The organism is Domibacillus tundrae, assembly GCF_000970675.1.
GTDB lineage: Bacteria > Bacillota > Bacilli > Bacillales > Domibacillaceae > Domibacillus > Domibacillus tundrae.
Map to the genome: position 1 here is coordinate 1 of NZ_LAJA01000017.1, position 115343 is coordinate 115343.

101 protein-coding genes, 23 tRNA genes, 1 rRNA gene, 2 pseudogenes and 3 riboswitches (1 of these 130 running past the window's edge) are annotated in these 115343 nt (G+C 44.5%); of the genes and pseudogenes, 98 read left to right on the forward strand and 29 right to left on the reverse strand.

Going from position 1 to position 115343, the window contains the following annotated elements:
• The first annotated feature begins 106 nt into the window (after positions 1-106).
• From rrf to VQ00_RS18195, 25 genes are all read left to right on the forward strand, one after another.
• Positions 107-222: ribosomal RNA gene (gene rrf, locus VQ00_RS13745) — 5S ribosomal RNA — on the forward strand.
• A gap of 134 nt (positions 223-356) precedes the next feature.
• Positions 357-431: transfer RNA gene (locus VQ00_RS13750), tRNA-Asn, on the forward strand.
• A gap of 17 nt (positions 432-448) precedes the next feature.
• Positions 449-523, forward strand: a tRNA-Glu gene (locus tag VQ00_RS13755).
• 4 nt (positions 524-527) lie between these two features.
• Positions 528-603: transfer RNA gene (locus tag VQ00_RS13760), tRNA-Val, on the forward strand.
• A gap of 13 nt (positions 604-616) precedes the next feature.
• Positions 617-692: transfer RNA gene (locus VQ00_RS13765), tRNA-Thr, on the forward strand.
• Between the two features lie 7 nt (positions 693-699).
• A tRNA-Lys gene (locus VQ00_RS13770) sits at positions 700-775 on the forward strand.
• An 11-nt stretch (positions 776-786) separates the two neighbouring features.
• Positions 787-868: transfer RNA gene (locus tag VQ00_RS13775), tRNA-Leu, on the forward strand.
• A gap of 141 nt (positions 869-1009) precedes the next feature.
• Positions 1010-1084 (forward strand) — tRNA-Gly (locus VQ00_RS13780).
• A 13-nt stretch (positions 1085-1097) separates the two neighbouring features.
• A tRNA-Leu gene (locus VQ00_RS13785) sits at positions 1098-1186 on the forward strand.
• 19 nt (positions 1187-1205) lie between these two features.
• Positions 1206-1282, forward strand: a tRNA-Arg gene (locus VQ00_RS13790).
• Between the two features lie 150 nt (positions 1283-1432).
• Positions 1433-1506 (forward strand) — tRNA-Pro (locus VQ00_RS13795).
• A gap of 11 nt (positions 1507-1517) precedes the next feature.
• Positions 1518-1593: transfer RNA gene (locus tag VQ00_RS13800), tRNA-Ala, on the forward strand.
• Positions 1594-1611: 18 nt separating this feature from the next.
• Positions 1612-1704: transfer RNA gene (locus tag VQ00_RS13805), tRNA-Ser, on the forward strand.
• A gap of 16 nt (positions 1705-1720) precedes the next feature.
• A tRNA-Met gene (locus VQ00_RS13810) sits at positions 1721-1794 on the forward strand.
• 6 nt (positions 1795-1800) lie between these two features.
• A tRNA-Asp gene (locus VQ00_RS13815) sits at positions 1801-1877 on the forward strand.
• A gap of 10 nt (positions 1878-1887) precedes the next feature.
• Positions 1888-1963 (forward strand) — tRNA-Phe (locus tag VQ00_RS13820).
• A 13-nt stretch (positions 1964-1976) separates the two neighbouring features.
• A tRNA-Gly gene (locus VQ00_RS13825) sits at positions 1977-2050 on the forward strand.
• A 12-nt stretch (positions 2051-2062) separates the two neighbouring features.
• A tRNA-Ile gene (locus VQ00_RS13830) sits at positions 2063-2136 on the forward strand.
• 27 nt (positions 2137-2163) lie between these two features.
• Positions 2164-2247, forward strand: a tRNA-Tyr gene (locus VQ00_RS13835).
• An 8-nt stretch (positions 2248-2255) separates the two neighbouring features.
• Positions 2256-2329: transfer RNA gene (locus VQ00_RS13840), tRNA-Trp, on the forward strand.
• 23 nt (positions 2330-2352) lie between these two features.
• Positions 2353-2428 (forward strand) — tRNA-His (locus VQ00_RS13845).
• 19 nt (positions 2429-2447) lie between these two features.
• Positions 2448-2522, forward strand: a tRNA-Gln gene (locus tag VQ00_RS13850).
• A 14-nt stretch (positions 2523-2536) separates the two neighbouring features.
• Positions 2537-2618 (forward strand) — tRNA-Leu (locus tag VQ00_RS13855).
• 64 nt (positions 2619-2682) lie between these two features.
• Positions 2683-2766 (forward strand) — tRNA-Leu (locus tag VQ00_RS13860).
• 282 nt (positions 2767-3048) lie between these two features.
• Positions 3049-3288, forward strand: coding sequence for an ATP-binding cassette domain-containing protein (locus VQ00_RS18195; RefSeq protein WP_245618116.1), 240 nt, complete (start codon positions 3049-3051; stop codon positions 3286-3288).
• Here VQ00_RS18195 and ald read toward each other — a convergent pair.
• The 3 genes from ald to VQ00_RS13875 form a co-directional block, all read right to left on the reverse strand.
• Positions 3285-4412 (reverse strand): alanine dehydrogenase, encoded by a 1128-nt coding sequence (ald, locus tag VQ00_RS13865; protein ID WP_046180720.1) that lies wholly within the window; start codon positions 4410-4412, stop codon positions 3285-3287. The genes VQ00_RS18195 and ald overlap by 4 nt on opposite strands.
• Positions 4413-4708: 296 nt before the next feature.
• Entirely contained in the window at positions 4709-5782 is a 1074-nt protein-coding gene (locus VQ00_RS13870) for a copper resistance D family protein (RefSeq protein ID WP_046180721.1), read from the reverse strand.
• Positions 5782-6321 (reverse strand): copper resistance CopC family protein, encoded by a 540-nt coding sequence (locus tag VQ00_RS13875; protein ID WP_046180722.1) that lies wholly within the window; start codon positions 6319-6321, stop codon positions 5782-5784. Before VQ00_RS13875 ends, VQ00_RS13870 begins: the two co-directional genes overlap by 1 nt.
• A 194-nt stretch (positions 6322-6515) precedes the next feature.
• On the opposite strand from VQ00_RS13875, the gene VQ00_RS13880 reads away from it, so the two are divergent.
• A complete protein-coding gene (locus VQ00_RS13880) occupies positions 6516-8057 on the forward strand; it encodes a UDP-N-acetylmuramoyl-L-alanyl-D-glutamate--2,6-diaminopimelate ligase (RefSeq protein ID WP_046180723.1) in 1542 nt (513 codons plus the stop codon).
• Between the two features lie 319 nt (positions 8058-8376).
• Positions 8377-9531, forward strand: a complete 1155-nt coding sequence (locus VQ00_RS13885; RefSeq protein WP_046180724.1) for a glucose-1-phosphate adenylyltransferase — start codon at positions 8377-8379, stop codon at positions 9529-9531.
• A gap of 53 nt (positions 9532-9584) precedes the next feature.
• On the opposite strand, the gene VQ00_RS13890 is transcribed toward VQ00_RS13885, so the two are convergent.
• On the reverse strand, positions 9585-10361 hold the full coding sequence (locus VQ00_RS13890) for a helix-turn-helix domain-containing protein (RefSeq protein ID WP_046180725.1): 777 nt from the start codon (positions 10359-10361) through the stop codon (positions 9585-9587).
• Positions 10362-10565: 204 nt separating this feature from the next.
• On the opposite strand from VQ00_RS13890, the gene VQ00_RS13895 reads away from it, so the two are divergent.
• From VQ00_RS13895 to VQ00_RS13915, 5 genes are all read left to right on the forward strand, one after another.
• On the forward strand, positions 10566-11612 hold the full coding sequence (locus VQ00_RS13895; RefSeq protein WP_046180726.1) for a Gfo/Idh/MocA family protein: 1047 nt from the start codon (positions 10566-10568) through the stop codon (positions 11610-11612).
• Positions 11613-11846: 234 nt separating this feature from the next.
• On the forward strand, positions 11847-13598 hold the full coding sequence (locus VQ00_RS13900) for an ABC transporter ATP-binding protein (protein ID WP_046180727.1): 1752 nt from the start codon (positions 11847-11849) through the stop codon (positions 13596-13598).
• Positions 13599-15380, forward strand: a complete 1782-nt coding sequence (locus VQ00_RS13905) for an ABC transporter ATP-binding protein (protein WP_046180728.1) — start codon at positions 13599-13601, stop codon at positions 15378-15380.
• Positions 15381-15582: 202 nt separating this feature from the next.
• The gene (locus VQ00_RS13910; RefSeq protein ID WP_046180729.1) at positions 15583-16557 is read left to right on the forward strand and encodes a Gfo/Idh/MocA family protein; all 975 of its coding nucleotides are present in this window, start codon (positions 15583-15585) and stop codon (positions 16555-16557) included.
• Between the two features lie 2 nt (positions 16558-16559).
• Entirely contained in the window at positions 16560-17180 is a 621-nt protein-coding gene (locus VQ00_RS13915) for an SGNH/GDSL hydrolase family protein (protein WP_046180730.1), read from the forward strand.
• 38 nt (positions 17181-17218) lie between these two features.
• On the opposite strand, the gene VQ00_RS18880 is transcribed toward VQ00_RS13915, so the two are convergent.
• A complete protein-coding gene (locus tag VQ00_RS18880; protein WP_046180731.1) occupies positions 17219-17461 on the reverse strand; it encodes an exonuclease/endonuclease/phosphatase family protein in 243 nt (80 codons plus the stop codon).
• Between the two features lie 421 nt (positions 17462-17882).
• On the opposite strand from VQ00_RS18880, the gene VQ00_RS13925 reads away from it, so the two are divergent.
• Positions 17883-19547, forward strand: coding sequence for a glycoside hydrolase family 13 protein (locus tag VQ00_RS13925; protein ID WP_046180732.1), 1665 nt, complete (start codon positions 17883-17885; stop codon positions 19545-19547).
• A gap of 163 nt (positions 19548-19710) precedes the next feature.
• Here the strand turns inward: VQ00_RS13925 and VQ00_RS13930 are convergent, their stop codons facing one another.
• Positions 19711-20619, reverse strand: coding sequence for an AraC family transcriptional regulator (locus VQ00_RS13930; protein WP_052728549.1), 909 nt, complete (start codon positions 20617-20619; stop codon positions 19711-19713).
• Positions 20620-20832: 213 nt separating this feature from the next.
• Here VQ00_RS13930 and VQ00_RS13935 point away from each other — a divergent pair, with 213 nt between their 5' ends.
• A complete protein-coding gene (locus tag VQ00_RS13935) occupies positions 20833-22779 on the forward strand; it encodes a glycoside hydrolase family 127 protein (RefSeq protein WP_245618117.1) in 1947 nt (648 codons plus the stop codon).
• Between the two features lie 95 nt (positions 22780-22874).
• On the opposite strand, the gene VQ00_RS13940 is transcribed toward VQ00_RS13935, so the two are convergent.
• Positions 22875-24212, reverse strand: a complete 1338-nt coding sequence (locus VQ00_RS13940) for a 5'-deoxyadenosine deaminase (protein WP_046180733.1) — start codon at positions 24210-24212, stop codon at positions 22875-22877.
• A 44-nt stretch (positions 24213-24256) separates the two neighbouring features.
• Positions 24257-24356: riboswitch (purine riboswitch) on the reverse strand.
• A 112-nt stretch (positions 24357-24468) separates the two neighbouring features.
• Here VQ00_RS13940 and VQ00_RS13945 point away from each other — a divergent pair.
• Positions 24469-24879, forward strand: coding sequence for a hypothetical protein (locus VQ00_RS13945; RefSeq protein ID WP_046180734.1), 411 nt, complete (start codon positions 24469-24471; stop codon positions 24877-24879).
• A gap of 35 nt (positions 24880-24914) precedes the next feature.
• Here VQ00_RS13945 and VQ00_RS13950 read toward each other — a convergent pair whose 3' ends face one another.
• Positions 24915-26531 carry a PucR family transcriptional regulator gene (locus tag VQ00_RS13950; protein WP_046180735.1) on the reverse strand — a complete coding sequence of 539 codons (1617 nt, stop codon included), beginning with the start codon at positions 26529-26531 and terminating at the stop codon, positions 24915-24917.
• Positions 26532-26717: 186 nt separating this feature from the next.
• On the opposite strand from VQ00_RS13950, the gene uraD reads away from it, so the two are divergent.
• From uraD to VQ00_RS14010, 12 genes are all read left to right on the forward strand, one after another.
• Positions 26718-27239 carry a 2-oxo-4-hydroxy-4-carboxy-5-ureidoimidazoline decarboxylase gene (uraD, locus tag VQ00_RS13955; RefSeq protein WP_245618118.1) on the forward strand — a complete coding sequence of 174 codons (522 nt, stop codon included), beginning with the start codon at positions 26718-26720 and terminating at the stop codon, positions 27237-27239.
• The gene (uraH, locus tag VQ00_RS13960) at positions 27227-27583 is read left to right on the forward strand and encodes a hydroxyisourate hydrolase (RefSeq protein ID WP_046180736.1); all 357 of its coding nucleotides are present in this window, start codon (positions 27227-27229) and stop codon (positions 27581-27583) included. Before uraD ends, uraH begins: the two co-directional genes overlap by 13 nt.
• A 69-nt stretch (positions 27584-27652) precedes the next feature.
• Positions 27653-28657, forward strand: a complete 1005-nt coding sequence (locus VQ00_RS13965) for an XdhC family protein (protein WP_046180737.1) — start codon at positions 27653-27655, stop codon at positions 28655-28657.
• Positions 28654-29349, forward strand: a complete 696-nt coding sequence (locus VQ00_RS13970) for an NTP transferase domain-containing protein (RefSeq protein ID WP_052728551.1) — start codon at positions 28654-28656, stop codon at positions 29347-29349. The genes VQ00_RS13965 and VQ00_RS13970 overlap by 4 nt, the downstream gene beginning before the upstream one ends.
• Positions 29267-30121 carry an FAD binding domain-containing protein gene (locus VQ00_RS13975; RefSeq protein WP_046180738.1) on the forward strand — a complete coding sequence of 285 codons (855 nt, stop codon included), beginning with the start codon at positions 29267-29269 and terminating at the stop codon, positions 30119-30121. Before VQ00_RS13970 ends, VQ00_RS13975 begins: the two co-directional genes overlap by 83 nt.
• A gap of 22 nt (positions 30122-30143) precedes the next feature.
• Entirely contained in the window at positions 30144-32399 is a 2256-nt protein-coding gene (gene pucD, locus VQ00_RS13980; protein WP_046180739.1) for a xanthine dehydrogenase subunit D, read from the forward strand.
• Positions 32365-32859: a (2Fe-2S)-binding protein gene (locus tag VQ00_RS13985; protein WP_046180740.1), complete on the forward strand. Its 495-nt coding sequence runs from the start codon at positions 32365-32367 to the stop codon at positions 32857-32859. Before pucD ends, VQ00_RS13985 begins: the two co-directional genes overlap by 35 nt.
• 202 nt (positions 32860-33061) lie before the next feature.
• Positions 33062-33853 (forward strand): ABC transporter ATP-binding protein, encoded by a 792-nt coding sequence (locus VQ00_RS13990; RefSeq protein ID WP_245618119.1) that lies wholly within the window; start codon positions 33062-33064, stop codon positions 33851-33853.
• 6 nt (positions 33854-33859) lie between these two features.
• Complete coding sequence (locus tag VQ00_RS13995; protein ID WP_046180841.1) at positions 33860-34714, forward strand: ABC transporter permease; 855 nt, start codon at positions 33860-33862, stop codon at positions 34712-34714.
• 25 nt (positions 34715-34739) lie between these two features.
• Complete coding sequence (locus VQ00_RS14000; RefSeq protein WP_046180741.1) at positions 34740-35759, forward strand: ABC transporter substrate-binding protein; 1020 nt, start codon at positions 34740-34742, stop codon at positions 35757-35759.
• Between the two features lie 97 nt (positions 35760-35856).
• Positions 35857-37101, forward strand: a complete 1245-nt coding sequence (allC, locus tag VQ00_RS14005) for an allantoate deiminase (RefSeq protein WP_245618120.1) — start codon at positions 35857-35859, stop codon at positions 37099-37101.
• Between the two features lie 13 nt (positions 37102-37114).
• Positions 37115-38365: a pyridoxal-phosphate-dependent aminotransferase family protein gene (locus VQ00_RS14010; RefSeq protein WP_046180742.1), complete on the forward strand. Its 1251-nt coding sequence runs from the start codon at positions 37115-37117 to the stop codon at positions 38363-38365.
• An 82-nt stretch (positions 38366-38447) separates the two neighbouring features.
• Here the strand turns inward: VQ00_RS14010 and VQ00_RS14015 are convergent, their stop codons facing one another.
• The gene (locus tag VQ00_RS14015) at positions 38448-39296 is read right to left on the reverse strand and encodes an STAS domain-containing protein (RefSeq protein ID WP_046180743.1); all 849 of its coding nucleotides are present in this window, start codon (positions 39294-39296) and stop codon (positions 38448-38450) included.
• 201 nt (positions 39297-39497) lie between these two features.
• On the opposite strand from VQ00_RS14015, the gene VQ00_RS14020 reads away from it, so the two are divergent.
• Together VQ00_RS14020 and VQ00_RS14025 are read left to right on the forward strand one after the other, a co-directional pair.
• A complete protein-coding gene (locus tag VQ00_RS14020) occupies positions 39498-41096 on the forward strand; it encodes an ATP-binding protein (RefSeq protein ID WP_046180744.1) in 1599 nt (532 codons plus the stop codon).
• Positions 41097-41101: 5 nt separating this feature from the next.
• Positions 41102-41803 (forward strand): response regulator, encoded by a 702-nt coding sequence (locus VQ00_RS14025; RefSeq protein ID WP_046180745.1) that lies wholly within the window; start codon positions 41102-41104, stop codon positions 41801-41803.
• A gap of 43 nt (positions 41804-41846) precedes the next feature.
• On the opposite strand, the gene VQ00_RS14030 is transcribed toward VQ00_RS14025, so the two are convergent.
• On the reverse strand, positions 41847-42632 hold the full coding sequence (locus VQ00_RS14030) for a class I SAM-dependent methyltransferase (protein WP_046180746.1): 786 nt from the start codon (positions 42630-42632) through the stop codon (positions 41847-41849).
• A gap of 24 nt (positions 42633-42656) precedes the next feature.
• Positions 42657-43697 (reverse strand): tripartite tricarboxylate transporter substrate binding protein, encoded by a 1041-nt coding sequence (locus VQ00_RS14035; protein ID WP_245618121.1) that lies wholly within the window; start codon positions 43695-43697, stop codon positions 42657-42659.
• 264 nt (positions 43698-43961) lie between these two features.
• Here VQ00_RS14035 and VQ00_RS14040 point away from each other — a divergent pair, with 264 nt between their 5' ends.
• The 3 genes from VQ00_RS14040 to VQ00_RS14050 are packed head-to-tail and all read left to right on the forward strand — an operon-like array spanning position 43962 to position 46216.
• Positions 43962-44408: a tripartite tricarboxylate transporter TctB family protein gene (locus tag VQ00_RS14040; RefSeq protein WP_046180747.1), complete on the forward strand. Its 447-nt coding sequence runs from the start codon at positions 43962-43964 to the stop codon at positions 44406-44408.
• Between the two features lie 20 nt (positions 44409-44428).
• Positions 44429-45955, forward strand: coding sequence for a tripartite tricarboxylate transporter permease (locus tag VQ00_RS14045; RefSeq protein WP_046180748.1), 1527 nt, complete (start codon positions 44429-44431; stop codon positions 45953-45955).
• A 12-nt stretch (positions 45956-45967) separates the two neighbouring features.
• The gene (locus VQ00_RS14050) at positions 45968-46216 is read left to right on the forward strand and encodes an HPr family phosphocarrier protein (RefSeq protein WP_046180749.1); all 249 of its coding nucleotides are present in this window, start codon (positions 45968-45970) and stop codon (positions 46214-46216) included.
• Positions 46217-46448: 232 nt separating this feature from the next.
• Here VQ00_RS14050 and VQ00_RS14055 read toward each other — a convergent pair whose 3' ends face one another.
• A complete protein-coding gene (locus VQ00_RS14055) occupies positions 46449-47591 on the reverse strand; it encodes a zinc-dependent alcohol dehydrogenase (RefSeq protein WP_046180750.1) in 1143 nt (380 codons plus the stop codon).
• 175 nt (positions 47592-47766) lie between these two features.
• On the opposite strand from VQ00_RS14055, the gene VQ00_RS14060 reads away from it, so the two are divergent.
• Positions 47767-48231 (forward strand): DinB family protein, encoded by a 465-nt coding sequence (locus VQ00_RS14060; RefSeq protein ID WP_046180751.1) that lies wholly within the window; start codon positions 47767-47769, stop codon positions 48229-48231.
• A 239-nt stretch (positions 48232-48470) separates the two neighbouring features.
• The gene (locus tag VQ00_RS14065; protein WP_082091583.1) at positions 48471-49214 is read left to right on the forward strand and encodes a YqcI/YcgG family protein; all 744 of its coding nucleotides are present in this window, start codon (positions 48471-48473) and stop codon (positions 49212-49214) included.
• A 45-nt stretch (positions 49215-49259) separates the two neighbouring features.
• Here VQ00_RS14065 and hxlB read toward each other — a convergent pair whose 3' ends face one another.
• From hxlB to VQ00_RS14080, 3 genes are all read right to left on the reverse strand, one after another.
• Positions 49260-49805 (reverse strand): 6-phospho-3-hexuloisomerase, encoded by a 546-nt coding sequence (gene hxlB, locus VQ00_RS14070; protein ID WP_046180752.1) that lies wholly within the window; start codon positions 49803-49805, stop codon positions 49260-49262.
• A complete protein-coding gene (gene hxlA, locus VQ00_RS14075) occupies positions 49805-50446 on the reverse strand; it encodes a 3-hexulose-6-phosphate synthase (RefSeq protein WP_046180753.1) in 642 nt (213 codons plus the stop codon). The genes hxlB and hxlA overlap by 1 nt, the downstream gene beginning before the upstream one ends.
• A 139-nt stretch (positions 50447-50585) precedes the next feature.
• Entirely contained in the window at positions 50586-50960 is a 375-nt protein-coding gene (locus VQ00_RS14080) for a winged helix-turn-helix transcriptional regulator (protein ID WP_046180754.1), read from the reverse strand.
• Positions 50961-51202: 242 nt separating this feature from the next.
• Between VQ00_RS14080 and zwf the strand changes: the two genes are divergently transcribed.
• From zwf to VQ00_RS14095, 3 genes are all read left to right on the forward strand, one after another.
• Complete coding sequence (gene zwf / locus VQ00_RS14085; protein ID WP_156154075.1) at positions 51203-52660, forward strand: glucose-6-phosphate dehydrogenase; 1458 nt, start codon at positions 51203-51205, stop codon at positions 52658-52660.
• 16 nt (positions 52661-52676) lie between these two features.
• Complete coding sequence (gnd, locus tag VQ00_RS14090) at positions 52677-53576, forward strand: phosphogluconate dehydrogenase (NAD(+)-dependent, decarboxylating) (RefSeq protein WP_046180755.1); 900 nt, start codon at positions 52677-52679, stop codon at positions 53574-53576.
• 163 nt (positions 53577-53739) lie between these two features.
• Positions 53740-54714, forward strand: a complete 975-nt coding sequence (locus VQ00_RS14095; RefSeq protein ID WP_046180756.1) for a Gfo/Idh/MocA family protein — start codon at positions 53740-53742, stop codon at positions 54712-54714.
• An 11-nt stretch (positions 54715-54725) separates the two neighbouring features.
• Here the strand turns inward: VQ00_RS14095 and VQ00_RS14100 are convergent, their stop codons facing one another.
• Positions 54726-55469 (reverse strand): YqjF family protein, encoded by a 744-nt coding sequence (locus VQ00_RS14100; protein WP_046180757.1) that lies wholly within the window; start codon positions 55467-55469, stop codon positions 54726-54728.
• Between the two features lie 33 nt (positions 55470-55502).
• Positions 55503-55982: a hypothetical protein gene (locus VQ00_RS17785; protein ID WP_052728555.1), complete on the reverse strand. Its 480-nt coding sequence runs from the start codon at positions 55980-55982 to the stop codon at positions 55503-55505.
• Positions 55983-56104: 122 nt separating this feature from the next.
• Between VQ00_RS17785 and VQ00_RS14110 the strand changes: the two genes are divergently transcribed.
• Entirely contained in the window at positions 56105-56551 is a 447-nt protein-coding gene (locus tag VQ00_RS14110) for a DUF4385 domain-containing protein (RefSeq protein WP_046180758.1), read from the forward strand.
• A gap of 732 nt (positions 56552-57283) precedes the next feature.
• Here the strand turns inward: VQ00_RS14110 and alaP are convergent.
• The gene (gene alaP / locus VQ00_RS14115; RefSeq protein WP_046180759.1) at positions 57284-58684 is read right to left on the reverse strand and encodes an alanine permease AlaP; all 1401 of its coding nucleotides are present in this window, start codon (positions 58682-58684) and stop codon (positions 57284-57286) included.
• Between the two features lie 502 nt (positions 58685-59186).
• On the reverse strand, positions 59187-60137 hold the full coding sequence (gene corA / locus VQ00_RS14120; RefSeq protein WP_046180760.1) for a magnesium/cobalt transporter CorA: 951 nt from the start codon (positions 60135-60137) through the stop codon (positions 59187-59189).
• A gap of 152 nt (positions 60138-60289) precedes the next feature.
• On the opposite strand from corA, the gene VQ00_RS14125 reads away from it, so the two are divergent.
• From VQ00_RS14125 to VQ00_RS14145, 5 genes are all read left to right on the forward strand, one after another.
• Positions 60290-60469, forward strand: a complete 180-nt coding sequence (locus tag VQ00_RS14125; RefSeq protein ID WP_245618125.1) for an alpha/beta fold hydrolase — start codon at positions 60290-60292, stop codon at positions 60467-60469.
• Positions 60470-60573: 104 nt separating this feature from the next.
• A complete protein-coding gene (locus VQ00_RS14130) occupies positions 60574-61476 on the forward strand; it encodes a catalase (protein ID WP_046180762.1) in 903 nt (300 codons plus the stop codon).
• 101 nt (positions 61477-61577) lie between these two features.
• Positions 61578-62963, forward strand: a complete 1386-nt coding sequence (locus VQ00_RS14135; protein ID WP_245618122.1) for an N-acetylmuramoyl-L-alanine amidase — start codon at positions 61578-61580, stop codon at positions 62961-62963.
• Between the two features lie 52 nt (positions 62964-63015).
• Entirely contained in the window at positions 63016-63735 is a 720-nt protein-coding gene (locus VQ00_RS14140) for an MBL fold metallo-hydrolase (protein WP_046180763.1), read from the forward strand.
• Between the two features lie 103 nt (positions 63736-63838).
• On the forward strand, positions 63839-65983 hold the full coding sequence (locus VQ00_RS14145; RefSeq protein WP_046180764.1) for a type IA DNA topoisomerase: 2145 nt from the start codon (positions 63839-63841) through the stop codon (positions 65981-65983).
• A gap of 63 nt (positions 65984-66046) precedes the next feature.
• Here the strand turns inward: VQ00_RS14145 and VQ00_RS14150 are convergent, their stop codons facing one another.
• Positions 66047-67333, reverse strand: a complete 1287-nt coding sequence (locus tag VQ00_RS14150) for a purine/pyrimidine permease (protein ID WP_082091578.1) — start codon at positions 67331-67333, stop codon at positions 66047-66049.
• 112 nt (positions 67334-67445) lie between these two features.
• Between VQ00_RS14150 and VQ00_RS14155 the strand changes: the two genes are divergently transcribed.
• On the forward strand, positions 67446-68645 hold the full coding sequence (locus VQ00_RS14155; RefSeq protein ID WP_046180765.1) for a class I SAM-dependent rRNA methyltransferase: 1200 nt from the start codon (positions 67446-67448) through the stop codon (positions 68643-68645).
• 49 nt (positions 68646-68694) lie between these two features.
• On the opposite strand, the gene VQ00_RS14160 is transcribed toward VQ00_RS14155, so the two are convergent.
• Positions 68695-69990: a hemolysin family protein gene (locus VQ00_RS14160; RefSeq protein ID WP_046180766.1), complete on the reverse strand. Its 1296-nt coding sequence runs from the start codon at positions 69988-69990 to the stop codon at positions 68695-68697.
• 21 nt (positions 69991-70011) lie between these two features.
• Positions 70012-70395, reverse strand: a complete 384-nt coding sequence (locus VQ00_RS14165) for a MerR family transcriptional regulator (protein ID WP_245618123.1) — start codon at positions 70393-70395, stop codon at positions 70012-70014.
• Between the two features lie 227 nt (positions 70396-70622).
• On the opposite strand from VQ00_RS14165, the gene VQ00_RS14170 reads away from it, so the two are divergent.
• Complete coding sequence (locus VQ00_RS14170) at positions 70623-71345, forward strand: glycerophosphodiester phosphodiesterase (protein WP_046180768.1); 723 nt, start codon at positions 70623-70625, stop codon at positions 71343-71345.
• A gap of 330 nt (positions 71346-71675) precedes the next feature.
• On the opposite strand, the gene katA is transcribed toward VQ00_RS14170, so the two are convergent.
• A complete protein-coding gene (katA, locus tag VQ00_RS14175; RefSeq protein WP_156154076.1) occupies positions 71676-73130 on the reverse strand; it encodes a catalase KatA in 1455 nt (484 codons plus the stop codon).
• A 221-nt stretch (positions 73131-73351) separates the two neighbouring features.
• On the opposite strand from katA, the gene VQ00_RS14180 reads away from it, so the two are divergent.
• The 8 genes from VQ00_RS14180 (at position 73352) to arsC (ending at position 81078) form a co-directional block, all read left to right on the forward strand.
• Positions 73352-74521, forward strand: coding sequence for a glycerate kinase family protein (locus VQ00_RS14180; RefSeq protein WP_046180770.1), 1170 nt, complete (start codon positions 73352-73354; stop codon positions 74519-74521).
• A 12-nt stretch (positions 74522-74533) separates the two neighbouring features.
• A complete protein-coding gene (locus VQ00_RS14185; protein ID WP_046180771.1) occupies positions 74534-75967 on the forward strand; it encodes an SLC13 family permease in 1434 nt (477 codons plus the stop codon).
• Between the two features lie 13 nt (positions 75968-75980).
• Positions 75981-76658 (forward strand): response regulator transcription factor, encoded by a 678-nt coding sequence (locus VQ00_RS14190; RefSeq protein WP_046180772.1) that lies wholly within the window; start codon positions 75981-75983, stop codon positions 76656-76658.
• 4 nt (positions 76659-76662) lie between these two features.
• Positions 76663-78012, forward strand: coding sequence for a sensor histidine kinase (locus VQ00_RS14195; RefSeq protein ID WP_046180773.1), 1350 nt, complete (start codon positions 76663-76665; stop codon positions 78010-78012).
• Positions 78013-78015: 3 nt separating this feature from the next.
• Complete coding sequence (locus VQ00_RS14200; protein ID WP_046180774.1) at positions 78016-78894, forward strand: hypothetical protein; 879 nt, start codon at positions 78016-78018, stop codon at positions 78892-78894.
• An 87-nt stretch (positions 78895-78981) separates the two neighbouring features.
• On the forward strand, positions 78982-79329 hold the full coding sequence (locus tag VQ00_RS14205; protein WP_046180775.1) for an ArsR/SmtB family transcription factor: 348 nt from the start codon (positions 78982-78984) through the stop codon (positions 79327-79329).
• Between the two features lie 15 nt (positions 79330-79344).
• Positions 79345-80643 (forward strand): arsenical efflux pump membrane protein ArsB, encoded by a 1299-nt coding sequence (locus tag VQ00_RS14210; RefSeq protein WP_046180776.1) that lies wholly within the window; start codon positions 79345-79347, stop codon positions 80641-80643.
• 15 nt (positions 80644-80658) lie between these two features.
• Complete coding sequence (gene arsC / locus VQ00_RS14215) at positions 80659-81078, forward strand: arsenate reductase (thioredoxin) (protein WP_046180777.1); 420 nt, start codon at positions 80659-80661, stop codon at positions 81076-81078.
• Positions 81079-81132: 54 nt separating this feature from the next.
• Here arsC and VQ00_RS14220 read toward each other — a convergent pair.
• Positions 81133-82086, reverse strand: a pseudogene (locus tag VQ00_RS14220) (SDR family oxidoreductase).
• A 198-nt stretch (positions 82087-82284) separates the two neighbouring features.
• On the opposite strand from VQ00_RS14220, the gene VQ00_RS18885 reads away from it, so the two are divergent.
• Both VQ00_RS18885 and VQ00_RS14225 read left to right on the forward strand, forming a co-directional pair.
• Positions 82285-82458 carry a hypothetical protein gene (locus VQ00_RS18885; protein ID WP_172645582.1) on the forward strand — a complete coding sequence of 58 codons (174 nt, stop codon included), beginning with the start codon at positions 82285-82287 and terminating at the stop codon, positions 82456-82458.
• A gap of 86 nt (positions 82459-82544) precedes the next feature.
• Positions 82545-83399, forward strand: a complete 855-nt coding sequence (locus tag VQ00_RS14225) for an MBL fold metallo-hydrolase (RefSeq protein ID WP_046180778.1) — start codon at positions 82545-82547, stop codon at positions 83397-83399.
• Positions 83400-83454: 55 nt separating this feature from the next.
• Here VQ00_RS14225 and VQ00_RS14230 read toward each other — a convergent pair whose 3' ends face one another.
• Positions 83455-84639, reverse strand: a complete 1185-nt coding sequence (locus tag VQ00_RS14230; RefSeq protein ID WP_082091579.1) for a chromate transporter — start codon at positions 84637-84639, stop codon at positions 83455-83457.
• A gap of 287 nt (positions 84640-84926) precedes the next feature.
• Between VQ00_RS14230 and bcaP the strand changes: the two genes are divergently transcribed.
• A complete protein-coding gene (gene bcaP / locus VQ00_RS14235; protein WP_046180780.1) occupies positions 84927-86324 on the forward strand; it encodes a branched-chain amino acid transporter BcaP in 1398 nt (465 codons plus the stop codon).
• A gap of 56 nt (positions 86325-86380) precedes the next feature.
• On the opposite strand, the gene VQ00_RS14240 is transcribed toward bcaP, so the two are convergent.
• Entirely contained in the window at positions 86381-87775 is a 1395-nt protein-coding gene (locus VQ00_RS14240) for an amino acid permease (RefSeq protein ID WP_046180781.1), read from the reverse strand.
• Positions 87776-87844: 69 nt separating this feature from the next.
• Positions 87845-88024, reverse strand: a riboswitch (Lysine riboswitch).
• A gap of 161 nt (positions 88025-88185) precedes the next feature.
• Here VQ00_RS14240 and VQ00_RS14245 point away from each other — a divergent pair.
• The 5 genes from VQ00_RS14245 to VQ00_RS14265 all read left to right on the forward strand — a co-directional run bounded on the left by VQ00_RS14245 (position 88186) and on the right by VQ00_RS14265 (position 93696).
• Positions 88186-89463 (forward strand): DUF445 domain-containing protein, encoded by a 1278-nt coding sequence (locus VQ00_RS14245; protein ID WP_046180782.1) that lies wholly within the window; start codon positions 88186-88188, stop codon positions 89461-89463.
• Between the two features lie 82 nt (positions 89464-89545).
• Complete coding sequence (locus VQ00_RS14250; protein WP_046180783.1) at positions 89546-89917, forward strand: Na-translocating system protein MpsC family protein; 372 nt, start codon at positions 89546-89548, stop codon at positions 89915-89917.
• Positions 89918-89968: 51 nt separating this feature from the next.
• Positions 89969-90112, forward strand: a riboswitch (cyclic di-AMP (ydaO/yuaA leader).
• Between the two features lie 31 nt (positions 90113-90143).
• Positions 90144-90461, forward strand: a complete 318-nt coding sequence (locus VQ00_RS14255; RefSeq protein ID WP_046180784.1) for a hypothetical protein — start codon at positions 90144-90146, stop codon at positions 90459-90461.
• Positions 90446-92272 (forward strand): APC family permease, encoded by a 1827-nt coding sequence (locus VQ00_RS14260; RefSeq protein WP_046180785.1) that lies wholly within the window; start codon positions 90446-90448, stop codon positions 92270-92272. Before VQ00_RS14255 ends, VQ00_RS14260 begins: the two co-directional genes overlap by 16 nt.
• 80 nt (positions 92273-92352) lie before the next feature.
• Positions 92353-93696, forward strand: a complete 1344-nt coding sequence (locus VQ00_RS14265) for a TrkH family potassium uptake protein (protein WP_156154072.1) — start codon at positions 92353-92355, stop codon at positions 93694-93696.
• 176 nt (positions 93697-93872) lie between these two features.
• Here the strand turns inward: VQ00_RS14265 and rocF are convergent, their stop codons facing one another.
• A complete protein-coding gene (rocF, locus tag VQ00_RS14270; RefSeq protein ID WP_046180786.1) occupies positions 93873-94778 on the reverse strand; it encodes an arginase in 906 nt (301 codons plus the stop codon).
• Between the two features lie 99 nt (positions 94779-94877).
• Entirely contained in the window at positions 94878-96263 is a 1386-nt protein-coding gene (locus VQ00_RS14275) for a sigma-54 interaction domain-containing protein (RefSeq protein WP_046180850.1), read from the reverse strand.
• 235 nt (positions 96264-96498) lie between these two features.
• Between VQ00_RS14275 and pruA the strand changes: the two genes are divergently transcribed.
• The 17 genes and pseudogenes from pruA to VQ00_RS14355 all read left to right on the forward strand — a co-directional run bounded on the left by pruA (position 96499) and on the right by VQ00_RS14355 (position 112900).
• On the forward strand, positions 96499-98046 hold the full coding sequence (gene pruA, locus VQ00_RS14280; protein ID WP_046180787.1) for an L-glutamate gamma-semialdehyde dehydrogenase: 1548 nt from the start codon (positions 96499-96501) through the stop codon (positions 98044-98046).
• Between the two features lie 21 nt (positions 98047-98067).
• Positions 98068-99270, forward strand: a complete 1203-nt coding sequence (locus VQ00_RS14285) for an ornithine--oxo-acid transaminase (RefSeq protein WP_046180788.1) — start codon at positions 98068-98070, stop codon at positions 99268-99270.
• Positions 99271-99489: 219 nt separating this feature from the next.
• Positions 99490-100779, forward strand: coding sequence for a Glu/Leu/Phe/Val family dehydrogenase (locus tag VQ00_RS14290; protein ID WP_046180851.1), 1290 nt, complete (start codon positions 99490-99492; stop codon positions 100777-100779).
• Positions 100780-100784: 5 nt separating this feature from the next.
• On the forward strand, positions 100785-100907 hold the full coding sequence (locus VQ00_RS19405) for a hypothetical protein (protein ID WP_281175937.1): 123 nt from the start codon (positions 100785-100787) through the stop codon (positions 100905-100907).
• 111 nt (positions 100908-101018) lie between these two features.
• Positions 101019-102623, forward strand: coding sequence for a M20/M25/M40 family metallo-hydrolase (locus VQ00_RS14295; RefSeq protein ID WP_046180789.1), 1605 nt, complete (start codon positions 101019-101021; stop codon positions 102621-102623).
• A gap of 125 nt (positions 102624-102748) precedes the next feature.
• Positions 102749-103564, forward strand: coding sequence for an ABC transporter ATP-binding protein (locus VQ00_RS14300; protein ID WP_046180790.1), 816 nt, complete (start codon positions 102749-102751; stop codon positions 103562-103564).
• Positions 103565-103591: 27 nt separating this feature from the next.
• On the forward strand, positions 103592-105310 hold the full coding sequence (locus tag VQ00_RS14305) for an ABC transporter ATP-binding protein (protein WP_046180791.1): 1719 nt from the start codon (positions 103592-103594) through the stop codon (positions 105308-105310).
• A 146-nt stretch (positions 105311-105456) separates the two neighbouring features.
• The gene (locus VQ00_RS14310) at positions 105457-105654 is read left to right on the forward strand and encodes a hypothetical protein (RefSeq protein ID WP_046180792.1); all 198 of its coding nucleotides are present in this window, start codon (positions 105457-105459) and stop codon (positions 105652-105654) included.
• A 16-nt stretch (positions 105655-105670) separates the two neighbouring features.
• Positions 105671-107104: a MocR-like pyridoxine biosynthesis transcription factor PdxR gene (gene pdxR / locus VQ00_RS14315; protein WP_046180793.1), complete on the forward strand. Its 1434-nt coding sequence runs from the start codon at positions 105671-105673 to the stop codon at positions 107102-107104.
• A 126-nt stretch (positions 107105-107230) separates the two neighbouring features.
• The gene (locus tag VQ00_RS14320; RefSeq protein ID WP_342667020.1) at positions 107231-107533 is read left to right on the forward strand and encodes a DUF3219 family protein; all 303 of its coding nucleotides are present in this window, start codon (positions 107231-107233) and stop codon (positions 107531-107533) included.
• Positions 107530-108213: a ribose-5-phosphate isomerase RpiA gene (gene rpiA / locus VQ00_RS14325; protein ID WP_046180795.1), complete on the forward strand. Its 684-nt coding sequence runs from the start codon at positions 107530-107532 to the stop codon at positions 108211-108213. The genes VQ00_RS14320 and rpiA overlap by 4 nt, the downstream gene beginning before the upstream one ends.
• 2 nt (positions 108214-108215) lie before the next feature.
• Positions 108216-108572: a hypothetical protein gene (locus tag VQ00_RS14330; protein ID WP_046180796.1), complete on the forward strand. Its 357-nt coding sequence runs from the start codon at positions 108216-108218 to the stop codon at positions 108570-108572.
• Positions 108573-108926: 354 nt separating this feature from the next.
• Positions 108927-110111 carry an acetyl-CoA C-acetyltransferase gene (locus VQ00_RS14335; RefSeq protein WP_046180797.1) on the forward strand — a complete coding sequence of 395 codons (1185 nt, stop codon included), beginning with the start codon at positions 108927-108929 and terminating at the stop codon, positions 110109-110111.
• Positions 110112-110486: pseudogene (locus VQ00_RS14340) on the forward strand (Rrf2 family transcriptional regulator).
• A 322-nt stretch (positions 110487-110808) separates the two neighbouring features.
• Complete coding sequence (locus VQ00_RS14345) at positions 110809-111207, forward strand: DoxX family protein (RefSeq protein ID WP_046180798.1); 399 nt, start codon at positions 110809-110811, stop codon at positions 111205-111207.
• A gap of 16 nt (positions 111208-111223) precedes the next feature.
• Positions 111224-112159 carry a ring-cleaving dioxygenase gene (locus VQ00_RS14350; protein WP_046180799.1) on the forward strand — a complete coding sequence of 312 codons (936 nt, stop codon included), beginning with the start codon at positions 111224-111226 and terminating at the stop codon, positions 112157-112159.
• Positions 112160-112390: 231 nt separating this feature from the next.
• Positions 112391-112900, forward strand: a complete 510-nt coding sequence (locus tag VQ00_RS14355; RefSeq protein ID WP_046180800.1) for a flavin reductase family protein — start codon at positions 112391-112393, stop codon at positions 112898-112900.
• A gap of 823 nt (positions 112901-113723) precedes the next feature.
• Here the strand turns inward: VQ00_RS14355 and VQ00_RS14360 are convergent.
• On the reverse strand, positions 113724-115343 hold the 3' portion of the coding sequence (locus tag VQ00_RS14360; protein WP_046180801.1) for a transglutaminase TgpA family protein. It continues 579 nt past the right edge of the window; only the last 1620 of its 2199 coding nucleotides appear in the window; the start codon falls outside the window, past its right edge; the stop codon is at positions 113724-113726.

Genomic DNA, 115343 nt, shown 5'->3' on the forward strand with positions numbered 1-115343 from the left:
TATCTGGCTGCCTGAAGCTGGACAACGTAAGAAAACCGGTTTTTTATGCCCATACAATGAACGCTTCTATCCAGTTTTGAAAGAACACTTCTTTCGAACTTCATAGTCAGGTGGCTACAGCGAAGAGGTCACACCCGTTCCCATCCCGAACACGGCAGTTAAGCTCTTCAGCGCCGATGGTAGTTGGGGGTTTCCCCCTGTGAGAGCAGGACGCCGCCTGGCGAAAAATGAATAGCACATGCTGTTTTTTTTTATGAATACTATACATAAAAACAATATTCTTTTTTACATGAATTATTGATTAATAATTCAAAAAATGATATTATTTCATAGTTGTCGTTGATTAATCAAATTATTCCGCAGTAGCTCAGTGGTAGAGCAATCGGCTGTTAACCGATCGGTCGCAAGTTCGAGTCTTGCCTGCGGAGCCAATTTTAAATTATAAAGCGGCCCCTTGGTCAAGCGGTTAAGACACCGCCCTTTCACGGCGGTAACACGGGTTCGAATCCCGTAGGGGTCACCATTCTGGAGGATTAGCTCAGCTGGGAGAGCATCTGCCTTACAAGCAGAGGGTCGGCGGTTCGATCCCGTCATCCTCCACCATTTCTTTTCGTGTGCCGGTGTAGCTCAACTGGTAGAGCAACTGACTTGTAATCAGTAGGTTGGGGGTTCAAGTCCTCTTGCCGGCACCACAGATCCGAGCCATTAGCTCAGTTGGTAGAGCATCTGACTTTTAATCAGAGGGTCGAAGGTTCGAATCCTTCATGGCTCACCATTTTATATTGCGCGGGTGTGGCGGAATTGGCAGACGCACCAGACTTAGGATCTGGCGCCGCAAGGCGTGGGGGTTCAAGTCCCTTCACCCGCATCGTTGAAAAGGCGGAAACGCCCGTCCAGAAAACGGCAGCTTATGACCGAGTTTCTAGGCGTTGCAGCTATGAGCAGGAAATTCTCCTAATAATGCACACGTCCTGTGTGCAACAGAGAATCCAGAACATCCTGTTCAAGTGCGGAAGTAGTTCAGTGGTAGAACATCACCTTGCCAAGGTGGGGGTCGCGGGTTCGAATCCCGTCTTCCGCTCCAATTTTGATCCCGTGCCGGGGTGGCGGAACTGGCAGACGCACAGGACTTAAAATCCTGCGGTAGGTGACTACCGTACCGGTTCGATTCCGGTTCTCGGCACCATTTTTACAAATGAATAACTGCGCCCGTAGCTCAATTGGATAGAGTACTTGACTACGAATCAAGCGGTTAGAGGTTCGAGTCCTCTCGGGCGCACCATACATATGATGTGAACGGTTCCTTTTTAAAAAGGGAGGAACAAAGAAGATCAAGAAAATGAATGACTGATCGCCGAAGCGTGCTAAGATACGTAAGGATAGAGAAGGAATGAAATTGACGCAGATATTCGCCGTTCATCGTTTTTTAAGACGGGAAGTAGCTCAGCTTGGTAGAGCACTTGGTTTGGGACCAAGGGGTCGCAGGTTCGAATCCTGTCTTCCCGATCGTTTTAAATGGGGCCTTAGCTCAGCTGGGAGAGCGCCTGCTTTGCACGCAGGAGGTCAGCGGTTCGATCCCGCTAGGCTCCACCAATTTTATAGTATGTTGTTGGAGGAATACCCAAGTCCGGCTGAAGGGATCGGTCTTGAAAACCGACAGGCGGGTTAAACCGCGCAGGGGTTCGAATCCCCTTTCCTCCTCCATTTTCATTTTTATTGTCGCGGGGTGGAGCAGCCCGGTAGCTCGTCGGGCTCATAACCCGAAGGTCGCAGGTTCAAATCCTGCCCCCGCAATTATTTGGTCCGGTAGTTCAGTTGGTTAGAATGCCTGCCTGTCACGCAGGAGGTCGCGGGTTCGAGTCCCGTCCGGACCGCCATTTTTATTTTGGCTCAGTAGCTCAGTCGGTAGAGCAAAGGACTGAAAATCCTTGTGTCGGCGGTTCGATTCCGTCCTGAGCCACCATTTTAACCACCATGCGGGTGTAGTTTAATGGTAAAACCTCAGCCTTCCAAGCTGATGTCGTGGGTTCGATTCCCATCACCCGCTCCATTATTATATAATGGGCCTGTAGCTCAGCTGGTTAGAGCGCACGCCTGATAAGCGTGAGGTCGATGGTTCGAGTCCATTCAGGCCCATTTTTTATTTGATTTTTTTCTTCTCATGGAGGGGTAGCGAAGTGGCTAAACGCGGCGGACTGTAAATCCGCTCCTTCGGGTTCGGCAGTTCGAATCTGCCCCCCTCCACCATTTTTAATAGGGGCATAGTTTAAAGGTAGAACTGAGGTCTCCAAAACCTCCAGTGTGGGTTCGATTCCTACTGCCCCTGCCAATTAAAAACAGTATATTGTAATGGCGGTCGTGGCGAAGGGGTTAACGCATCGGATTGTGACTCCGACATTCGGGGGTTCAATTCCCCTCGATCGCCCCATTTTTATTTTTACATATTGTGGGCTATAGCCAAGCGGTAAGGCAACGGACTTTGACTCCGTCACGCGCTGGTTCGAATCCAGCTAGCCCAGCCATTTTATATTTTTCTGCGGGTGTGGCGGAATTGGCAGACGCACCAGACTTAGGATCTGGCGCCGCAAGGCGTGGGGGTTCAAGTCCCTTCACCCGCACTTTCCATTTTTTAAAATGGAAAGCGCATATTCGCATATTAAGGTTCTTCTGCTCTAAAGGCAAGCCGGCGTGGCGGAATTGGCAGACGCGCTGGACTCAAAATCCAGTTCCTTCACGGGAGTGCCGGTTCGACCCCGGCCGCCGGTATAATCAAAAGCAGCTTCTATTTCGTTGTAAAACGAGATAGAAGCTGCTTTTTTTCTCGGAATTTTGTCCTTGGAAATTTGCATATACGATAAAATGAAAGGAATTCATGACACGGGGATTCAAGTGAATCAAGTCAAAGCTACGGGAAAAATCCAGTTTTAAACGAGGTTAGCTTAACCAGTAAAAAAAGACAAATTTATGGGTTAATCGGCCCTTCAGATGCAAGGAAAACCACGCTTGTTAAAATAATCGTTGGGATGGAAAAGCCGGGATCGGAATCGATTGTTGTCTTGGATAAAAAAAGTGCCGGACTTGAAGCTGTTGCAGCGTATTGTCTATATGGCACAGTCGGACTCTTTATATATGGAACTGACTGGAGAAGAAAATCTTATTTTCTTTGCGTCTCTATATGGATTACGTGGAGAGGAACATAGGCGGCGTATTGAGTACACGGCAAATCTCGTCCATTATTATGATAAAAGAAGGCTGCTTCTATTTACGGAAACAGCCTTCTCTAATTAAACGGTTAAAGAATCAAGCAATTCTTTCACATTTTTTCCTTCATAGCCTAATTCTTTCGCAACCGCTTCAAATGTAACGTAGCCGCCAAACGTGTTAATACCATGCTCAAGAGCTGAGTTTTGCTTGATCGCTTGTTCAAATCCTTTATTCGCGATCTGCAGAGCGTAAGGAATCGTCACATTTGTTAACGCAATCGTAGACGTACGCGGAACGGCGCCTGGCATGTTCGCAACCGCATAATGAACAACTCCATGTTTTTCATACGTTGGGTCTGTGTGTGTAGTAATCCGGTCAACGGTTTCAAAAATACCACCTTGGTCGATGGCTACGTCGACAATAACCGAACCTGGAGACATGGATTTAACCATTTCTTCGGTGACGAGTTTTGGTGCTTTAGCGCCTGGAATTAAAACTGCGCCAATGACGAGATCAGATTCTTTGACGGATTCAGCAATGTTTAACGGGCTTGACATGAGGGTTTGAACGCTTGCACCAAAAATTTCTTCAAGCTGGCGAAGGCGATCGGCGCTAAGGTCGATGATCGTAACGTCTGCTCCGAGGCCAACGGCAATACGCGCAGCGTTTGTGCCGACTATGCCACCGCCGATGACCGTTACGCGGCTTCTTTTCACACCGGGAACGCCGCCAAGAAGCACACCTTTTCCGCCGTTATTTTTCTCTAAAAATTGAGCGCCGATTTGTGTCGACATACGGCCTGCAACTTCACTCATTGGAGAGAGGAGCGGAAGTGTGCCATTGACCGTAACAGTTTCATAAGCGATGCCTGTCACGCCACTGTCGACAAGTGCTTTTGTCAATGCCGGCTCAGCAGCAAGGTGTAAGTAAGTGAAAAGAAGAAGATCCTTACGGAAATATTGATATTCAGAAGCCAGTGGTTCTTTTACCTTCATCACCATGTCCGACCGGTTCCAAACCTCTTTCGCCGATTCGATCACTTCTGCCCCGTACTGTGCATACTCCGCATCTGTGAAGCCGCTTCCAAGTCCTGCTCCTTTTTCAATCATTATGTCATGTCCTGCGTTTACGAGCGTTGCAACCCCCGACGGTGTAATTGCTACACGGTTTTCATTGTTTTTAATCTCAGCTGGAACCCCAATTAACATCTCGATCATCCTCTCGTATTTATTGATTTTATTTTATTGTAGGAGAAAAATGAAGAAATGACATCGTTTTGAATGTTAAAAAACAGAAACTTCATTTGTTAAAAATCACAAAAAAAATATGGGGGATGTATTCAGATGAATATAAGATAGCGTTTTCTTTACTTTTATTATAAGGATGTAAAGAAGAAATAAACAGTTATTCGACTTAAAGTGAATGTTCCTTAAATGGTTTTAATAAGCGAAAAAACATTGTGAGAAAATCTAACAGGATTTCCGTCATAGACAGAAATCCTGTTTTAATGTAATCCGGTTATAAGGGCCATATACACAGAAAAAACAAGCAGCATGCTTAAAATAAAGGTAATGCCAACAGCTTTTTTTGTATAAGACCAAAGACAAAGAGCAAAAAAAAGAACAGCAGTGATACTAAACAGCAAGCTCATCGATGACCATCCAAATTGAGTGGGCATAGGTATATTGCCATTATAAAAATAAGCAAACAGGGGAGAGTAATCGCTGCCACTTGAAGCATGTGGCGGTTCTTGCTGCCCAAGAAAAGCGGTAGTCACAAAAATAAAAAGGAGCACAATGCTTTCTGCTTTCATCCAGGGTCTTGGATCAAACTCTTTTTGTTTTTGAAGTCTTTTTTTGATCGAAAAGCTGTTGATGAAAGCAAACAACAATATCGGTAGTAAAAGCAAATGCTTAATGAGCAGGGACTGACCATAGTTTAATGACCATGAGCTGATATAATCACGGACATCCATAATCACCGCCATCATAAAGAAGCCGGAAATAATCGTAAAACTGAAACAAATCACAGCAACAGGAGAAAACCATTTTAAAAACGACAGCCAGTTGGAATGATCTTTGGCGAACCAGCCCGCTGCAATCAAAATGCCAATCCAGATGGAAACGGCGGTAAAATGGACAGAGTGATAAAGAAAACCGGTCCATTCTGTTAAAGAAGCGGCATGACTTGACCAGCTTATCGAGAAAATAAGCACAATTGTAAAGATGAGTGCGCCAATTACGAATCGTTTGTCCGCTAAAACAGGAAAAGTAAAAAGATATAGCGCGAAGAAGACAGCAACAGCGAATGTAAACGCCCACGCTTTTCCGATTGTGAAGCTGAAAATGACCAACTGTGTAATGGAGGCAAGATCGGTTCCTTTTGAAAGCTCCATAATGAGTACCGCAACCGGCGTAAAAGCAAACACGGCAATACCTGCTATAGCCACATAAAGCCATCGCTCCCGGATCAGGATCGATGGCTTTTTATGTGAAGGAATCAGCTGTAGAATAAAAGCGCCCATTAAAAAGGAAAAACAGCTGTATAAAAGGGTTTCAGTAACATAAAGGACAGCCATTATTTTTTCCCTTTTCTCATTAATACAAATGCTGCAATCAGTGCAGCGGCAATAATAACGCCAAGCACGATCGGCATTGTGCCAGCAGGCGATATTGTTTCTTCCTGTTGTACATCAGCTGGTGCTTCTTTGGCTGTTTCTGAATTCTCTTCTACTGTGTCAGCTTCTTCTGTTGCAGGTTCAACTTCCTGCTTTGCTGAAACGGTAAAACCATACGTTCCTTCAATTAAATGCCCATCCTCGCCAACGATGCGCCAGTCGACTGTATATGTTCCGTTTTGGAGGGGCTCTGCTGTTGAACCTTTCACCACATTATCGGCCACAGTCACACTTTCAAGGGGCACCTCCGCGGATTCACTGTTTAGTGTGAAGCTGCTTCCGCTTTCGATTACCGTTTCAAATGTTAATGAAATATTCTGTACGGGCTCTGTTATCGTCTCACCGTCTGCTGGAGAAGAACTTTCCAGACCAGTATGGGCGGATACTGAGGGCGAAAAAAGAAATAATAAGCTAAAAAGAAATACAAATGACTTTTTCAATTATGTTCACCTCTGTTTTTAAATCTTTCATACACACTATACCATTGTTAAAAAGCAAACGGATGAAAACGGTCTTTAGATCACAAATGTGTCAAAAAAGATCGAAAAAACACACAAAGACTTCACAAAAGGAGTAGAAAAAGCAGGGATGGAAAAGTAAGAATAAAAACAACGAACGAAGAGAGGAACGATCCATGCGCATTCCATTTGATCAAATTCCAGCTGTTTCACCGATCAGTCTCTTTGGTCCAGCCAGCCCAATGGTTTCAGGTGTTACATACAATTCCCAAATGGTAAAGCCGCAATTCGCTTTTTTTGCCATTATAGGTGAAAACACAGATGGCCACGCGTATATAGAGCAAGCGATTGAATCAGGTGCAGCCGCAATCGTCGGTACCGATGAAGATGTTCTTCGGTCATTTTATGGACACTTTCCATCTGTAACGTTTGTGCTAGTAGAGGATTCTAGAGAAGCAATGGCACGTGTGGCTAATTATTTCTATGGAAATGCACAGGATCGCTTGATCAAAGTTGGTGTCACCGGTACAAACGGAAAAACAACAGTCGCGACGTATGTGCAAAACTTGTTTAACCTGCTGCATATTCCGTGTGGCATGCTTGGGACGACAGGCATCTGGAAAGCGAATGAGAAAATGGACTTTGACAAAAGCACGCCGACCACACCGATGTCTGCGGATATCCATCACATTTTTCATGAACTGCACCGTACCCATCATGAAGCGGCTGCAATGGAAGTGTCTTCGATTGCACTAGATCAAAAGCGGGTGGCGGGCATTCAATTTGATATCGCGATTCATACAAATTTTTCCGAGGAGCATTTAGAGTATCATAAAACGATGGAACATTATAAGCAATCTAAGCTGCTTTTGTTTCAGCAGGCAGCCGTTAGTATCGTTAACTTAGACGATGCGGGCATGGCGGAAGATATATTGAAGTCGGCTTCTCAAAGGGTGATAACCTATAGCCGAAATTTCACGTCAGATGCGGATTTAACCTGGACAGACTGTCATCATTATGAGCAGGGCATGCTGTTTACAATTTATTATGGAGGGAAAAAATATACAGTATCTGTTCCGCTTTACGGAGAATACAATGCCGGGAACGTGACAGCCGCTATTGCATCGGCTTTATCACTCGGCATCGATATGGAAGAGATTGTTTCTGTGCTGCCGAATATGAAGCAGGCGGAAGGGCGGTTTCAAGTTATTCATGCTCCGGATAACCGGAAAATTGTCATTGATTACGCCCATACGCCCGTCGCGCTCGATCAGATTTTAACCGAAGTGCGGCATATTCCGCACAATCGACTTATTGCGATGATCGCGGGCATTGGCATCCGTCATTTCGGCAAAATGCCAAAAATGGCACGGGCTGCGGAAGGAAAAGCGGATGCGCTCGTTGTTACCGTTGATCATCCTGGTTATCATGACCCGAATGACGTTATCCGTCATGTATTAAGCGGATTTAATGAACCGAAAGAGTTGATTATGACGGCGGAAACGAGAAAAGAAGGGGTTATAAAAGCACTGGAAGAAAGCGGCTCGAATGATATTGTGCTGCTGACTAGCGGCTGTATTAACGGATGCCAAATTGTAAAAGGGCATTATATTCCTCATTCCGATGAAGAGATCATTCGCGAATTTTTCCGAATCTCAAACAAAGTGTCTAATTCTCACTATAAAGTTGATACTGATTCAGCCCTATCATCTATTTAAGGGTTACAAAGAGAAGTCCTTAATAAAGGGCTTTTTTATTTTATATAAAAAGTGGTTTTTTAACCCAAATGAGAGCATGTAATATTTTTTCGTCTAAATTCTGTCATGGTGTACGGAAATGACAAAGACCTTTCAGAAGGAAAAGAGTCATTATATGTGTACACACGGACATATGAGGGCACAATATGGGTGATCATACTAAATCATAGTGAAGGTGAAACTGTTGTACTTCGCCCACAGGAAGCAAGAATATACGAAGTCATTCAATAACAAGAAAAGCATTTGATATTGATCAGTAAAAGGAAAAGGAGAATAGAAAATGGCAAAACAACAATGCGTAGCAATGCTCTTAGCGGGCGGCAAAGGAAGCAGGTTAAAAGAATTAACAGAAAATGTGGCGAAACCAGTGGTGCCGTTTGGCGGAAAATACCGCATTGTTGATTTTCCTCTTTCCAATTGTGCCAATTCTGGCATACATACGGTTGGTGTGTTAACGCAATACCAGCCGCTCGTTTTAAATACATATATCGGAAACGGAAGCGCGTGGGATCTCGATCGCAGCAAAGGCGGCGTCACTATTCTCCCACCATATGCAAGCGCTTCAGATGTCAATTGGTATACCGGAACGGCCAGTGCCATCTATCAAAACCTCCATTATCTAAAGCAGTATGAGCCTGCAAACGTCTTGATCTTGTCAGGCGACCACATTTACAAAATGGATTACAACTTAATGCTTCAATATCATATTGAAAAAGAAGCCGACGCGACCATTTCCGTTATTGAAGTTCCGTGGGATGAAGCGAGCCGGTTCGGTATTATGAATACCGATGAATTGAATAATATCACGCGGTTTGACGAAAAGCCGGATGATCCGGAAAGCAACCTTGCCTCCATGGGTATTTACATCTTTAAGTGGTCCGTTTTGAAAAAATATTTAGAGCAGGATGCGGACAATCCAGATTCTTCAAATGATTTCGGAAATGATGTCATACCAGCGATGCTTGCGGATCAGCAAAAACTGGCTGCGTATCCGTTTAAAGGCTACTGGAAGGATGTCGGAACGGTCAAAAGCTTATGGGAAGCGAATATGGATTTGTTGGAAAATGATCATCAATTGGACTTGTACGATAAAGACTGGCGCATTTGTTCAGTAAACGAAAATTTCCCGCCACCAGTGATGGGCCAAAACGCCATTGTACAATGTTCAATTATCAGTGAAGGGTGTATCGTGGATGGGGAAATTCAGCATTCCATTTTATCAGAAGGCGTAAAAGTAGCAAAAAACGCTTTTATTAAAGATTCCGTAATCATGCCGAACGCAAAAGTTGGAACCCGTTCTTATATTGAAAAAGCAATTGTCATGGAAAATGTTCATGTACCGAAAAATACGGTCATTTACAATGACTCGGAAGATGTGCTGCTTGTTACGAAAGAGTTTTTACTGACTCTTACGGAAGAAAAATTAATGGTATAAAATAGCTGAAAAGCTGCTCAGGCCTGTTCAATCCTAAAGCAGCTTTTTTGTTTTTAAGAACCGGTCCGCCGGTACGCGCCAGGAGCAGTGCCGTATTTCTTTTTAAATACTTTATGAAAATAAGGATATGAACCGAATCCGCATTCTTCGGCGATATGTTCAAGGGTCATCGTCGTGTAGGTCATCCGGTCAATAGCAGAAGAAAGCCGTATTTCATGCGCGTATTCAAGCATTGTTTTGCCGGTGCTGCTTTTAAAAAGATGAATCGAACGCGAAACACTCAAGCCGGCATGACGGGCGGCGTCCTCTACTTTAAATGTACTCAGCGCATGCTCTTCAATGTAGCGCATCATCCGTGTGACCACGTATGGACGCGTTAAATCGATGCTCGTTTCGTTGGCGGCCCGCTCAATATAAAGGCATAAAGATTGAAGAAGAGCGTGGGAGAGTTCCTTGTTTTTGCTCGAAGCGGGACGACGTTCTTCTATAACAATGCTTCGCCAGAGCGAAATTAAGTTTTCATCGACACCGATATGAGACAAGACCGGCTTTTGAGAACGTGCCCACCATTGGGCGAGCCAGCTGCCGTCACAAATAAGATAATAATCGCCACTATCATGGTTTTCTTTAATAAATAGTTCGTAATGATCTTCGGGGTGGACCATGAGCAGATCACCCTGCTTTATCTCGTACATCCGCCCATTCACCTTTGCCTCGCAGGCACCTTCCGTCTGCAAGCGGAACACATACTCCGAGAAGCCGGGCTTATGCTGGGTATACAAACGCTGTGTATGATACGCATATCCACACACGTAAATATTTGAGTTCATTTGATCACCATCTTTTACACTTAATAGCCAAATCGTACATGTTTTCATTATATCATTTATGTTTATTTTAACATGCTTGTTATATGATGTAGTCAAATTCATTAGGCGAAAGAAAATAGGAATGAATAAATGATAGCGATTCCAAAAAAACGCTCTCAAATGGAGATCTTTCGACTACATATCCACGAAAAGGAGAATGGAAAAATGAGCAAATTAAAAGCAGCAGTTATTGGGTGCGGAAGTATTGCCAAGTATCGCCACATTCCGGAATATGCAGCAAATGAACAGGTAGAAATTGTTGCTGTTTGTGATATTGTCCAAGAAAGGGCAGAAGAAATGGCCAGCCAATACGGGGCGAAAGCTTATACTGATTACAAAGAAGTGATTAGTCTGGCTGACGTCGACGTTGTCAGCGTCTGCCTGCCGAATTATTTGCATGCGCCGGTTTCGATTGCGGCTCTCCGAGCAGGCAAGCATGTGCTTTGTGAAAAACCGATGGCTACATCAAAAGAAGAAGCGGAAGCGATGATTGAAGCGGCAAACACAAGTGGCAAAACATTAATGATTGCGCATAATCAGCGGTTCGTTGCATCGCATCAAAAAGCGAAAGAGATTTTGGACAGCGGCAAGCTAGGCAAAGTGTACAGCTTTAAAACAACATTCGGCCATCCGGGGCCGGAAGCGTGGAGTGTAGACGGAGCAGATAGCTGGTTTTTTAACAAAGAGCAGGCTTTTATCGGCGCAATGGGCGATCTTGGTGTTCATAAATCCGATTTAATGCGTTATTTGCTTGGAGAATTTACAGAAGTGGGCGCTTTTATTGAAACAAATGCAAAACAAAACACGGATGTGGACGACAATGCAGTGTGTATTTTGCGTACGGAAAGCGGCATTATTGGTACGCTGGCAGCCAGCTGGGCGTACACAGCGGGCAGCGGTGACAATTCCACAATCATTTACGGTGAAAATGGCACGCTGAAGCTGGAAGCCGATCCGGAGTATTCGCTGATTGAGGAATACCGTACAGGAGAAGTGGTCAAGCACCAGCTTGGCAAAATCCAGACAAATGAAGAAGGCGGCCAGACGACGACGCACGTAATTGACCATTTTATTGAAAGTATTCTCGAACAAAAAGAGCCGCTCATTACCGGCGAAGAAGGCTACAAATCATTACAGGTCATTTTGGCGGCGCTTGAATCACAGGAAACGAAGCAGATTGTTTCGTTAAAACAGGGCGTGGCAGTGAAATAAAGTAAAAAGAAAAGGGCATTCATATGCCCTTTTTTCTCACTTTCAAGCGGATTTGTTCAATAAACAGAGTTCTTTTTCTTTTTGAGTGAAAAAGATGGATACAACGTGGAAGAAGGAATAAAATGTATTTATTTTAATTTAACGGTGCGGGAAAGGGGTCCTTGTTTTCATCAAAGATCGATTGACATCACAAATGCCATGATGTGAAAATGTATGGAAAGAAGGGAATAGAACGTGCATAGTTTGAAATGGATTTGGACGTATATGCGGGACTACAAATCCGGCGTCTTTATTGGGGTTTTTCTTGTACTTCTTGTCGCGGGATTAAATATGCTCAATCCATACTTCTCCGGCCGAATTGTCGATGATGTTATTTATGGTGGGAACATGGCGCTGCTTTGGTTGCTGATCAGCTTTATGATAGCGGTTACGATGATAAAAACGGTCATTCGCTACAGTTTTCAAATTTTGTTTGAACGTGTGTCGCAGCAGGTCATTTTTACGATTCGGAAGCAGCTTTATGAACGGCTGAATGAACTGGATTTCCGGTTTTACGATCGGACAAAAACAGGTGATATTATGGCGCGGATGACCGGTGACATGGAAGCTGTCCGTCATTTTACAGCCTGGACAACGTACATGATTGTAGAAAATGCGGCGATTTTATTATTTGCTATTATTTTTATGTTTACGATTCATGCACCACTTACGTTAGCCATGATCGCTGTGACACCTGTTATTGGTTTTTTTGCCTATCGGATGAGCAGTGAAGTGCGGCCGACATTTTCAGAAATCCGGGCCCAATTTGCACGCTTGAATTCGGTTGTGCAGGAAAACATTAGCGGCAACCGCGTGGTCAAAGCCTTTGCCAAAGAAGAATACGAAATCGGCAAATTTTCTGCTGAAAATAATGCCTTTAAAGAAAAAAATATTCAGTCGGCACGTGTATGGGAAAAGTACTTGCCTGTACTTGACTCACTTGCAGGTGTGTTGCTTGTGGTTATGATTTTAGTCGGCGGACTGATGGTTATTCAAGAGTCATTGACAATTGGAGAACTCGTTGTCTTTAATTCACTTATTTGGGCGCTGAACAATCCGATGCGGATGGCTGGCTGGCTGATTAATGATGTCCAGCGTTTTATTGCATCCGCTGAAAAGATTGAAGATTTGCTTAATAAGCAGCCGGCTATTACAAATCATCATCAAAAGAAAGCGCTCGTTCCACACGAATTCTCCGTTCAATTTCAAGATGTTACATTTCAATATGAGGATGATCCGGTGCTCTCAAACATTACGTTTGGCGTTAAGCAGGGACAGACGGTGGCAATTGTTGGTCCGACCGGTGCTGGAAAATCGACCATTGTGAACTTGCTTTGCCGATTTTATGATGCGGACAGCGGGGGAGTCGTTGTGGAAGGAGTGGATGTGAAAGAGTGGGACGTCCGGTCATTGCGGAAGCATACAGCGATGGTTATGCAGGACATCTTTTTATTCTCCGATACAATTGAAGGAAACATCGCTTACGGCGTCCCGGATGCAACGATTGAACAAGTGCAGGACGCAGCGAAAAAAGCGGAAGCACACGGTTTTATTTCCAAACTGCCGGAAGGATACGACACGATTATCGGCGAGCGGGGCGTCGGCTTATCAGGCGGACAGCGCCAGCGGATTTCGCTTGCGCGGGCGATTTTAAAGGATGCGCCAATTTTAATTTTGGATGATACGACATCCGCTGTTGATCTGGAAACGGAAATGCGCATTCAAAAAACGTTAAAATCTGTTCTTCAAGAAAAAACCTGCTTTATTATTGCGCATCGTATTTCCTCCGTGAAAGAAGCCGATCTCATTCTTGTGCTCGAACACGGGCGGATTATGGAACGAGGGAAGCATGAAGATTTATTGAAACGGAAAGGACGCTATTATAATGTGTTTAAAAATCAATTTGGTGACTTTGACGGCCATCAATTCGGCAAGGAAGTGATGTAAATGGTACGCAATAAATTTGATGTGGATGAAGAGCTGGAATCGTCATTTGACTTCAATCAGCTGAAACGGATGATGGGCTATTTGCGTCCATTTAAAACCAAAATTTTTTTCACTGTTTTTCTTATGCTGTTGGCGAGCGGGGCAGCGTTGACGGGACCTTATTTAATTAAAGTGGCTATCGACGATAAAATCCCAAACGGAGACGCAGGAGGCCTTGCGCTGCTTGCCGGATTTTATTTAGCTGCGATTACCGTTACCGGCATTTGTTTAAAGTACCGGATCAGAATGATGTCACAAATCGGGCAAAGCGTCATCTTGCAGCTGCGAAAAGATTTGTTTTCCCATTTGCAGACATTGCCTTTCTCCTATTACGACAGCCGTCCGCACGGAAAGATTTTAGTACGGGTCGTCAATTATGTAAACTCGCTGAGCGACTTGCTGTCAAACGGGATTATTAACGTCATTACCGATTTATTCAGTGTGCTGGTTATTATCGGTTTTATGCTGGCAATTGATGTGAAGATGACCTTTGCCGCGATGGCGGGCTTCCCTTTTTTAATTGGTTTTATTTTTCTTATTAAAAGAGCTCAGCGCAAAGCGTGGCAGCAAATCAGCAACAAGCAGTCCAACCTGAACGCCTACATTCATGAAAGTTTAAACGGGATGAAAGTAACGCAGGCGTTTGCACGTGAAGAAGAAAATGAAAGAATTTTTTATGAAGTGTCGGACAGTTACCGGTCTGCGTGGATGAAAGGGATTAAAATCCAGTTTTTGCTTTGGCCGGTTATCGAAAATATTTCAGTCATTACCGTTTCATTAGTGTACGTGACCGGCATTTTCTGGCTGAACGGCAGCGTGACAGCAGGGGAACTTGTAGCGTTTATCGGATACATTTGGATGTTTTGGCAGCCGCTCGCAAATATCGGAAACTTCTATAATGCGATTATTAATGCGATGGCGTATTTGGAGCGTATTTTTGAAACGATTGATGAAGAACCGGCGATTAAAAACGCGCTAAACGCCGGAACGCTGCCGCCTGTGCGCGGGCAGGTTCAATTTGATGACGTCGTTTTCGGTTATGAGGGTGAAAAAAATATTCTTGATCATGTCAATTTTACAGCAGCACCGGGAGATACCATTGCGCTGGTTGGCGCGACCGGTTCAGGGAAAACAACGATTGTCAGCTTGATCAGCCGGTTTTACGATACGAATAGGGGCAGTGTGAAGGTAGATGGGATTGATATTAAAACAGTGACGCTTTCGTCGCTGCGCAGCCAAATGGGCGTGATGCTGCAGGACCCGTTTATTTTTTCCGGTACGATTATGGACAATATTCGGTATGGCCGGCTTGATGCGACGGATGAAGAAGTTGTAGCGGCATCAAAAGCGGTGCAGGCGCATGAGTTTATTAGCGAAATGGAAGATGGTTATGAAACGGAAGTGAATGAGCGTGGAACACGCCTTTCATCTGGACAGCGCCAGCTCATTTCATTTGCTCGGGCACTTCTCGCCGATCCGAAAATATTGATTCTCGATGAAGCGACGTCAAGCATCGATACGGAAACAGAGCTTGCGCTTCAAAAAGGGCTGGAGCAGCTCCTGGCAGGCCGCACATCCTTTATTATTGCTCATCGACTGTCCACCATCCAAAACGCCACACGGATTTTCTTTATTGACGGCGGACAAATTGTGGAGCAGGGCACGCATGAAGAACTGCTGAAAAAAGACGGGGCGTATTCAAAGCTGTACATGTCACAGCGCCGAGCGTTGCAGGTTGGATAATCGTACGTATTCAATGAGGATTCGGTTTGCACCGATTCCTTTTAAAAGGAGTGAATCAATAATGCCGAAATCGCCCCTTTTCCGTGATCCCATTTACGATGGTGCCAGATCCTGTTCTTATTTGGAACAGGGAAGCGGAAGAATGGTGGATTGTATATCCGAATCGTCAGGCTGTTTTTTTGAATGTAAAGGAGCTGAATAAATGAAGATTGGGATGGTTGGAACGGGTGGATTCAGCCGGATGCATGCAGCTATTTTTACGGATATGACAGACGTAAGGTTTCAAGCAGTTTGCGGAACGAGTCAAGAAAAAGCAGCGGCTTTTGCGGCAGAGTATGGTGATGCAAACGGGTACGACAATGTCACACAGATGCTGGATCAGGAAAAACTGGACGCAGTCTACATCTGTGTCCCGCCTTTTGCTCACGGCGATGTGGAGCAGCAGCTTATTGAGAGGGGAATTCCGTTTCTCGTTGAAAAGCCGCTCGCTGTTAATCTTAAGGTGCCGAACGAAATCACCGTGTCTCTGCAAAAAAAGAATGTGATCACATCGGTCGGTTATCATTTCCGCTATCGTGACACAGTCGCCTCATTAAAAAAAGAACTGGAAACATGCACAGTCGGTATGGTGACAGGAGGCTGGATGGGGTCGATGCCGCTCGTTCCATGGTGGCGCAACCGTGATACATCCGGCGGCCAGTTTGTTGAGCAGACGACACACTTAATTGATTTAGTGCGATACACGCTTGGTGAAGTGGAGGAAGTACACGCAGTGGAAGCAAACAGAATCATGGCAGATCTGCATAAAAACGTAACCGTGGCGGACATCGGCAGCGCGATATTGAAAATGAAAAGCGGTGTTCTAGTTCAGCTGTCGAATACATGTCTGCTGCCACATGGCGTGTTAGAGATCGGGCTTCACTATTTTCATAGCGGCGGTATCGCAAAGATTGATCAAGCTGGGCTAACAAAATGTACGTCATCTATGGAGGTGAAAGAAAAAGACTCAGTGAATCCGTATGTGCGTGAAAATGAAGCCTTCCTTCACGCTGTGCAAACGGGCGATACGTCACGTATTTTATCGAGCTATGAAGATGCATTTCGTACACAAGAAGTAACAGACGCGATCATGAAGTCGGTTGAAAGCAAAAAAACTGTTCAATTAGGAGGAAACTAACCTTGTTTACAAAAGAAGACCGTATTTTATTTATTGGAGACAGTATCACGGACAGCGAACGCCAGGCGGAGCCCGAAGAAATCGGCGATGGATATGTTCGGCTTGTTCGCGACCATTTTATTTGCCAGTCGCCTGCCAATGCGCCGGCCATCGTCAATAAAGGGATCGGCGGCAACCGCGTAACAGACCTGGCTGAGCGGTGGGAACAGGACGTTTTAAAAGGACAGCCGACTGTTTTATCCATTTCCATTGGCATTAATGATGTGTGGCGGCAGCTTGATTCGCAGGGCATTGATCAAATATTGCCCGGGAAATTTGAGACGGTGTATCGCGCCCTGCTCGACCAGTCATCTGGTATCCGGCTCATCCTGATGGAGCCGACTATAATTGAAGAAGACCCACAGTCAAAAGGAAACCAAATGCTCAAGCCGTATGTAGACATTGTCCGGAAGCTCGCTGAAGAGTATGGGGCTGTACTCGTGCCGGTTCATCAAGCATTTATTGGTTATTTAAAAGAAGGCAGTGAATATAAATTAACGACAGATGGCGTACATATGACCTCGATCGGAAATATGCTTATGGCGCGGACATGGCTTACAGCAGCCGGTGCAGTGTCGAAATAAGAAAAAGGCGATCTCTTCAAAGGGAGACCGTCTTTTTCTTATTTAATCGTCACTTCAACACCAAAATGATCGGGCACAACCGCTTTATTGACATCATTAAAAATAACAGCGGACGCTTCCACATGGACGGGTTTGTTCACAAAAATATAATCAATCCACAAATCCTGTTTGTTTCCATCCGTCCCACCCATCATCGCGATGAGCTTCCCGACAGAGATCATAATACCGGCAGCAGGCATCACAGCCACAACAACTAAAAGCGCTTTCCTGAGTTTTGCCAAAAATTAAAAGAGATGAATTTCTTCATCATCAATTCTCCTTTTGCTAAAAGTTAAAGGCTTACAAAATATTTAAGAAATCGTTTGCGTGAATTTCATTCTAATAAGCTCGCTTTCATTTGGCAAGAGTGAATTTGAAAAACTTTTGAATATAAGGATATTTATTGTTTTAAAAAGTTGAAAATGGGAATCAGTATAAAAATTGTTCTTCTTAAATCATGAAAATAAATATTTTTAGTGAAAACGATTGCACGAATATTTTTCATATTTTATACTAAGTCGTGTTAAATAACTGAAAAATGCTTGTGCGCATGAAGCGCAGGTGGAAAAGGTCATGCGAGAAACTTTCAGCCTTCGCATTCTTTTTTTGCATCCGTGCTAAAATACACGTAGAAAATATTCTAGAAGATTCGGGGGACGTCTTATGAGTAAAGTATGGTGGAAAGAAGCGGTGGCGTATCAAATTTATCCGCGCAGCTTTTTGGATTCAAATGGAGACGGTATTGGGGATATTCAAGGGGTGATCGCGAAACTTGATTACTTAAAGGATCTTGGTATCGACGTTATTTGGATTTGCCCGATGTTTGAATCGCCGAACGATGACAATGGCTATGACATTAGTGATTACAAAGAAATTATGGATGAATTCGGGACGATGGCCGATTTTGACGAACTCCTGCAAGGTGTTCATGAACGTGGAATGAAACTGATCCTCGATCTTGTGATCAACCATACGAGCGATGAGCATCCGTGGTTTATTGAATCACGCTCATCAAAAGACAATCCAAAACGTGATTGGTACATTTGGCGTGACGGAAAAAACGGCGCGGAGCCGAACAACTGGGAAAGTATCTTCGGCGACTCGGCGTGGGAATATGACCAGACGACCGAGCAGTTTTTCCTGCACCTGTTCTCGAAAAAGCAGCCGGATTTAAACTGGGAGAACCCGGAAGTGCGTCAGGCGCTATACGAAACCGTTAATTGGTGGCTAGATAAAGGCATCGACGGTTTCCGTGTGGATGCAATCAGCCATATTAAAAAGGTTGAAGGTCTAATTGATATGCCGAATCCAAAGGAACTTAAATATGTGCCGTCATTTGACCACCATATGAACGTAAAAGGCATTCAGCCGCTTCTGGAAGAACTGAAAACTGAAACATTTGCGAAATACGACATTATGACGGTTGGCGAAGCAAATGGTGTAACAGCGGATGAAGTCGATGAATGGGTAGACGAGGAAAAAGGGAAGTTCAACATGATTTTCCAGTTTGAACACCTTGAACTGTGGAATGCGGAAACGAAAACGGGACTCGACATTCCCGGCTATAAAAAAGTGATGACCAAGTGGCAAAAAGCGCTCCAAAATAAAGGCTGGAATGCGCTGTTTATTGAAAATCATGACAAAGCGCGTGTCGTCTCCACATGGGGAAATGACCAGGAGTACTGGTGTGAAAGTGCGACATCCTTTGCGGCAGTCTACTTCTTAATGCAGGGGACACCGTTTATTTATCAAGGGCAGGAAATCGGCATGACGAATGTGAAATACGAAGATATTGACGATTACAATGACGTCCGGACGAAAAACATGTACCGTCTTGGGATCGGTGCCGGTATTAATCACGAGGAAATGATGGAGATTATCTGGCATTCAAGCCGTGACAACTCACGCACACCGATGCAATGGTCCAAGGAAGAAAATGCTGGCTTCACAACAGGCAGGCCGTGGATTAAATTAAATGAAAATTATAAGAGCATTAACGTCGAAGCCCAGCTGCAAAGCGAAGGCTCGATTTTGAACTTTTATAAAAAGATGATCAAAATGAAAAAAGCAAATGAAGTTTTCACGTATGGCATATACGATGAAGTGCTAGAAGAAGATACACGCTTGTTTGCATATACGCGGACGCTTGGCAATGAAAAAGTGATCGTGCTCAGCAACTTGTCTGATCAGCCGGTGCCTGTAAAAAAAATGGACGGCATCACGTATAAGTTTGCTAACTTAATACTTCATAACTACAAGGTGCCGGAAGAAAATCCGCCGGGTGAACTCATTTTACATCCTTATGAAACACGTGTTTATAAAGTGTGATTTAAAACGGCTTAAACATTCACTGTTTGAGCCGTTTTTTTGTGTGCAGGGCCGGTAAAATGAAAATAGGGGCGGAATAAATCATGTTTGGGGCGGTAAATCATTTTGTCGCCTCAAACCGCATGGAAACCGCCCGAAAATACGATTTATCGCCCTAAAACGGTTACTCTTTGTTAAGAGGAATACGATGATAGGCTTTCCTATATTTAGACGGGGTCAGTTTTTCATATTGCTTGAACAGCCTCATAAAATACCGTTCGTCCTGAATGCCAATGGTCCTCGCGATATTTCCGACGCTTTCATTCGACATTGTCAGTAAATCCTTTGCTTTTGATAATTTCAACATATGAATATATTCATGCACCGTCAAGCCGGTTTCTTTTTTGAAAAAGCGGCATAAGTAATCACGGTTGTAGTTAAATTGCTCGGCGATTTTCCCTGTCGACAGCTTTTCAAGTGAATTTAAACGAATCCATTCTAAAATCGAAGCCATTTTTTTATCAGAATTTTTTTGATCGGACGCAAGATGAAAGTTCTTAATCGTTTGTTCCGACAGTTCGATCAGTACAGAAGTCGCCAAATAATCAACGGCGCGGCTGTGGTAATAATGGGCATTTGCTACATCGAGCAGCTGGTTGAACAAAATGGTCAATCGGTCTGATTGATGTGGAGCGGAAAAGAAAGGCAGAAAGACAGCTGATTCATTCTGATACAGCTCCGGTTTTGATTGAATGGCCTTTACGTGCTGATCTACTTCGAGCTCATTCATAACAAAGGGATCGCTTTCGTCAGAAAATAAAAAATGAAACCAGTAAAAAGATGTTCCGGGCGGGCATTCTTTATATCCTTGATGAACTTTATGCGGAGGCAAAATCAATAAATCACCCGGATTCACTTCAAATGTAGTGGATTCGCATTGAATATAAAGCGTTCCATGAAGGCCGATAATCATTTCATAATCCCCAATCGAGCGCTTCATATGTGTCCAAGGGACCTCGGTAATGAACTTACCACCGAGTGTAAACACAACAGGCTGCTGAAGGGAAGCGTGCAAATATTCTTTTAACATCATCCGTCACCCTTTTTAATCTGAATTGATAAGTTAGTCAGTTTTGTCCACCAATTATGCGGTTTCATGTACTGATTTTGATTTTATCAATATGCTATTCTTTAAACAAGATAAACATTGTAAGCGCTTTAAAAATAAAAAGGGGAAGGAAAGGAAAAGTCAGTTTTATTTGATGATTGAAGATGGTGCAAAGGGCATGTAAATGGAGGGTGAAGAATGACGCATACAAAAATGAAAAACAATGTGAATGTTCAAGTGACCGATTCGTTTTGGAAACGATACATGGATATCGTTCGGCATGAAGTAATTCCATATCAATGGGAAGCGTTAAATGACAGAATTCCGGACGCAGTGCCAAGCCGCGCGATTGAAAATTTTAAGATTGCGGCAGGTGATGAAACAGGCGAATTTCATGGATTTGTTTTTCAAGACAGCGATGTGGCTAAATGGATTGAAGCTGCAGCGTTTAGCTTGGAAAATGCGTCGGACGCGGGACTTGAACAGGCAATTGATGAAGTAATTGATTTAATTGGCCGTGCGCAGCAGGAAGACGGATATATTAATACGTATTTTACGATTAAAGAACCAGAAGGACGGTGGAGTAACTTACGTGATCAGCATGAACTTTATTGCGCCGGTCATATGATCGAAGCCGCTGTTGCGTATTATTATGCTACAGGCAAGCGGACATTTCTTGATATGATGTGCCGGTTTGCAGACTATATTGACGAAGTGTTCGGCAAAGAAGAAGGAAAAATACGCGGGTACGATGGCCATCAGGAAATTGAGCTTGCGCTTGTGAAACTATATGAGGCAACCGACAATAAAAAATACTTGAACTTAAGCAGCTATTTCATTGATGAAAGAGGACATCAGCCACACTTTTTTGATTTAGAAAAGGAAAAAAAGCAAGATGATCATCCGTTTTTTTGGAATGACAGCTATGGCTATCACCAAGCGCATGTGCCGGTCAGAGAACAGAAAAAAGCGACGGGTCATGCGGTGCGTGCTATGTACATGTACACAGCAATGGCGGATCTTGCATTAAAATCAAATGACGATGAACTGAAAAAAGTGTGTGAAGATCTATGGGAAAATGTCACGACAAAACAAATGTATGTGACGGCTGGTGTAGGGTCGATGGAATTTGGCGAAGCCTTTTCAACAGACTATGATTTACCGAATGATACAGCGTACACGGAAACGTGTGCTTCGATCGGACTGGTGTTTTGGGCGAAGCGGATGCTCAACTTACAAGCGGATGCAAAATATGCAGATGTCATGGAAAGAGCGCTGTACAACGGAACAATAAGTGGAATGGACTTGGACGGAAAGAAATTTTTCTATGTAAATCCGCTGGAGGTTCAGCCGGAAGTGTGCGAACATCGCCAGGATCATCATCATGTAAAGCCTGTCAGACAGAAGTGGTTCAGCTGTGCATGCTGCCCGCCGAATTTGGCCCGTTTAATTTCGTCAGTCGGACATTATTTGTACACAGTCCGGCAAGATGAGCTGTATGTGCATTTGTATGCAGGGAATAAAGCGGACGTGCAGCTAAACGGACAAAACGTTGTGATTGATCAACAAACGAGCTATCCGTGGGATGAAAAGGTGTCGATAACTGTTACGCCAGAGCAGGAAAAAAGCTTCACAATAGCGCTCCGGATTCCAGGCTGGTCGAAAAACGCGCAAATCCTGTTAAACGGCGAAAAAGTAGAGTATTCGACGTTATTGAAAAAAGGCTATGTACATCTTACTCGTTCTTGGAAACAAGGTGATCAAATTGAACTTGTTTTTCCGATGCCAGTTGAAAAAATTCGTGCAAATCCAAAAGTAAAAGAAAATGCGGGGAAAGTAGCCCTGCAGCGTGGTCCAGTCGTTTATTGCCTGGAAGAAGCAGATAATGGGAAACAGCTATCAACAATTAAAATATCGGAAAATTCAGAATTAAATCCGGTGTTCAAACCGGATTTGTTGGATGGAGTTGTCGTAATTGAAGGAAATGGAGTTCGCACGAGTGCGAACGATGCCTCATGGGAAAATGTTTTGTATCAGCCGATAAAACAAGAGTCTGTAGACGTTTCAATCAAAGCGATTCCTTATTTTGCATGGTGTAATCGTGAACCGGGTGAAATGATCGTCTGGATTCGGGAGGAAAACTAACAGTCAATTCAAAATGAAAAACTTCTTGGATAAAGAAAAGGCGATCCTGTCAAAAACAAATATGTTTTGATGGAACCGCCTTTTTTGAGGATAGTTTAACTGACAATGGCCGTCCGGCTGAGCAGTCGTTTAATCGATGCATCTGCTTCTTTCAATACGGTTTCTTTGTCAATCGTTTTCATGATATTGTTTTCCATCACGATCTGGCCATTGACAACGGTCGTTTCCACATCTGCGCGTGTAGCGGAATACACGATACGTGAAATTGGATCGATGTCATAGGAAGGAAATGTATGGAAATGGTTTAAATTTAAAATCGCCAGGTCCGCTTTTTTACCGATTTCAATGCTGCCGATTTCGTGATCCATCCCGACAGCACGGGCGCCGCCAATTGTCGCCATTTTAAAAACGGTGCGGGCATTCATGCTCGTTGGGCCATGAATCGGCTTTTGAATAAGAGCGGCGAGTCGCATTTCATTAAACATATCCAAGTTATTATTGCATGGAGCCCCGTCCGCACCTAAACTGACCGATGAGCCGGCATCAAGCAGATCCGGCACGTCGGCGATGCCGGAAGCGAGCTTTAAGTTCGAGCCCGGACAATGACTGACGTGGACGCCGCGCTCTTTAATGATTCGTTTTTCCTGTTCATCCAGCCAAATGCAGTGGGCTAAAATGAGCCGCTCGTTCGCAAGGCCGAGGTGATCGAGATAGACGACGTTGCGCATACCGGTTTCCTGCTCAACGATCGCAATTTCTCCTTTGTTTTCAGAAGCGTGGGTGTGTACTTTTACGTTGTAGTGTGTGGAGAGCTTCTGCACTTCTCTTAACAGTTCTTCTGTACAAGAAACCACAAATCGCGGTGAAAACGCATATTGGATGCGGCCGCTGTCATACATATGCCATTTTTCCAGTAAATCGACACTTTTCTGAATGGACTCCGCCGTTTTTTCCTGCAGTCCGATTGGCACTTCATTGCCTTTGTCCATCATCACCTTGCCGGATAATGCACGGATCCCGCTTTGGGCAATGGCGCGAAACGCGAAGTCGGTATGATTGACTGTTTCCATATCGACAATGGTTGTCGTACCGCTTTGCAGCAGTTCCCCGATGCCAAGCATAGCCGAATAGTAAATAGATTCTTCATCATGGGATGCTTCAAGCGGCCAAATCCGCTCTTTTAGCCAGTCCATCAGTTCAAGGTCATCCCCTTTTCCGCGAAACAGCGTTTGACATAAGTGGATATGTGTCTGAATAAACCCGGGGATCACGGTCCGCCCGGATGCGTCAATGACACGGTCGGCGATTGCCTCATTAAGAGAAGGACCGACGGATTCTATTCGGTCTTCATTAATAAGAAGATCTCCTCTGATGATTTCTTCTTTTGCATTCATCGTCACAATTTGTGCGTTTTTAATGAGTAAGCTGCCCATCTTCATTCCTCCAATTCATTATAAAAAGACTACGAAAAAATCAGCAATGGCACTGATTTTTTCGTAGCCAGGAATTTACGGTTCCGAGTAGAGACCATTAACCCGTATCGTTAAGGATATACGAAAAGTATAAGCTGATCATATGAAGTTATGAGACGGGATGCAACTTATCTGTTAGAAAATCTCACGCAAATTCTGCCAGTAATCTAAAGTCATGATTAAATAAGGATAACGATAATCATGAGGAGGCTGCATTATGAATGTACAGTTTTTAAACGAACAGCATAAAAGCCGTTTTGAGCTGGCGCAGGCCTCAATGCCTGTTATGCAGCGGGCAGATCGTTCTAAGCTTGCTTTCGTATTTTTAATTACAGGAGACCGGAAGCTGCGAAAAAAGATCAGCCCGTATATTAGTTTAAAGGACGGTCGTTTTTTATGGCCGGATACGTTGATGGACCGCGATTTAACGAATGGCGATGATGCGCTTTTGACACTGGCACTTCAGTTTTTAAGTGACGTGAAAGCAACAGCCCCGATCCATTTAATGGATGAATTAACTGACGATCAGTTAAGGCTGGCGCTAAATGCCATAATTGTCCGGCGTACCGGAATTCAATGTTCTCCCAATAAAGAAAAAACGGATGAACGCTATTATTACTATATATGAAAGAAGCCTAGGGGGTCGTTCCCCGGGCTTCTTTTTTACGTATTCAGTAAGTGCTTGATGCGCAAAGCGAGACGGATTTGCAGGGAAAAGTCAGGGTCTTTCAGTGAAGTGCCGAGCAGTTCTTCGCACTTTTCCAGTCTGTAGACGACGGTATTCCGGTGTACAAACAGCCGCTTGGCGGTTTCGGAAATGTGACAATGGCTTTCCATATAAACAAACAGTGTATCAAGCAGCGATTTCTCTTCTTCTAAATTACCGAGCTTTAGCTGCTGGACAGTATGCTTGTAAAACTGTGTTAAGTCTTTCGCTGGAAGCAGCCGCAGCAGTTCGCTCACGTCTTTTGTCCGATGGAAGTGGACGGAAGAAGGTCCGCTCGACAGTCGGTTTGTTTTTAACGCATCACGTGCTTCTTTGTAGCCTTGACGAACGAATAAAAGCGAGGAGCACAGGTGGCTGACGCCAAATGACATTGTCATTTTATGCTCACGGCTCATGCGAGTTTGCAGCTTTTTTAAAAAAGAAGCAGTAAACGAGTGAGTGTCTTTAACATGATCCGGTACTTTTAAAAGCAGGATCAATGTTTCGCCTTTCGTGAACAAATGGCAAGGTACGTCCATCGTATGCAATTCCTTTTCGAAAAAATAATAAATTTCATCCAGCTCTTTTTGGTTCGTGTAATACGACCATTCTTCTTCTGGCGCATCTATCCGCCCGGCGGCGCAAATGTATTTTTGCTTCAGCGGCAAGTCGAATTCCTTCGCCCGGCTGACAGCTTCTTCCTCGCTTGAAAACGCATCATCTAAAAAGTTTGAGAAGAATTCATTGCGTATCCGGCGTGTAAACTGCTTAACGGCATCTTCCTTTAAAAGTTCAAATGAAATGACGTTCAATGCCTGCTCAATGGTTAACAGCTTTACATGCTCTGTCGGATAAATTGGTCCTTCCAGCAGGAGCAATGCCGCTTTTTTCTCATGCGTATAAACAGGAAACAGCGTGTAGTCTTTTTTTGGGGACAGTGTGCTAAACGCCGTAAAAGTAGAACTCGGCGATAAAAAGGAACCGTGCTGGGACGCCCATTTTTTAAATGGAGAAAGCACTTCGGCTAATGAATCATCGCCGGCAATTGGCGAAAAGTAAGCGGTGCATAAAAAGGCACTGTGTCCGGTGAGTTCTGTTAAGTTTGCCAGCAGAACATTTAACCCTTTTCCGCTCATAATGTGGCCTGAAAACAGTTTATGCGTATCAATAGCGCCCCGTAATTCACTTGTTCGCTTATCGAGAATGATATTGAGCATTTGGTTCACAGTTTCGCCGAGTGACCAATTTTCGGGGATTTCAACGATTGGAAATCCAAGGTCATCCGCGAGGAGAACAGCTTCTGACGGAAGTTGACCGAAAAAACGTTTCGTTTTAATGAAGAGCGCCGCGCAGTTTTTTTGTGCCATTTGTCCAATGAGGCGAACAAGCTCGTCTGGCTCATCTTTTACATGATAGCCGGTTGTCACAAGTAAATCATTCGGTTTTAAATAAGGGAGAATATCGGGGGCATCCATCATTGTAACGTTCGTAATATCGTTTAAAACGCCTCTTTCACCAGCAGCAAGCTTAATGTCGTGAAAAGGAGGTTGAGCGAGCAGTGTTTTTAATTTCACTAAAATCCCTCCGTAAAATAACTTATGTTATATTATATAACATAAAATGAGTCGGTTTTGTGAAAAAAAGCAGAAATAAATTAATTTTTTAGTAATTATAACTAATGACAGAGTATGTTTTTCCTTGTAAACTCATATTATGTTACGTGTTATTACACAATAAAGTTATAAAAAGGGTGTGGGAAATTGCTGACGATACAGTCTGTAAATCAAATGAAGAAAGTTTCCTTCGTTCAGCATTTTGGTGGAGTATTTGAGCATTCGCTCTGGGTGGCAGAACAGGCTGTGCGTGATCGTCCTTTTCATTCGGTAAAGTCTTTGTATGAAAAAATGGCATCGATTGTACAGGAGTCGGCTGTTTCTGATCAGCTGGCCTTGCTGAGAAACCACCCGAACCTTGGAGCGAAAATAAAGATGACCGATGCATCGGTAAAAGAACAGACCGGTGCGGGATTGACGTCACTTACAAAAAACGAGTTCGACCAATTTTCGATGCTGAATAAGGCCTATACAAAAAAATTCGCTTTTCCTTTTATTATCGCTGTGCGCGGCAAAACGAAAGAAGACATTTATCGTCAGATGGAATTGCGTTTACAAAATGATAAGGATACTGAATTTGACATCGCTTTAAATGAAGTATTCAATATTGCTTATTTTCGAATAACAGACATCGTCACAGAAGAGGAGCCGAGTAAATGCCTGCATTAACGACGCATATTTTGGATTTAACTCACGGGCAGCCGGCAGCAGGTGTCGCCGTGGAGGTCTACTTTTTTGAAAACGAAACGGAAAAGAAAAAAATCGTGCAATCTGTTACAAATCGGGATGGCCGGGTAGATGAACCACTCGTTTCCGCAGACGAATTCCAGGAAGGCGAATACGAGCTGTTGTATTACATTGGCGATTATTTTCATCAAAAAGAAACCAATATTGTTGATCCGCCTTTTTTAAACCGTGTATCAGTGCGAGTCAGTCTGTCGGCTGCCGAAGCGCATTATCATATTCCGCTTCTCATCTCGCCATGGGGTTATCAAGTATATAGAGGAAGCTGACAAAAAGGGCAATGATTTTTTAAATCAGCGCCCTTTTTTCGCACAGTGAATTTGGATGGAGGAATCAATATGGAAGACATTCATGATTTGTTGGATGCCATTGACTCATCTTCTGTTGGTGGAGTACTGGCGGCAGTCGTTAAAGTCACGGGATCCGCGTATAAAAAAGAAGGCGCGGCGATGCTGTTTAAAGCGGATGGAACACAAGTCGGCCTGCTGAGTGCCGGCTGTCTGGAGGAAGATTTATCCGAACGGCTGAGAGAAAGCGATGAGCCGTATAGGGAATTTGTCTATGACATGCGTGATGAAGATCAGCTGTCGTGGGGAGAAGGATCCGGCTGCAACGGAGTCATCCACGTGTGGACGGAAAAGTTAAGCGAGGCATACGTGGCGCATTTGCTTCAATTGAAAAAAGCGCTTCGGGCCGGCCGGTCTGTATTAATGTTGAAAAAGGGGGGCGCCCGTTCAGGTTATTTATTCATTCCGGATGAAGGTGAACCGTTTGGGTGCTGGGAAGGCGGCGTCCCTGATGACTGTCGGGTGATTGAGCGGGGCATGTTTTTCAGCAAAGCGCTGGGCAGTGACGTATACGTACACCGGATTCGTCCGAAGCGGAGGCTTGTTGTTTTCGGGGCGGGACCGGATGCACGGCCGCTCGTTTCGTTCGCGGCGGGTGCCGGGTTTTCTGTCACTGTTTCCGATTGGCGTCCGGCTTTTTGTACTGCAGCTCATTTTCCGGCCGCTGAAAAACATGTTATCGGTTTTCCATATGAAGTGATCGACAGGATGGAACTAAAACCAAACGATTGTGTAGTGATCATGACGCACAATTTTAAGCGGGATCAAGAGTTAATCCATGTTTTAAAAGATAAAGAACTACTGTATCTCGGTGTGCTCGGTTCTAAAAAAAGAACAGCCCGCCTGTTCGGATTGGATCCTCTTCCTCAGGGTATTACATCACCCGCCGGGCTGTCCATTCAGGCGCAGGGAGCGGAGGAAATTGCGATCAGTATTGTGGCCCAGCTTATTGGAGTAAGCCATTCTGTTCCCTTGAAAGAAGCGGCTTGTTTATGAGTGGTCCGGTTATCGGCATCTTGCTTGCGGCCGGCAACAGCCGCCGGATGGGAACAAATAAACTGGCACTGCCGCTCGGCGACACAACAATTGGCAGTGCATCACTGAAGTCGGCGCTCTCATCAACGCTCGACCATGTCATTATTGTTCAGAAAAAAGAAGACGAAGCTCGATGGATTCACCCCGCTTTTTTCAAAAAAGAAAACTGGTCACAAGCAGCGTGCGAAGACGCGTTTCGTGGACAGGCGCATTCACTGGCTGCCGGCTTAAAAGCGGCAGAAGAAATGGGTGCACAGGCAGCTGTCATTCTGCTGGCAGATCAGCCGTTTGCGGGTTCCCGATTGATTGATCAGGTGATAGATACTTATAAAGAAAAGGGTGCGTCATTTGTGGCATCGCGTTTTGACGGAACGCCCCGTCCGCCTGTTCTTTTTTCGAGCCGTCTTTTCCCGGTGCTGCAAGGGCTGCAGGGGGATCGGGGAGCAGGAAGTTTGCTGAAGCAGCCGTCTTTTGCACACAAAGGCATGATGATAGATGTTGAAATGGCACGTCCTTTTTTTGATATTGATACAAAGCATGATTACGAACAAGTAGTGAGGAGGGGATGGGATGGATGTGTCAATGCCGGTGCCGACGTCCGTCTGGCAGCCCGGGAGTTTGGAAGAAGCCTGGTCGTTAAAGAAAGAACTTGATGGCGTGTCCCAGTTTATCGCTGGCGGAACGCTCATGCAAATGCAGCGGGAACAAGGGGTTGTGTTTCCCCCTCATTTAATCAGTCTGGAACAACTCCGTGAACTGGCGGATATTGAAGAAACGGTAGATGGATCGATTCGAATTGGGGCACTGACCGATCTGGAAACGTGCCGGACGCATCTGCTGGTGAAAAAAATGTGTCCGTCCTTATCGGAAGCGATCGGCACAATTGCATCACCAGCTGTGCGAAATCGAGGCACGATTGGCGGCAATATCCTGTATGGAATCGGTGATGCCATCCCGATTTTGCTGGCGATGGACGCGCGGCTTTCCTGGTTTTGCGAAAATGGCATTCGGTCTGAATGGCTGTCTGATTATGTGAACAGACAGGAGAGCCTGGAAGAAGGAGCAATTTTGACCGACATTACGATCCCTTCTCTGGTAAAGGGGCATTGCTTTTTTCGCAAAATCGGCCGCAGAGAAACGTTTATTCCATCGATTGTCACTGTCGCAATGTATATGGAGATGGCGGACCAAAACGTGATCAGGTCGATCCGGATTGTGGCGGGCGGCGGGGTGAACACGCCGCGGCGTTTAAGGGGATGTGAAGAAATGCTGGTCGGAAAACAGCTGACGGATGATTTGTTGTCGGCGCTTTCTATCAAAATAAAAGAAGAGTCGGCATTGATTGGCGATGTGTTTGCGTCAGCGAATTACCGCCGGACAGTGGCCGCGAATCTACTTTTAACGGAACTGCAATCTGTCCGGTAAAACCGGAGAAGGGAGCATAGTAATGGCAAAAAAAATCCGGCCGGACGGCAAAGAGAAAGTGACGGGGCGGCTGAAGTATTTAACTGATCTTGCCTTTTCGAATATGCTGTACGGCAAAATTTTAAGAAGTCCTTATCCTCATGCCCGTATTCTTTCAATTTCTACAGATAAAGCGAGACAGCTCCCTGGCGTACAGGCGGTTATTACCCATAAAGATGTGCCCGGCTTAAACGGTTTTGGCATCGTGACACCAGATCAGCCAGTGTTGTGCAAAGATATCGTACGCTATGTCGGAGATGCGGTGGCAGCTGTCGCGGCGGATTCTGTTGAGACTGCCACACGGGCGCTTGAGCTGATTCATGTTCAATATGCACCACTTCCTGTTCTGGACAGTCCAGAAAAAGCATTGGAAGAAGGGGCACCGCTTCTTCATCCGAACGGCAATGTTCTTCACCGTGCCGGTTTTCAAAAAGGGGACATCGAATCAGAATTTGCAAAATGTGCGGCAATTGTAGAAGAAACCTATCATGTGCCACGCCAGCTGCATGCGTATATGGAAACGGAAGGCGGAGTGATTGTGCCGGAAAAAGACGGCAGTCTTACTGTTTACGTCGGCACGCAGCACGGCTTTAAAGACCGGTTTCAGCTTGCCAGAATTTTAGGGATGCCTGAAGAACATATTCGCGTCGTATCAAGTCCGATGGGCGGCTCATTCGGTGGGAAAGACGAACTGAACATCCAGCCATACGGCGCGTTGCTCGCGCTTTCGACAGGAAAACCGGTGAAAATCCATCAAACGAGACAGGAATCGATACGCTCAAGCATTAAACGTCATCCGATGAAGATTACGATGAAAACCGGCATCGATCAAGATGGCAGGCTACGCGCTCATCAAACAACGATTGTGGCTGATACCGGTGCCTATGCAACACTTGGACCGGCCATTTTGGATTTCGCGGTCGAGCACACATCCGGTCCATACATGATTCCGGCAGTAGATACAAAGGGTATTTCTGTTTTTACAAATAACGGCGTTTCCGGGGAATTCCGTGGATTTGGAGGCAATCAAGTTACATTTGCCCTTGAAGGACAAATCGATCGGCTGGCCGCTGCAATTGGAATGGATAGTGTGGAGATGAGACGTCTTAACATTCGAAGGGAACATGATCTTGGACCGCTCGGCCAGCAGATTGCCGAAACAAACGGTGCTTTAGACGTGCTTCAATCAGCAGCTGCTGTATATGCCGAGAAAAAACCGTCATCACAAAATCAGGATCGATGGAAGCGGACCGGCACTGGCATGGCGATCACGATGCATGGCGGCGGGCTCGGATTCGGCCGGATGGACCCTGCCGGCGGGCGGTTGTCGCTGAAAGAAGACGGAAAAATTGAAATTTCATTTGGATTTGAAGAAGCAGGACAGGGCATTCTTGCCGTCATTGAAACGATTACGACAGAGCAGCTTGGATGCGCAAAAGAAGACATTTCAATTATGATCGGCGATACATCGCTTGTGCCATCATCCGGGTCAACAACTGCATCACGTGGAACGAGTATGGTCTGGCATTCACTGCAGCGATTGAAAAAGCCATTTTTGCAGAAACTGCTGACTCGGGCGGCGCGGAAAACCGGAACGAAAGAAGGGCAGCTTTCAATCGGTCCAGGTGGTATTTGGGAAAACGGTGAATGCAGGCTGTCATTCCGAGAGCTTGCGTCTGAGCAGGCGCCGATTGTTATCTCGACTCAGTTTGATTTTCCGGTTTCGCCGGACCCGATAGATTCCGCTCATTTTTTATACACGTACAGTGGTGTTGTTGCGCAGGTGGAGGTGGATCTGTTAACAGGCAGGATAAATGTGACGGAACTGCATCAATCGCTCTCTGCCGGTCCAGTTGTAAATGAAATGGGCTATCTAGGACAAATCGAGGGTGGCGGTGTTATGGCGCTCGGTTATACGCTGATGGAAGATGTGATAATGGCAGATGGTCATTACGTGACAGAAAACCTGGATTCCTATTTAATTCCGGGGATTAAGGATGTGCCCTTTAACTTACAGGTGAAGGCGGTCGAATCGCTGCCGGCAGAAGATGATTATGGTCCGCGTGGTGTCGGTGAAATTGGTACCATAGCTGTAGCGCCGGCGATCGCCAATGCCATTTATGATGCGGTCGGATTGCGGGTCAGCCAGCTGCCGGTCAAGCCGGAGACCGTGTTGAAGTCAACGGAAGAAAGGGGTGTCCTGCATGGAAGCCAATCATCAAACAGCGGGGGGAACTGAGACGGTATCGGTTTCTTTTTTATTAAATGGTGAGCACATTCAACTGAACGTCTCACCCGTTATGAGAGCGGTTGACTTGATCCGCGGCGAGCTCGATCAAACCGGAACAAAAATTTCATGCGGCATTGGTCGCTGTGGAGCCTGTTCAATCTTAGTGAATGGGAAATTAGCGGTTTCATGCCTGCTTTTGGCTTACCAGCTTGAAGGAGCCTCTGTGATAACAATCGAAGGGCTCTCAGATCAAGACGAGGTGCATCCTATTCAAAAGGCATTTCTTGAGGAGGGGGGCTTTCAATGCGGCTACTGCACACCGGGGATGGTCATGGCGGCAAAGTGTTTACTTGACTCGAATCCTGAACCCGATCGACAGGCTATTCAAGAAGCTCTCTCAGGCAACCTTTGCCGCTGTACCGGGTATGGCGGTATCATCCGATCCGTGCAGTGTGCCAGTTCAAAATAAAACGTTGTCAGATAATCTAACGAAAAAAGACTTAATCTTATAAGGATTAAGTCTTTTTTCTCTTTTATCACTAATAATCTAAACAATTTTTAGTGATAATGCATATTGAGGTTCAGCTTTATCCCTACTATGATGTTAGTAGATATCACATAGACGAAGAATGTCGTTCTGAAGGAAGAATTAGTCGGGAGGAGAGATCGACGTGACAATAGAACAAAAGCAGGCAGTTTATTTTCAAAATGTCAGCAAAATGTATAACACAGGCACGATTGCTCTTAATCATTTTGATTTTCCAGTTGAGGAAGGAGAGTTTATCAGCTTTCTCGGACCGTCCGGCTGCGGCAAATCCACTGCGCTGCGAATGGTGGCCGGGCTCGGATCGCCAACGACAGGAGACGTAACTGTTTTCGGGAACACACCAGAAGACCTTATTAAAAATACAAATGACATTGCATTTGTTTTCCAGGATGCAAACCTGCTTCCGTGGCGCAGTGTACTCGATAATGTCCTATTGCCGCTCGAACTTCGGGGAGGTAATAAAAAAGAAAAAAAAGAAGCCGCGGTGAAGGTGCTTGAAATGGTCGGATTAAAAGACCATTTGAAATCATATCCGAGACAGCTGTCCGGCGGAATGAGAATGCGCGTGTCCATTGCACGGGCACTGGCGGCTAAGCCGAAGCTTCTGCTTATGGATGAACCGTTTGCGGCACTGGATGAAATTACCCGGCAGACACTTCAAATGGAGCTGCTCGACATATGGGAAAAAGAAAAAATGACTGTTCTATTCGTTACCCATAACGTGTATGAAGCCGTCTTTTTATCTTCTAAAATTGCTGTTATGTCCGCACGGCCGGGAAGACTGTCATCCGTTATTGATGTGAACCTTCCCTATCCACGTGAACCGGGTATGAGAACAGATCCGGCTTTTTCAAAATATGTCGGCATTGCATCAGCCAGCCTTGAAAATCATGAACAGCGGAAGGAGACTGTATAAATGGCGATGTCAGAAGTGGAAATGACGAAGCAGCAAACAGCTTTAGCAGAAGCAGGAAAAAAGAAAAAACCAGTTGCTTCTACCTTTAAAGAAATGTACCTTGGACCGATTGTCGCATTCGTTTTATTTATCTCTTTATGGCAGCTTATTCCGGTAGTGCTTGGGCTTCCGCATTACATTTTGCCGAAACCGACCGATGTATGGGAAGCCACAGTTTCGGACTGGGCACTGCTCGCGGAAGCGATCCGCATTACCATTTTTGAATCGGTCATCGGCTTTTTACTAAGTGCTGTCATTGGCATTGGCGTTTCCGTTCTTTTGGCCAGCTCAAAAATATTAGAGCGAAGCATTTATCCATATGCGATTATTTTACAGACGATCCCGGTCGTGGCGGTAGCGCCGATTGTCGTCATCTGGTTTGGTGCCGGCTTTAACTCGATCGTCGTTATTTCCTTTCTGATCGGCTTTTTCCCAGTTATTTCGAACACGTTAATGGGCCTTAATTCTGCTGATAAAAATATGGATGAGCTTTTCACGCTTTACAACGCGTCAAGGTGGCAAAGAATGTGGAAGCTGCGCATTCCTGCAGCGATGCCATATATTATGGCTGGATTAAAAATTTCTTGTACGCTATCGATTGTCGGCGCAATTGTTGGTGAATATGTAGCCGGCATAGGCGGTGGAAACGGCGGCCTTGGTTATGCGATTACGGTCGCGGCCATTCAAGTGAAAACATCGTTTTTATTTTCATGCGGGATTGCGGCAGCGCTTCTTGGCATCAGCTTTTACCTGCTCATCAGCTTGTTTTCAAAAATGATGCTTGGCAGCTGGCATGAATCGGCTATGAAATCAGAAAAATAAAGAGATAGATAGAGGAGGAAGTGAAATGGAGATTGTAAAGTGGAAACAAAAAGGGGTACTCGCCTCTATGTTAGCGATGAGTTTAATGCTCGCGGCATGTGGAGGGGAAAACGCGTCGAATACAGAAAGTGAAACAGCCAGTACTGAAAGTAAAACAGAAGACGTAAAGCTCGTTTTAAACTGGTTTCCTAAATCTCAGCACGGCGGCGTGTACAGTGCGGTTGAAGAAAATGCTTTTGAAGAAAATGGCTTAAATGTAGAGGTAGAGCCGGGCGGACCGCAAGTATCGCCTATTCAGATCGTCGCAGCTGGTGATGCGCAGTTTGGCCTTGCGCATGCGGATCAAATGCTGATTGCACGCAATCAGGGCATTGATCTTGTCGCAGTAGCGGCAACGATGCAAGGCAGCCCTCAGGCATTTATGTTCCATAAAGGTGAAGGCATTCAGGACTTTGAAGATTTAAACGGCCGGGAAGTTTTTGTCCAGCCGGGCATTACATATTGGGACTTTCTAAAAAGCAAATACGATTTAAGCAAGGTTACCGAGCTTGGCTACAACGGCCAGCATGTAAATTTCATCGACAATAAAACGTCGGTGACACAGTCTTTCTTGACATCCGAGCCGTTTTTCATGGAACAGGAAAATGTGCCGGTTGAAACGTTGCTCGTGTCAGAATCTGGTTATGACCCGTACAATGTGGTGCTCTTTGTAACAAAAGATTATTTGGAAAGCAACAAAGAAACGGTCCAAAAATTCGTTGCTTCTTATGTAGAAGGCTGGGAGTCATATGAAGATTCGGCGGGGACAATCAACGAAGTTATTGTCGAAGAAAACCCGAACATTGAGCTTGAAGCGTTAAACTTTGAAACTGAAACCCAGCACGACTATGTGTACGGCATGGATGCCGCCGAGCATGGAATCGGCTACATGACACAGGAACGCTGGGATACACTGAAAAACCAATTGCTTGATATTGGCCTGCTTGAAGAAGATTTTGAAACAAGTGACATGTTCAGCACTGAATTTTTACCGGAACACCATTGATCAGTGACCAAAAAAAAGAAAGGCTATCTCATGCTTTTGAGACAGCCTTTTCTTTTCCAAAAATAAGAGGACAGCACGTCAGTCAGGAGGAAAAGGTGTGAGTATTCCCGTACGAGAAGCAGAATATAAGTTTCCAACAGCAGATGAGATGATCAAGTGGCTTGCGTCGTTTGGTGCAACAGCGAACGGCGGTGTGACAAGGCTTTTATATTCAGAAGCTTGGAGTGAAGCCCAGCATGCGTTAAAGAGCGTCATGCAGCAAAAAGGACTTGATGCCCGGTTTGATGAAGTTGGAAACTTGTTTGGACGTCTTACTGGCACTGATGAACCAGAATCGGTTATTTTAACTGGCTCTCATATTGATACAGTAAAAGATGGCGGGCAGTTTGACGGCGCATATGGCATCGTCGCAAGCTTAATGGCTATGCAGCGTTTATACGAACAATATGGTCCGCCTAAACGGACTATTGATGTTGTTTCACTGGCGGAAGAAGAGGGGAGTCGTTTTCCACTGACGTTTTGGGGATCTGGCTGGATCACGGGACGTTACTCATTAGAGGAGGCGGAGCATATTTATGATGCAGACGGTATTTCGCTAAAAGCGGCGATGGAAGCGGCGGGATTTGGCTTGAAGCCGCGCTCGATCGAAACAAAAAAGCCGAAAGCCTTTGTTGAGGTTCATGTAGAACAGGGTATCGTGCTAGAAAGGAAGAAAAAGTCGATCGGTGTGGTCAGCCATATCGTTGGCCAGCGCCGATACACGGTTCAATTTAAAGGTGAAAGCAACCACGCCGGCACGACCCCAATGTTGATGCGGAAAGATGCGATGCGGCTTATGGCAGAGTGGGTCATATTTTTGTCAGATGAAGCGGAAGCGATAGATGAATCACTCGTCGCAACGGTTGGAAAAGTGACCGCAAAGCCAAACATGCCGAATGTAGTTGCGGGTAAAGTAGAATGCAGCCTCGATGTCCGTCATTACGACATGAAGATTTTAGATCAATTTGAAGAAAAATTAAAAGAATTTAAGAAACGGGCTGATCGCCGGGGCATGACGATGAGTATCAATCAATGGATGAATGTTAAGCCAGTTGCGCTGGACCAGGAAATGATGAAATCGGCTGCCCGGCAGGCGGAGCATTTAGGATTTTCTTATGAAACATTGATTAGCGGGGCAGGTCACGATTCACAAGTGTTTGGCGGATATTGCCCGACAATGCTGTTATTTGTGCCGAGCCGACATGGCATTAGCCATTCACCTGATGAATGGACGGAGCCGGACGATCTTGAAAAAGGCATTCAAATGCTGATGGGCGAGCTTTACGCCCTCGCTTATGTGTAAGGAGGAAAACAAGATGACGTATACAGATTTAAACACACCCATTCGGACAATCATGACACCTGGACCGGTGGAAGTAGACCCGCGTGTGCTGCGCGCAATGACAACCCCAATTGTCGGTCAGTTTGATCCGGCATTTACTCACATAATGAATGAAGTGATGGAGATGCTCAGAGTCTTATTTAAAACAGAAAACAAATGGGCGTTTCCAGTAGACGGTACGTCACGATCCGGCATTGAAGCAATGCTGGCAAGTGTGATCCGGCCGGGGGATCGCGTACTCGTACCAGTTTACGGACGATTCGGTCATTTACTAATGGAAATTTGTGAACGGTACGGTGCAGAAGTAGACGCAATGTATGCAGAATGGGGCACGGTTTTTGACCCGGCAGAGGTCATTCAAAAAATAACGGAAACAAAACCAGATATTGTAGCAATGGTTCATGCGGAAACATCAACCGGATGTATGCAGCCGCTGAAAGAAATCGGACAAGCGTGCCGTGAAATGGATGTTCTGTTTATTGTGGATGCGGTTGCATCAATTGGCGGTACAGATGTACGGGTGGACGAATGGTGCATCGACGGATTAATCGCCGGCACACAAAAATGTTTGTCCGTTCCATCAGGCATGGCGCCGCTAACATATAATGACCGCATTGAAAGACGAATCGCAAGCCGGAAAAAAGTGGAGCGCGGCATCGCGACAGAAGAAGAGCTGAAGCAGCAGAATACAACGTTTATCCGCAGTAATTATTTTGATCTCGGCATGCTTCAGGACTATTGGGGGCCGCGCCGGCTGAACCATCATACAGAAGCAACATCCATGCTGTACGCGCTTCGTGAAGGGCTGCGGATTTTACTTGAAGAAGGGTTGGAAGAACGATTTGCCCGCCACGTTTTTCATGAAAAAGCGCTTATGGCAGGAATCGAAGCAATGGGTCTCGAATTATTTGGCAGGAGAGATGTAAAACTGCCGACGGTCACGTGTATTAAGGTGCCTGAGGGAGTTGAAGCGGATTCCGTCCGCAATATGCTTTTAACGGAATTCGGCATTGAAATTGCCAGCTCATTCGGGCCGCTTCACGGGAAAATTTGGCGGATCGGCACGATGGGCTATAGCTGCCGTCGTGAAAATGTGCTTGCGGTGCTCGGTGCATTAGAAGCAGCCTTGATTCGCCACGGCGTTCAGGTTCATCGGGGGGAAGCGGTTCAGGCAGCGCTCGACTGCTACATGAAGCCGGCAGTGAAAGATCCAGTTGAAGCATAATGAAAAAGCTTCAGAACGTTGTAGAAGAATAGCAAAAAGGCTTTGTCAAAAGAAGTAAATGTCTTTTGACAAAGCCTTTTCATTATGAAAATAAATAAGAAGATTGCTGTAAATCTTTTAAAGCGGTCTCCAAATTTGCTTTTACATCCATTTCACCAATATTAATACCGATTGTGATCATCGTTTGAGCCACTTCCGGACGAATCCCGATTAATGAAGCTTCAACGCCAAGCAGGGACAGCGCATTAATCACTTTAAAAATTTGATCCGCGACCATTGTATCGACGGTGACAACACCGGACAAATCAAGAAGCAAATGTGAAAGCTGCAAGTGCGCCGCTTTTTGAAGCACTTCTTCCATTAAAAATTTTGCCCGTTCTGTGTTCATGCTGCCGATCAGAGGAAGCACTGCCACACCTTTTGTGATTGGAACGACTGGTGCCGATAGCTCCAAAAACGCCTGATTGGATTCCTCAAGCGTTTCCTGATGAAAATGCACATAAGAAAGGCTGAAGGCATAGACAGCCTCATCCAGCAAGGGATCTAAAATGGCGATCATTTCAAAGACTGTATCTACCGACATTTGCTGCTGCTTTACTTCAAGCTTTAAAGCGTCCCATATAGCAGCGCGGAACATACTTGTGGTGCGAAGTGCTTCATCCATTGGAAGATCCATGCTGCAGGCTATTTCTCCTGTTTTCCTCCCCCATTGGTTGAACCTTTTCATGGCGAAATCTGTTTTCGGCTGTTCAACAAGAATATCCCCAAACATTTGAATAAAGTTGGCCCGATACTCCAGTGCTTCTTGTGTGTCCGATTCGTCTTTTTCATAAATCCCTTCTGTTTTAAGGCGATTTTTGTAAATATTCCGGGCAATTTCATATTTTCGATCAACCAGCTTTTCACCAAGAACACGTAGTTCATTGTTCATTACGGTTTCCTCCACTAGACTAATAGTTACAGACACAAAGACACTTGGTTTTTCCCTTTTTTGTAGAAGGTTAAACAATAAATTTTTATGAATAAAATGAACATAATGTTGACATTGCGGAGTGTATGAAGAATTAATAAGGATAGGACAAGCGAGGATTGATCGCCTCATTAGAAGGAAATTAGAAAGCGAGTCAAACGAATGAAAAAAACATTTAAAAAACCAAAGCTGCTTACACAAATGATTGGCCTTATTTCAATTGTTGTTTGTTTTACGGTTTTGTTTGTAAGCGCTATCTTTTATTCGATGATCGATGAGATGACAGAAGAAGCACTTGGAAATCAAGCAATGACCGTTGCGAAAATGGCTGCTCAAAAAGAAAGAATTATTCAAGCGTTTGATGATCCGAATCCGTCCGTCGTAATTCAGCCTATTGCAGAAGAAATTCGAAAATCGACCGGTGCGGGTTATGTAGTGATCGGTAATAAAGAAAATATTCGGTATTCACATCACATCGAAGAAAATATCGGAAAAACGATGGGAACGAGCAGCAGCCGGTCTATACATAAAGGAGAATCAGTTATATACGAAGGAACAGGAATATCCGGTTCGGCTATAAAAGCAAAAACACCTATTTACAACGATGATGGCGAGATTATTGGTGTATCGTCGGTCGGGTTTTTAACAAATGAAGCGAAGAAGAGAATTGCTGAATATCAATTTAAATTATTTTTCTTTTCCCTTTTTATCAGCCTCCTTGGTGTAACTGGCGCAGTCATTATTGCCAAACGAGTAAAGAAACTGATTTTTAATCTGGAACCGGAAGAAATTTCTTTTCTATTTAAAGAAAAAGAAGCGGCACTCGAATCGATCCGGGATGCGACTGTGGCTGTAAACAACCATTATCAAGTGACGTCCATCAATAAACGGGCAAGAGAACTGCTGAAAGATCAAATTGAACTCGACGGAAAAATCATTAATGACCGGCTTATCCATATGATGGAATCGGTCATTACATCAAAAAAGAGTATGGTGAATCAAAAGTTTTTATTTGGTCATCAACTCTATATGGTCGACGGTTCTCCTATTTTGGAGAAAGAGAAAACAAGAGGCACCGTCTTAACGATACGCCCTGTTTCGGAAATTGAAAAAATAGAGGAAGAAGTTTCGGTGATTAAAAGCATCAGCGATAATGTTCGTGCGCAAAATCACGAGTATTTAAATAAATTAAATACAATTTATGGATTAATGACATTAGGACAATATGATGAAGCGAGATCCTTCATATCTGATGAAGTGAAGGAGCGCCAAGATACTGTTGTGTTCTTAACATCTTCTGTCAAGGATCCATTTATCGCAGCATGTCTGCTCGGAAAAATTCACCGCTCTAAAGAATTAAAAGTACAGCTTGATATTGATGAAAACAGCAACCTTTCTTATATACCGCCGTCTTTTGACACAAAGCTATTCGTCACCATTTTGGGAAATGTAATTGACAATGCGATGGAAGCAGCGATCCGCTTAAAAGAAGCACAGGCACATGTGAATGTTTCCTTTACTGACTTTGGGAGTGATCTTGTTTTTGACATTGAGGACAATGGACCCGGTATTCCGGAAGAATATCAGGAGCAAATTTTTAAAGAAGGTTTTACAACAAAAGAGGGAGAAAATCATGGGCTTGGACTGGCTATTGTAAAAAATACGCTGCAGAAGCTGAATGGGGAAATTTATGTTTCCGCTTCAAATTCAGGCGGTGCACAATTCACCATTGTGATACCGAAAGAATCAAATAGGGAGTGATCAAGATGTCCGAGCAAATTATTAATGTAATGATCATTGAAGATGATGAAACAACGATCAATATTTATAAAAAATTCATACAAAATCTGGAAGGTTTTCGAATCATGGCTTCCGCGAGTAATGGAAAGCAAGCGTTGGATTTATTACATGTGTTTACGCCGGAGTTAATTTTACTTGATGTCTTTCTTCCAGATATGAGAGGCACCGATTTACTATGGGAAATCAGGAAGGAGGTCCGCGGTGTGGATGTTATTATGATTACCGCCGCAAATGATGTTCATACGGTAAGTGAAGCCATCAGAGGCGGCGCATTCAGCTATATGATGAAACCGATTATGATTGATCAGTTTTTATCGACACTTGAGCAGTATAAAGAAACGAGAGAGAAATTATTTCATTCAGCGACCGTTGAGCAAAATGATGTGAATCGTTTTTTTGGTATGAAAAGCCAAAGTGATTCTTTGAAAAAAGAAGAACAGCCGGATGAGCTGCCAAAGGGGATTGATAAACATACATTAAAAAAAGTCCGCACACAGATGAAGAAAATAACGGAAAGCATCAATGCGGAAGAGACAGCGCAAGCCATCGGAGCGAGTAACTCTACCGTCAGACGTTATTTGGAATATCTGGTTTCAAAAGAAGAGATTGAAGTGGATATTATGTACGGAACAATTGGCCGTCCAGAGCGAAGATACCGTAAAAAATAACCCGGCCGTCAGCTCTTGCCGCTGACATCCGGGTTTCTTCTGATCATTCCGCTTTTGTGGCAAGCACCATCCACTCATCGATCGTAAATGAGAGAATGGCATCATTTTCTGTTGTAATAGAAAAATAGTTCATTACCGCTGTATTAGCAGAAAGAAGGTGAGCATCCACTTGCTTTATTTGTTTCTGTGAAGAAGTTGTCCGGCTCACCCATTCCGGATAGCCAAGTGTTTTTTTGCGGATTTCATCTTTTACAAGACCAAGTCCAGCCGCATCGAACCATTCTTTCCATTCTGTAATGGAATAGCTGCGCACATGACTATCATCCCGTAATTTTTCCAGCCGGTTCACGAATTTATCATATACCTCATCTTCAGGCGCAATATTATCAATGAGGAGAAATCGGCCTCTAGGTTTCAGAACACGTGCAGCTTCTGCCACGAATTTTTCCGGATTCGGAAAATGATGGGCGGCAATTCGGCACGTCACAGCGTCAAACGTGTTTGATAAAAAAGGAAGCGATTCCGCATCCGCCGCGACATAAAAGATATTGTCGGCTGATCCATCCAAATGCCGTTTAGCCGCTTCCAGCATCTCAACGGTTAGATCCGTTGCGAAAATATGGGCGGCATGCGGTGCCAGCGTTTTTGACACATGTCCGCCCCCGGTTGCGACATCAAGGACAACAGAATGAACGGGAAGCTGCAGCCATTCGGGAATAAGAGCGAGATCCGTTCCGGTTGAATGTGTGCTGCTCGTTACATATTTTTCTGCTGTTTTTCCGAACTGCTGCCTTACTTTTTGTTTTGTAGATTCTGACTGATCATTCAAATCGTACAACTCCTTCAAGCAACGTTATTTTTGCATATTTAACGATTCAAGAATTTCCTGCACAAGCACTTCCTGCTCTTCTAGGAAAGCTGTAAATTCCTCGGAATTTTTATAGCCGTCTTCCCAGCCATTTGTTTGCAGCACTTCCTGCCACTCCGTTGTTTGCACCATTTCGTCAAGTGTTTTATTCCAGTAGTCAACTGCATAATCCGGCATTTCTTTCGGACCAAACAAACCGCGCCAGATCGTAAACTCTGCATCGATTCCTTCTTCTTTATATGTTGGAATATCGGCATATGTGCCTTCAAGTCTTTCTGGAGAAGATACGCCAAGCACGCGGATTTTTCCTGCTTTTAAATATTCGCCTGTACCGGAAATATCCGTTGCGAGTACATCAGCATTGCCGCCAATTAATGCTGTCATCGCTTCTCCGCCGCCATCATAGGATATATATTTAATTTTTGCTGCATCAACGCCCGCTTTTACGGCCGGCAGCATCGCGACTAAGTGATCCTGTGAGCCGGGAGAGGAACCACCAGCCAGTGTCAGGCTGTCCGGTTTTGCTTTTAAATCATTAAACAACGACTGCAAATCGGTATATTTCGAATCAGCCGGTACAACGATAGCTCCATAATCTTTTGTCAGCTGAGCAATCGGTGTTAAGTCTTTATACGAATGAGGACTGTTGCCTTCTTTTTTCAAATTGTTAATCAGAAGTGGAACAGAAGGAAGGAACAATCGGTATGGATCTTGAGGATCCTGGCTGATAAAGTCCGCAAGACCGACTGCCTGCCCGCCGCCCGGCTTATTTTCAACCGTCATCGACTGCTCATTCAATCCTGTGTCGCTTAATACTTTTGTTAACGCGCGGGCTGTTGTATCCAGGCCACCACCAGCACCGGATGGAGCATTAATAACAATTGGTTTTTCTGGGTATACTGCTCCGGCTTCCTCATTATTTCCTTCGGAAGACGACCCGGATCCGCTGCAGGCTGCTAAGCTGAGTGCCAGTGCTCCGGCCGTAATCATACTTCCCCACTTTTTCATGTTGAATGTAGTAATCATATTTGTACCCCCTTAAATTTTGATAACGCTTTCATGTGTGCATCGTATCATTCCGGTTTTTTCCTGAATAGATTATACTCATTCATCTCATAAAGCTCATAAATAAACATTAACGTCATATTTTTCACGGGATGTCTAACATTTCATAAAAAATATGACGATTATTGAAGTTATGCTGTAAAACTTCTATCAAAATGAAATTTCTGCTATTTTTTAGAAAGCGGTTACATAGTTATTTTTTCGATTATTATGGGGGTGGATGAAGTGAGCAAAACGTTCGATCGCTACGCAAGTATTATCTTTTTATTAATAGGCGTGCTTTTCATTTTTGAAAGCCGGAAAATTTCGGCAAGTTCATACGGTAGCAATGTAGGACCGGATGTTTTCCCGATTGGGCTTGGTGTGCTGTTAATCTTGTTAAGTATCAAGCTGTTTATTGAAACAATGAAGAATAAAAGACAAGAAACCAAGGGAGACAAGCCTGACTATAAACGGTTTTTGATTATTTTTGCGGCAGCTGTTCTTTATGTATTGCTGCTGGAGTCACTTGGTTATGTGATTACAACCTTTTTCTTTTTAGTGATCGGTTTTCAGGTTTTGGAAAAGGGTGGATGGCTGAAAACAATTATCATTGCGTCATTGTTTTCATTTGGTGTTTATTACTTATTCGTTGAAGTTTTGCAGGGGTCATTGCCAGGATTTCCGATTTAATTTATGTAGGAGGTGGAAAGATGGAAACATTACAGTTTCTCGCAAACGGGTTTGGCATTGCAATGCAGTGGCAAAATTTATTATTTGCTTTTTTTGGTGTATTGATTGGCACTGCAGTGGGCGTGCTTCCCGGCATCGGTCCGATGAGTGGGGTGGCGCTGCTTATTCCGATTACAGCGACACTTACGTCAGGGCTTGATCCGCAGAGTGCGGCAGCGAGTTCGATTATCTTGCTTGCAGGTGTTTATTACGGTGCTATGTACGGAGGCTCAACGACATCGATTTTATTAAATACACCGGGTGAATCTTCTTCTGTTGTGACCGCACTGGATGGATATCAGATGGCCAGACAAGGAAGAGCCGGAGCAGCGTTATCTATTTCCGCAATCGGTTCGTTTGTCGCAGGGATCGTGTCACTCCTCGGTTTGACATTACTGGCAAAGCCGCTTTCTGAATTAGCTCTTTCATTTGGCCCGGCTGAGTATTTTTCGTTAATGTTGCTCGGTTTGTGTGCAGTCAGCGGCTTGGCGGGGAGCTCGATTACAAAGGCGCTAATCATGACGGTTGCCGGTCTGCTTTTGGCTACAATCGGTATGGATAACGTTTCGGGTGTTTCACGGTTTACATACAATAATGCTTATTTGTATTCTGGACTTGAATTTTTAACGGTAGCAGTTGGGCTATTTGCGCTTGGTGAAGTATTTCGGACCATTTTGGACCGGGACAAAGATGACGGAAATATTGCCAAGGTTGGACGCATTTTGCCGACAAAGCAGGATATGAAAGACAGCGCCGCACCCATCGTTCGCGGTTCCCTGCTCGGCTTTTTTATCGGCGTGCTTCCAGGGGCAGGTGCTACGCTTGCTTCTTTTTTCTCTTACATCGCAGAAAAGAAAATAAGCAAAAATCCGGAAAAATTTGGAAAAGGGGCTATCGCGGGGGTAGCCGCTCCGGAATCAGCCAATAATGGTGCATCAGGCGGTGCGATGATTCCGCTTTTAACAATGGGTATTCCGGGTTCAGGAACTACGGCTATCTTGATGGGAGCGCTCATTATGTACAATGTGCAGCCAGGTCCGCTTTTATTTGAAGATAATCCGGAAGTAGCGTGGGGACTGATTGCCAGTATGTTTATCGGGAATGTTATGCTTCTTGTGCTGAACATGCCGCTTGTGAAAGTATTTGCCAAAGTCATTGAAACACCGGCTAAATACTTGCTGCCGATTATTATTGCTATTTCAATATTCGGCGTATATGCCGTTCAGTTTAATACATTTGACTTAGCGCTGCTGCTCATCTGCGGACTGCTCGGCTACTATTTAACGAAAAATGATTACCCGGTCGCACCGCTCGTTCTCGCGCTTGTGCTTGGACCGATGATCGAAAATAATATGCGCCGCGCGCTTACGTCTTCAAACGGAGATTTTTCGATATTCGTCACAAGCCCTGTTTCCTTGCTTTTCCTTGTCATTGGCGCTCTTTGGATCAGCGTTCCGCTCATTATGAAAATGCGCGGCCGTTCGGTCATTATTAATGAAGAAGATTAAGGGGGAAAAGAAATGGAGCTCGGACCTACATTTGCGCGTTTTGTCGTTGAATTAAATAAAACGGCTCAGCCTTTTCAATCCAGTATTGTATTAAAAACAGACAGCCGCAGCATCGATGTGAAAAGTATTTTAGGATTAACGCATTCTGTTCTTACGTCAAAAGCGTTTCAGCTTGAAATTCATGGACCGGATGAAGAGCAGGCAAAGCAAGATATGGTTCAAGTATTTCGGGACTTTCATATTTCAGTGGAAGTAAATTAGCACAAAAGGGGCTGACTCAATTTTTGAGTCAGCCTCTTTTATTTAGTCATTCACCGAACTTGCTGAACAAAACAATGCTTCGGAAAAAATCCAGCTTTCTTCCATGATAAACGTGGGGTAATCCGAATGCAAAAAATGATGATGTAGAAGATGATCCGAAATTGCCGAGCTTCTTCAAATATATATTGAGAAGCAAAGATAAGTGTTTTCAATCAGTCCGTTTTTTACTTCATTATGGCTTCAAGACGACTTTAATGCATTCATCCGCATGATCGTTGAACGTTTGATACGCTTCTGCAGCCTGCTCAAGAGGCACTTTATGCGTTACGATTTCTGTTGGATCAAACTCGCCAGCAGTAATTTTCTTAAACAGCTCCGGCATGTAGTGAATAACCGGTGCCTGGCCCATTTTAACCGTAATGTTCCGTTCAAACAAGTTACCAAGAGGGAACATGTTATACATTGATCCGTAAACACCTGTCAATTGAATCGTACCGAATTTGCGCACTGATTTAATAGCGATTTGGATCGCGCTTAGTGTACCACCCTGCAATTTCAGCTTTTGTTCAATTGCTTCAACCGGTGACTTTTTACCGTCCATGCCGACACAGTCGATGACAACATCCGCGCCGCCGTTTGTGATTTCTTTTAAATGATCGCCCATATTTTTGTATTCCGAGAAGTTAAAGGTTTCAACATTATTCATCTGTTTCGCATGCGCGAGGCGATATGGAACGTGGTCAACCGCGATGACCCGTTTAGCGCCTTTCATCCAGGCGAATTTTTGGGTCATTAAGCCGATCGGTCCGCAGCCAAGCACGATAACAGTATCTCCTGCTTTCACACCGGAATTTTCAACGCTCCAGTAAGCCGTAGGAAGAACGTCCGACATAAACAGAAGGGCTTCATCTTCAAGCTCGCATGACTCAGGAATAACGAATGGCATAAAATTCCCAAATGGTACACGCAAAAACTCCGCCTGGCCGCCAGGGAAGTTCCCGTAGCGTTCCGTAAAGCCGAAGTAGCCGCCTGTATCGATATGAGGGTTCGCATTGGAATTGTCGCATTGGCTTTCCAGATCATTTTCACAGTAGAAGCAGTGGCCGCAAGAAACATTAAACGGCAGAACGACGCGGTCCCCTTTTTTTACTTTTGTCACGTCCGGTCCGACTTCTTCCACAATACCCATCGGCTCATGACCGATGACATAATCTTCTTCCGCCGGTGGGAGCGCTCCCTGATAAATGTGCAAATCAGAACCGCAAATGGCTGTGGAAGTGATTCGGACAATAATATCTTCCCGTTTTTGAATCGTTGGATCGGCTACATTTTTCACCTGCATGTTTTTAACACCTTGATACGTGACTGCTCGCATGAAAAAAACCTCCTGCTTTGGGATAGTCTTCTTTTACCCGAAACGAAAGATATTATTCTAAAAAAGAGTCAGCCTTTTCTCTCATTTTCAGTTATATTCCATTTTTGTCTGCTATATTTGAAAAAAGGAAGGTCGCGATTTTTGGATTAAATCCAATAGTAGAGGGGGAAAACGAATGAAACACCTTCATCATTACCATGTTTGGGCGAATGAACGAATGCTCGATCATATCCTTCAATTTCCGGACGTGTTTAGGAAGCCATCTGCCGGCCCTTTTTCAACGATTGCGCGAACATTTGGCCATATATACGATGTAGACCGACTTTGGTTTACCCGTATGAAAGAGACAAGTTTATCAGCAATAGGTAAGACGGAATTTTCCGATGTGCAGGAAGCAAAAGAAGCGTTTACTGCTTTGCATAAAAAAATGAGCCAGTTTTTAACACTTGAAACAGATAGAAATAGAATGATTCACTATGAAAATACAGAAGGAGCGTCGTTTCAAAATACATTGTCCGAGCTTGTAACACACGTTGTGAATCATGGGACATCTCATCGTGGAAATGTAGTGGTCATGCTTAGAGAAGCGGGGTACAGAAGCTGTCCGACCGACTACATTTATTTTTTGCGAGACTTATAAAAAACAGAGCCTGATCCAATCAGGCTCTGTTTTTAGCGGCGGTTTTTAAAATTTTTCAGTAATTTGTAAGCAGCGAATACGATAACGATACCAATGATAATAAATAATAGCCCTCTCATATGGACACATCCTTTCAGCAGACAGATACACTTTATGTATCCTTTTTCGTCATCATTCAAACATGAGAGCGTTTTAAAGTGGCTGGAAAGGGTAAAAAGAGGGAAATAAGTCTAATGACAATGACTGGAGGCGGAACCTTGCTGAAAACCCAAACGGCTTTATTGACGAAAGAGGATATGGAAACACGTGAAGATCTGCCTTTATGGCTGAAGAACGAATACGCAGCGTTTCACCGAACAGTGATGGATCCCACGTTTCCTTGTTATTTTGGCATGAATGGTGAACGAAAAGGCGAATTGAGATATGGGTATATCACCCAAAAGGATTGGTCAAGGTTACCTGAAATTGTTGGTTCATTTCTCGAACTGTTTAAAGAGCCTCCATTTGTTCGGCACGGTTTATTTTTATTTGTTGAGCCTTTTGAGCAAGAAGGGGATCTTGAACAGTACCGAGAACAATTTTGGTCCATTCTTCAATATTTACATGAACAGGATGATCAGGAGTGGCCTGCTGAAAGTCCAAAAGATCCGGATCATTATTTGTGGGATTTTCATTTCCACGGCGAGCCAGTCTTTGTTTTTGGAAACACTCCGGCTTATAAACAACGGAAAACAAGAGATTTAGGCAATGCCATGGTACTCGGTTTTCAGCCGCGAAAAATTTTCAAGGGACTAACTGGAACGGAGCCAGGCGGAATTATGTCACGTGAAAAAGTGCGAGAACGGGTTGAAAAATGGGACAGGCTTCCGAAACATCCGGATATTAGCCACTTCGGTGATCCGACGCATAATGAATGGAAGCAGTTTTTTATTGGAGATGACAGCGAACCGATTTTAGGGAAATGTCCATTTCAACATAAATAATGAAGAAGAGGACTGCCATAGCATTAGGCAGTCCTCTTTTTGTATCTATTCTAAATTTGCATGGCGTCCGTACATATTGCCGGAGTCCATTCCGCGTTTCTCCATGATTTGCAAAATAAGCGAATCATAAAATAACAGGAGGCTTTGTTCAAACAAAGAACCCATCGGCTGAATCGATTTATTGCTTGTGTCAGCTTTTGTTTGGGCTGGAATCTCAATAACGATGTCAGCAAGCCGGCCGATAGATGAATCCGGCACAATCGTAACAGCTGCTACCGATGCGCCGATCGACTTGGCTTTCTCCGCCATCGCGACCAGGCTTTTCGTTTCACCAGAACCAGAGCCGACAATAAATAAATCGCCTTCTTCTACATTCGGTGTTACGGTTTCGCCAACGACGTACGGATCTAAACCGACGTGCATCATGCGCATCGCAAATGATTTCGCCATGAACCCCGAGCGCCCTGCGCCGGCCACAAATATCTTTTTCGCTTCGAGAATGCGATTCACAAGCTGTGCAGCGTCCTCATCACGGATCAGGTCAGAGATCGCTCGAAGCTCTTGTAAAATGCGTTCCAGCTGCTTTGTCATTAAGCGTGAACCGCTTCTTTGATCAATTTTTGCATCTGGGCAGCAGCTGCTTTTTTGTCGTCTTTGCTTGTGATGCCGCCGCCAACGATGACAAGATCAGGCTGTTCTTTAATGACTTCAGGAAGTGTTTCAAGCTTAATGCCGCCAGCAATTGCTGTTTTTGCATTTTTCACAACGCTTTTAATTGTGTGTAAATCTTCAAAGGAGTTTTGGCCAACTGCCTGTAAATCGTAGCCAGTATGAACGCAAATGTAATCAACGCCAAGTGCGTCAAGCTCTTGCGCACGTGTTTTAATGTCTTTAACCGCGATCATATCAACAAGAATTTGTTTGCCTTGTTTTTTCGCTTCTTCTACAGCGCCTTTAATGGATGCATCTTCGGCCTGGCCAAGAATTGTGACGATGTCAGCGCCTGCAGCTGCTGCTTGTGATACTTCATAGCCTGCCGCGTCCATAATTTTAAGATCCGCAAGAACCTCTAAGTTCGGGAACGCTTCTTTCATTGCTTTTACTGCATGAAGGCCTTCGTTAATAACAACCGGTGTACCGATTTCCACAACATCGATGTGCTCCTGTACTTCTTTCACAAGCTCAATACCTTCTGGAATGTTTACTAAATCAAGTGCTAATTGTAATTTCATGATGTCTCTCCTTTTTGTTTTGTCTCCAGTTCATTGTAGAATATTGTCGCAAAAAAAAGAAGTACGCACTTTTAATTCATATAGTGCTAAAAAGTATACTGTGGAACAAAAAAGAACGTGTCCCAGTACGCTCTTCTGGTTATTTAGTATGTCCGATTTTGACAGAAGGTTCATCTACTTGTTCTTCAATAAAACCCTTATATTTCTTGCCCCAGTCATACATCGATTCCAAAATGGGCATCAACGTCCGTCCTTGATCGGTTAGGGAATATTCCACTTTTGGCGGCACAACCGCATAGACTTCCCGGTGAACAATAAAATCGGATTCCAGTTCACGAAGCTGATTGACAAGCATCCGCTGTGTAATGCCCGGCATAAGCGACTTTAGCTCATTAAATCGCTTCGTTCCTTCCTTGCCTAAATGCCAAAGAATCAGCATTTTCCATTTGCCGCCGATTACAGCAAGCGTTAATTCTTTTTCACAATTAAATTCCTTTGCGCAAACATGTCCCATATTACCGCCTCCAAAAATTTTAACAGTATATTTTTTGATACTATATGAATTATAAATGCGTACTTACTTTTGTTAACTATACGAAATATAATCATGAATGTACACAAGAAAGCCAATACTAACGAGGGTCCTATTATAAAGTCGTTAAAAAACAGCAGGAGGAAGATGTAATGAATAACATGACGATTTCCAATCATCATAATCGTGAGAACACTGCTTTTACTGATCCAGTAACATTGAAAGTGAGCCCGATGATATTTGTTTTGTTTGGGGCAACAGGTGATTTGGCAAAAAGAAAAATTTTCCCTGCATTATATAATTTATTTCTGGACGGAAAGATGCCTGATTCTTTTTCAATTGTTGGTCTCGGGAGAAGAGAATGGTCTGATCAGAAATTTCAAACACATGTAGAGGAATCGATTCGATCTTTTTCCAGACGTATTATGGAAGATAACCCAAAAACGAATCAATTTCTCCATGCATTTCATTACAGTGCTGTGGATGTAACAGACCAGCAGGCATATACAACGCTGCTGAATGATATCCAAAAACAGGAGAACGAGTTAAGCATCCCTGAAAACCGGCTGTTTTACTTATCGGTTGCACCTGATCTTGTAGATACCATTACAGCAAATATTAAGAGCAGCGGACTTGGTTCTATAAATGGATGGAAGCGGCTCATTATCGAAAAACCATTCGGACATGACCTGGCATCTGCGCGGACCTTAAACGCAAAACTCAGTGAATCATTTGAAGAAAATGAAATTTACAGAATTGATCATTATCTCGGGAAGCCAATGGTTCAAAATCTTGAAGCACTGGTATCTGCTAATCCAGCTCTTGAGGCTTTGTGGAATAGGGACCATATAACCAATGTACAGATTACGGCCAGCGAAACGGTTGGTGTTGAAGAAAGAGCCGGTTATTATGATCGAGCTGGTGCTATACGGGATATGGTTCAAAATCATTTGCTGCAGCTGCTCATGATGACAGCCATGCATTTGCCTGAAGATAGTGATGCGGAAAAGGTCAGAGCGGAAAAAAGAAAGGTAATGGAATATCTTCGTCCGCTGCAAAAAGAAGATGTTGAGGCAAATGTGATCCGAGGCCAATATGGACCTGGGGAAATTTTAAATGCGCCTGCAGGTGGTTACCTTGAAGAGCCGGGGGTAGACGCGTCTTCAAGAAACGATACATTTATCGCGGCCCGTTTATGGGTGGATAATGATTTTTGGGCGGGTGTCCCGTTTTATATCCGTACAGGAAAAAGAATGAAGGATAAATCGACACGAATCGTGATTGAATTTAAACATTCGGGAAAAGCGGATGCCGCCCCTAACTTGTTAACGATCGACATTAATCCATTCGAGGGCGTCTCATTTCAATTAAATATGAAAAATCCATTTAATAATCAAATTGAGCCTGTTGTCATCGATTTTTCAGCCAATTCAAAAGACGTGCCGGAAGCATATGAACTTTTATTGTCCGATGCTTTGCGCGGCAACCCGACATTTTTTGCGCATTGGAAAGAAGTTGAATTGTCATGGGAATGGGTTCAGCCCATTTTAGATGCGTTCGGAGAAGACAAGATTCCTCTACATGTTTACCCGGCGGGATCAATGGGACCGGATGCGTCTCAACAATTATTAAAAGAAGATGGGTTTAGCTGGTGGGATCACGTATATGAACAAAACAAGTAGACAGGAGACGAATGCCATGAAAGTCGGATTAGTTGGTTTAGGAAAAATGGGCTTGAATATAGGAAGAAATTTAATCGATCATCACTACGATGTGGCCGCATTCGATCTGAATGAACATGCGGTTGAAGAAATGAAAAAATATGGAGCTGAGGGAATATCCAGTTTAGCTGCACTTATCCAATCATTGCCGCAGCCAAGGGTTCTTTGGATCATGGTTCCACACTCGGTTGTTGACTCTGTCTTGAGTGATATTACACCTTTGCTGAATAAAGGGGACATCGTGATTGAAGCCGGGAATTCACATTATAAAGAATCCATACGACGTTCTGAACAGTTAAAAGAAGCGGGAGTCTATTTTATGGATGTTGGGACATCCGGCGGTATGGCCGGAGCCCGACACGGAGCTTGTTATATGATCGGGGGAGAGCCGGAAGCCTGGAAAACGGTAGAACCTCTTTTTCAGGATACGGCGGTGGAAAAAGGATACTACTATGCAGGGAAATCAGGCAGCGGCCATTTCTTGAAAATGATTCACAATGGAATCGAATATGGGATGATGGCAGCAATTGGTGAAGGATTTGACGTTTTGGAAAAAAGTGATTTTGATTTTGACTATGAACAAGTAGCCAGAGTCTGGAATAATGGCTCGGTCATTCGGTCATGGCTGATGGAGTTAACGGAGAACGCTTTTTCCAAGGATGCGAAGTTAGAGGAAATTAAAGGCGTGATGCATTCTTCCGGTGAAGGCAAGTGGACAGTTGAAGCCGCGATGGATCTACAAACAGCCACCCCTGTCATCGCGATGTCGTTGCTGATGCGGTATCGTTCGATGGAAACAGACACATTTACCGGAAAAGTGGTTGCTGCTCTACGAAATGAATTTGGCGGCCACAGTACAGAAAAAGCAGTCACATAAATATAAAGCCGTTCTTCAGATTCAGAACGGCTTTTTTGTTTTCATTCTGTTCATTTTACTGGCAAGTACGGTAGAATGATGAATGACAAAATATATTATCAGGTTTTATCTGCATCTGAGTTTGTAAATGAACCAACTTTTGTGAAAAGAGAGGACGAATCATATGAACATTGCAACAATTGGAACGAGTACCATTACTGAGCGATTTGTTGACGCGATTGGAAAAACAGATGTGTTGACGTTTGCCGGGGCCTATTCACGCACTGCCGACAAAGCGGAAAAACTGGGCGCCCCGCGAATCTTCACTGATTTTAACGAACTGGCTGATGATGCGTCGATCGACGTTGTCTACATCGCTTCGCCCAATTCGCTTCACTTTGAGCAGGCGCTTTTGCTGATGAAGCATAAAAAGCATATTATTTGCGAAAAACCAATGTTTTCAACGTCTTTAGAACTGGCGGAAGCTTTTAAAACAGCGGATGATAACGGCGTCTTTTTATTTGAAGCGTTCCGCAATCTTTATACGCCAAATCACGAGCGGTTAAAGAATGCGATCGCGAAAGTCGGTCCCCTCCGCCATTCATTTTTACAGTACATGAAATATTCATCACGCTACGACAACGTGCTGGCGGGAGAAGAACCAAATATTTTTTCTCCAAAGTTCTCAGGCGGTGCTTTGGTCGATTTAGGCGTATACCCGATCAGCCTGGCTGTTTCATTATTCGGAAAGCCGGAAAAAGTTACTGCCCATATGACTATGCTGCCAACGGGTGTGGATGGAAGCGGCTCGGTTATTCTTGATTATGGAACACATACATGTACAACAATGTTTTCAAAAATCACTGATTCCTATTTGCCAGGTGAAATTAGCGGCGAAAACGGGACGATCACTCTTGACCATGTTGCGCCAATTTCCAGCATCGAATTTACAGAACGCCGTTCGGGTCAAAAAGAACAATTGGCCGTACAGGAAGAAGAAAACGATATGATGTATGAGGCAGAAGCCGTTGCATCGGCCATCAAGTCAAATAACCGGGAAATGTACAAGCATTACCGGAATATCAGTGAAATTGTTATTCACATTACAGAAGAAGCCCGAAAGCAGAATAACATTGTTTTTGCGGCAGAAGCAGAATAAGAAAAACGTGTTTACCGCTCTTTTTTTAAGGGCCAGGTAAACACGTTTTTTTGATGGGAAAAATGAGCTAATGGTTTTTCGCTGAAAACGTGATGCGGCAAAAAGGAAGGTGCTGTTTGATCATAAATAACACATGCGGCTTCTGTCACACGCCAGCGGTTATGATGTATATCTCCGCGGAAAACATGGCTGCCTTTTTGGACCCAAAAGCAGTAGCGTTCCAGCAGCCACCAGTCCAAGGTCCCTTCTTTTGGCAGGAAAATCGATGAAGAAGGAGAGTAAGATGCTTGAAACCTTTCCGGTCTGTTTCCAGACTGAATGCGACTGGACTGAAAGTGAACCGTTTTATTGTGTACGTACATGTTCATTTGTGCATGGTAATACGGAAGAAAAGAGGCCGCTCCTGCTCCAATCACAACCGGCCATTTATCCGCACCAAGACTAAAAAAATAAATACCAGGGACGCCATTGTACGTGATATAGGTCCGTATATTTAATTCCAAATATGAATGGTAAAAAGGAAAGGGCGGCAGACCGTGCAGCCGGGTATTCCGAGCCCAAAAAGGAACAATACTGATCCAGGATCTTCCTTGAAACAAATCGAGTGAAAAAGCAGCCGGGATATGGGACGCCAAAAGATTTGCAGAAACTGGCCAATGAAGAAAAAGCATGTAATCCCAGCGCTGCTTCATTACCCATGGAGAAGCAGGAAGCGGAAAAGGGCGTTGGTTTGTTTCTTTAAATTCTAAAGGCAATCCATAAAGCTCCTTTCCGCAGCCATTAACGGTTTACTTATTTCCTTGGTCAAGGTCTAACTCTACTTCATTTTCTTCTTTTTTCGGTTCCGTTGCTTTTTCTAAAAGAGCCGTCAACTTTTTATTTGAATCTTCCACCCACGGTTTCATTTTTTCCGTGTCCGGACTGTCTTTTTTTGTTTCATCGATCAGCGGGTACAGGCTTTCTTCAATCGCAGCATAGTCCTCCGGATACTGTTCTTCAATTTCAGCTTCCGCTAAATCCCAATGCTCCTCCAGGCTTTTCCCGGTCGTTTGAATTTCTTCAATGCTTTCAGAAGCATCAATATGCGTATTCAACTCAACCAATGTATTTTGCACGTTCTGGATTTTACTTGGCATATCACGTGCTGTCTCCTCAATCGTATCCGTTTCCGTATCTAAAACAGGCTGTTCACTTTCGTCAGTTCCGCAGCCAGCAGCCAGCATTCCTGTCAATAAAAAAGAAGCCGCAGCATAATAGGGTTTTTTCATAATAACTCTCCTTTGTGTTCTTTTCTTACTAATATTGACGAATGAAACAGTTTTAAACATAATTTTCCCACTGTTTGGTCACTTAAGAGACGGGTAAAAATAGAGAAAAGGAGGGAGACGTTATGTCATTTGACTATTCGCTTGATTTTGACAACATTGACTTTCGGGAAGAATCGGAGAAATACCGTGTGGGACGCGGGGAGCAGGGAGTGCTGATGGTAGAACCGTATAAAAGTGAAATTCTGCCGCACTGGCGTTTTAAAACGCCGGCCATTGCAAAAGAATCGTCTGAGAAAATATACGATATGTTTCTGGAATATAGGGAAAAGGATGATTTTGTCGGCATGGATATGGCCCGGAAGTTTTTGCAGATGGGGTATACGCGCGCCCGCCGTTACACAAATTATAAAGGCGGGCGGAAGTACGATAAAGACGGGAATGTGAACGAGCGGAACATTGACGAGGAAAAAGCAAAATCCGCGGCCATTTTTGAAGTGAAATGGAAAATGGCACGCGAAGATGAGGATTATTTAAAGCTGAAAAAAGTGCATCAGAAAAAGTATGGCTGAAATTTTTTTGTTTCACAAGGAGATAAGATAGAGACTGTCGACAAAATCATCACTCTTTTTTTGAAAAAAGTGTCTATTGCCGTAAACGAACTAGCATAGTGACGGGAAGAATCTTTTTATGAAAAGAGCCGATAGGTGAAGCAAAATGGACTCCGCTTTCCGCGGGCCACCAGCGAGCCGCTTCGTCGCTTATGCACCTGCAGGGTCTCGCACAGCTGGCTGTTCCCGCAGGAGTCTGCGTCCATTTTGCTTCACTCCGTTTTTGGGAAGAACAGCGAGCTTTCGCGCCGTTTTTTGTCAGGAGTTTATTCACGAAAAACGATGGGGCATCGTACTGCCTCTTACACGTTCTGTTCTTCTAAAAGCAATGGTGGCGGGCGCGCGGCGTAGACTCCTGCGGGACTAGCGGGCCGGATGAGATCGGTGGAGGCGCAAAGCGGCGGAAACAGGCTCATCGCCTGCCCCGCGGAACGCGAAGCCGCGCGTGCCCGCCGCCCTATCGGCTCCCATACAAAATCATCAAAGAGACATCATTCATACACATACCGCGCACCACAGTGAACAAGAAAAAAAGAAGGATCCACAAGAATTTCTTATTTGTCTACACTCTGGATAAGATAAAGGATTTTGGCAATAAAATATCCTGTAAACAGGCGATTTCTGAAAAGAAATGACCGGCTTCAAAAAGAAAGCCGGCCATTGTTTTGTTATCCTTGTGCTTTGAATGAATGATTACTGGCTGTTTTTTCGATGGAACCCTTTTGCATAGTAAACAACTGTTAAAGAGATAAGCCAGAGCGGGCCGATAAACAGCGCTATTCTAGTATCTGGACTAAATCCCATCACAACAATTACTCCTGCAAGGAAAGCAAGCGACAGGTAAGATGTATATGGGAAAAACGGGATTTTATACTTTAACTTCTTTTGCTCGTGGGGCTGCAGGCTTTTACGGTAACGGATTTGAGAAAGCAAGATAATAGACCATGTCCAGATGGCCCCGAATGTTGCAATACTTGTTACCCAAGTAAAGACTTTGGCAGGCACCAGATAATTCAGAAGAACCCCGATCAATAAAACAGAAGCAGAAGCTAAAACCGCTTTGCCCGGGACCCCATTTCCTGTCAGTGTTTTGTAAGAAGCGGGCGCTTCTTCATGCTCTGCGAGATTAAAAAGCATCCGTCCTGTACTGAAAATACCACTGTTGCAGGAAGAAAGAGCGGCTGTCAGTACGACAAAATTGATGATTCCGGCAGCAGCAGGAATACCGATTTTTTCAAATGTCAGCACAAAAGGACTTCCCTGTGTGCCAATTTCAGTCCATGGATAAATGGACATGATGACAAATAAAGCACCCACATAAAAGATCAAAATCCGCCAAAAAACAGAGTCAATCGCTCTCGATAAAGATTTCTCCGGGTTTTTCACCTCACCGGCTGTAACCCCAATCATTTCAATGCCTAGATAAGCAAACATAACCATTTGCAGCGACAAAAGAATTCCTTCGATGCCGTTCGGGAAAAAGCCGCCGTGGTCCCATAAATTGCTAATTCCGGTTGCGACACCGCCATTTCCAATGCCAAATACAATCATTAAGATACCGATCAAGATCATAGAAATAATGGCGACGATTTTAATAAGTGCAAACCAAAATTCTAGTTCTCCGTACGCTTTTACAGCTAGAAAATTAACTGTTGTCATAATAATGAGTGCACTTAACGCCCAAATCCAAGCGGGAACATCAGGGAACCAGAGGCCCATATAAACGCCGACCGCTGTAATTTCTGCCATACATGTAACAACCCACAAAAACCAATAATTCCAGCCTGTTATGTAACCAGCAAGAGGACCGAGGTAATCACGGGCATATTTGCTGAATGAACCAGCGACCGGGTTTTGAATAGCCATTTCGCCAAGTGCTCTCATAATAAAGAACATAATCATACCGCTGAATGCGTACGCGAATAAAATGCCGGGACCAGCCAGCTGAATAGCGGTAGCAGAGCCTAAAAACAGACCGACTCCGATAGCTGCCCCGAGTGACATCAGCGTAATATGCCTTTCTTCTAATCCACGGTGCAATTCTGTTTGCCCGTTTTGTTTAGGTGTTAGTTTCTTTGAATCTAGTTGTGTCATGGTGTTCTTCCTTTCCTTAAAATAGGATTAAAAATGGAAATAAGTATGCTGTGCTGCTTCAAGAAATTAACACACTTCCTCATTTTATCTTTGAGGCGTTTTGATTGGCAAGGAAAAAAAGAAATAACCTTCACTGTATTCCTTGCAGAGAACGCCTCTTAAATGAACATCAAAACGCCTAATGCCAGAAGACACTTGAATTGTTAGCGCTTTCAGATTCGTGCTCGTGCTAATTCTAACACTAATTTGTAAAAAAAATGTTTGTAGGAAAAACAAAACTTTTTTTGTGTTATTTGGGTATAAAAACAAAAAGTGAAAGAAATTTTTAAGCGGCAGGATCTGTTTTTTTACCTGATTGATGGAGGATGTAACCGGCATTTTTCGAAAAAAAAGTTTTGGAAAATGGAAAAAGCACCGGTTTAAAACCCGATGCTTTTTAAAGAAGATTAATAGCGTCTATATGAAATTGGCGTGAAGATACCGCTGTAAAAAAACCGGCTTATCAATGATCCTGTCGAAACCAGCCCTTGCGCCAGAAAAAAACAAACATCGACAATGATATGCCCGCCATAACGCCAAGGATAATAAAGTAGCCATAACGCCAGTGCAGCTCGGGCATATTATCGAAGTTCATTCCGTAAACCCCGGCGATGAACGTGAGCGGCATAAAAATCGTCGTGATCACGGTTAATGTCATCATGATGCTGTTCATCCTGTTCGAGTTAACAGACAAGTAGCTGTCCCGCATGTCTTTCGTCAATTCCCGGTTTGACTCAACAATTTCTGTCAGCATAAGCAAATGATCATAGATATCTTTAAAATACACTTTGTTTTTTTTCGTTAGTTGAATACGCTCTGAGTTAAGAACACGATACAAAAGCTCTCGCATTGGAAAAATAATTCGGCGCAGCTTCAGCAATTCTTTTCGAATATCAAATAAGTCATCTGTTTTGAGCTGATCCGCATCTTCCGCTTCAAGCTGAATTAAGCTGTCTTCGATTTGATACACACTCGGGAAAAAATAATCGACGACTTTATCGAGAAGGTGATATAAAATCTGAACCGGATTTAAGCTTTTTATTTTTTTCGCATCAAGCAGCCGTTCCCAGACCGTATCGACTTCAACGGATTTTTTGTGGTGAAATGTCACGATGAAATTGGCGCACCAAAAAATATCTATCTCTTCTGGATCGAGTGTTTTCAGGTTAACGGACTGAATGATCATGAAGCTGTGATTGTCGTAATAATCAAGCTTTGGACGTTGAATAAATTGCAGGCAGTCTTCGATCGCAAGCGGATGAAATGCAAAAAAGTCTTGCAGGATCATCGTTTCTTCATTGGTAGGCTGATCAAGATCTACCCAATACCAGAGAATGTTTTCACCGCGCAAGTCCTCAAGCGGCACATCATATAAAACGGTTTGATCGGTTGTAATTGCTGCAGTTCGAATCATGCAAAATCACCTTCTTTTTTGTTTAAAGCCATTAACAGTATACAGGAAAACGAAATGTTTGTGATGCACCTCAGGCGGGCGGACATTCAACGATTAAGTCAGCTGTTGCGCTTCGGGACGAAGACTTACGCGGTGATTTAGATAAAGTGCTTGTGCCAACTGTCATCTTTCATAGGAAAAAAGATCAGGTCTGTCCATACGAATTCGCTGGTGAGATGAATAAAGGCATTGCAAATTCGCGGATCGTTCCGTTTGAAAACAGTGGACATGGTTCATTTTATGACGAATGGGAAAAATTCGATCAAGAGCTGCTAGTGTTTTTAAAAAGTTAATATCAATTAAAGAGTTTGCAGAAAAATGGAAAGCCTTTGTTGGTCAAATTTGGATCAATGAAGGTTTTTTTGGGTATGGATGAATACGAGAAGGAGGCAATCATATGGAAAAGAATTATTCGGATTTAGCCGAAACAGCGATTGAGTCCATTGAGAAAATAGCAGGGACACACCCGGGCTATCGACGTGCGCACGCGAAAGGAAGCTATTATGAAGCTGTTTTTATACCAAATGGACAAGCAATTCCGTACACAACAGCGGCTCACTTGCAGCAAGAGTCGGTGAAAGCGATTGTCCGTTTTTCAGACAGCTCGCCAAACCCAAAAATGATTGACGGGCTGTCACCAGTGAAAGGAATGTCTGTTCAGTTCCATTTGCCAAACGAAGAGGTGACGTATTTAGTCGGTGTAACCGTGCCTGTTTTTTTAACAAAAACACCGGAAGCATTTGTCGAAATCATCCGGCTGGCGGCCCAAAAACCGGGTCCACGGGATTTAGTGAAAATGTTCATAAAGTATCCTGAAAGCAGAGCGGCATTTCGCATTCTTCGGCATACGAAACCTTTTCTCAGCTACTCAACAAGCCGCTATTACCCGATTCACGCCTTTTACTTTGTGAATGGACAAGGGGAACGGCAGGCGGTCAAATATGAATGGGTACCGGATGAAACGTTTAGCTTGGGAGCTAAAAAAGAAGCAGCGATCCATGCAATGGACTACTTAGAAATGGAGCTGAATGAGCAGCTGCCGGTTGGTTTTACACTGTACATTACACTGGGAGAAGAAGGTGATGCCGTCGAGGATTCGACAGCATCATGGCCGAAAGAACGAACAACCTTCGCCATCGGCCGTCTTGAGATAAGCGGAAGAATACAGCATCCGAATGATCAGGTTATGTTTGATCCGACCGTTGTTCCAGCTGGAATTGAATGTCCGGATGACCCTGTTTTACATGCCCGCCGCGATTTATATGCCGCTTCATTTAAACGTCGAATAAAAGGACTGTAACACAAATGAAATACAATTGACTCGAAAAACACGTTAAAATGAAACCAACGATACCGATGTAATAGGTAAAAGCGGCATATTTTTCGAATGGAGGCAACAAAGTGAAAAAGTGGATGACTTTCGTCTTAGCATTTTGCATGGTTCTTTCCTTTTTAGGAATTCAGGGGCCAGTTCAGGCAGCAGGCTTTAACGATGTTCCGTCGCGTGCAGCAAAGGAAGTAAATTATTTAAACGAAGGAAAAATTATTTATGGTGTCACGTCCACGTCACTTGTCCCGGAAGCGACTCTTACAAGAGGGCAGGTGGCGACCTTTATTGGGCGTACATTGCAATTGAATGGTGATCAACGTGATACGAGATTTTCAGATTTAGGAAAAGGAAATGCTGCCTCTGGCTTCGTAGAGTCTGTCGTAAGCAAAGGCATTATGTCCGGTACGTCCGACAATAAATTTCTTCCTTCTAAAGCTGTTACGCGCGGCGAAATGGCAGTTATTCTGTCAAAAGCATTCGGTTATTCCGGTAATCCTGAGCAGGCGCTCTTGAACCTTGGAATTGCAAGCGGAATGGGGGATGGTACCTTTGGTTCGGACGAAACGATTACTCGTGCTGATTTTGCAGTGTTTCTTGCTCGCGCAGTGAATCCATCTTACCGTTTGAAATCAACGGCGTCTTTTAATTCGAAACTTGTCTCCACGACAAGTAACTTGAATATTCGCTCCGGTCCTTCAACAGATTATGCCACTGTTGGAAAGATTGGGGCGAATACAGCAGTAGCCGGCGCACATTCAATTGGCGGCTGGACGTATGTAAAAGCCGGTTCGGTAACAGGCTTTATCAGCACCTATTATTTACGTACATCTACAGGTACCGTTACAATGCCTCCAGTAACGGAAAGCAGTGATTCAAGACTTGCCGGGCAGACGATTATTTTAGATCCGGGTCATGGCGGCAAAGACTCCGGTGCAGTGGGCAACGGCCTGAAAGAAAAAGATATTGTTTTAAAAACGGGTCTTCAAGTGAACAACTTATTAAAACAAACACCGTTTAACGTTAAAATGACACGTTCTACCGATGTTTTTATTGAATTGAAAGACCGTTCAAAATTTGCGAAAAATCAGGGCGGCGATATTTTCGTCAGCATTCACGCCAATTCGGCCTCGGCCTCGGCGACTGGTACCGAAACGTACTATTATTCGGCGGCTAATCCACACGTGGCTGACAGCAAGCTGCTTGGTGAAAAGATTCAAGCGCGTATGCTGGCCGCTTGGAACCTTCGCGACCGGGACACAAAATCCGGAAACTTATCTGTTCTTCGTGAAAACACGATGCCCGCAGCGCTTCTGGAATTGGGTTTCATCTCAAATTCGGGAGACGCCGCCAAAATGGCGTCTGATGCACAAATGAATAAAATGTCGACCGCAATTTACAATGGCATCCTTGATTACTACAAAGCAAAAGGGTACAGTGTGAACCCGTACTACAAATAAAAAAGGGCCTCCATCACGTATGGGGGCTATTTTTCATCGGAAGGAGATTTTAATGGTTCGTATTCAAAAAGCAGGCCGCTTGTATCAATTATCATTCATGCCGTCCTTTTTTCCGGTTAATTGCTACATTGTTGAAGAAGAAACATCCTTAACATTGGTCGACGCAGCGCTGCCGTACAGTGTTAAAGCGATTATGAATATGGTAAGACAACTGGACAAGCCGATTGAGCATATTGTGTTAACGCATGCGCATGAGGATCATATTGGAGCCGTTGATGCGCTGAAGCAGTTTTTGCCGGACGTGCCCGTTTATTTGTCTGCACGCGATACAAGGCTGCTTGAAGGCGATTTATCAATTGATGCAGATGAACCACAAAAGCCGATCAAAGGCGGCGTACCGAAAAGAATGAAAACGCGTCCGGATGTACTATTGAAAGAAGGAGACCGCGTTGGCTCTCTTGAGGCGGTTTTCACACCAGGACATACACCGGGATCGATGTCTTTTTTTGACGCGCAGAATGGGTCTCTTATAGCTGGCGATGCATTTCAAACAAAAGGCGGTGTGGCTGTGAGTGGGACCGTTAAGCCGTTGTTTCCTTTTCCGGCACTTGCCACATGGGATAAACAGTCAGCGATTGAAAGTGCGAAACGGATTCAATCACTTCAGCCGAGACTGCTTGTTGTCGGACATGGAAACATGATTCGTGAACCTGAAAGCTTGATTCTGCAGGCGATTGGAGAAGCAGAAAGAAAGATTAATAAAAAGCAGTAGGCGAAGTCCGTTGAGGCTTTGCTTTTTTCGTGTTTGCTAAATAAGCGAAGCCCCTTTATAATATATGTATCGAACGTTTGTTTTATTGATCGGAGGGGAAAATATGCAGGCGATTATTGCAGAAAAAGCATCACAGGCACAAGCGCTTGCCGCCCCTTTTCGGCACGTGAAAAAGGGTACGCATATTGAAATTGCGCCTTGCGATACATTTCGGGATGGAGCGCTGCTCGCGTGGTGCAGCGGTCATTTGTTTGAAATTGTGCCGCCGCATGAAATGGACCCGAAATTAAAGCGGTGGCATCTTGAAACGCTTCCAATGATTCCGGAAACGTTTAAATATAAAGTAATCCCATCGAAAATAAGCCGTTTTAAGGCGGTAAAAGATATTATTAAAAACCCGGCTGTAACGGAAATTATTGCTGCAGGCGATCCGGCTCGCGAGGGAGAATTGATTGTACAGCTCGTCGTCCGTATGTCCGGCATTAATAAGCCGATGCGGCGTCTTTGGGTAAGCAGCCTGACACCGAGAGCGGTTGAACAGGCTTTTTTAAATTTGCGTCCAATTGAGGAAACGATGCCGCTTTATCATGAGGCAATGGCGCGCAGCTACGCAGACTGGCTGATCGGCATGAACGCGAGCCGTGCATACACGCTGCTTATTCAATCCAAGACAAAAGGAGCGGGGCGCGACGTATACGCAGTTGGGCGTGTCCAGACGCCTACGCTGGCTCTTATCGTCAAGCGGGAACGGGAAATTCTTGATTTTGTGTCCAAGCCATTTTATGAAGTGACAGCAACTTTTAACATAGACGGAGCTGTCTACGAAGGCAAATATACGAAAGATAAAGAAACCCGGTTTAATCAAAAAGAAGACGCTGAAGCGATTCGCGAGGAATGTGTTGGGAAAGAAGCGGATGTTGTCAAAGTGAAAACCGAAAATAAACATATTCCGCCGCCCACTCTCCACAGCTTATCCACATTACAGGCGCTGGCAAATAAACGATTTAATTTTTCTCCTAAGAAAACGCTGGAAGTTACGCAGTCTTTATATGACCGGTCTTATGTAACATATCCTCGCACGGACAGCAATCATGTAAACCCGGAAGAAGCCGAAGCATTTCCGGGTATTTTAAAAAAGCTTGCTGCCCTTTCGCCATATGAAAAGTTCGCTTCTGAAACGACGCGCTCAATCATGGCGGACAAGCGCTATGTGGATGCGAAAAAAGTGAGTGACCATTATGCAATCATTCCGACGGAAAAAGTGCCGTCCCTTCATTCGTTAAGCAGCGACGAACAGAAAATCTATGACATGATCGCTCGTTCGCTGATCGCCGCCCACTATGGACCGGCTGTTTTTGCGCACTCGAGCATTCAAACGGACATTGGCCCGCACATGTTTATGACAAACGGCAAACGGCTGCTGCAGCCGGGCTGGCGCCCGGTTTTGTTTGAAGCCGAAAAAGACGACGTGCTGCTGCCGGACGTGAAAGAAGGACAGCATGGCATTGCGGAAGATGTAAAGGTTACAGAAGGGAAGACCGTTCCACCGAAACGATATACAGAAGGTGAACTGATTACCGCGATGAAAAATGTCGGGTACGCGATGGAAGATAAAGAGATCGGCAGCGTGTTGAAATCCGTATCTGGCCTAGGGGAGGAAAGCACACGCTCAAACATTATTGAGCGGTTGAAGCAGCTGGACTATATGAATATTGAGCAGCATCGGGTTGCTCCAACGGCCAAAGCGTTTATTTTAATTGACGCGGTTGAACATACGCTGCTTGCTTCGCCTGAGCTGACGGGAAGATGGGAGCAGCGCTTAAAAGAAATCGGTAAAGGAGAAGCGCAGGCGAATGTGTTTATTGAACAGTCAAAGCGGCTTGCTGAGAAAATCGTTCGGGACGCTGTGCAGCATTCTGCCGGATGGACATTTGATGCACCGTCCAAATCTACACCGCCATCCAATCAGCCGCTTGGTCCATGTCCGAAATGCGGCAGTTCGGTCGTAGAGAAAATTAAATTTTATGGCTGCTCTGCTTACCAATCATCAAAGTGTGATTTTACGCTTGGCAAAAAAATGCTTGGAAAATCAATCAGTGCAGCAAACGTGAAAAAATTGCTCGACAAAGGAAAAACAAATTTGATTAAGGGGTTCAGAGGAAAGCGTCCTTTTGACGCCTATCTTATTTGGAAGGATAAAAACGACGGTACTGTTCAATTTGAATTTAAATCGTCAAAAACAAAATAAGAAACGGTGAATAGCGGTCCTACCTAAAAGGCAGAGACCGCTGTTTATGTCCACTCAATCCAATCAGGAACGCGCACGCCAGAGAAGCCATTGTTCATACAAAAGTGCGATAACGGTGCCGGTGACGAGACCGTTCGACAACGTCACCGCAATCGCGACTGGCAGCTCCGAAACGCTGTCCGGCGGAAGAAACATAAAGCCGACGCCGGTCATGAGTCCGATCGCGGCTACTTTAAGCGAGCGCTCTAAATCACTTGTGCTGCTCAGTTCGTGGAAAGCCATTCGCACCATGCCGGTAAAAATAACGAACGTTACTGCATACGCGACAGGAGCGGGCAGTGAAGATAGCACAAGCATTGCTGCCGGAAAAAACGTGACGATGACGATCAGTGTACATCCAGCGATGAACGGCCAGATTGAGCGCATTTTCGTGGCGGAAACAAATCCGGCTGCACCAGATATCGGTACAGGACCAACAGCGGAAAACGCGCCGGCAATAAAATGATTTATACCGGCGAAAAAGCCGGCCTGTCGTATTCGATTCGGCACATTTTCTCGGAATTCCCGGTGCAGCGTTCCTTCCATCACACGTATAGACGCCATCATATTCGCAATAAGCAAAAGTGTAATAAAAAACGCCGTAATTATCATGCCGCTATCCAAAATTGGCGGACCGAATGCAAATATGTCCGGCAGTGAAAAGAGGGGAATCTCACCTGCAACTGGTAAACTGCCTTTTCCAAGCAAAACGAAAACAAGCCAGCCGGCGCAAATAGCAATTAAAACGGAATAACGCCGCAAAAGCGGACTTCGATGTCCACTGATCCAAAAGGTAAAACCAAGTGTCAGCAGGCTGCCGAAAATAACCACGCTATCCACATGGCCGTCTTCATTAGGCAGTCCCATCATCCCTTTTACAAATGTACCGCTCAGCTGCAAAACAAGGAGCAGCAAATAAACAAATGTAATCGTTGGTGTAAACAGACCCTTCATCCGGTCCATCAGTCCTGACGCGGCGAAGAGAACAAATAACACACCAGCATACAGCATTCCGCTTTGCAGCACTTGAAGTGCTGCCTCGTCATTCACATACAAAATACCGGAGAATCCGGCGTAAATAGTAAAAACGCCCCACCATAATCCAGCGGGCCCTTCATTGATTGGCAGCTTATGTCCGCATAAGCTTTGCAAAATACCCGCAATGCCGAGTACAAGCATTGTGCGCTGAATAAAGTCCGCGGTGCCCGCCGCGTCTAAATGGAAAAGCGCCGCGATGGCAACCGGTGCAGCAATGGATGAAGCAATTAAAAAAACGGCCCATTGCAATGAACCCGCTGTCATTCTCATCATTATGTTAAAATCCCTTCAATATCCCTTTTTTCTCATTGTACCATACACTTAAAAACATACCGTTTACCTCTGGATTTTGATAAGATAAAGAAAAAAGCTTCTGGGGGCCGGAATGAAAACACTGATAAACGTAAAGGTGAACAAAAAAGCAGCGGCAAAGCTCCGTACTGGGTATCCGCTTATTGAAAAAGAAGCGATCGAGAACCCGAAAGTGCTGAAAGAAGAAGGCGCTATTCTCCGGATTTTAGACGATAAAAAGAATTACATTGGGACGGGCTACTACGGTGTGCAAAATAAAGGAGTCGGATGGATCGTTACACGGGAGCCGGAAGAATACATCGATGCCGCATTTTTTGCGAAAAAAATCGAAACAGCCGTCCAGCATCGAAAAGAGCTGATGAATGATCCGAATACGACCGCATTCCGGATATTCAACGGTGAAGGAGACGGTATTGGCGGCTTGATCATCGATTATTATGATGGTTTTTATGTAATTCATTGGTATAGTGAAGGCATTTATTCGTTCCGTGAGGACGTCTTAAAAGCGGTGCGTGAAAAGCTTGATTTTAAAGGGATTTATGAGAAAAAACGGTTTGATCAAAAAGGACAGTACATTGAAGACGATGATTTTGTGGAAGGAGAACGTGGCGAATTTCCAATGATCGTGAAAGAAAATGGGGTCCGATTTGCGGTAGATTTAAACGATGGAGCGATGACTGGTATTTTTCTCGACCAGCGTGAGGTGCGAAAAGCGATTCGCGAGCGGTACTCAAGCGGAGCGGGAATGCTCAATATGTTTTCCTACACGGGTGCCTTTTCAGTCTGTTCAGCGCTTGGCGGGGCGAAAAAAACGACGAGTGTTGATGTTGCCAATCGAAGCAAGCCAAAAACGATTCAGCAGTTTGAGGCCAATGATTTAGATGCGTCACAGCAAGAAATCATCGTGGATGACGTCTTTCAATATTTTAAATACGCGGCAAGAAAGGAACGGACATTTGATTTAGTTGTTGTCGATCCGCCGAGTTTTGCCAAAACGAAAAAGCGTACGTTCAGTGCAGCGAAGGACTACACGAAGCTGTTGAAAGAAACGATTGAGTTAACGAAACACAACGGAGTGATTGTCGCTTCCACAAACAGCAGCGCCGTTGATGTGAAAACATTCAAACAGTTTATTAAAACAGCCTGTAAAGAAAAAGGTGTCGCGTATGACATTTTGGAACAATACGCGCTGCCGGATGATTTCCGGACGATTGCTGCTTTCCCTGAAGGCAATTACCTGAAAGTCTTTTTCGTGAAGGTTATGAAAAAATGAAAACCAGCTTCCGAATTCGGAAGCTGGTTTTCATTTTTTAATCTTCTGCTTATACTCGGCGCGCTTCAATGCGGCCAATCTGTTCATCATCGTATTCGATGACGGCAAAAAGCCAGCCGCCTATTTCGATCGGATCGTGAATCGTGATGTCGAAATTGTTAGTCATAAACCAGCCGCCGATTGTATCGACGTCTTCCTCAGGCAAATGAACGCCAATCAGGTCATTCACTTCAGAAATGAGCACCCGGGAATCAAATGTGTAATGATCATCGGACATTTTTTGAATTTCTTTTACTTCATCTTCGTCAAACTCATCCCGAATGTCGCCGACGATTTCCTCTAAAATGTCTTCAATTGTTACCAAACCGGATGTGCCGCCGTATTCATCCACGAGAACCGCAATTTGTGTACGTTCTTTTTGCATTTTTAAAAGTAAATCGTGAATGGGAATCGTTTCAATGACCCGAATAACAGGACGTGTTAATTCCTTAACAGTAAGTGCCTCTGGATTTAACCCACTGTATGCTTTCGTCATCATTTCTTTAATATGTACAGCACCGGCGATATTGTCTTTATTGCCGTCAATGACCGGGTAGCGCGTATACTGTTCTTCCTGCATAAGGGGAAGGCTTTCGGCAAGCGTCGCATGGTAATCAAGCGTGACCATGCTCGTACGCGGCACCATAATTTCTTTCGCGATTCGCTCGTCAAATTTGAAAATCCGGTTGACGTAGCTGTACTCAGACTGATTGATTTCACCGCTTTCATAGCTTTCCGATAAAATGAGGCGCAGTTCTTCTTCTGAGTGGGAAGAGTCGTGCTCTGAAGCCGGCTTTATACCGAAAAGGCCCACTAAAAGACGAGCCGATCCGTTCAAGACAAAAATAAAAGGGTACATAATTCGGTAAAACCAAATAATCGGTTTGGCAAACAAAAGTGTCACTGCTTCTGCTTTTTGAATGGCGACGGTTTTTGGCGCCAGTTCACCGACGACTACGTGTAAAAATGTGACAGACGCAAACGCGATAATAAACGCAAGAATGTGAGATGTTGATTCGCTTAAATCCAAACGTGTAAACAATGGGCCTAACAATCGTTCAACAGTTGGTTCTCCAAGCCAGCCAAGGCCGAGTGCGGTAATAGTAATACCAAGCTGGCAGGCGGATAAATATTCATCCAGGTGGCTCGTGACGTGCTTGGCTGCTTGTGCACCCGGTTTCCCTTGTTCTACAAGCTGATCAATTCTTGTACTTCTAACTTTGACGACAGCGAACTCGGTCGCGACGAAAAAGCCGGTTAATGCGATTAGTAATGCAACTAAAAATAAGTTTAATATGTCTTCCAATTGATTTGGTTCCTCCAGTAATTAAGAAAATAAATGAAGAATTGACTGAAGCATTGCCAGCTTTTCATGGCTGATTTCCAGCTTGATTGCGGCCTGATCAAGGTCTGTTTTCTTCAATAAATGTAATACTTCGTCTAATTCCTTTTGAATGGTCTCCATTTTTTTGCCGATTAATTCCGCACTGTCTGTCTGCAGGGGCGTGGCACCGAGTTCGGCTTTAATCTCTTCAAGCGCCAGACCTTCCGTTTTTTTCTGCTCGATCAGCAATATTTTTTCCAGATCAGCTTTTCCATAAAATCGATAGCCGGAAGCGGAACGTTCTGGTTCCAGTAAACCTATGTTCGTGTAATGGTCAACGGTTCGTTTGGATACACCGGCCAATTCAGCAAATTCGCCGATTTTCACCTTCCCAATTGCATTGTTAACCCCTCCAAACTGTCACGTGATGGTTTTATTATTGTAACTGATTTTGAGAGAAACAAAAAGGAAAACGACTTCATTAAGAAACCTTTACCCCGCTATTTTCTGAATTTCATTTGGATGAATCAGAGGAGAATATCAAGTGAAAGTGGCGTTTCTTCGCCTTTCTGACATAAGATAAGAGGGACGATGTTAGTAAAGGAGAGATTTACATGAATCAGCAGCCGGTCATTTTTGCTCACCGCGGCGCAAGTGGAACGCATCCGGAAAATACGATGACGGCCTTTCAAGCAGCCGTAGAAAAAGGAGCGGACGGCATTGAGCTTGACGTGCAATTGACAAGCGATGGGGAAATGGTCGTTATTCATGATGAAACGGTAAACCGGACAACAGATGGAAAAGGTGCGATTGAACAGATGACAGCAGAAGAAATAGCATCACTTGATGCAGGAAGCTGGTTCCACGAAAAATTTGCAGGGGAAAAAATCCCGACGCTGGATGAATTTTTTGCGTGGGCATCGGGCAACAGCCTGCAAATCAATGTGGAATTAAAAACAAATAAAGTGCCCTATCATGGGATTGAAAAAAAAGTGCTGGATTTGATTGAGCACTATAACATGCGGGGAAGAGTCATTATTTCCTCTTTTAACTTTGACAGCATCAAACGGGTCGTTGAACTTGATCCGTATATTGCGGTGGCCGGGCTCGTTTGGAAAATGCGGCGTGATGTGCTGGATAAAGCGAAAGATCTTGGGCTGACGGCGCTTCATACGCAGGTCTCATTTGCGCTCAGTGAATACGGGAAAGAAGCGATAGACAGCGGGATGCTCCTTCGCCTTTATACGATTAATGAAGTGAAGGAATGGAACCGGATTAACGAAAGCGGTGTACCGATTGAGGCGATAATTACTGATTTTCCAGAACGGTTTCGTTAACGTTTTGACCGGTTAATGGTTGTCAGTTTATTGCCGCATCCGCACAATGTGCTATGTTTAAGTTTTTTCATGGGAGTTTGGCAATTCGGGCAAATTAATTTGTTTTTCATCTGTTTTCGCTCCTTATGTTAAAAATGAAAGAGGTATCCGGCGATCGCGCAGGATACCTCTTTTTTATTTGCACAAGATAAATAGGATATAATTTTGGACATTGTCCAGCTCCAGGCGCCATCGGCTCGAGATCATAAGCCAATCCCTTCTGGAGGCAAAAAACGCCTCCGCCAGTCCTCGTCTTATGCTTGTCGCCGATTAACGGGCGCCTTACGCTTTTTACTCAGCAGGTACAGCGAGACCAAGTCCTTCGGCAACGCGTGCTCCATATTCTGGATCCGCTTTGTGGAAGTGGCTGATCTGGCGAAGCTTAATATCATCGCGTTCAACCGGCTTCATTGCGCCGACAATGTTATTCACAAGGCGCGTACGCTCGTCTTCTGAAAGCAGACGGTAAAGGTCGCCGGCTTGTGTGTAATGATCATCATGGCTGTAAGCATGTGTGCCGGCTTGTCCATGAATATCAAATGGCGTTACGTTTGTTTCTGGTGTTTCAGTTGGTCCATCAAAGCTGTTTGGCTCGTAGTAAACCGACTTGCCGCCGTTTCCGTCAAAGCGCATTTGTCCATCGCGCTGGTGGTTGTTTACTGGCGCTTTTGGCGCGTTGATTGGCAGTGCGTTATGGTTCGCACCGACGCGGTAACGAGCCGCATCAGAATATGCAAACAAACGGCCTTGAAGCATTTTGTCCGGTGATGCTTCGACACCAGGAACGAATGCACCTGGTGAGAACGTAGCCTGCTCTACTTCCGCAAAGTAGTTTTCAGGGTTACGGTCCAGCACCATTTTACCAACTTCGATTAATGGATAATCTTTTTGAGACCAAACTTTTGTGACATCAAACGGATCCCATTTGTATGTGTCTGCGTCTTCCACTGGCATAATCTGAACATGAAGCGTCCATGAAGGGAAATCGCCATTCTCAATTGCGTTAAATAAATCTTCTGTATGATAATCAGGATTCTCACCTGCTAGTTTTGCAGCTAAGTCTACGTCAAGGTTTTTAACGCCTTGGTCTGTTTTAAAGTGGTATTTCACCCAAACGGCTTGTCCTTGCTCATTGACCCATTTAAATGTGTGGCTTCCGAAGCCGTGCTGATGGCGAAGTGTTGCTGGAATGCCGCGATCAGACATCAAAATCGTTACTTGATGAAGGGATTCAGGTGACAATGACCAGAAATCCCAAACCGCTGTTGGGTTCTTTAAGTGAGTTTGCGGATCGCGTTTTTGTGTATGAATGAAGTCAGGGAATTTAATCGCGTCGCGAATAAAAAACACAGGTGTGTTATTTCCGACCAAATCATAGTTTCCTTCTTCTGTATAGAACTTCACTGCGAAGCCGCGCGGGTCACGTACTGTGTCCGCAGAACCAAGCTCGCCTGCTACAGTTGAAAAACGGATAAACATCGGTGTGCGTTTTCCTGCTTCTGACAAGAAGTCCGCTTTAGTATATTTTGAGATTTCACTGTTTGTTACTTCCAGATAGCCGTGTGCGCCGGCACCTTTCGCATGAACAACGCGCTCAGGTACACGTTCCCGGTTAAAATGCGCCAATTTTTCAAGCAAATGAACGTCTTGAATTAATGTTGGTCCGCGTTGTCCGGCTGTTTGTGAGTTTTGGTTATCGCCAACAGGAGCACCCCAGCTAGTCGTCAAACGATTGTTTTTTTCGATCACATGAATCACCTCATCAGTTAATGTCTTGCTTATATTGTAATGATAACATTTCTCAAACGAAAGTCAATATTTATTTATAATAATTATTAATAAAAATATTTTCTGATTTAATATTTTTATCAAACTACTTTTCTCATTAAATCTTAATGATTTTCTTAGAAAGCATTAGGAATTGTTGGCTATTGTAATCGTAACGAAGAAAACGAGGAGGAAATACGATGAAGGTAGTTATGATTCCATCAGGATTTAAAGAGTGTATGGATGCGGATGAAGTAGCTGTAGCAATGGAAGCAGGGGCAAAGCGATTTGATCCGTGCATTCAAACGGAGCTCGTGCCGATGATTGATGGCGGGGAAGGTTTTGCGAAAGCAATAGTGGCCATTAAGAACGGTGAATTAATTCATAAAAGGATAACTGATCCGACCGGAAAACAGATTGTCAGCCATTACGGAGTTTATGTAGAAGAAAATGAACAAATCGCCGTTATTGAAATGGCCGCGGCTGCCGGGCTAAAGCTTGTACCGAGAAATGCGCGCAATCCGCTGAAAACAACGACATACGGTGTTGGAGAGCTTATTCGGGACGCGCTTTGTCTCAGAGTGGATCGAATTATGATCGGATGCGGGGATTCAGGAACGTCCGATGGCGGAGCAGGCATGGCGCAGGCGCTCGGAGTCCGTTTTTTAAATAAACAACGTGAAGTCGTTCATGTGGCTGGGGGAGAAGATTTGCTTCACGTTCATTCTATCGACCTGTCTATGGTGGATCCCCGTCTAAAAGATACCCCAATTGATGTAGCGTGCAACTGGACGAACGTTTTATGCGGAAAAAAAGGGGTTGCACGTGTGTTTGGACCGCAAAAAGGGGCATCTCCCGAACAAGTACAGCTGTTAAGTGATGCATTTGATCATTATACAAAGCTAATTGAGAATACAGTGGGCATCCAAGTAGGCCATATGCCGGGGAGTGGTGCGTCCGGGGGGCTCGGGGCGGCACTTCTTGCTTTTACACCCGCAATTCTGTATCCGCGCTTTGACTTGATTATGGACTTTATTCAAATAGAGGAAAAAATCGCAGGCGCAGACCTTGTGATTACAGCGGAAGGGAGCATCGACTTTCAAACTCCGCAAGGCAAAATTCCATGTGAAGTCGCCCGTGTTGCAAAAAAATACGGCATTCCGGTCATTGTCATTACGGGCACGATTGGCCGTGGAGCCGAGCTCAATTACGAAGCGGGAATTGATGCGTATGTAAGCATTATTCAAAAGCCGTCAACACTTGAAAAAGCAATTTTTAAAGCACCGCAATGGATTGAAGAAAGTGTGGATTGTATATTACGCCAAGTGTCGATCGGCATGAAAATTGGCGTTAAGCAAACCGGTACATAAGGAGGAGAAAGTATGATGCAGCGATCCGCCCTGCGCGCAAAGCGCAAGCCATGGCTGATGGAACAGCTTGATATGTGCTCAACAAGGGCGCTGTCCATCTTGGCTTTAATTGTTTTATACGCGTTAATTATTACATTTATTGATTCGCTTACGTACAGCGGAAAAATAGCGTTATTTGCCTTTTTGTCCGCGATGACACTATGGGTAGCGACAAAGATACCGGCAGGACTGGTGGCTATTGGCATTCTCGTTTTTGTTATTTTAATGAAAGCGTCAACTCCTGAGCTGCTGTATGCATCCTTATCGGAAGAAGTGGTCTGGCTGATGATCGGTTCTTTTATGATTGGTGAAGCGGTTAAACGGTCGGGGCTGGCAGAGCGATTTAGCAGGATGGTGCTTCGCAGCGGACGTTCTGTTTTGAGCCGCTTCACATCGATTTTATTGCTGTCCGCTTTTTTTATTCCATCCACATCCGGCCGTGCCGCTTTATCAATGCCTATGATGAAGCAGATGCGTTTCTCGTTTTCCCAAAAGGAAAATGAGGCGTTAGCGATGATCGCACCGGTTATTATTTTAATGAGCACATCGGCTACATTGATAGGTGCCGGTTCGCATGTTATTGGGGTAGGATTATTAGAAACAGCAGCTGGTGAAACCATTTCATTCGTTCAATGGCTTGTATGGAGTGTCCCATTTACAGTGACTATTACATTCCTGTCCTTTTATATGATGAAATGGCGGTTATGGCCCAAAAAAGAGGCACATGAAGAAAAAATATCAATAGAAGAAACAGGATCTGAACCGCTTTCGGAAAAAGAGAAAAAAACAGCCTGGCTGGTTGGCATCATTGCGGCTGCTTGGATGACCGAAAGCCTTCATGGATACGAACTGGGTTTTACCACTATTGTCGGCGCTCTGTTATTTATGCTGCCGCGCTATGGTGTTATGACATGGAAGCAGGGTGTCCAATCAGTATCGTGGAATTTGATTTTATTTGTCGCAGCGGCTGCCGCTTTAGGCACGTTGCTTGTGACCTCAGGAGTCGTAGAGTGGCTGGAGCGGGAAATAATGGGGATTTTAGGCGTATTTACACAAATGCCGGAATGGCTTATCGTAATAGTGATTTTACTTGTGACAACAACGAGTCATCTATACATCACATCACACACGACACGTGCGATCGTGTTTATTCCGAGTCTCATTTTGTTTGGACTAGCGATTGATGGCGATGTATCCAGTATTGTGTTTTTAAGTTTAATTGGCATGAATTATTGTGTGACGTTTCCGGTAAGCTCTAAGGCGCTGCTGCTTTTTTATGAAGAAGGAGACCTTTCTTATGAAGCAAAAGATTTATTGAAAATGAGCTTGTATTTGCTGCCGCTTTACATCACGGTCATGCTGCTATTTTACTTTACGTATTGGAGCTGGACGGGTCTGTCAATTTGAATGGAGTGAAAAAATGAGCGGTCATATTTTAATCGTAGAAGATGATGAACAAATTGCGCGTGTCATTCAGCTGGAGCTTGAATATGAAGGGTTTCAGACAAGTACAGCTTACAACGGTCGTGACGCCTTGGCTATCGTTGAGCAAGAAGCGATAGACCTTGTCTTGCTGGACGTTATGATTCCAGAGTTGAATGGCATGGAAGTGCTCCGTCGCATTCGATCGATCAATGACTCATTAATTATTATTATGCTGACAGCACGCAATTCGGTTTTTGATAAAGTAAGCGGTCTTGATGCTGGAGCAAATGATTATATGACTAAGCCATTTGAAATTGAGGAACTGCTGGCGAGAATCCGCTCACATTTGCGGTTTCATGTGAAACAAGCAGAAGAAAATGTGCTGTCTGTCCGGCATGTAACCATTTATCCAAATACGCGTGAAGTATTTGCAAATGACAAAGCTGTCGAGTTAACGCCGCGTGAATATGATTTGCTGCTTTATTTAGCTCTCAATAAAAATCATGCGCTTGAACGCGCCCAAATTTTGAATGAGGTATGGGGGTATGACTATTTTGGCGACACAAATGTGGTCGATGTCTACATCCGCTATCTTCGCAAAAAGCTGCATCACACAGAAAACAAACCGTTTATTCAAACCGTTCGCAGCGTCGGCTACATGATAAAGGATTGAGCAGATGAAACTCGGTACACGCATACAGCTGTCGATTACAGGGCTTATTGTATTGCTTTTGCTGACTGCAAACACTGCTATTTATTTGCTGTTTGAAAGCCGCAGCATTTCATCAGAGCAGGACCGGCTGATTGGCATTGCTGAAACGGTGATTGAAAAACTGAATTCACGTGAAGACCAGACGACCGAGCAGGTGCTTCAAACGTACTTAATCAGCAACGGACTCATTCGGATTGTGCTTGAAGAAGGCACGCCGGTTGATCAGGTGTCAACCGACAATGATTTTTTCTTTATTCAAACAGCGTTTAAAGATGATCAATTCGAGCAGGTAATCACATTTCGTGACGCCCGTTTTGCTGTCGTATCTGTACCGGTCATTGGCGATGACGGAGCGGTTATCAATTTGCAGATCGTCGAAAATATCGACCGTCTCTATAAAACAATCGACGATTTGAGATGGGTGCTGATCGTGACGTCTATTGTTTTGGCATTCATATTGTTTTTAGTAAGCTGGTTTCTCAGCAAGTGGATTTCACGGCCGATTCAAGAGCTGACGTACACGATGAAAACGATTGAAGAAAATGAATCATACGAACGAATTGATGTGAAAAGAGAAACAAAGGATGAGCTGGCAATTTTAGCGTCAACGTTTAACCGGATGATTGATCGGCTTGAAGCAAGCTACATAAAGCAGGAGCAATTTGTTTCGGATGCTTCTCATGAGCTGAAAACGCCCCTCACCGTTATTTTCAGCTATGTAAAGCTTCTCCGGCGATGGGGAACAACCCGGCCGGACGTGATGGAAGAAGCGCTGTCAGCAATTGAATCGGAGTCAGGTCGAATGCGTTATTTAACGGAGCAGCTTTTGCAGTTAGCGGTGTCGGAAGAGCTGATTGAAAACGAACGGGGAAAAATGAACATTTCACCGCTTGTTGAACAGACGATAAAACGGCTTCGAGTCATGTATGAAAATCACATTCAGTATACCATTCAACGGTCGGTCATCATGGCGGATGTGCATGAACAAAGCTTCGTACAATTGCTTGTGATCTTGCTTGATAATGCAGGGAAATACAGCGACGACGTAATTCACGTGTCACTCGCTCAGGATAATGAGATCATTCAGCTTCAAGTAAAGGACTACGGCATTGGCATTCCGAAAGAAGCGCAGCCATATATATTTGATCGGCTGTACCGGGTAGATAAAGTAAGAGGCAGAAAAACGGGTGGCTCCGGGCTTGGGTTGTCAATCGCGAAACGCATTGCCGAGCAGCACGGCGGTATGATTAAGATGAGCAGCACGGAACAGGAAGGGTCTGTCTTTACTGTGCTTTTGCCCAAATCGGAGGCGTAAAGAATGAAGATGAAGTTATTTTTGACTGCGTTTATTTTTATTGGTCTTGTTGTTGTTTTATATAAAGGATATATCGTCGAACGTCCGGCAGCGGTGTCGGAAGCAGAAGCGGAATCGCTCGCCGTATCAACGTATGACGGTAAAGTCCAGTCGATCGAATGGAACAAAGACAGGCAGGCATATGAAATTGTGCTTGAAAATGATAAAGGTACATACGCGTTGTCTGTTGACGGACAGTCGAAAAAAGTCAGCAATGTAAAGTTGCTTGAGAAGAGCCAAACCACATTGACACTTGAAGAAGCAAGAGAACAAATTAGCAGGGATTCAAATGGTATAGTTACATCAATCAGTGATATAACGGGTGATGGAGAACCGAGAGCGGAAGCGATTGTGGATAAAAGTGGAACGAACTACCGGTTTGTCTTCAATTTGGAAACAGGAGAAACCATATCATCTGATGAAATTAAAGTCGCAGACGCCATAACGGTCCCACAGGAAGCAAAACCATTTGTTGTCTCAGAACAAACTGTAAAAGAAGCCGCTGTCGCTGAAGTGAATGGAAATGTCACCAAGATTGAAACTGTTGAAACAAGCTCAGGCGATCATTACAAAGTAACAGTGGAAAATGAGAAAGGGGGCGCTCATGTTTATGTGCAGGCCGCTACCGCAAAAGTGTCGTCTATTTCGCGGTTTACCAATGTAAAAAAGGAAGAGCCTGTTGAACCAGAAGCAAAACCGGTTAATGCTCCATCAGCACCGGCTGCTGCGCCAAAAGCAGAACCAGACCTGGAACCAACCCCAGCCTCCGAACCATCCGCTCCGGTGCAGGATGACGATGATCAGGACGATGGAGACGATGCTCAAGATGATGATGACGATTGATGTCATGAAAAACCTATTCAGTTATTTTGAGTGGGTTTTTTATATAAGCATATAGTTATATAATGATTTTGAACAGGAGGAATAAACATGAATGTCGATACAGCATTGGATATTCAAAAAACAGCGCATGTGCTGAAATTGCTTGGTGATAAAACACGCCTGACAATGATGAAGCTGCTTCAGTCTCATGATTGCTGCGTCTGCGAGTTTACGGCATTGTTTGCTATGAGCCAGCCTGCCATCAGCCAGCATTTGCGCAAAATGAAGGATGCGGGCATTGTGCAGGAAACACGCAGGGGCCAGTGGATTTTTTATTCGATGAATCCGGACAGCGAATACGCTGCACTGATTGAAGATTTATTACAACACCTGCCGGATCAGCATGAACGTTTTGTGGAGCTGGAAGCGCAAGGACTGCGCATTTCCTGCGAATAGAAAGGAGAAAGAAATTTGTTTTCAGTTATCGCAGCATCTCTTATTTTTTTGGTGACACTCCTATTTGTCATCTGGCAGCCGAGAAATTTGTCGATCGGCTGGTCAGCCTGCATCGGGGCAGCCATTGCTTTGATTGTGGGCGTTGTTGATTTTGGCGATGTCATCGATGTGACATCTATTGTATGGAACGCCACGTTAACGTTTGTCGCCCTTATATTAATTTCGCTTATTTTAGACGAAATCGGCTTTTTTGAATGGGCAGCCCTACATATGGCGAGAGCCGCCGGTGGGAATGGTGTCAAAATGTTTGTATACGTCATTCTGCTTGGTGCAGTTGTCGCGGCACTTTTCGCCAATGACGGTGCGGCGCTTATTTTAACGCCAATCGTTTTGGCGATGGTGCGGAATTTGCAATTTGAAGAAAAAATGGTTTTCCCGTTTATTATGGCAAGCGGATTTATCGCCGATACGACGTCGCTGCCGCTCGTTGTCAGCAACCTCGTCAACATTGTGTCAGCGGATTTCTTCGGCATCGGTTTTGTTGAATATGCATCACGGATGATTGTTCCAAACTTTTTCTCATTAGGGGCAAGCATCCTTGTGCTGTACTTGTTTTTCCGTAAAAGCATTCCGAAAAACTACAGTTTGTCTGACTTGAAGGAACCAACAGCCGCCATTAAGGACATTAAAATGTTTCACTTGTCCTGGTACGTGCTTGGCGTGCTTCTTGTCGGCTATTTTGCGAGCGAACCGCTTGGGATTCCGGTTTCGATTATTGCCGGCGTCGTGGCGATTTTCTTTTTGGTGATAGCAAGAAAAAGTCCGGCTGTTCACACGAAATCCGTCGTTAAGGGCGCACCGTGGGCGATTGTCTTTTTCTCCCTTGGCATGTATGTCGTCGTATATGGGCTGCGTAATGCGGGCTTAACAACGATTTTGTCGGATGTGATTCAAGCAACGGCAGATCAAGGGTTATTTGCCGCCACAATTGGCATGGGCTTTATCGCCGCGATTTTATCATCGGTGATGAACAACATGCCGACTGTCATGATCGATGCGCTGGCAATTGCCGATACGAATACGACCGGGACGATTCGCGAAGCGCTTATTTACGCGAATGTGATCGGTTCGGATTTAGGGCCGAAAATCACCCCGATTGGTTCTCTTGCCACGCTTTTATGGCTGCACGTATTAAGCTTAAAAGGGGTGAAAATCTCATGGGGCATATATTTTAAAACAGGCATTATTTTAACTATCCCGACGCTGTTTATCACACTTGTCGGTTTGTATATATGGCTGCACATTATTTCATAAAAGGAGACGATTTACATGTCAAAGAAAACAATATACTTTTTATGCACTGGAAACTCATGCCGGAGCCAGATGGCGGAAGGCTGGGCGAAAAAACATTTGGGCGATGAATGGGTGGTGAAAAGCGCAGGTATTGAAGCGCACGGATTAAATCCAAATGCCGTAAAAGCAATGAATGAAGTCGGTATCGACATCTCAAATCAAAAATCGGATATTATCGATTCGGACATTTTAAATAACGCAACGTTTGCTGTGACATTATGCAGCGACGCAGCAGACAAATGCCCGGTGACACCCCCTTCTGTCCGACGCGAGCATTGGGGCTTTGACGATCCGGCCAAAGCGCAGGGAACGGAAGAAGAAAAATGGGCTGTGTTCCAGCGTGTTCGCGATGAAATTGGCGAACGGATTGAACGCTTTGCCAAAACAGGAGAATAATTGGATTAAAGCCGTGAGACATACTCACGGCTTTTACTCTGCATACCGTAAAACTCATTTTGCCTTGTAAAAGGAATCTTGCCAATCAAGAAGAGATGTCCACTCTCCTTCATTTACATGAAGCGTCTGTCCAGTGACGAAACGTGAGTCGTCAGAAGCGAGGTAGACTTAGGTGGGGGCCAGTTCAAACGGCTGCCCTTGACGCTCCATCGGGTTTTCGACAAGTGGTGGCACTTGGTCTGCTGAAAAGCTGGCGGGAATAAGCGGCGTCCATACTCGTCCAGGAGCAACTGCATTCACACGGATGCCCTTGCTGATAAGGTTGTTGGCTAATGCGCGTGTAAACCCAATATTTGCTCCTTTTGTAGCTGTGTAGTCAATCAATTCTTTATGTCCAATAAACGTGACAACGGAGGATGTGTTAATGATCGAACTACCTGCCTCTAAGTATGGAAGGGCGGCCCGGGTTGTGTAGAAGTGGGAATAAATGTTCACTTTAAAGGTGTCATCAAATTGTTCATCCGTAATATCAAGCAGGCTTAGCTGCTGAAACTGGATCCCGACGCGGTTACATAGAATATCAAGTTTTCCGAATTTTTGAATGACTTTTTCTACAATGTCGGTGCATTGCTGTTTCTTTCTTACATCACCCGGTAACAATAAACAACGTTGTCCCAATGCTTCAATTCTTGTCTTTGTTCGTTCCGCATCTTCATGCTTATGTAAATAAGAAATCGCAATATGGGCCCCTTCCTTTGCAAAAGCGATCGCGACCGCCGCGCCAATCCCACTGTCTCCCCCTGTGATAAGCGCAACCTTTCCTTTCAGTTTTTCACTTCCTTTATAATTTGGATTTTCAATGATAGGCTGGGGAACCATCAATTTTTCTAAGCCTGGCTGACGAAGCTGGCGCTGTTCGGGTACGGTAAGTGAAACGTCCTGGTATTGTGTTATTTTTCCGTAATTAGGGTAAAGAGGATATGTCTGATGGTGTTGTTTCTTGTTCATCTCTTTTTTATTACTTGAAATGGTAATCCCCTCCTCACCATACATAAGAGCTAACATCACTTTATGTATGATGGATGTCTGCTATCGATGCATCATCGCAGCTTTAATAAAAGATTTTAATAAAAGTGAAATTTTTCGGTATAGACGCAAGCTGGAGGGTATTTAAATAAAGTAAGAAAAGACGAGGGAGGCGGTATCATGCATTCTGGTCAAGTTAATTATGAAGTAAAGCTATTGCTGGTAAACGAATCAGATGAAAAAGAAGAGATCGTCTATACGGCGAATCCTTCTACCTATCAAGTGCCTAAAGTGGGTTCGAGGCCCCCTTATTACTGTAATCCAAGATATGATGGGTCCTATCCGATTATTTGAAGAATGAACTTGTGAATTTCCCGTAAATAGTTCATCTAAAAAGAGGAATAATATCTATAGTCATTTATGATAACGGAGGATGAAAAATGGACCAAAATATGAAATATGGCAGTGATTATAAACCTGTTCCTGCCACCTCTATAAAAAGCGGCCAATCGATTGAAGTACTGCCGGATTTATTCTGTCATACGATTCAAATCGTCAATATTTGCTTAGCAGGAAATCCGGAAACAAAGGAATTTGTATTAATTGATGCCGGAATGCCTGGTTCTGCAGACGAGATCGTTTCAGTTTCCGAAAAATATTTCGGCGCAAACAGCCGCCCGAAAGCTATTATCCTGACACACGGTCACTTCGACCATGTAGGGGCAATTATTGAATTAGTGAAACATTGGGAAGTTCCTGTTTATGCGCATGAATTGGAACTCCCTTTTTTAACAGGGCAAACGAGTTATCCTAAACCAGACCCAACTGTAGAAGGAGGCATGGTCGCCAAAATGTCTCCGCTGTTTCCATATGAACCGATCGATTTAGGAAGCAATGTACTGAAGCTGCCAATGGATGGAACGGTGCCGCACCTGCCGGATTTTCGCTGGATTCATACCCCGGGGCATTCACCGGGACACGTTTCTTTGTTTAGAGAAAAAGACAGGACTCTACTGGCGGGGGACGCGTTTGTAACAGTTAAACAAGATTCTCTTTATAAAGTCTTAACACAGAAACAGGAAGTGAATGGACCGCCAAGATACTTTACTACTGATTGGAAAGCTGCGAAGGAATCTGTGCAGGAGTTAGCAAGCCTGAAACCAGCTGTGGCCGTTACGGGACATGGATTGCCGGTGATAGGAGAAGAGTTGTCAGAAGGGCTGGGAAAATTAGTTCAAGAATTCGACAACATAGCCATTCCCGACTATGGAAAGTATATTGATAAAAAGCAGTGAATGTCCAATTATAGAGAAGGACTGTCTCTTTTCATGCCGAGACAGTCCTTTTTCTTTACATAAACAAACTAATTAGCGCTCCGCCAAGAGCACCAACAATGACCACTACCCACGGGGGAAGTTTCCAATACACAAGCATACTAAACAAGATAGCAGCGAACACAAAATCAATCGCATCGACAATTGTGCTTGTCCAAATCGGTGTGTAAAATGCAGCAATCAAGATGCCGACTACGGCTGCATTTACCCCCATAAGCGCACCTTGAATATTTGGATTACGGCGAAGTGTGTCCCAAAAAGGGAGAGCGCCGAGAATCAACAGAAATGCCGGAAGAAAAACCGCAAATGTTGCTAATAATCCACCCTGCCAGCCATTAATAACCGCACCGATATAAGCAGCAAATGTAAAAAGCGGTCCTGGTACTGCCTGAGCGGCTCCGTAGCCGGCTAAAAATTGCTCAGCTGTCAGCCAGCCGGCAGATACAAATTCACGCTCTAACAGCGGAAGCACCACATGGCCGCCGCCAAAAACGAGCGCGCCGCTTCGATAAAAGCTGTCGCACAGGGCAACCCAGTTTAATGATGTTGCTTCCCGCAAAATCGGCAAAAGAACGAGCAATCCGAAAAAGAGGGAGAGGCACATCACGCCAAACGTACGGGAAAGTGGAAAAGAAAACGAAGGCACCGAATCCGTTTTATGATCTTTGTACAGGAGAAAGCCAATCAGTCCGGCGATCACAATGGCACCGATCTGGGTAAAGGCAGTCTGCCATAATAGAACAATTCCCAACGCGGCGAGTACAATCGCTTTTCGTTTTAAATCCGGTGCCAATTTTCCAGCCATGCCGAGAATCGCATGGGCCACTACAGCTACTGCGACAATTTTCAGGCCGTGAATCCAGCCGGCGTCGGCAATATCAACCTCTTGAAGTACAAGTGCAAAAACAATTAACACAATCACAGATGGCAGTGTAAAACCGAGAAACGCCAAAATGCCACCAAAAACGCCGCCCCGCATCACACCAATACCGATGCCGACCTGGCTGCTTGCTGGACCAGGGAGAAATTGGCACAGCGCGACTAAGTCGGCGTAGCTTTTTTCATCCATCCACTTGCGCCTGCGCACATACTCTTCATGAAAATAACCTAAGTGGGCTACTGGACCCCCAAAAGATGTAAGCCCGAGCCGGGTTGAAACAACAAATATTTCCATTAGCGTGCTGAAATTGATTTTTTGCATCTTCATCTCCTTTAGTCCTTACTTTCTTAATCAGTTCACCTGTTATTGTTTCTACATTAAAAGTAGCATAAATTTTAAAATCCCTTCAAGACATGCAGCTGCATCTTTACAAAACATTAAATTACTCAGGTGTAGACACGGATAAAAGAGGGGATAAAGACTGGTACAAAGCGAAATGATCAAATGTATTTTTTTTAGTTAAATTTTCTAGGAATAATTTTAATTTTTTTGTTGCTAATTATACTATTACTCTAATATAATAAATTTTCAGAAAGTGAGGAAAAAATATGAGTAATTCTTTGTTTCGCAAAAAAAATATTAAGGATTTAATAGATGGACCGTCTAAAGGCAGTGCATTAAAGAAAGAACTGGGTGCATTTGATTTAACGATGCTCGGAATCGGTGCCATTATCGGAACAGGTATTTTCGTTTTAACGGGTACAGGTGCCTTAACAGCGGGGCCGGCGCTTATTATATCGTTTGTCATTGCCGCTCTTGCCTGCTTGTTTGCGGCATTGTGTTATGCGGAATTTGCGTCAACAGTTCCCGTTTCCGGTTCTGTTTACACATACACCTACTTGACGCTTGGCGAATTTATCGCTTTTATTATCGGGTGGGATTTAGTACTTGAGTATTTACTGGCGGTAAGTGCTGTATCGGTTGGATGGTCCGGCTATTTTCAGTCATTGCTTGCAGGGTTCGGGCTGCATATCCCGACTGCTTTAACAGCAGCTCCGGGCACGATTGAAGGAACGACGACGTTTTTTAATCTTCCGGCGTTTTTAATTGTTATGCTGATTACGTTTTTGCTTTCGATTGGGGTTAAGCAATCGAAGCGGGTCAATAATATTATGGTTATCATTAAAATCGCGGTTGTGCTGTTGTTTATTGTGGCTGCGGCTGGATATGTAAAGCCTGCTAACTGGGAACCGTTTATGCCATTTGGTTTTGATGGCGTTTTTGCGGCTGCGGCGCTCGTCTTTTTTGCTTTTATTGGATTTGATGCCGTCGCATCTGCTGCGGAAGAAACAAAAAACCCAAAAAGAGATTTGCCGATTGGGATTCTTTCGTCCTTATTTGTTTGTACCCTGCTTTACGTTACTGTTTCAGCTATTATGACGGGTGTTGTTCCTTTCATGCAATTTGAAGGAGTGGCTCATCCGGTTTCTCTGCCTTTACAGGTTTCTGGCCAAAATTGGGTAGCTGGTGTGATCGATCTTGGAGCAATCCTTGGTATGACAACGGTCATGCTCGTTATGTTATATGGACAAACACGGGTTATGTTTTCCATGTCAAGAGACGGGTTAATGCCGCCGATTTTATCGAAAGTGCATAAAAAGTATCAAACACCTTACGTTGCTACATGGTTTTTTGGATTAATTGCCGGACTGCTTGGCGCGTTTATTTCTCTTGATGAACTGGCAAAACTCATTAACATCGGAACTTTGTCCGCGTTTATTTTAGTCTCAGTGGCCGTTATTGTATTACGGGTTAAACAGCCTGATCTGCCGCGCGCGTTTCGCACCCCGGCCGTGCCGCTTGTGCCTATTTTGGCGATTTTGTTCTGCGGATTCTTAATCCTGCAGCTTGGCTCGGAAACATGGATTCGTTTTGCTATCTGGCTGGCGATCGGCGTAGTCATTTACTTCACTTATTCAAAAAAACGCTCTAAATTAAATCAGTAATAAAAAATCCGTCCCGGTTCTCGGGACGGATTTTTTATTATACGCGCCGAAGCGCCTTATTTAATCAACCGAAGGCGGGTAAGAAGAGGGTAAAGAACAATCCCTAATAAAAACAAGCCCATGCCTAAAGAAAACGTTGTCCAATCAGCTGTACCGGACTTAATTACCCATAAAGAGTAAATAAAAGCGAGTGCCGCTATTATTCCGTGGGACACACGCGACTTGTCTCCCGGTTCGTAAATGTCTCCTTTTAGTGAAAGCTTTAAAAGGAACAACGCGGATACTAAGTAAGGAATCAAGTAAGCAAGTGTGGCGGATGTCGTTAAAAATGTATATGCTTCACTGATTGTACCGGAAATTGTTGAAAAAATAAAAATTTGCGACATCATATTTGTGACCGTTAAAGCCCGGGCCGGACTTCCTTTTTTATTCAACTTGGCAAAATAAGCAGGGAAGATGCCCGTTTTGGCTGCGTTGTATGGCACCTCTGAACTAAGCAAAATCCATCCGATTGTTGAACCGAATAAGGAGATTACCGCCAGGAGAGCCATTACAGTCGCCCCGGTGTCCCCAATTAAAACAGAAAGAGCGTCAACAAACGGCTTGTCAGATGTTTTTAATACTTCCTGAGGCAATACACCCATAATGATGAGCGTAAGCGCCATATAAATAACAAGTGCAATCAAAAGGCCTAACACCGTAGCGCGTCCGACATCACGCTGAGACTTGGCGCGTCCTGACAGAATGACGGCAGATTCTATGCCGACAAAAGCCCATAAGGTAGAAATCGCGGCCAGATTCATCTGGCTGAACAACCCGTGAGACTTTCCTTCACTATCCACTATCGGCGTATATAAATCCCCGAAGTTTGATAACTGAAAAACAAACAACGCGGCTGTAATAAACAGCATAAATCCAATCACTTTTGAGGAGGTTGCGATAAAGTTTAATTTACCGGCACTTTTAATGCTTGTGATCAAGATAAGATGAGTGCCCCAAAGCAGCAAGCTGCAAACGATAAACGTGACAGCCCGTCCGAGTGCAATTTCCTGAGACCCTGCTGAAAAAAGAACGTGCTCACTTCTCATGATCGGGAAAAAAGCAGACAAGTAGCCGGCAAAACTAGTGATAATTGCCACATTGCTAATCCAGTTGGCAACCCAGTAACCCCACACCATTGAAAAACCGGCTGTTTTCCCATACTTCGGTGACTGAAACAGCGCCCGTGCATAGCTTTGCGGCCCGCCGGTTAAGTCAGGCTGGCGGACAGACAATGCGTTAAAAACCAGTGCAATCATTAAAACGCCAAAGCCGGTCAGAAGCCAGGCAAGCGTCACACCTAAAGGACTGGCCATTTGCGCCAGCGTACTTGGAAGCATAAAAATGCCGGAACCGACCATATTTCCAACAACAATGGCTGTCAGCAGCCATACTCCCCATTTTTTATCCATTTCTTTTCCTCCTAAATAAAAAACACAAATGTACGGACATTTGTGTTTTAAAATAACCCTCATCCTCTATCTCTTTATAGTTCTCCACAGAATAAACCTGTGACAGTTTTACACCTGTTCGATGCAAACCCAGCCCAAAAAATAAAATGGATCCTTTGAGCTTCGGCAACAATTCCTTTCAAACACCATCACGAGCCCCATCAGGCTTCCAGTGCACTACTTTTAATTATCGCAACCTCTACCTCATTGAGACAGCCATGAGGATTTTATTATTCAATTTTTACAAACTTGAGAATAACAAATAATAATTAGTTATGTCAATATAGTATGGCAAAAAGTTGCTTCACATTAAAATCTTTTCTTTTATTGTTATAATAGAGTGAAAATTATGTGTAAAAGGTGAATAAAACATGAAAACTAAACAACCAAAACAACCAAAACAACCAAAACAATCAAAACATTTAGCCAGTTTATCGCTTGCCGTAATGGGCGGCGGTTTCGCTGCGACCATTCCTTTTCAGGGACCGGTCTGGGGCGGGATTTTGCATGGGGGATTTGAAGCAGGGCTTGTCGGCGGGCTTGCCGACTGGTTTGCTGTGACGGCTTTATTTCGCCATCCGGCGGGAATTCCAATCCCGCATACCGCTCTTTTGCCGAAAAACCGGAAAAAAATAGTTGGCGCGCTCGTCACGACGCTTGAAAACGACTGGCTCTCGAAAGAAAGCATTCAAACGAAGCTTGAGAGCGTGCAGGTGATTGAAAAACTGCTGCCTGTTATCCAAAAAGAGCTTCAGTCAGAGCCGGTTCAAAAAGAAATCAACGCGATTCTCGACCAACTCATCCGTTCCGTTGACGTGGAAACAATAACGCCGCTCATCGAAAAAGAGTTAAAAGCAGCACTTTCATCCATTAATGCCAGCAGCGTGATTGAAGCAGCGGTTCAAAAACTGATCGACCACAAATACGATGAAAAAGCCTTCGATTATTTGCTTGGCCGCGCTGAAAATTGGATCAGCAAAAGTGAAACCAGCCGCCAGCTTGGCCGAACAGCGTTAAAAGCAATCGAAGGATTGGAAATGGACGGGTTTATGCAGTTTGCCCTAAAGTCGTTTCAGCAAATGCTGAGCGAAGAAAAGCTTGGAAACCTCTTGCAAAATCTTTTGCGGAACGCGCTTATGAATCTAAATCAGTCTGATGACTTAAACAGACAGGCGTTTTTAATAAAAGTACGGGAAGAAATGCAGAGCATCACAGAACGGGAAGAATGGATGAATGTCATTGAAGAGAGAAAACAGAAAGCAGTTGCCGAGTGGGATCTGTCTGGGAAAATAACAGAAATTCTGATCGGGATTCAGCAAAAAGCGTCGGCCTTCGTTCAAAGCGGTGAATGTATGAATCTTTACATTCTTCCATTTATGACACGAACGCTGGCGAATGTGGCAGAAAATCCGGATAAAATCAGCCGTATGGAAAATTGGATTCAAAAACAAATCGCCGTTCTCGTGGAAGAAAATCATTCGAAAATAGGCAAGCTGGTAGAAGAAAATTTAAACAAACTAGATAATGAAACGCTTGTCAACATGATGGAAAACCATATCGGTAAAGACCTTCAATGGATTCGGGTAAATGGTGCTGTCTGCGGTTTTGTCATTGGCCTTGTTCTAGCCGGCATGCAAACACTCGTATAATAAATATCCGGCCCTCTTTACAGGCGCTTATTGTTCAACGTATGATAGGACCTGGTTGATTTTCACAAATGGAGGGGCAGTAGTGGCGGGACAGAAAAGAAAGCTTGAAGCAGAACTGAGTGAGGCGTTCATTAAATTACAGCGTGAATTGATTGGCCGGGGTCCCCAGGAAACAAAAACGCATATTGTCCAGGATATGGTCATTGCCCGTTTCAAAGGAGTCATGACGGTGGAAGAAAAGCATTTAGCCGGCCACCAAGACGGAAGGAAGCTAGTGAAAGAAATGCGCCAGGTACTCCGGGAAATGTACAGTGCTCAATTTGAAGAAATTGTGGAAAAGCATACAAACTGTAAAGTTATTTCCAGTCATAGTGATATGAGCACAAAAACAGGAGAGCACATCGAAGTATTTATTATGGACCGCAATTTGGAAAAATTATTCGCTGCTGAATAAAATAATGTTGACTTAAAAAAATAAGCAGAGTAGAATAACTTCATCAACAACTATATACCTCGGCCTAGTCCCGTCAGCGGGAACGGAGGAACCAATTTTTTGGGGCTAATTCTACAGTTTAAGTAGAAAGGATGAGAGCAACTCTTTCGCCATCCTGCCCGTCAGCTAACTTCGTCGGCTAAAGCGAAGGAGGTCTAAAGACCACCTTTATTCAGGGGGCTTTTTTTTGTGGCAGCATATTGCGGCGAAAAGAAGCAGCTTGAGCAAAAAATCAGGTCTTTTTATTGTGCCTATCTTTAGAAAAACAGCTTGGAAGACTGAACGCAAAGAGAGCAGAAATGCTTGCTGGGCGTTACGTAGACCAATGATGTCTTTTTCTTTAACAAAACAGGAAGCATCTTTCCTTGTTTTTGTGCGGAGAAAAACGTCATTGGTCTTTTTTATTCTAAAAAGAAAGGTTTTCGTATGGGTAATGAAGTTTTCGTTAGCAGGGAAGTATATAAATAAACTATTGGACGGTGAAAATCAGTGTTTTCTTCCATAAAACGATTTTTAATTGGGCGACCATTAAAATCAGATGCTCTAGGGGAACAGAAACTAAACAAAACGAAAGCGTTAGCCATTCTTTCTTCCGACGCTTTATCATCCGTTGCCTATGGCCCGGAGCAGATATTAATTGTTCTCATTACCGTGAGTGCCGCGGCGTTTTGGTATTCCATTCCTATCGCGGTTGGTGTACTAATTCTGTTGACAGCTCTGATTTTATCCTACCGGCAAATTATCTTTGCATATCCTCACGGTGGTGGCGCCTATATCGTCTCAAAGACAAACCTTGGTATAAACCCTGGGTTAATCGCTGGAGGGTCTTTGTTGGTGGATTACATTTTAACTGTGGCAGTAAGTGTATCTGCCGGTACAGATGCCATTACATCAGCTTTTCCAGGTTTACATGATTACAATGTGGTTATTGCCATTATATTTGTGATCTTTCTGACCCTCTTGAACCTGCGGGGGGTAACAGAGTCGGCTGCTGTTTTGGCTTATCCGGTCTATTTATTTGTTTTAGCGTTATTTATTCTAATTGGTGTAGGCATATACAACATTGCAACAGGTGAGGTTCCACCTAACTTGCATACACCAGTTGGCACACCAATAGCGGGAATCAGCTTATTTATACTTTTAAGAGCCTTTGCATCCGGAAGTTCTGCCCTAACAGGGATTGAAGCCATTTCCAATGCCATTCCAAACTTTAAAGATCCGGCTCCTAACAATGCAGCTAAAACGCTGACAGCAATGGGGATCTTGCTTGCTTTATTATTTTCCGGCATCGTTTATCTTGCTTATTATTATGGTATTACGCCTCTTGCAGAAGTAACGGTTGTCTCACAGATTGCGGAAGAAACATTTGGTCGGAATGCTATTTATTTCTTTATTCAGGGAACAACAGCGTTGATTTTAATCCTGGCTGCCAATACAGGATATTCGGCGTTTCCTTTGCTGGCAGTTAACCTGGCCAATGATAAGTTTATACCAAGAATGTTTACATTTAGAGGAGACCGGCTGGGCTATTCCAATGGAATTATCGCACTGGGTATTTCTTCCATTCTCCTCATTATTGCATTTAAAGGACATACGGAACAGCTGATTCCACTTTATGCTGTTGGTGTATTTATTCCATTTACGCTGTCACAGACAGGGATGATGGTGAAGTGGATTCGTGAAAAGCCGAAAGGATGGGTCACAAAGTTAATCATTAATTCAACCGGTGCTTTGATTAGCTTTGTCGTTACCATCGTGTTCTTTTTAACTAAATTCGCACAGGTTTGGTCGGTTTTAGTGTTTTTACCGATCATCATTTATATCTTTCACCGAATCAGAAAGCATTATGATGCAGTAGGCGACCAGCTGCGGATTACAACGTGTGAGCCTTCTGTACCGATTGAAGGAAATGTGATTGTTGTACCCGTTTCCGGGATTACCCATGTGGTAGAAAATTCGCTAAACTATGCGAAATCCTTGAACCCAGAACGGATTATTGCCGTGTACGTCGCTTTCGAAAGAGGTGACGAAAAGAAGTTTGAAGAGAAGTGGAAACAATGGCAGCCTGATATTAGGCTTGTGACATTGCACTCGCATTACCGAAGCATCATCCAGCCATTAACAAAATTTGTGGATACAGTTGAACATAAAGCAAGCGAGTCGAACTATCGGGTCACGGTACTTATCCCGCAGTTTATTCCGAAAAAAGGCTGGCATAACTTTCTTCATAACCAATCCAGTTTACTGATTCGCGCATTCTTGCTTTACCGGAGGAATGTAGTTGTCACAACGGTACCTTACCATTTGAAGAAATAAAACCATTAAAAAGAGTTCTAGGGTAGCTTTACATCGTGTAGAGCTATCCCTCATTATGTTGAGCAAGCGAGGGAGAGATAATGGTGAAACGTAAATTCAGCTATCCAAAAGATCCTCCAAAAATATTAGTTAGTGGCTTTGCCTTTGTTATTTTCTTAGGTGCTTATCTTTTGACGCTCCCTGTCGCCACAAGAGATGGAGAAGGTCTTTCTTTCTTGAATGCTCTATTTACGTCTACATCCGCGACCTGTGTAACCGGCCTGGTTGTCGTCGATACGGGGACAACCTTTACTACCTTTGGCCAGCTGGTTATTTTGAGCCTTATTCAAATTGGCGGGCTGGGGTTTATGACGTTTGCAACCCTTTTTGCTTTTTTATTTAGAAAAAAAATTTCCTTAAAAGAGCGTCTTATTCTGCAGGAAGCCTTTAATTATTTAACGATAGAAGGCGTGGTCCGGATGGTCAAAAGAGTCGTGCTCTTCACCTTAGTCTGTGAAGTAAGTGGCGGCACCCTGCTGGCCATTCGTTTCTCTTTCGATATGCCGATCGGAAAGGCAGTTTATTACGGATTTTTCCATGCGGTTTCCAACTTTAATAATGCCGGATTTGATCTTATGGGCGAATATAGAAGCATGACTGATTATGTAGATGATCCTTTGGTGGTATTAGTAATTTGTGCATTAATTATTGTTGGGGGAATCGGGTTTGTCGTCATTAATGAGATATATGAATATCGAAAAATGAAAAGAGTATCTCTACATACGAAAGTCGTTTTGCTGACTACTTCTGTATTAGTTGGCATGGGAACAATCTTAATTTTTCTTCTAGAATTCCATAACCCAAAAACGCTGGAGCCATTGTCCTGGATGGGAAAATTTCTTGGGTCTTTATACCAGTCTGTCACGGCCCGTACAGCTGGTTCAAATACACTGAACATTCCTGACTTAACGGATACGACATTGTTTTTGATTATCTTTTTAATGTTCATCGGTGCTTCTCCCGGTTCTACAGGAGGAGGAATTAAAACCACAACGTTTGCGACGCTGGTTGGAGCAATGCTGTCCCAAATTAAGGGAAAAGAAGATGTTGTTTTTTTCAAAAGAAGAATTGACCATAAGCTGATTTATAAATCCTTAACCGTTATTTTGATCAGCCTGTTTGTTGTCATCATCGTAACGATGATCTTAACGGTCACAGAACCGGGCAAGGGGTTTTTAATGATTCTGTTTGAAGCGACCTCTGCTTTTGCTACAACAGGATTATCGATGGGGCTCACCCCAAATTTATCCCCTGTTGGAAAATTCATCATCATTATGACGATGTTTGTTGGGAGATTAGGGCCCTTAACACTGGCCATTGCGCTTACGTTGAATCGCCGTCCAGACTCTTTCCGTTATGCAGAAGAAAAAATCATGATTGGATAAGGACCACTGAATAATTAGTAAGTTAAATACTCTTTGATAAAGTTCTGGAATTCGTATTCAGGGCTTTTTATCTTTATTTTTATAATAGGAACGTATTCATAAAAACAAAATGGTAGTGACCCACGCTTCCACTTAAAAAAGTAAAAGCCGCACAATTATGTGCGGCTTTTTTCAGATTAAAGCAGTTTCTCGCCAAGCAGGGAAGCGATGAGTGCGACAGCAGCGTCGCCTGTTTTGTTTTTCTCGTCCAAAATTGGGTTCACTTCCACAAACTCGGCTGATGTAATAATGTTCGATTCTTCAAGCATTTCCATCGCTAAATGACTTTCCCGGTAGCTGATGCCGCCTGCGACCGGTGTACCGACACCTGGTGCTTCTGTCGGATCCAGCCCATCAAGATCCAATGACAGATGGACGTATTCGGTTCGTTCGCGCAAATAATCAATCGTTTCTTTCATCACCGTTGTCATGCCAAGACGGTCGATTTCGTGCATTGTGTATACTTTTATTCCTTTTTCTTTGATGAGTTCACGCTCTCCCGCGTCAAGGTCGCGCGCCCCAATAATGACGACATGTTCCGGTTTTACTTTTGGTGAAAAGCCCCCGATGTTTGTTAAAGCGGGATGACCGATTCCAATACTTGCAGCAAGCGGCATGCCGTGAATATTGCCGGAAGGAGATGTAGCGGCGGTATTTAAGTCACCATGCGCGTCATACCAGATAACACCGAGGTTTTTATGTTTTTTCGCCACGCCCGCAAGCGTTCCAAGCGCGATGCTGTGATCGCCGCCTAATACGAGCGGGAAATGGCCGTCCGTAATGGTTTGTTCGATTCTTCCTGCCAAACATTCACTCGCTTCAGTGACAGATTCTAAATTTTTTAAATTGCTTGCATCTGATTGCTCTGCGTTTTCAAGGATATCAACGGTAATGTCCCCTTTGTCGTGCACTGCATATCCAAGATCCGTCAGCCGTTCATACAGTCCACCATAGCGAATGGCGCTTGGTCCCATGTCGACTCCCCGGCGCATTTGCCCTAAATCCATTGGTACACCAATGATTGATACTTGTTTCTTTTCCATGTGAAAGACCCCCTTGTATCGTAATTAATTCGCCCTTTAATTAAAAACATAAAAAAGGAAATGGTTCAAGTAGACATTTTTTTGAATATTTATACTATTTTATTCAGGTTTTGAAGTGATTCCAACTTTTTTCAATCGGTATTGAAGGCTTTGTCTGCTTAGTCCGAGCTGTTTCGCGGTCTTGGAAACACTGAAATTATTTTTATGCAAATAATGTTCAATGTAATACTGTTCGAATTTTTCGAGCTGATCTTTCAAATGAGTGGTGCCTTCTTCGTCGCTGCTCAAAAATGAAGCCAGCCGCGACGATGATGCGGTCGGGTCTTGTCCTGTTGATTTGTTGCGGAAATGGTAGGGAAGATGATTATATTCAATCCATTCTTCATCCAGAAGCAAGTTCATCGATGCTTCAATCACATGCTCAAGCTCCCGAACATTTCCAGGCCAGTGATAAGCGTAAAAGGCGTCAAGGACTTCAGGCTCTACACCTAACACGTTCATTTGAAACAACGCATTGTATTTGGCGGTAAATTGCTCAATGAGGAGCGGAATGTCATCCGGACGCTCTCTCAGCGGCGGAATAAAAATCGTCACGACCCCAAGCCGGTAATATAAATCCTTGCGGAGATGGTCGTTTGCGATCGCATCAATCGGGTCCTCATTGATCGTGGCAATGATCCGGACATCGACCGGAATTTCTTTTGTACCGCCGATCCGTTTCACTTTTTTTTCCTGCAAAGCGCGCAGCAGCTTTGCCTGCAAGTGAACGTTCATAGAATTGATTTCATCTAAGAGAAGTGTACCGCCTTCCGCCTGCTCAAAAAGGCCGGCGCTGTCAATCGCTCCGGTGAAGGCTCCTTTTGTGGTGCCGAACAGGAGGCCTTCAATCAAATTATCAGGAAGCGCGGCACAATTTTGAGAAATATACGGTGCGGCTGCACGCGCGCTGCCGTTATGAATGCTTTGGGCAAACAATTCTTTACCTGTACCTGTTTCGCCAACAACGAGTACGTAAGACGATGTGCGGGTGGCACGTTTAGACAGCTCAATTACTTCCTGGATGGCGTCACTTTTACCAATAATGCTTTCAAATGTGAAGCGGGTGTCTTCTTTTCGAGTGCTGCTGCGCATGAGCCGTTCAATTTTTGTGACATCCTTGGCAATTTCAACTGCGCCTTGAATTTGATCATCTACACTGAACGGAAATGTATGGTTGATCGTCGTAATTTCCGTCCCTTTATTGTTAAAATACGTTTGCTTTACGTTGACGGTTTCCTTGCCATGCTGAAGGGCGCGGACGAGCGTGCTGTTTTGATTTTCCTGAAACATAAAAACATCCAGCACATTTTTATGCAGTACATCATGTGTATCCATCGCTTCAATCTCACGCATTTTTTTATTATAAATGATTGTTTTTCCTTCTTCGTCAATTGCATGAATCCCAACATCTACTTGATTCATAATATATTCATGAAGGGCATTCATAAAATGCAGCTGATTCTGTTTCAATATAGGACACCTCCGTTTCAGATACGTTGCTCCCATTCACTATAAGGCAAAAAAATTCGACTGGAAAGGCAAAAAAATTGCAGTTGGTGCAAAATATTTTTGCGGAATGGATCGTTTTTATTTTGAAAGGCTGGAAATAACGCTTCTTAAAAGTTGGCATGCTTCTTGCAATTAGATTTATAACAAAATTTATTTTGCTGGAGGGATAAACATGGTGATTGCATACAAACACGAACCATTCACGGATTTTTCAAAAGAAGGAAACAAAAAAGCGTTTCAAGAGGCGCTTAATTACGTAAATACACAGCTTGGCAGCGAATATCCGCTTGTCATCAACGGAGAAAGAGTAACGACAGAAACAAAAACAACGTCAATAAACCCAGCACGTAAAGAAGAGGCAATTGGCACAGTATCAATGGCGGGAAAAGCGGAAGCAGAGCAGGCGATGCAGGCGGCACTTAAAGCGTTTGACACATGGCAGTATACAGACCCATCCGCACGCGCTCAAATTTTATTCCGTGCAGCAGCGATCATTCGCCGCAGAAAGCATGAATTCTCTGCCTGGCTCGTAAAAGAAGCCGCAAAACCGTGGAGGGAAGCGGATGCGGATACGGCAGAAGCAATCGATTTTCTTGAATATTACGCACGCCAGATGAATGAGCTGAAAAATGGATCGCCAGTAGAAAGCCGCGCGGGGGAGTACAACGAATTTGGCTACATCCCGCTTGGCGTGGGCATTGTGATTTCGCCATTTAATTTCCCGCTTGCGATTATGGCAGGAACAACGGTTGCGGCCATTGTGACAGGAAATACAGTATTGCTGAAACCAGCTGAACCAACACCGGTTGTCGCGGCTAAATTTGTTGAGGTGATGGAAGAAGCGGGCCTGCCGGCAGGCGTTTTAAACTACATTCCAGGCAGCGGCGCGGAAATCGGTGATTATTTGACTGAACATCCGAAAACACGCTTCGTGTCATTCACAGGCTCCCGTGCAGTCGGCTGCCGCATTTACGAACGTGCGGCGAAAGTGCAGGAAGGCCAGATTTGGCTGAAACGCGTCATCGCAGAAATGGGCGGGAAAGATACAATGCTTGTCGACAGCGATGCAGATCTTGACCTGGCGGCTTCTTCGATCGTGTATTCAGCATTCGGCTTCTCTGGTCAAAAATGTTCAGCGGGCTCGCGTGCCGTTATCCATGAAGATGTGTACGATGAAGTCCTCGAAAAAGCTGTGGAGCTGACAAAAACACTGAAAATGGATAATCCAGAAGCAGCGGAGACGTACATGGGACCTGTGATTGATGACCGGGCATTTAAAAAGATTATGGACTACATTGAAATTGGCAAAGGGGAAGGACGTATTGCGACAGGCGGCAGGGGAAGCGACGAAACAGGCTACTTTATCGAGCCAACAATTATCGCAGATGTAAAAGAAAAAGACCGCTTAATGCAGGAAGAAATTTTCGGTCCGGTCGTCGCATTTTGCAAAGCGAAAGATTTTGATCATATGCTCCAAATTGCCAATAATACAGATTACGGGCTGACAGGGGCGCTCGTATCAAACAATCGTGACCATATTAATCGGGCTCGGAAGGAATTCCATGTCGGAAACTTGTACTTTAACCGCGGCTGTACAGGCGCGATTGTCGGCTACCAGCCATTTGGCGGCTTTAACATGTCGGGTACGGACTCCAAAGCGGGCAGCCCGGATTACTTGATTCACCATATGCAGGGGAAAACCATTTCAGAAATGTTTTAATCGATAAAGGGGGAGACCGAGATGACAGCAGCAACGAATGCATCAGAAAAAATCATTGAGCAAACAGAACAATTTGGGGCGCATAACTATCATCCGCTGCCAATCGTTGTATCAGAAGCAGAAGGTGTATGGGTGAAAGATCCGGAAGGCGGCCGGTACATGGATATGCTCAGTGCGTATTCTGCTGTGAACCAGGGGCATCGCCATCCGAAAATTATTCAGGCGCTGAAAGACCAGGCTGATCGTGTGACATTGACATCGCGTGCGTTTCATAACGACCAGCTTGGCCCGTGGTATGAAAAAATCTGCGAATTGACCGGCAAAGAAATGGCGCTGCCGATGAATACAGGAGCAGAAGCGGTGGAAACAGCCGTTAAAGCAGCCCGCCGCTGGGCTTATGATGTAAAAGGAGTGGTGGAAAATGGAGCGGAAATCATCGCCTGCATCGGCAACTTCCACGGCCGGACGATGACGGCTGTCTCTCTTTCATCTGAAGCGGAATATAAACGCGGATTCGGTCCGATGCTTCCTGGCATTAAGCTGATCCCATACGGTGACATTGACGCTCTCCAAGCGGCGATCACACCAAATACAGCCGCATTTTTAATCGAGCCGATTCAAGGCGAAGCAGGAATTGTTATTCCACCCGAAGGATTTCTAAAAGCGGCGTCAACACTTTGCAAAGAGCAAAATGTGTTGTTTATTGCAGATGAAATCCAGGTGGGCCTTGCGCGTACCGGCAAACTGTTTGCCTGCGAATGGGAAGACGTGAATCCAGATATGCTCATTCTCGGAAAAGCGCTTGGCGGCGGGGTATTCCCGATTTCATGCGTTGTCGCGGACAAAGACGTATTAGGTGTTTTTAATCCCGGATCGCACGGCTCCACGTTTGGCGGCAACCCGCTGGCATGTGCTGTTTCACTTGCTTCTCTTAAAGTGATTGAAGAAGAACAGCTCGTCAGCCGTTCACTTGAACTTGGAACGTATTTTAAAGAAAGACTTTCTGAAATCAAGCATCCATCCATTAAAGAAGTGCGCGGCCGCGGCTTGTTTATCGGTGTCGAACTCACAGAAGCGGCTCGTCCATATTGCGAGCAACTAAAGCAGGAAGGCCTGCTTTGTAAAGAAACACATGAAACAGTCATTCGTTTCGCGCCTCCTTTAATCATTTCAAAAGAAGAGTTGGATTGGGCGATTGAAAAAATTGAAAAGATATTTGCGTGACACAAAGCCGGCGGAGCACCCGCTGGCTTTTTTGTTTGCTCAAAGAAAAGAAATTTGGCGATTGAATGCAAAATTTCTTTTCCGTTTTTAAGAATGTATTCAAAAAAACGCTAAATAAAGGGTTTTCATGTTTGGCACACTATTTGCATCTATAACAAAAGAGAAAACCAAATAAGAAAGGTGATAATGAAGCCAATGTTGAAAAATGAGGTGAAAAAAATGCCGCTTGTCAAAAAAACAGCAGCCCTTCCGAAAGAACAGGAACAAAAACAAGTATCCAGCTTATTTCAGTCCACTCAAAAGATTATTAAAAAAGCACTCGATACACTCGGTTATTCGGAAAGTGTATATGAACTTTTAAAAGAACCGATGCGCGTGCTGACGGTCCGTATTCCAGTGAGAATGGATGATGGGCATGTCAAAGTGTTTACCGGCTTTCGCTCGCAGCACTGTGACGCGGTCGGACCAACAAAAGGCGGTGTTCGTTTTCATCCAAATGTGACAGAAGAAGAAGTAAAAGCACTATCCATTTGGATGACGTTAAAGTGCGGCATTGCCAGCTTGCCCTATGGCGGCGGAAAAGGCGGCATCATTTGTGATCCTCAAAAAATGTCATTGGGCGAACTGGAACGACTCAGCCGTGGCTATGTACGCGCGATCAGCCAGGTTGTCGGGCCGACAAAAGATATCCCGGCACCGGATGTATACACGAACGCGCAAATTATGGCGTGGATGATGGATGAATACAGCCATATTCGTGAGTTTGATTCACCGGCTTTTATTACCGGTAAACCGATTGTACTTGGTGGTTCGCATGGCCGTGAAACAGCGACAGCACAAGGGGTGACGATGTGCTTAAAAGAAGCGGTAAAGAAAAAAGACATGCAGCTTGAAGGAGCGCGAATTGTCATTCAAGGTTTTGGCAACGCAGGCAGCTTCCTTGCTAAGTTTTTGCACGATGAAGGGGCCAGAATCATCGGCATATCGGATGTGCTTGGCGGCATCTATAACCCGAATGGATTGGATATTCCTTACCTGCTGGACCGTCGTGACAGCTTTGGTATGGTGACGAACCTGTTCGACGAAACGATTTCCAATCAGGAATTGTTAGAGCTTGATTGTGATATTCTCGTTCCAGCGGCGATTTCGAACCAAATCACAGAAGAAAATGCGGATCAGATCAAGGCGGCGATCGTTGTTGAAGCAGCCAATGGGCCGACAACGCTTGAAGCGACGCGAATGTTGACAGAGCGTGGTGTGCTGCTTGTGCCAGATATTTTGGCAAGCTCCGGAGGTGTAACAGTTTCTTATTTTGAATGGGTACAAAACAACCAGGGCTACTACTGGGAAGAAGAAGAAGTGAAGAAAAAATTGCAAAAAGGCATGGTAGAGTCTTTTGAGATGATTTACGAAACGGCACAGGTTCACCAAGTCGATATGCGGCTGGCCGCTTACATTGTCGGGGTTAAGCGCGCAGCGGAAGCAGCAACATTCAGAGGGTGGGTGTAAAAAGTATGTGGGTCATTACTGTTTTTTTACACAAACGTATTCAAATGTTTGAGTTTGACAATGAAGCGGAAGCAAAGAAGCGGTTTGAAAAAATGAATGAAACAAAAATTTTAACAAAGCTTTTGTAGGGGAAATGAATGGTTCATTCTTTTTACCTGTAAAATTGAATTTTTGGAAAGAATGTCTCACAATGGAGAGACATTCTTTTTTTTATTTTACAATGAAGGGAAATGACCGCTATGTCTACATTATTATGGGATTCATCTGAAAAACTTCGCGCATTGCTTGGTGAGCTCGTCAGCTGGAAAAGTATGACGCTGACAGACGATGAACGGCAATTTCCGATGAAGCTTCAATCGAAATTGCTCGGTCTTGACTATTTCCAAAAGAATCCTGAGCACTTATCCCTTCATGCAGCCGATATGCGCCGGAAATTTTTAACGGCGCTTTACAAGCATCCGGCCGCTGTGAAAACCATTTGTTTAATCAGCCATTTTGATACAGTCAGCACAGAAGAATACGGGGAACTAGAGCCGCTTGCGACGCAGCCGGAAGAGCTGACGGCGTATTGGATGGAGCGGCCGAATGATTTGCCGGAAGATGCGCTAGAAGACTTGCAGTCCGGCGAGTATTTATTCGGACGTGGCACGATGGATATGAAAATGGGGCTGGCTTTGCATATGCAGCTGTTGGAAAAAGCAAGTGTGGAAAAGTGGCCGGTTAATTTGCTTCTTCTGACGGTGCCGGATGAAGAAGTGAATTCAGCCGGGATGCGCGCCGCTGTACCAAAGCTTTTGGATATTCAGCAAGAATTTGGCCTTACATACAGCCTGTTTTTGAACAGCGAACCGGTGTTTACACAGAAACCGGGGGATACAACATTCAAAGTGTACTCCGGCACAATCGGCAAAATTATGCCAGGTGCGCTGTTTTATGGCAGGGAAACACATGCGGGTGAGCCGTTTAGCGGGCTGACGTCTCCCTATATTGCGTCTTTTTTAACGAGGAAAATGGAATGGAATCCGTTATTTCAGGAAACGGTTCTCGGGGAAACGACCCCGTTGCCGGTCACACTGCAGCAAAAAGATCTTCGCCTTGAATATTCGACCCAGACACCGTATCGTTCATCCGCACTTTATAATGTGTTTACGATGAAGCAGACGGCACAGGAGATTATGGAGACCTTTGAACAGACGGCAAAAATTGCCGCTGAAGAATGCAGCAAAGCGTATCAGTCCATCTGCAGGGCGAATCGTGTTCAGGCGGTTGGAAAGGTACGTGTCCTCCGCTACGAAGAACTGCTGCGCCATTCAATTGAAAAATTCGGCGAAGCTTTTGTCGAAGAAGTCAAAGCGGATGTCTACGCAAACGAAGAATGGGATGACCGGGAAAAGTCATTCCGGGTTGCCGATAAATTAATTATCCAGTCACAGGAACTCGCGCCGGCAATTATTTTATTATTTGCGCCGCCTTTTTATCCAGCCGTGAATTCATCCGGAGATGAATTGGTAGAAAAAGCCGTTGCTTTTCTCACAGAACTTGCCGAAAAGGAATATGGGATGCCGATTGAACGTATTCATTATTTTAACGGCATTTGTGATTTAAGCTACGTAAATGGAAGCGGAGAAGGAGAGGGATGGCAGTCGTTTGAGCGTAATACACCGGTTTGGAAGGATGTGTATTCCGTCCCGTTTGCGGAAATGGCGGAGCTTCAGGCACCTGTTATAAACATCGGGCCATTCGGAAAAGACGCTCATAAACGGACCGAACGCCTTCATATCAAACATGCATTTGAACAGCTTCCTTTTTTGCTGGAGCAATGGATGAAACAGATGAAGCCTTGAATTCGTTCAAGGCTTTTTTCGTGAAAGTATGGACATAAGCGGCGAATTTATGGTAACTTTTAATTGAAACTGATTATCAATTGCAACGGACGCCTATAGATAAAAATGTAAATGAGGTGGAAAGAATGAGCAAACTACGCGCGGAACAAGTAAACATCGGCTACGGGGCAGCAACGATTGTGGAAAATTTAACGGTTGATATCCCAGCCGGACAAGTGACGACTATTATTGGGCCCAATGGCTGCGGAAAGTCTACACTATTAAAAACAATGGCCCGCCTGTTAAATCAAAAGAGCGGCGCGATTTATTTAAATGGGGCCGATATTCAGCAGCTGTCTACGAAAGAAATTGCAAAACAGATGGCAATTTTGCCGCAAACACCGGAAGCACCGGCCGGTTTGACCGTTTACGAACTCATTTCCTATGGCCGCTTTCCGCATCAAAAAGGATTCGGTACATTAAATACACACGATAAAGAAGTGATTGAGTGGGCGATGCGTGTCACGGGAACAGAGAATTTCCGCAACCGCGAAATTGATGCTCTGTCCGGCGGCCAGCGCCAGCGCGTCTGGATCGCCATGGCGCTCGCGCAGGAAACGGATTTAATTTTACTCGATGAGCCGACGACGTATTTGGATTTAGCGCACCAGCTCGAAGTGTTGGAGCTATTACAGGAATTAAACGAGCGTGAAGGCCGGACAATCGTGATGGTGCTGCACGATTTAAACCATGCAGCCCGCTTTGCCGACTACCTTGTCGCGATGAGAAGCGGCGACATCATATGTGAAGGAACGCCGGAAGCCGTGATGACGAAGGAAAACTTGCGCGATGTTTTCCAAATTGATGCCGACATTGTGCGGGATCCGCGCTACGGAAAACCGGTTTGTTTAACATATGATTTAATAAAAGCGCCGGAGCTTGCGCTGGCAGGCAGCCGGTAAATGTAAATAGATAAAGCGGGTGACTGTGTGATTAAGCAATTTTTTTCTTATTATCGTCCATATAAGAAGCTATTTTTCTTGGACTTTTTTTGTGCGGTGCTGGCCGGGCTGTTAGAGCTCGCATTCCCGCTCGTTGTAAATTACTTTATTGATACCCTTTTACCGGAGGGAGAATGGAATTTAATCTTGGCTGCAGGCATTGGCTTATTGCTCATTTATGTTATCAATGCCGGCCTGCAGTACATTGTAACGTACTGGGGACATATGCTGGGCATTAACATTGAAACCGATATGCGCAGCAAGCTGTTTGCCCATGTACAAAAGCTGTCGTTTCGCTTTTTTGACAACACAAAAACGGGACACCTTATTTCTCGGATGACAAGCGACTTAATGGAAATCGGTGAGATGGCGCATCACGGACCAGAAGATTTATTTATCGCGCTCATGACCTTAACAGGTGCATTTGCCATTATGATGACAATCAACTGGCAGCTGGCTGTGTTAACGTTTATTATCGTGCCGGGCGTGTTATGGATGGCGGTCTTCTTTAATAAAAAAATGACTGGTGCTTTTCATCGTTTATTTGGCGATATTGCCGACTTTAATGCCCGCATTGAAGACAGCATGGGCGGTATTCGCGTTGTGCAGGCGTTCGCCAATGAAACGCATGAGCAACAGCAGTTTGAAGAAAACAATGGAAGATTTCGTTTGACGAAACTTGTCTCTTACAAAATTATGGCGCAAAATATGTCGATCAGCTATATGCTGATGCGTATCGTCACATTATTCGTCCTTATTTGCGGAACGTATTTTGTGATGCAGGGCGAGCTGACGTATGGTGAATTTGTCGGATTTATTTTGCTGTCGAACATTTTCTTCCGGCCAATTGAAAAAATCAATGCGATTATTGAAAGCTACCCGAAAGGTATCGCGGGCTTTAAGCGGTATATGGAGCTTCTCAATACGGAGCCGGATGTGGCGGATGCGCCGGATGCAATTGAAGTGGACGCCGTAACTGGCAACATTCGCTACAATAATGTCACGTTCGGATACGAAGGGAAAAAACCGGTACTGAAAAACATTAGCTTATCGATTCAAGCGGGTGAAACAGTGGCGTTTGTCGGGCCGTCCGGTGCGGGGAAAACGACGATGTGCAGTTTGCTGCCGCGTTTTTATGATGCAGAAGAAGGCTATATTTCGATTGACGGAATCGATACAAAAAACATGACCCTCGCGTCCCTCAGAAGCCAAATTGGGATCGTTCAGCAGGATGTTTTCTTATTCTCCGGAACAATTCGGGAGAACATTTTATACGGCGATCTCGGCGCGTCAGATGAAGCGATTATGGATGCATTAAAACGTGCGCGTCTTGAAGAATTTGTTTATTCATTGCCGGACGGGCTTGAAACCGTCATCGGCGAGCGCGGTGTGAAATTGTCCGGCGGGCAAAAGCAGCGCCTGGCCATTGCGCGGATTTTCCTAAAGAACCCGCCGATTTTAATTTTAGATGAAGCAACGTCCGCACTTGATACAGAAACAGAGCTTGCCATTCAGCAGGCGCTGGCAGAACTTTCAGTTGGACGGACAACGCTTGTTATTGCCCATAGGCTGGCAACGATTAAGCATGCGGACCGGATTATTGTTGTGACACCATCAGGCATTGAAGAGCAGGGTAGTCACCACGAACTTCTGGAACAAAACGGTCATTACCGCCGTCTTCATGAAGCACAGTTCGGAAATCTGTAATACTTCAAAAACCCTTTCCTGCTATGATAGAGGAAAGGGTTTTTGGATTGGATGAGTAAAATAGAGTAGAATTGGATGGTCCTTTTTCAAGGATCTTTTTTATGATTAAAGGATGAGGAAATAATGAGGAATTGGAGGGGACCTGGATGAATTTTGCGATTGGGCTTGTTGTGCTTATACTGCTCTGCGCGGTGGGTGGTACGCTGTTTGTAATGAAAAGTGAGGATGCAAAATACGGAGAGTCGACGAAGCGAAACACAATGAATTTAACCATTATTTATGCTATTACGTTTTTTCTGCTTGCGGTTGGCACAGTGTGGTTTATCGTGTCGGCTACATCGTAAAAGAAGGTGATGGAAAATGGAGTGGAAACCGGATCGGACCGCGAAAAAAGCGGTGTATAAGCAAATTGCAGATTACATTGAAAAAGGGATTTCCACTGGTCTGTTTTCCCCGGAAAGCGTGCTGCCGTCGGAACGGCTGCTGGCAAAAGAGCTCGGTGTCAATCGAAGCACAATTGTAGCGGCATACGATGAACTGCAGTCGCTCGGGATTGTGGAGCGAAGAAAAGGGAGCGGCACACGCGTCAGTACCGATATTTGGGGTATTTCGCATAAGCGCATACCGAATTGGGGCCGTTACATGGAAGATGGCTCCTTTTTGCCGAATTTGCCGCTCGTGCAGCGTATTCGGAACGAAAATCAAAATCAGCATGTGATTAATTTATCAAGCGGTGAATTGGCACCCGCTCTTTTACCGCGTAAACAGTTTCAGTCGATCATGGCGGATATACCATTTTTGGATCATCTCGGCTACGATCATCCGCATGGAAACGAGACACTGCGGGAAACCATTACGAAACATGTGCATCAATACAAAAACATCCATGTGTCAGCGGATTCGATTTTGATTACGTCCGGTGCCCAGCAGGCGCTGCATCTTATTATTCAGTGCCTGCTGAAACCGGGTGATACGATCGCTATTGAAGATCCATCGTACTGCTATTCACTGCCGGTCTTTCAGTCTGCGGGCTTAAAGACGCTGCTTTTGCCGGTCGATGAGCATGGCGTCAATCCGGAGGATGTAATCGGATTTCATAAAAAGCACCGCATTCGCATGCTGTTTTTAAATCCGGACTATCAAAATCCGACTGGAGTGAAAATGAGCCTGGTCCGCAGAAAACGAATACTTGAAATTTCATCAAATCTTGGGATACCAATTATTGAAGATGACCCGTATTCTCTAACGTCATTTAATGGAGAAGTAAGCAGCACGCTTAAATCAATGGACGAAAACGGAAATGTTTTGTACATAAGTTCGCTATCAAAAATCGTCGCTTCAGGACTTCGGATCGGCTGGGTGATCGGCCCTTCCAATGTCATTGAACGACTGGCTGATGCAAAACAGCAGGTGGATTTCGGGCACAGTATTTTCCCGCAATGGGCCGCCAATGAATTTTTAAAATCTGCATCATTTAACAACCATATTCACATGATCCGCAAAGAATTAAAAGAGCGGCGTGATGCGATTGTTGCAAGTCTTGATCGCTTTTTAAAAAAGGACGTTGACTATTTTATCCCTGAAGGCGGTATTCATGTTTGGTGCCGATTAAAACAGCCTGTCAATGAACAGCAGCTGCTCGAAGAATCAATGAAGCGCGGCGTTTCATTTGTACCGGGCAGTGTCTTTGGTTCACAAAAAGGATATATCCGGTTCACATTTGGCCGGGAAGAGACGGATGTGATCAATGAAGGCATTGCCAGATTTGCGGAAGCGCTGGCCGCCAGCCGTTGAAGCATAACATGACCAGAAAGCTGGAGATCTTAAGAGGTCTCCGGTTTATTTTTGCAGGTTAAAATAATTGATGTATCGGAAAATAAAGATATAATTGCTCTAAAACAAATAAAAGAATGGAGCTGAATGAAAATGGTGCAAACCGTTATTCTAAATGATACACCGATCCGGGTGACAGATTACCATGAAGAAACGATCATCAATGAAGAAACAGGCAAATCTGTACCGAAAATTAAGTTTCAATTTAAAGTGACCAATGAAGCGTATCATGATATTACAACGCTTCTTTATGAAATGGATTTTCAGGTGAAGGTACCGGAAAAAAATCTAGACTTTCCCGCGACAATTCATGCATACTCCACGTCTGTGACCAACTTGTATGAAGAAGGGGCAGTAGGTGATTTCAGTCTGGAATTGATTGGACGATGAAAAACGAGAAGCAGATCGCCGGGGAAAAAGCAGCAGAGTTTGTTAAAGATGGCATGGTTGTTGGACTTGGGACGGGATCGACTGTACTCTATACGATTAAAAAAATCGGTGAACGAGTCAAAGATGGCCTATCCATTACAGCGGTCGCGACATCGATTCAAACGGAACAGCTGGCGAAGGAATGCGGCATTCCGCTTGTAAATCTGGCCGATATTGATGTCATTGACGTGGCCATCGATGGTGCCGATGAAGTCGATGCCGCATTCAATCTGATCAAAGGTGGGGGAGGGGCTTTGCTCCGGGAGAAAATCATTGCTTCTTCTGCTCAGGAATTTATCATCGTTGCGGACTCTTCTAAAATGGTAAAACAACTCGGTCGGTTCCCTATCCCGGTTGAAGTCGAAATGTTCGGGTATCCATTGACCGGGAAGAAAATACAGTCTATCGGAGGAGTGCCAAAACTGCGGATGAACGAAGGAAAACCGTTTGTTACAGATAATGGAAACTATATTTTCGATTGTGAGTTTGCGGCGATATCGTCACCTGAAAAGCTTGAACTGAACCTTAATCTGATCCCAGGCGTTGTGGAAAATGGGCTGTTTATAGATTTGGTGGACCTGTTAATCACAGTCGATCAAAAACAGGAAGCGGTTATTCAAAAACGAAATGAGGATGGATAAAAATGCTTTCAGCGAGCGGAATTAAACCAGTTGTAGAAAAAGATGCGATCGAAACAGCCATCGAACAGGGACAGCACAACAGCACGTACCGGATGACGGTCAGCTTTAAAGACCGGGAGCAGGAACATGTTGGGGACCTGGATATTTATTTTATCGTCAAAGGCTTTAGTGAAGGGGACGGAAATGAAGAAATTGACGTTTATTTTAACGTTCCATTTTTCAGCGTACACGGAGCAGACGGTGAGCGGTTTATGGAAGAAGCAGAAGCAATGCAGTTCATCTTCATTAACTTTGCAAGTGAAATTCAAAATGTCGTTGATCAAGTGCTTGATGCGCTTTACGAACAATATGAAAAGTAGAAACGGGACCGCTTTTTATGGTCAAAAAGCGGTCTTTTCATTTTATGTATTTTACTTATAGATCGTTACAATGTAAACTCTTACATAACAAAATGAAGGAGGGGGACTGTATTTTAAGCAAAGTAATGATGTTACTTATGTAAACGCTTTCGTTTATACAAAACTAAGGGGAAAGCAATCGAAGCGCTGCGTGAGCAGGGAATGAAAGACTTAACGATTCACAGAAGCAATTGCTGCGTAGATGACTGGGGGCTTAGGCTCCTTTTGACAAATAAGCAAGTTAAAAAAGATGAAGTCAAAGAAAAAATAGAGGTGCCTTTTACAGTGGCGCCGGAACTTGCAGAGGTGAAGTAAATGGTGAAAACGGTCATTATTGAAGGAGCGCGTACGCCGGTCGGAAAATTTGGCGGTTCTCTCGCATCGTTAACGGCTTCACAACTCGGCGGCATTGCGATGAAAGAAGCTTTGAAGCGGGCGGATATAAAACCGGAAGAGCTGGATGAAGTTATTTTCGGGAATGTGCTGCAGGCGGGCCAGGGACAAATTCCTTCACGCCAGGCAGCACGCGAGGCCGGTATTCCCTGGGAAATAAAAACGGAAACGATAAATAAAGTGTGTGCGTCCGGTCTTCGCAGCGTAACAATGGCTGATCAGATTATCCGCGCCGGTGATGAAGAAATAATCTTGGCCGGAGGCATGGAATCGATGTCGAACGTGCCGTATGCAGTGTTCAAAGCACGATGGGGGGCGCGAATGGGTGACGTGCCGATGGTTGATTTAATGATTCATGACGGCTTATCATGCAGTTTTACCGGTGTGCACATGGGCACCTATGGAAACACCACAGCGGAAGAATTAGAATTGTCCCGCGAGGAGCAGGATGATTGGGCAGTCCGCAGCCATGAACGTGCAGTTGCGGCGATTGAAAGCGGCACATTAGCGGAAGAAATCGTGCCGGTGGAAGTACCGCAGCGAAAAGGGAATCCGATCGTTGTTGATACAGATGAAGCACCACGCAAAGACACAACAAAAGATGTGCTCACGAAACTTCGTCCAGCTTTCGGAAAAGACGGCACCATTACAGCGGGTAACGCACCAGGAATCAATGATGGTGCCGCAGCTCTTGTATTGATGAGCGATGAAAGAGCCAAAAAAGAAGGAAAGGCCGTTCTTGCCACAGTCATTGGACATGCTGAAATCGCAGTCGAAGCCGAGAAATTTCCGCAAACGCCGGGTCTCGTTATTAATGAAATTTTAAGGAAAACAGGGAAATCAGTGGGCGACATTGATTTGTTTGAAATTAACGAAGCATTTGCGGCAGTGGCGCTGGCCAGCAGTAAAATTGCCGGCATTGAACCGGAAAAAGTAAACGTCAATGGCGGCGCAGTAGCGCTTGGCCATCCAATTGGTGCAAGCGGTGCGCGGATTATTCTCACACTCGCATATGAATTGCGCCGTCGCGGCGGTGGCATCGGGATTGCGGCGATCTGTTCCGGAAGCGGACAGGGCGATGCGATAATGATTGAAGTAAAGAAATAAATGGTTTTAATTGCATCCAATCCTCGTGAAACTTTTTGATCGGGATGGATGGCAGGCAGCGTGAATACAAATCCGGTCATTATACGACGAATGATGGGAATGCTGCAAAAGCAGGGCTCTTGACCTCACGTGCGGGAAAAACAGGGGGGAGAACTCACAAAAGATCCATCATACATTACCCTTTTGGATATTTTCAAAGCAGTTGAACCAAAAGATGAGTTATTTGCTGTTCATGAAAAAACGAATGCGGAATGCCCGGTTGGAAAAAATATTCAGTCGTCTCTCAATGTCACAGTTACCCGTGTACAAAACGCAATGGAACAGGAACTGAGAAGCCAATCGCTTAAAGATGTCATGAACCATCTCTTTCAATAGAGGTGGTTTTTTCGCTTTAAAGAAGCCGGGAAGAAGACCGGATAGTGAGAGCGAATCATAGAAAACAAACAAGTATGATCCACCCATTGAATGAGCTTTTCAATTGGCGAAAGCGTTTGAGGTTAAGCTGAATGATTTATTTTTCCTGAATTAATTTATCCAATTTATAAAAAGTATCAAGAAACAGGTTGACGACCTTTTGAAAAGCTGATATTATTATCTCGAATTCAAGATAAAATCACAAATAAATTCAAAAAAGCATTTCGATTTTTTTTAATTATATATCTCGAATTCAAGATAAAATCCTTAGGAGGAAGAAAACATGTTAGATGCAGGTTTGTTACTTATTCGGTTGGTCATTGGTTTAGCGTTTGTCGGTCACGGCGCACAGAAATTATTTGGCTGGTTTGGCGGTTACGGTTTGAAAGGAACAGGCGGCTGGTTTGATTCGATCGGCATGAAGCCGGGGGTTACGATGGCGCTTTTGGCGGGTCTTGCGGAGTTTGTAGGCGGGGCGTTGTTTGCACTTGGTTTACTGACACCGCTCGCGGGTATTTTGATTGCAGGAACGATGGTTATTGCGATTGTAAAAGTACATGGAGCGAACGGATTTTGGAGCACACAAAACGGTTATGAGTATAACTTAATTTTGCTTGCAGCAGCAATCGGTGTCGCTTTAACTGGTCCCGGCCGTTATGCATTTGACGCCCTATTAGGGTAAAAAAGGAGAGAGAAACATGAAGCAAACAGCAGGTATCCATCATATTACGGCGATCGTTGGTGATCCGCAGGAAAACGTTGATTTTTACGCAGCTGTTCTCGGCTTGCGTTTAGTGAAAAAAACAGTCAATTTTGATGATCCCGGCACGTATCATCTGTACTTCGGTAACGAAGCGGGGAGTCCAGGAACCATCATCACGTTTTTCCCATGGCCCGGCGCACAAAGAGGCATGATCGGAGACGGACAGGTCGGTGTAACAACCTATGTGGTACCAGCTGGTGCGCTTTCGTTCTGGGAAAAGCGGCTTCATTCCTTTTCCATTCCTTTCTCAAAACAAGAACGGTTCGCAGAGCAATATTTGGCGTTTGATGATCCACATGGGCTTCAGCTTGAAATTGTAGAACGGGCAGAAGGCCGACACAACAGCTGGGCATTTAATGGTGTGACGCCGGATGTCGCAATTAAAGGTTTTGGAGGTGCGATTCTTTTTTCTGCGCAGCCGGAAAAAACGGCCCATTTGCTTCAACACGTCATGGGATTGGAGCGGGTGGCTGAAGAGAGCGGCTTGATCCGATTCCGTGCTGCAGGGGATATCGGCAACGTGATTGATGTGAAAACAACGCCATCCGGGCGTGGACAAATGGGTGCAGGCACCGTTCATCACATTGCCTGGCGGGCAAAAGACGACGAGGATCAGCTGGAATGGCAAAAAATTGTCGCGGATGAAGGCTACGGGGTAACACCGGTCACAGACCGCCAATACTTTAATGCTATTTATTTTAGAGAACAAGGTCATATTTTGTTTGAAATCGCCACGGATCCGCCCGGTTTTGCGATCGATGAATCAGTAGATAAAATGGGCGAAAGCCTCAAGCTGCCGTCACAGTACGAAATTCATCGGGAAAAGATTGAAGAAATGTTGATCCCGATTGAAGTAAGAAAAATAACATAATAATCAAGTATTTGGGGCGGTTTATTCAAATTTAGGCTGGTTTCTGTTCTGCTTGGGGCGGAAAAAAGTTTTACCGGCCCAGACGCAGTACATTCCGGCTTAAAATAAAATATTCCGCCCCAAAACAGAGCTGTCTCCATTTTTAGAGGCAGCTTTTTGGGATTTAAAAGTGGCAAAGAATAGAAAGGAACGATACGATAAAAGGGATTATTAATCAAAGGGGGAAATAGAATGGCAAACGAACAAAAACAGCAATTGTTTAAAGACGCGATGGGCAATTACCCAACAGGGGTTACAGTTGTGACTGCAACATCCGCTAATGGTGAACCGATTGGGTTGACCGTTAATTCATTCGCATCTGTTTCACTCGATCCGCTATTAATTTTGTGGTCCATTGATCACAAAGTGTCAACGATTCAAGAGTTTGTGGAAGGCGGAAAATTTGCCGTTCATATTTTAGCAGGAAATCAGCAGGATGTCTGCATGACCTTTGCAACAAAAGGCGTAGACCGCTTCAGCACATGTGAATGGTCTTTCTCACCTGAGCACAATTTGCCACTTATTGAAGGCGCATTTGCGGTTCTTCAATGTAAAACCTTCAAAACGGTTGAAGCAGGGGACCATACGATTTTAATCGGAGAAGTGGAAGATATCCAAATCGATTCAGGCAAAGACCCAATGCTGTATCACCGCCGCCATTTTGCCTCTATTCCAGCGGAGTTTTACAATCGGAAAAAATAAAAGGTTTAGCCGTCCAGAAATGAAAATTTTGGACGGCTTTTTATTTGTGCTGGAATATTTCACGCTATATAAGTTGACTTATCATTTTGCCTTCTGCCACCCGGGTGATCGATCCACGCCTCTAAAGAGTGGCCTGCCTGACAAAAACCAGCTTCATACCCATTATGACGGTCTCTTTTGGGTGAGGCCCGTTTTGACCTGCTTCTTTTAACGAGAGCCGAAATGGCGCGGGCGCACGGCTTCGCGCACCATAGGGCAGGCGCTGAGCTCGTTTCCGTCGCTTTGCGGCTGCACTGATCTGCTAGTCCCACTGGAGTCTGCGCCGCACACCCGCCGCCTCTGCTTTTTTCATGAGTGAATGTAAAAAAAGGAAAGGCTGGTTTAGCCTGATTCTTTCTAAAACAAAAGGGGACAATCGCTGCGCCAATAAAAGCGGAACTCCCCAGCTTGAATAGTCGCCGCCCTTCAAAGCTACTTGGTGAGGCCTGACGGACGAAGACTCCTGCGGGATGTACAGTGAGTCGGCAGATCCCGCAGGCGCAGCCGAGGAAGCTGCCGCACTGCCCGTGGAACGCGAAGTCCGGCAGGCTTCACCTATCGGCTCCTTTTCAAAACATCAGACATTCTCTACAAGACCGATCCATGCCTGCAAAAATAAGGTGTTATTTGGAAGAGCTGATCCTACAACAAATCGTTGATCAGCCTTGCCTCTACACGAAACGCACTAACTCAAACAGCCACTGTTTTCTAAAGTAAAAATCTTTGTTCAACTTATATAGAATCTGAAAATTATATTATCGGCCCTAATGGAACAAAAAATTTTTTAGCGTGTTTTCTTCATAAGGGATTCCCATTCATTCCTTGCATTTTCCCACGTTCCTTTAGGAAGACTGCCTCTGTATAAATATTGTTCATACCAACCTGTAAGCTGGGTCATTGAGCTGCTGGAGAAAAGCAAGTCAATTTCCTTGGCGTATTCTCTCAATGTCTGCCCAGCTTTCCTTTTTAACCCACAGCGCTCAAGCTGAGTGAGAAGAACGAGATACGCTTTGGGGAAATGGTGATCCTGTCGATCTCGTTTATAAATGAAAATATAATAGAAAGGCAGCCATTTTCTCCGGGACCGGTAGAATAAAGCGGCCATGACGAAAACTGCAGCAACGAGGACAACGATGTTTTTCCAGTTTGTTTTCAGGAATAATCCTACATTCGGCTGCGGCGCTTCCTGAGAAGCATCATTTACCTCTTCTTCCGGTTCCGGCTCTGCTGCTACAGGCTGCTCTGGCGTTTCGACCGGTGTTTCTATATTCTCTGTTGTTTCTTCCTCCACGAGTGTCTCTGTTGTTTCCTCCAATTCAGGCACGTCTTCATTGGTAAACCCTTGTGTAGGCTCAAAAGGGACCCAGCCAATGTTTGGAAAATAAACCTCCACCCATGAATGGGCATTTTCACTGGTTACCTGATAGATTTTATTTTCGGCTTCATTTGTTTCCAGGTATGTCCCTTCTGTGTAGCCTTTTACCCAGCGTGTGGGGATATCAAGCGTTCGCAGCAAGACAGCCATGGAAGTGGAAAAGTTGTCACAGTATCCACGTTTTGTATCAAATAAAAACTGGGCGACATAGTCCTCGTCTTCTGACGGAACAGGCACATCCACTTGCTCGTAGGCGAAGCCGCTGGAGCTGAAATACGCTTCAACCGCTTTTGCTTTATCGAACCATGTTTCTTGTCCCCGCGTAATGTCTAACGCCAGCTCCCTTATCTCCGGCGGCACGTTTTCGGGAAGCTGGGTATACGTATCGGCAATAGCCTGAAAAGAGCGATCGGCTTCCTCAGGTGAACTTGCTTCAAGATCCTTGGCCTGAAAAGAGGGGTGCTCATACTGAACAGAATACGATGCAGGAGCTTCTTGTTCAGCGCCATTGAGCGCCGTTATTCCATTTGTCTGCTGATTCAGCTGGTAACGGTAAGAAGAAGTCGCATCAATTCTTTGTAAGCCATGCGGATATTGAATATGCGCATGGTCTTCTTCGTTGTATACGATGCTTGTCCTTTCTTCTGAAGGAACCTTTTCTGTAAAGGAGAAAAGAGAAGACGGGACGTTCCGCCTGAAATTCAGCGGCTGCCCGTCTCGACTGGAAGAAATCCAGCCTTTTCCGGTATACACATCTCTCGTATCCACTTTCCAGTAATGGGGCTCTTCTACTTCAGCTGTAAACACGACCATATTGGCAGGCAAAAACGGGCCGCCAAGTTCGGAATCATCCGACCTTAATCCGCTTCGTTTCGTCTCATTTACAGCTGTATTCCCGGAACCGCTCAGTGACTTAAGGAAAGGAACAGGATTAGGCCAGACAGGATCCGCTTTTGGAACGGCAAAAGCAATGACTGCGCTCCCTGCAATCACGGCTGCCAAAGAAAACATCCATTTCCGCTTGATCCT

What these genes read in the sequence shown, in the direction of transcription:
- ald (WP_046180720.1), bottom strand. Translation starts at nt 4,412, where the DNA reads ATGTTAATTGGGGTTCCAGCTGAGATTAAAAACAATGAAAACCGTGTA.
- VQ00_RS13870 (WP_046180721.1), bottom strand. Translation starts at nt 5,782, where the DNA reads ATGGCTGTCCTTTATGTTACTGAAACCCTTTTATACAGCTGTTTTTCC.
- VQ00_RS13880 (WP_046180723.1), top strand. Translation starts at nt 6,516, where the DNA reads ATGCGCATTCCATTTGATCAAATTCCAGCTGTTTCACCGATCAGTCTC.
- VQ00_RS13885 (WP_046180724.1), top strand. Translation starts at nt 8,377, where the DNA reads ATGGCAAAACAACAATGCGTAGCAATGCTCTTAGCGGGCGGCAAAGGA.
- VQ00_RS13890 (WP_046180725.1), bottom strand. Translation starts at nt 10,361, where the DNA reads ATGAACTCAAATATTTACGTGTGTGGATATGCGTATCATACACAGCGT.
- VQ00_RS13895 (WP_046180726.1), top strand. Translation starts at nt 10,566, where the DNA reads ATGAGCAAATTAAAAGCAGCAGTTATTGGGTGCGGAAGTATTGCCAAG.
- VQ00_RS13905 (WP_046180728.1), top strand. Translation starts at nt 13,599, where the DNA reads ATGGTACGCAATAAATTTGATGTGGATGAAGAGCTGGAATCGTCATTT.
- VQ00_RS13910 (WP_046180729.1), top strand. Translation starts at nt 15,583, where the DNA reads ATGAAGATTGGGATGGTTGGAACGGGTGGATTCAGCCGGATGCATGCA.
- VQ00_RS13925 (WP_046180732.1), top strand. Translation starts at nt 17,883, where the DNA reads ATGAGTAAAGTATGGTGGAAAGAAGCGGTGGCGTATCAAATTTATCCG.
- VQ00_RS13930 (WP_052728549.1), bottom strand. Translation starts at nt 20,619, where the DNA reads ATGATGTTAAAAGAATATTTGCACGCTTCCCTTCAGCAGCCTGTTGTG.
- VQ00_RS13935 (WP_245618117.1), top strand. Translation starts at nt 20,833, where the DNA reads ATGACGCATACAAAAATGAAAAACAATGTGAATGTTCAAGTGACCGAT.
- VQ00_RS13940 (WP_046180733.1), bottom strand. Translation starts at nt 24,212, where the DNA reads ATGGGCAGCTTACTCATTAAAAACGCACAAATTGTGACGATGAATGCA.
- VQ00_RS13945 (WP_046180734.1), top strand. Translation starts at nt 24,469, where the DNA reads ATGAATGTACAGTTTTTAAACGAACAGCATAAAAGCCGTTTTGAGCTG.
- uraH (WP_046180736.1), top strand. Translation starts at nt 27,227, where the DNA reads ATGCCTGCATTAACGACGCATATTTTGGATTTAACTCACGGGCAGCCG.
- VQ00_RS13965 (WP_046180737.1), top strand. Translation starts at nt 27,653, where the DNA reads ATGGAAGACATTCATGATTTGTTGGATGCCATTGACTCATCTTCTGTT.
- VQ00_RS13970 (WP_052728551.1), top strand. Translation starts at nt 28,654, where the DNA reads ATGAGTGGTCCGGTTATCGGCATCTTGCTTGCGGCCGGCAACAGCCGC.
- VQ00_RS13975 (WP_046180738.1), top strand. Translation starts at nt 29,267, where the DNA reads ATGGATGTGTCAATGCCGGTGCCGACGTCCGTCTGGCAGCCCGGGAGT.
- pucD (WP_046180739.1), top strand. Translation starts at nt 30,144, where the DNA reads ATGGCAAAAAAAATCCGGCCGGACGGCAAAGAGAAAGTGACGGGGCGG.
- VQ00_RS13985 (WP_046180740.1), top strand. Translation starts at nt 32,365, where the DNA reads ATGGAAGCCAATCATCAAACAGCGGGGGGAACTGAGACGGTATCGGTT.
- VQ00_RS13995 (WP_046180841.1), top strand. Translation starts at nt 33,860, where the DNA reads ATGTCAGAAGTGGAAATGACGAAGCAGCAAACAGCTTTAGCAGAAGCA.
- VQ00_RS14000 (WP_046180741.1), top strand. Translation starts at nt 34,740, where the DNA reads ATGGAGATTGTAAAGTGGAAACAAAAAGGGGTACTCGCCTCTATGTTA.
- VQ00_RS14010 (WP_046180742.1), top strand. Translation starts at nt 37,115, where the DNA reads ATGACGTATACAGATTTAAACACACCCATTCGGACAATCATGACACCT.
- VQ00_RS14015 (WP_046180743.1), bottom strand. Translation starts at nt 39,296, where the DNA reads ATGAACAATGAACTACGTGTTCTTGGTGAAAAGCTGGTTGATCGAAAA.
- VQ00_RS14020 (WP_046180744.1), top strand. Translation starts at nt 39,498, where the DNA reads ATGAAAAAAACATTTAAAAAACCAAAGCTGCTTACACAAATGATTGGC.
- VQ00_RS14025 (WP_046180745.1), top strand. Translation starts at nt 41,102, where the DNA reads ATGTCCGAGCAAATTATTAATGTAATGATCATTGAAGATGATGAAACA.
- VQ00_RS14035 (WP_245618121.1), bottom strand. Translation starts at nt 43,697, where the DNA reads ATGATTACTACATTCAACATGAAAAAGTGGGGAAGTATGATTACGGCC.
- VQ00_RS14045 (WP_046180748.1), top strand. Translation starts at nt 44,429, where the DNA reads ATGGAAACATTACAGTTTCTCGCAAACGGGTTTGGCATTGCAATGCAG.
- VQ00_RS14050 (WP_046180749.1), top strand. Translation starts at nt 45,968, where the DNA reads ATGGAGCTCGGACCTACATTTGCGCGTTTTGTCGTTGAATTAAATAAA.
- VQ00_RS14055 (WP_046180750.1), bottom strand. Translation starts at nt 47,591, where the DNA reads ATGCGAGCAGTCACGTATCAAGGTGTTAAAAACATGCAGGTGAAAAAT.
- VQ00_RS14060 (WP_046180751.1), top strand. Translation starts at nt 47,767, where the DNA reads ATGAAACACCTTCATCATTACCATGTTTGGGCGAATGAACGAATGCTC.
- VQ00_RS14065 (WP_082091583.1), top strand. Translation starts at nt 48,471, where the DNA reads ATGACTGGAGGCGGAACCTTGCTGAAAACCCAAACGGCTTTATTGACG.
- hxlB (WP_046180752.1), bottom strand. Translation starts at nt 49,805, where the DNA reads ATGACAAAGCAGCTGGAACGCATTTTACAAGAGCTTCGAGCGATCTCT.
- hxlA (WP_046180753.1), bottom strand. Translation starts at nt 50,446, where the DNA reads ATGAAATTACAATTAGCACTTGATTTAGTAAACATTCCAGAAGGTATT.
- VQ00_RS14080 (WP_046180754.1), bottom strand. Translation starts at nt 50,960, where the DNA reads ATGGGACATGTTTGCGCAAAGGAATTTAATTGTGAAAAAGAATTAACG.
- gnd (WP_046180755.1), top strand. Translation starts at nt 52,677, where the DNA reads ATGAAAGTCGGATTAGTTGGTTTAGGAAAAATGGGCTTGAATATAGGA.
- VQ00_RS14095 (WP_046180756.1), top strand. Translation starts at nt 53,740, where the DNA reads ATGAACATTGCAACAATTGGAACGAGTACCATTACTGAGCGATTTGTT.
- VQ00_RS17785 (WP_052728555.1), bottom strand. Translation starts at nt 55,982, where the DNA reads ATGAAAAAACCCTATTATGCTGCGGCTTCTTTTTTATTGACAGGAATG.
- VQ00_RS14110 (WP_046180758.1), top strand. Translation starts at nt 56,105, where the DNA reads ATGTCATTTGACTATTCGCTTGATTTTGACAACATTGACTTTCGGGAA.
- alaP (WP_046180759.1), bottom strand. Translation starts at nt 58,684, where the DNA reads ATGACACAACTAGATTCAAAGAAACTAACACCTAAACAAAACGGGCAA.
- corA (WP_046180760.1), bottom strand. Translation starts at nt 60,137, where the DNA reads ATGATTCGAACTGCAGCAATTACAACCGATCAAACCGTTTTATATGAT.
- VQ00_RS14130 (WP_046180762.1), top strand. Translation starts at nt 60,574, where the DNA reads ATGGAAAAGAATTATTCGGATTTAGCCGAAACAGCGATTGAGTCCATT.
- VQ00_RS14140 (WP_046180763.1), top strand. Translation starts at nt 63,016, where the DNA reads ATGGTTCGTATTCAAAAAGCAGGCCGCTTGTATCAATTATCATTCATG.
- VQ00_RS14145 (WP_046180764.1), top strand. Translation starts at nt 63,839, where the DNA reads ATGCAGGCGATTATTGCAGAAAAAGCATCACAGGCACAAGCGCTTGCC.
- VQ00_RS14150 (WP_082091578.1), bottom strand. Translation starts at nt 67,333, where the DNA reads ATGATGAGAATGACAGCGGGTTCATTGCAATGGGCCGTTTTTTTAATT.
- VQ00_RS14155 (WP_046180765.1), top strand. Translation starts at nt 67,446, where the DNA reads ATGAAAACACTGATAAACGTAAAGGTGAACAAAAAAGCAGCGGCAAAG.
- VQ00_RS14170 (WP_046180768.1), top strand. Translation starts at nt 70,623, where the DNA reads ATGAATCAGCAGCCGGTCATTTTTGCTCACCGCGGCGCAAGTGGAACG.
- VQ00_RS14180 (WP_046180770.1), top strand. Translation starts at nt 73,352, where the DNA reads ATGAAGGTAGTTATGATTCCATCAGGATTTAAAGAGTGTATGGATGCG.
- VQ00_RS14185 (WP_046180771.1), top strand. Translation starts at nt 74,534, where the DNA reads ATGATGCAGCGATCCGCCCTGCGCGCAAAGCGCAAGCCATGGCTGATG.
- VQ00_RS14190 (WP_046180772.1), top strand. Translation starts at nt 75,981, where the DNA reads ATGAGCGGTCATATTTTAATCGTAGAAGATGATGAACAAATTGCGCGT.
- VQ00_RS14195 (WP_046180773.1), top strand. Translation starts at nt 76,663, where the DNA reads ATGAAACTCGGTACACGCATACAGCTGTCGATTACAGGGCTTATTGTA.
- VQ00_RS14200 (WP_046180774.1), top strand. Translation starts at nt 78,016, where the DNA reads ATGAAGATGAAGTTATTTTTGACTGCGTTTATTTTTATTGGTCTTGTT.
- VQ00_RS14205 (WP_046180775.1), top strand. Translation starts at nt 78,982, where the DNA reads ATGAATGTCGATACAGCATTGGATATTCAAAAAACAGCGCATGTGCTG.
- arsC (WP_046180777.1), top strand. Translation starts at nt 80,659, where the DNA reads ATGTCAAAGAAAACAATATACTTTTTATGCACTGGAAACTCATGCCGG.
- VQ00_RS18885 (WP_172645582.1), top strand. Translation starts at nt 82,285, where the DNA reads ATGCATTCTGGTCAAGTTAATTATGAAGTAAAGCTATTGCTGGTAAAC.
- VQ00_RS14225 (WP_046180778.1), top strand. Translation starts at nt 82,545, where the DNA reads ATGGACCAAAATATGAAATATGGCAGTGATTATAAACCTGTTCCTGCC.
- VQ00_RS14230 (WP_082091579.1), bottom strand. Translation starts at nt 84,639, where the DNA reads ATGCAAAAAATCAATTTCAGCACGCTAATGGAAATATTTGTTGTTTCA.
- bcaP (WP_046180780.1), top strand. Translation starts at nt 84,927, where the DNA reads ATGAGTAATTCTTTGTTTCGCAAAAAAAATATTAAGGATTTAATAGAT.
- VQ00_RS14240 (WP_046180781.1), bottom strand. Translation starts at nt 87,775, where the DNA reads ATGGATAAAAAATGGGGAGTATGGCTGCTGACAGCCATTGTTGTTGGA.
- VQ00_RS14245 (WP_046180782.1), top strand. Translation starts at nt 88,186, where the DNA reads ATGAAAACTAAACAACCAAAACAACCAAAACAACCAAAACAATCAAAA.
- VQ00_RS14265 (WP_156154072.1), top strand. Translation starts at nt 92,353, where the DNA reads ATGGTGAAACGTAAATTCAGCTATCCAAAAGATCCTCCAAAAATATTA.
- rocF (WP_046180786.1), bottom strand. Translation starts at nt 94,778, where the DNA reads ATGGAAAAGAAACAAGTATCAATCATTGGTGTACCAATGGATTTAGGG.
- VQ00_RS14275 (WP_046180850.1), bottom strand. Translation starts at nt 96,263, where the DNA reads ATGAATGCCCTTCATGAATATATTATGAATCAAGTAGATGTTGGGATT.
- pruA (WP_046180787.1), top strand. Translation starts at nt 96,499, where the DNA reads ATGGTGATTGCATACAAACACGAACCATTCACGGATTTTTCAAAAGAA.
- VQ00_RS14285 (WP_046180788.1), top strand. Translation starts at nt 98,068, where the DNA reads ATGACAGCAGCAACGAATGCATCAGAAAAAATCATTGAGCAAACAGAA.
- VQ00_RS14290 (WP_046180851.1), top strand. Translation starts at nt 99,490, where the DNA reads ATGCCGCTTGTCAAAAAAACAGCAGCCCTTCCGAAAGAACAGGAACAA.
- VQ00_RS19405 (WP_281175937.1), top strand. Translation starts at nt 100,785, where the DNA reads ATGTGGGTCATTACTGTTTTTTTACACAAACGTATTCAAATGTTTGAG.
- VQ00_RS14295 (WP_046180789.1), top strand. Translation starts at nt 101,019, where the DNA reads ATGTCTACATTATTATGGGATTCATCTGAAAAACTTCGCGCATTGCTT.
- VQ00_RS14300 (WP_046180790.1), top strand. Translation starts at nt 102,749, where the DNA reads ATGAGCAAACTACGCGCGGAACAAGTAAACATCGGCTACGGGGCAGCA.
- VQ00_RS14310 (WP_046180792.1), top strand. Translation starts at nt 105,457, where the DNA reads ATGAATTTTGCGATTGGGCTTGTTGTGCTTATACTGCTCTGCGCGGTG.
- pdxR (WP_046180793.1), top strand. Translation starts at nt 105,671, where the DNA reads ATGGAGTGGAAACCGGATCGGACCGCGAAAAAAGCGGTGTATAAGCAA.
- VQ00_RS14320 (WP_342667020.1), top strand. Translation starts at nt 107,231, where the DNA reads ATGAAAATGGTGCAAACCGTTATTCTAAATGATACACCGATCCGGGTG.
- rpiA (WP_046180795.1), top strand. Translation starts at nt 107,530, where the DNA reads ATGAAAAACGAGAAGCAGATCGCCGGGGAAAAAGCAGCAGAGTTTGTT.
- VQ00_RS14330 (WP_046180796.1), top strand. Translation starts at nt 108,216, where the DNA reads ATGCTTTCAGCGAGCGGAATTAAACCAGTTGTAGAAAAAGATGCGATC.
- VQ00_RS14335 (WP_046180797.1), top strand. Translation starts at nt 108,927, where the DNA reads ATGGTGAAAACGGTCATTATTGAAGGAGCGCGTACGCCGGTCGGAAAA.
- VQ00_RS14345 (WP_046180798.1), top strand. Translation starts at nt 110,809, where the DNA reads ATGTTAGATGCAGGTTTGTTACTTATTCGGTTGGTCATTGGTTTAGCG.
- VQ00_RS14350 (WP_046180799.1), top strand. Translation starts at nt 111,224, where the DNA reads ATGAAGCAAACAGCAGGTATCCATCATATTACGGCGATCGTTGGTGAT.
- VQ00_RS14355 (WP_046180800.1), top strand. Translation starts at nt 112,391, where the DNA reads ATGGCAAACGAACAAAAACAGCAATTGTTTAAAGACGCGATGGGCAAT.